General features: G+C 63.7%; 104 protein-coding genes and 1 tRNA gene (2 of these 105 running past the window's edge). 44 read left to right on the forward strand and 61 right to left on the reverse strand.

The window, feature by feature from the left end; translation table 11 throughout:
- A protein-coding gene (locus JG747_RS10035; protein WP_038649500.1) for a ChbG/HpnK family deacetylase crosses the window boundary here: on the forward strand, nt 1-22 show its 3' portion. 797 nt of this gene lie to the left of the window's left edge; only the last 22 of its 819 coding nucleotides appear in the window; its start codon lies off the left edge, out of view; it ends in the stop codon at nt 20-22.
- Nucleotides 19-429 (forward strand): GtrA family protein, encoded by a 411-nt coding sequence (locus tag JG747_RS10040; RefSeq protein WP_064980830.1) that lies wholly within the window; start codon nt 19-21, stop codon nt 427-429. Before JG747_RS10035 ends, JG747_RS10040 begins: the two co-directional genes overlap by 4 nt.
- A gap of 3 nt (nt 430-432) precedes the next feature.
- Here the strand turns inward: JG747_RS10040 and JG747_RS10045 are convergent, their stop codons facing one another.
- From JG747_RS10045 to JG747_RS10055, 3 genes are all read right to left on the reverse strand, one after another.
- Complete coding sequence (locus JG747_RS10045) at nt 433-3564, reverse strand: efflux RND transporter permease subunit (protein ID WP_202361691.1); 3132 nt, start codon at nt 3562-3564, stop codon at nt 433-435.
- Complete coding sequence (locus JG747_RS10050) at nt 3561-4721, reverse strand: efflux RND transporter periplasmic adaptor subunit (RefSeq protein WP_202361692.1); 1161 nt, start codon at nt 4719-4721, stop codon at nt 3561-3563. Before JG747_RS10050 ends, JG747_RS10045 begins: the two co-directional genes overlap by 4 nt.
- A gap of 202 nt (nt 4722-4923) precedes the next feature.
- On the reverse strand, nt 4924-5751 hold the full coding sequence (locus tag JG747_RS10055) for a MurR/RpiR family transcriptional regulator (protein WP_020629035.1): 828 nt from the start codon (nt 5749-5751) through the stop codon (nt 4924-4926).
- A 136-nt stretch (nt 5752-5887) separates the two neighbouring features.
- On the opposite strand from JG747_RS10055, the gene JG747_RS10060 reads away from it, so the two are divergent.
- The 12 genes from JG747_RS10060 to JG747_RS10115 all read left to right on the forward strand — a co-directional run bounded on the left by JG747_RS10060 (nt 5888) and on the right by JG747_RS10115 (nt 20361).
- A complete protein-coding gene (locus JG747_RS10060; RefSeq protein ID WP_038649489.1) occupies nt 5888-6706 on the forward strand; it encodes an N-formylglutamate amidohydrolase in 819 nt (272 codons plus the stop codon).
- A 21-nt stretch (nt 6707-6727) separates the two neighbouring features.
- On the forward strand, nt 6728-8284 hold the full coding sequence (locus tag JG747_RS10065) for an amino acid permease (RefSeq protein ID WP_019861096.1): 1557 nt from the start codon (nt 6728-6730) through the stop codon (nt 8282-8284).
- A gap of 86 nt (nt 8285-8370) precedes the next feature.
- Nucleotides 8371-9741, forward strand: coding sequence for a glutamine synthetase family protein (locus JG747_RS10070; protein WP_027047383.1), 1371 nt, complete (start codon nt 8371-8373; stop codon nt 9739-9741).
- 84 nt (nt 9742-9825) lie between these two features.
- Entirely contained in the window at nt 9826-11214 is a 1389-nt protein-coding gene (locus JG747_RS10075) for an aldehyde dehydrogenase family protein (RefSeq protein WP_202361693.1), read from the forward strand.
- 17 nt (nt 11215-11231) lie between these two features.
- On the forward strand, nt 11232-12404 hold the full coding sequence (locus JG747_RS10080; RefSeq protein WP_202361694.1) for an iron-containing alcohol dehydrogenase: 1173 nt from the start codon (nt 11232-11234) through the stop codon (nt 12402-12404).
- 243 nt (nt 12405-12647) lie between these two features.
- A complete protein-coding gene (locus JG747_RS10085) occupies nt 12648-13754 on the forward strand; it encodes an ABC transporter substrate-binding protein (protein WP_019861092.1) in 1107 nt (368 codons plus the stop codon).
- Between the two features lie 64 nt (nt 13755-13818).
- Nucleotides 13819-14736 carry an ABC transporter permease gene (locus JG747_RS10090; RefSeq protein WP_019861091.1) on the forward strand — a complete coding sequence of 306 codons (918 nt, stop codon included), beginning with the start codon at nt 13819-13821 and terminating at the stop codon, nt 14734-14736.
- Nucleotides 14733-15524: an ABC transporter permease gene (locus JG747_RS10095; protein ID WP_202361695.1), complete on the forward strand. Its 792-nt coding sequence runs from the start codon at nt 14733-14735 to the stop codon at nt 15522-15524. The genes JG747_RS10090 and JG747_RS10095 overlap by 4 nt, the downstream gene beginning before the upstream one ends.
- A gap of 15 nt (nt 15525-15539) precedes the next feature.
- Nucleotides 15540-16604, forward strand: a complete 1065-nt coding sequence (locus JG747_RS10100; protein WP_202361696.1) for an ABC transporter ATP-binding protein — start codon at nt 15540-15542, stop codon at nt 16602-16604.
- A gap of 227 nt (nt 16605-16831) precedes the next feature.
- Nucleotides 16832-18385: a cation:proton antiporter gene (locus tag JG747_RS10105; protein ID WP_202361697.1), complete on the forward strand. Its 1554-nt coding sequence runs from the start codon at nt 16832-16834 to the stop codon at nt 18383-18385.
- Nucleotides 18386-18600: 215 nt separating this feature from the next.
- A complete protein-coding gene (locus tag JG747_RS10110; protein ID WP_202361698.1) occupies nt 18601-19509 on the forward strand; it encodes an endonuclease/exonuclease/phosphatase family protein in 909 nt (302 codons plus the stop codon).
- A 6-nt stretch (nt 19510-19515) separates the two neighbouring features.
- Nucleotides 19516-20361, forward strand: coding sequence for an EamA family transporter (locus tag JG747_RS10115; RefSeq protein WP_019861084.1), 846 nt, complete (start codon nt 19516-19518; stop codon nt 20359-20361).
- Nucleotides 20362-20368: 7 nt separating this feature from the next.
- On the opposite strand, the gene JG747_RS10120 is transcribed toward JG747_RS10115, so the two are convergent.
- The 14 genes from JG747_RS10120 to JG747_RS10185 form a co-directional block, all read right to left on the reverse strand.
- Nucleotides 20369-21586: an MFS transporter gene (locus tag JG747_RS10120; RefSeq protein WP_202361699.1), complete on the reverse strand. Its 1218-nt coding sequence runs from the start codon at nt 21584-21586 to the stop codon at nt 20369-20371.
- A 90-nt stretch (nt 21587-21676) separates the two neighbouring features.
- Entirely contained in the window at nt 21677-21994 is a 318-nt protein-coding gene (locus JG747_RS10125; RefSeq protein WP_038649472.1) for a Dabb family protein, read from the reverse strand.
- 13 nt (nt 21995-22007) lie between these two features.
- Nucleotides 22008-23636, reverse strand: a complete 1629-nt coding sequence (locus JG747_RS10130) for a GMC family oxidoreductase (RefSeq protein ID WP_202361700.1) — start codon at nt 23634-23636, stop codon at nt 22008-22010.
- 11 nt (nt 23637-23647) lie between these two features.
- On the reverse strand, nt 23648-24409 hold the full coding sequence (locus JG747_RS10135; protein WP_202361701.1) for a 3-ketoacyl-ACP reductase: 762 nt from the start codon (nt 24407-24409) through the stop codon (nt 23648-23650).
- Entirely contained in the window at nt 24406-25908 is a 1503-nt protein-coding gene (locus tag JG747_RS10140) for a GMC oxidoreductase (protein ID WP_202361702.1), read from the reverse strand. The genes JG747_RS10135 and JG747_RS10140 overlap by 4 nt, the downstream gene beginning before the upstream one ends.
- Nucleotides 25909-25913: 5 nt before the next feature.
- Nucleotides 25914-27029: an ABC transporter ATP-binding protein gene (locus JG747_RS10145; RefSeq protein ID WP_019861075.1), complete on the reverse strand. Its 1116-nt coding sequence runs from the start codon at nt 27027-27029 to the stop codon at nt 25914-25916.
- Between the two features lie 20 nt (nt 27030-27049).
- Nucleotides 27050-27994, reverse strand: coding sequence for a carbohydrate ABC transporter permease (locus tag JG747_RS10150; protein ID WP_202361703.1), 945 nt, complete (start codon nt 27992-27994; stop codon nt 27050-27052).
- On the reverse strand, nt 27991-28941 hold the full coding sequence (locus tag JG747_RS10155) for a carbohydrate ABC transporter permease (protein ID WP_027047381.1): 951 nt from the start codon (nt 28939-28941) through the stop codon (nt 27991-27993). The genes JG747_RS10150 and JG747_RS10155 overlap by 4 nt, the downstream gene beginning before the upstream one ends.
- Nucleotides 28942-29094: 153 nt before the next feature.
- Complete coding sequence (locus tag JG747_RS10160) at nt 29095-30348, reverse strand: ABC transporter substrate-binding protein (RefSeq protein ID WP_202361704.1); 1254 nt, start codon at nt 30346-30348, stop codon at nt 29095-29097.
- 58 nt (nt 30349-30406) lie between these two features.
- Nucleotides 30407-31918, reverse strand: coding sequence for an aldehyde dehydrogenase family protein (locus JG747_RS10165; protein WP_202361705.1), 1512 nt, complete (start codon nt 31916-31918; stop codon nt 30407-30409).
- 14 nt (nt 31919-31932) lie between these two features.
- Nucleotides 31933-32709, reverse strand: a complete 777-nt coding sequence (locus tag JG747_RS10170) for an enoyl-CoA hydratase/isomerase family protein (protein ID WP_064981672.1) — start codon at nt 32707-32709, stop codon at nt 31933-31935.
- Complete coding sequence (locus JG747_RS10175; RefSeq protein WP_236952373.1) at nt 32702-34252, reverse strand: acyl CoA:acetate/3-ketoacid CoA transferase; 1551 nt, start codon at nt 34250-34252, stop codon at nt 32702-32704. The genes JG747_RS10170 and JG747_RS10175 overlap by 8 nt, the downstream gene beginning before the upstream one ends.
- Nucleotides 34253-34299: 47 nt before the next feature.
- Complete coding sequence (locus tag JG747_RS10180) at nt 34300-35265, reverse strand: Gfo/Idh/MocA family protein (RefSeq protein WP_244748424.1); 966 nt, start codon at nt 35263-35265, stop codon at nt 34300-34302.
- Between the two features lie 47 nt (nt 35266-35312).
- The gene (locus JG747_RS10185; protein WP_019861068.1) at nt 35313-36371 is read right to left on the reverse strand and encodes a LacI family DNA-binding transcriptional regulator; all 1059 of its coding nucleotides are present in this window, start codon (nt 36369-36371) and stop codon (nt 35313-35315) included.
- A 241-nt stretch (nt 36372-36612) separates the two neighbouring features.
- Here JG747_RS10185 and JG747_RS10190 point away from each other — a divergent pair, with 241 nt between their 5' ends.
- Entirely contained in the window at nt 36613-37767 is a 1155-nt protein-coding gene (locus JG747_RS10190; RefSeq protein WP_019861067.1) for a dihydrodipicolinate synthase family protein, read from the forward strand.
- Nucleotides 37768-37869: 102 nt separating this feature from the next.
- Here JG747_RS10190 and JG747_RS10195 read toward each other — a convergent pair.
- A tRNA-Val gene (locus JG747_RS10195) sits at nt 37870-37944 on the reverse strand.
- Between the two features lie 116 nt (nt 37945-38060).
- Nucleotides 38061-38423 (reverse strand): cell cycle two-component system response regulator CpdR, encoded by a 363-nt coding sequence (cpdR, locus tag JG747_RS10200; RefSeq protein ID WP_006199474.1) that lies wholly within the window; start codon nt 38421-38423, stop codon nt 38061-38063.
- Between the two features lie 163 nt (nt 38424-38586).
- Between cpdR and JG747_RS10205 the strand changes: the two genes are divergently transcribed.
- The gene (locus JG747_RS10205; protein ID WP_027047377.1) at nt 38587-39528 is read left to right on the forward strand and encodes an N-formylglutamate amidohydrolase; all 942 of its coding nucleotides are present in this window, start codon (nt 38587-38589) and stop codon (nt 39526-39528) included.
- A gap of 314 nt (nt 39529-39842) precedes the next feature.
- Nucleotides 39843-40616: a histidinol-phosphatase gene (gene hisN / locus JG747_RS10210; protein ID WP_027047376.1), complete on the forward strand. Its 774-nt coding sequence runs from the start codon at nt 39843-39845 to the stop codon at nt 40614-40616.
- A 30-nt stretch (nt 40617-40646) separates the two neighbouring features.
- Here the strand turns inward: hisN and JG747_RS10215 are convergent, their stop codons facing one another.
- The 4 genes from JG747_RS10215 to JG747_RS10230 form a co-directional block, all read right to left on the reverse strand.
- Nucleotides 40647-41477 carry a helix-turn-helix transcriptional regulator gene (locus tag JG747_RS10215; protein ID WP_202362260.1) on the reverse strand — a complete coding sequence of 277 codons (831 nt, stop codon included), beginning with the start codon at nt 41475-41477 and terminating at the stop codon, nt 40647-40649.
- A 108-nt stretch (nt 41478-41585) separates the two neighbouring features.
- A complete protein-coding gene (locus tag JG747_RS10220) occupies nt 41586-41831 on the reverse strand; it encodes a DUF1127 domain-containing protein (protein ID WP_019861063.1) in 246 nt (81 codons plus the stop codon).
- Between the two features lie 3 nt (nt 41832-41834).
- Nucleotides 41835-41990: a hypothetical protein gene (locus JG747_RS10225; protein WP_202361707.1), complete on the reverse strand. Its 156-nt coding sequence runs from the start codon at nt 41988-41990 to the stop codon at nt 41835-41837.
- Nucleotides 41991-42156: 166 nt separating this feature from the next.
- Nucleotides 42157-43134 (reverse strand): alpha/beta fold hydrolase, encoded by a 978-nt coding sequence (locus tag JG747_RS10230; protein WP_027047374.1) that lies wholly within the window; start codon nt 43132-43134, stop codon nt 42157-42159.
- A gap of 480 nt (nt 43135-43614) precedes the next feature.
- Between JG747_RS10230 and JG747_RS10235 the strand changes: the two genes are divergently transcribed.
- Nucleotides 43615-44082, forward strand: a complete 468-nt coding sequence (locus tag JG747_RS10235; protein WP_010911365.1) for an Hsp20 family protein — start codon at nt 43615-43617, stop codon at nt 44080-44082.
- 85 nt (nt 44083-44167) lie between these two features.
- On the opposite strand, the gene JG747_RS10240 is transcribed toward JG747_RS10235, so the two are convergent.
- The gene (locus JG747_RS10240; protein WP_019861060.1) at nt 44168-45220 is read right to left on the reverse strand and encodes a threonine aldolase family protein; all 1053 of its coding nucleotides are present in this window, start codon (nt 45218-45220) and stop codon (nt 44168-44170) included.
- 494 nt (nt 45221-45714) lie between these two features.
- Here JG747_RS10240 and gltB point away from each other — a divergent pair, with 494 nt between their 5' ends.
- Together gltB and JG747_RS10250 are read left to right on the forward strand one after the other, a co-directional pair.
- Nucleotides 45715-50460, forward strand: coding sequence for a glutamate synthase large subunit (gltB, locus tag JG747_RS10245; protein ID WP_019861059.1), 4746 nt, complete (start codon nt 45715-45717; stop codon nt 50458-50460).
- A gap of 143 nt (nt 50461-50603) precedes the next feature.
- Nucleotides 50604-52058 carry a glutamate synthase subunit beta gene (locus JG747_RS10250; protein ID WP_019861058.1) on the forward strand — a complete coding sequence of 485 codons (1455 nt, stop codon included), beginning with the start codon at nt 50604-50606 and terminating at the stop codon, nt 52056-52058.
- A gap of 29 nt (nt 52059-52087) precedes the next feature.
- Here the strand turns inward: JG747_RS10250 and JG747_RS10255 are convergent, their stop codons facing one another.
- Both JG747_RS10255 and JG747_RS10260 read right to left on the reverse strand, forming a co-directional pair.
- Nucleotides 52088-53317, reverse strand: a complete 1230-nt coding sequence (locus JG747_RS10255) for an SGNH/GDSL hydrolase family protein (RefSeq protein WP_038649440.1) — start codon at nt 53315-53317, stop codon at nt 52088-52090.
- 124 nt (nt 53318-53441) lie between these two features.
- On the reverse strand, nt 53442-54665 hold the full coding sequence (locus JG747_RS10260; RefSeq protein ID WP_064981670.1) for a lytic murein transglycosylase: 1224 nt from the start codon (nt 54663-54665) through the stop codon (nt 53442-53444).
- A 212-nt stretch (nt 54666-54877) separates the two neighbouring features.
- On the opposite strand from JG747_RS10260, the gene galU reads away from it, so the two are divergent.
- Nucleotides 54878-55783 carry a UTP--glucose-1-phosphate uridylyltransferase GalU gene (gene galU / locus JG747_RS10265; RefSeq protein ID WP_010911358.1) on the forward strand — a complete coding sequence of 302 codons (906 nt, stop codon included), beginning with the start codon at nt 54878-54880 and terminating at the stop codon, nt 55781-55783.
- Nucleotides 55784-55838: 55 nt separating this feature from the next.
- Here the strand turns inward: galU and JG747_RS10270 are convergent, their stop codons facing one another.
- The gene (locus JG747_RS10270; RefSeq protein ID WP_202361708.1) at nt 55839-57623 is read right to left on the reverse strand and encodes an outer membrane beta-barrel protein; all 1785 of its coding nucleotides are present in this window, start codon (nt 57621-57623) and stop codon (nt 55839-55841) included.
- Nucleotides 57624-57830: 207 nt separating this feature from the next.
- Here JG747_RS10270 and JG747_RS10275 point away from each other — a divergent pair, with 207 nt between their 5' ends.
- Nucleotides 57831-58832, forward strand: a complete 1002-nt coding sequence (locus tag JG747_RS10275) for a KpsF/GutQ family sugar-phosphate isomerase (protein ID WP_038649433.1) — start codon at nt 57831-57833, stop codon at nt 58830-58832.
- Nucleotides 58833-59048: 216 nt separating this feature from the next.
- Here JG747_RS10275 and JG747_RS10280 read toward each other — a convergent pair whose 3' ends face one another.
- From JG747_RS10280 to JG747_RS10315, 8 genes are all read right to left on the reverse strand, one after another.
- Nucleotides 59049-59513 (reverse strand): NfeD family protein, encoded by a 465-nt coding sequence (locus tag JG747_RS10280; RefSeq protein WP_019861052.1) that lies wholly within the window; start codon nt 59511-59513, stop codon nt 59049-59051.
- Between the two features lie 20 nt (nt 59514-59533).
- Nucleotides 59534-60484 (reverse strand): SPFH domain-containing protein, encoded by a 951-nt coding sequence (locus JG747_RS10285; protein ID WP_038649430.1) that lies wholly within the window; start codon nt 60482-60484, stop codon nt 59534-59536.
- A gap of 121 nt (nt 60485-60605) precedes the next feature.
- A complete protein-coding gene (locus JG747_RS10290) occupies nt 60606-61817 on the reverse strand; it encodes an NAD(P)/FAD-dependent oxidoreductase (RefSeq protein WP_069093081.1) in 1212 nt (403 codons plus the stop codon).
- Nucleotides 61818-61971: 154 nt separating this feature from the next.
- A complete protein-coding gene (gene hemH, locus JG747_RS10295) occupies nt 61972-63036 on the reverse strand; it encodes a ferrochelatase (protein ID WP_202361709.1) in 1065 nt (354 codons plus the stop codon).
- A gap of 146 nt (nt 63037-63182) precedes the next feature.
- Complete coding sequence (locus JG747_RS10300; protein WP_202361710.1) at nt 63183-65252, reverse strand: bifunctional metallophosphatase/5'-nucleotidase; 2070 nt, start codon at nt 65250-65252, stop codon at nt 63183-63185.
- Between the two features lie 190 nt (nt 65253-65442).
- Entirely contained in the window at nt 65443-65820 is a 378-nt protein-coding gene (locus JG747_RS10305) for a hypothetical protein (RefSeq protein ID WP_027047370.1), read from the reverse strand.
- A gap of 182 nt (nt 65821-66002) precedes the next feature.
- On the reverse strand, nt 66003-67448 hold the full coding sequence (locus JG747_RS10310; protein WP_027047369.1) for a homospermidine synthase: 1446 nt from the start codon (nt 67446-67448) through the stop codon (nt 66003-66005).
- Between the two features lie 185 nt (nt 67449-67633).
- A complete protein-coding gene (locus tag JG747_RS10315) occupies nt 67634-68380 on the reverse strand; it encodes an SDR family NAD(P)-dependent oxidoreductase (protein WP_064980783.1) in 747 nt (248 codons plus the stop codon).
- Between the two features lie 108 nt (nt 68381-68488).
- Between JG747_RS10315 and JG747_RS10320 the strand changes: the two genes are divergently transcribed.
- Entirely contained in the window at nt 68489-69367 is an 879-nt protein-coding gene (locus JG747_RS10320) for a LysR family transcriptional regulator (protein WP_202361711.1), read from the forward strand.
- A 4-nt stretch (nt 69368-69371) separates the two neighbouring features.
- On the opposite strand, the gene JG747_RS10325 is transcribed toward JG747_RS10320, so the two are convergent.
- From JG747_RS10325 to JG747_RS10350, 6 genes are all read right to left on the reverse strand, one after another.
- Nucleotides 69372-70304 (reverse strand): heme-dependent oxidative N-demethylase family protein, encoded by a 933-nt coding sequence (locus JG747_RS10325; protein ID WP_064980781.1) that lies wholly within the window; start codon nt 70302-70304, stop codon nt 69372-69374.
- Entirely contained in the window at nt 70301-70588 is a 288-nt protein-coding gene (locus tag JG747_RS10330; RefSeq protein WP_038653323.1) for a YciI family protein, read from the reverse strand. Before JG747_RS10330 ends, JG747_RS10325 begins: the two co-directional genes overlap by 4 nt.
- A 15-nt stretch (nt 70589-70603) precedes the next feature.
- A complete protein-coding gene (locus tag JG747_RS10335; protein ID WP_202361712.1) occupies nt 70604-71266 on the reverse strand; it encodes an aminotransferase class IV family protein in 663 nt (220 codons plus the stop codon).
- The gene (locus JG747_RS10340) at nt 71215-72372 is read right to left on the reverse strand and encodes an aminodeoxychorismate synthase component I (RefSeq protein WP_420871156.1); all 1158 of its coding nucleotides are present in this window, start codon (nt 72370-72372) and stop codon (nt 71215-71217) included. Before JG747_RS10340 ends, JG747_RS10335 begins: the two co-directional genes overlap by 52 nt.
- Nucleotides 72373-72529: 157 nt before the next feature.
- Entirely contained in the window at nt 72530-73297 is a 768-nt protein-coding gene (locus tag JG747_RS10345; RefSeq protein WP_038649407.1) for an NADH dehydrogenase, read from the reverse strand.
- 360 nt (nt 73298-73657) lie between these two features.
- Entirely contained in the window at nt 73658-75496 is a 1839-nt protein-coding gene (locus tag JG747_RS10350; protein WP_202361713.1) for a M3 family oligoendopeptidase, read from the reverse strand.
- A 159-nt stretch (nt 75497-75655) separates the two neighbouring features.
- Between JG747_RS10350 and JG747_RS10355 the strand changes: the two genes are divergently transcribed.
- The 3 genes from JG747_RS10355 (at nt 75656) to JG747_RS10365 (ending at nt 79979) form a co-directional block, all read left to right on the forward strand.
- On the forward strand, nt 75656-77191 hold the full coding sequence (locus JG747_RS10355) for a sigma-54-dependent transcriptional regulator (RefSeq protein WP_069093528.1): 1536 nt from the start codon (nt 75656-75658) through the stop codon (nt 77189-77191).
- Between the two features lie 606 nt (nt 77192-77797).
- On the forward strand, nt 77798-79636 hold the full coding sequence (locus JG747_RS10360; protein WP_244748361.1) for a DUF882 domain-containing protein: 1839 nt from the start codon (nt 77798-77800) through the stop codon (nt 79634-79636).
- 178 nt (nt 79637-79814) lie between these two features.
- Complete coding sequence (locus JG747_RS10365; RefSeq protein WP_202361715.1) at nt 79815-79979, forward strand: hypothetical protein; 165 nt, start codon at nt 79815-79817, stop codon at nt 79977-79979.
- A 100-nt stretch (nt 79980-80079) separates the two neighbouring features.
- Here JG747_RS10365 and JG747_RS10370 read toward each other — a convergent pair whose 3' ends face one another.
- Entirely contained in the window at nt 80080-80973 is an 894-nt protein-coding gene (locus tag JG747_RS10370; RefSeq protein ID WP_202361716.1) for an AraC family transcriptional regulator, read from the reverse strand.
- A gap of 130 nt (nt 80974-81103) precedes the next feature.
- Between JG747_RS10370 and JG747_RS10375 the strand changes: the two genes are divergently transcribed.
- Complete coding sequence (locus JG747_RS10375) at nt 81104-81853, forward strand: SDR family NAD(P)-dependent oxidoreductase (protein WP_202361717.1); 750 nt, start codon at nt 81104-81106, stop codon at nt 81851-81853.
- Between the two features lie 12 nt (nt 81854-81865).
- Here JG747_RS10375 and JG747_RS10380 read toward each other — a convergent pair whose 3' ends face one another.
- On the reverse strand, nt 81866-82504 hold the full coding sequence (locus JG747_RS10380) for a 2-dehydro-3-deoxy-phosphogluconate aldolase (RefSeq protein ID WP_027047366.1): 639 nt from the start codon (nt 82502-82504) through the stop codon (nt 81866-81868).
- A 191-nt stretch (nt 82505-82695) separates the two neighbouring features.
- Between JG747_RS10380 and trhO the strand changes: the two genes are divergently transcribed.
- The 3 genes from trhO (at nt 82696) to JG747_RS10395 (ending at nt 85540) form a co-directional block, all read left to right on the forward strand.
- Complete coding sequence (trhO, locus tag JG747_RS10385; RefSeq protein WP_202361718.1) at nt 82696-83625, forward strand: oxygen-dependent tRNA uridine(34) hydroxylase TrhO; 930 nt, start codon at nt 82696-82698, stop codon at nt 83623-83625.
- Between the two features lie 117 nt (nt 83626-83742).
- Entirely contained in the window at nt 83743-84483 is a 741-nt protein-coding gene (locus tag JG747_RS10390; RefSeq protein WP_019861027.1) for a tellurite resistance TerB family protein, read from the forward strand.
- 301 nt (nt 84484-84784) lie between these two features.
- Nucleotides 84785-85540 (forward strand): SDR family oxidoreductase, encoded by a 756-nt coding sequence (locus JG747_RS10395; RefSeq protein WP_010911332.1) that lies wholly within the window; start codon nt 84785-84787, stop codon nt 85538-85540.
- A 21-nt stretch (nt 85541-85561) separates the two neighbouring features.
- On the opposite strand, the gene JG747_RS10400 is transcribed toward JG747_RS10395, so the two are convergent.
- Together JG747_RS10400 and JG747_RS10405 are read right to left on the reverse strand one after the other, a co-directional pair.
- The gene (locus JG747_RS10400; RefSeq protein WP_202361719.1) at nt 85562-85936 is read right to left on the reverse strand and encodes a YciI family protein; all 375 of its coding nucleotides are present in this window, start codon (nt 85934-85936) and stop codon (nt 85562-85564) included.
- Between the two features lie 149 nt (nt 85937-86085).
- The gene (locus JG747_RS10405) at nt 86086-87270 is read right to left on the reverse strand and encodes a pyridoxal phosphate-dependent aminotransferase (RefSeq protein WP_202361720.1); all 1185 of its coding nucleotides are present in this window, start codon (nt 87268-87270) and stop codon (nt 86086-86088) included.
- An 83-nt stretch (nt 87271-87353) separates the two neighbouring features.
- Here JG747_RS10405 and JG747_RS10410 point away from each other — a divergent pair, with 83 nt between their 5' ends.
- From JG747_RS10410 to denD, 4 genes are all read left to right on the forward strand, one after another.
- Nucleotides 87354-88040, forward strand: a complete 687-nt coding sequence (locus JG747_RS10410; protein WP_027047365.1) for a GNAT family N-acetyltransferase — start codon at nt 87354-87356, stop codon at nt 88038-88040.
- A gap of 10 nt (nt 88041-88050) precedes the next feature.
- The gene (locus JG747_RS10415) at nt 88051-89022 is read left to right on the forward strand and encodes a cation diffusion facilitator family transporter (protein WP_202361721.1); all 972 of its coding nucleotides are present in this window, start codon (nt 88051-88053) and stop codon (nt 89020-89022) included.
- Nucleotides 89023-89104: 82 nt separating this feature from the next.
- The gene (locus JG747_RS10420) at nt 89105-89317 is read left to right on the forward strand and encodes a hypothetical protein (RefSeq protein WP_202361722.1); all 213 of its coding nucleotides are present in this window, start codon (nt 89105-89107) and stop codon (nt 89315-89317) included.
- Between the two features lie 12 nt (nt 89318-89329).
- Nucleotides 89330-90307 (forward strand): D-erythronate dehydrogenase, encoded by a 978-nt coding sequence (gene denD / locus JG747_RS10425; protein ID WP_202361723.1) that lies wholly within the window; start codon nt 89330-89332, stop codon nt 90305-90307.
- Nucleotides 90308-90343: 36 nt separating this feature from the next.
- Here the strand turns inward: denD and JG747_RS10430 are convergent, their stop codons facing one another.
- The 4 genes from JG747_RS10430 to JG747_RS10445 form a co-directional block, all read right to left on the reverse strand.
- The gene (locus JG747_RS10430; protein ID WP_202361724.1) at nt 90344-91582 is read right to left on the reverse strand and encodes a nickel/cobalt transporter; all 1239 of its coding nucleotides are present in this window, start codon (nt 91580-91582) and stop codon (nt 90344-90346) included.
- A complete protein-coding gene (locus JG747_RS10435) occupies nt 91579-92247 on the reverse strand; it encodes a DUF1007 family protein (RefSeq protein WP_202361725.1) in 669 nt (222 codons plus the stop codon). Before JG747_RS10435 ends, JG747_RS10430 begins: the two co-directional genes overlap by 4 nt.
- Nucleotides 92248-92446: 199 nt before the next feature.
- Nucleotides 92447-93346 carry a LysR family transcriptional regulator gene (locus JG747_RS10440; protein ID WP_019861014.1) on the reverse strand — a complete coding sequence of 300 codons (900 nt, stop codon included), beginning with the start codon at nt 93344-93346 and terminating at the stop codon, nt 92447-92449.
- A 3-nt stretch (nt 93347-93349) separates the two neighbouring features.
- Nucleotides 93350-94546 carry an amidase gene (locus tag JG747_RS10445; RefSeq protein ID WP_019861013.1) on the reverse strand — a complete coding sequence of 399 codons (1197 nt, stop codon included), beginning with the start codon at nt 94544-94546 and terminating at the stop codon, nt 93350-93352.
- A gap of 542 nt (nt 94547-95088) precedes the next feature.
- On the opposite strand from JG747_RS10445, the gene odc2 reads away from it, so the two are divergent.
- Both odc2 and JG747_RS10455 read left to right on the forward strand, forming a co-directional pair.
- Nucleotides 95089-96222: an ornithine/lysine decarboxylase gene (gene odc2, locus JG747_RS10450; RefSeq protein ID WP_069093068.1), complete on the forward strand. Its 1134-nt coding sequence runs from the start codon at nt 95089-95091 to the stop codon at nt 96220-96222.
- A 97-nt stretch (nt 96223-96319) separates the two neighbouring features.
- Nucleotides 96320-96889 (forward strand): GNAT family N-acetyltransferase, encoded by a 570-nt coding sequence (locus JG747_RS10455; protein ID WP_069093067.1) that lies wholly within the window; start codon nt 96320-96322, stop codon nt 96887-96889.
- Nucleotides 96890-96974: 85 nt separating this feature from the next.
- On the opposite strand, the gene JG747_RS10460 is transcribed toward JG747_RS10455, so the two are convergent.
- The 4 genes from JG747_RS10460 to JG747_RS10475 form a co-directional block, all read right to left on the reverse strand.
- Nucleotides 96975-97259 (reverse strand): SCP2 sterol-binding domain-containing protein, encoded by a 285-nt coding sequence (locus JG747_RS10460; RefSeq protein ID WP_064980753.1) that lies wholly within the window; start codon nt 97257-97259, stop codon nt 96975-96977.
- Between the two features lie 180 nt (nt 97260-97439).
- Nucleotides 97440-97976 carry a hypothetical protein gene (locus tag JG747_RS10465; protein ID WP_019861009.1) on the reverse strand — a complete coding sequence of 179 codons (537 nt, stop codon included), beginning with the start codon at nt 97974-97976 and terminating at the stop codon, nt 97440-97442.
- A 124-nt stretch (nt 97977-98100) separates the two neighbouring features.
- The gene (locus JG747_RS10470) at nt 98101-98526 is read right to left on the reverse strand and encodes a hypothetical protein (RefSeq protein ID WP_027047362.1); all 426 of its coding nucleotides are present in this window, start codon (nt 98524-98526) and stop codon (nt 98101-98103) included.
- A 13-nt stretch (nt 98527-98539) separates the two neighbouring features.
- On the reverse strand, nt 98540-99169 hold the full coding sequence (locus JG747_RS10475; protein ID WP_019861006.1) for a rod-binding protein: 630 nt from the start codon (nt 99167-99169) through the stop codon (nt 98540-98542).
- 258 nt (nt 99170-99427) lie between these two features.
- On the opposite strand from JG747_RS10475, the gene JG747_RS10480 reads away from it, so the two are divergent.
- Nucleotides 99428-100468 carry an aminopeptidase gene (locus JG747_RS10480; protein WP_202361726.1) on the forward strand — a complete coding sequence of 347 codons (1041 nt, stop codon included), beginning with the start codon at nt 99428-99430 and terminating at the stop codon, nt 100466-100468.
- A 17-nt stretch (nt 100469-100485) separates the two neighbouring features.
- Here JG747_RS10480 and JG747_RS10485 read toward each other — a convergent pair whose 3' ends face one another.
- Together JG747_RS10485 and gloA2 are read right to left on the reverse strand one after the other, a co-directional pair.
- Complete coding sequence (locus tag JG747_RS10485; protein ID WP_244748362.1) at nt 100486-101172, reverse strand: GNAT family N-acetyltransferase; 687 nt, start codon at nt 101170-101172, stop codon at nt 100486-100488.
- A 21-nt stretch (nt 101173-101193) separates the two neighbouring features.
- Entirely contained in the window at nt 101194-101577 is a 384-nt protein-coding gene (gene gloA2, locus JG747_RS10490) for an SMU1112c/YaeR family gloxylase I-like metalloprotein (protein ID WP_202361727.1), read from the reverse strand.
- A gap of 257 nt (nt 101578-101834) precedes the next feature.
- Between gloA2 and JG747_RS10495 the strand changes: the two genes are divergently transcribed.
- On the forward strand, nt 101835-103574 hold the full coding sequence (locus tag JG747_RS10495) for a peroxidase family protein (RefSeq protein ID WP_202361728.1): 1740 nt from the start codon (nt 101835-101837) through the stop codon (nt 103572-103574).
- Between the two features lie 2 nt (nt 103575-103576).
- Nucleotides 103577-103978 carry a hypothetical protein gene (locus JG747_RS10500; RefSeq protein ID WP_038649365.1) on the forward strand — a complete coding sequence of 134 codons (402 nt, stop codon included), beginning with the start codon at nt 103577-103579 and terminating at the stop codon, nt 103976-103978.
- Here JG747_RS10500 and JG747_RS10505 read toward each other — a convergent pair.
- Together JG747_RS10505 and JG747_RS10510 are read right to left on the reverse strand one after the other, a co-directional pair.
- Nucleotides 103940-106006 (reverse strand): AfsR/SARP family transcriptional regulator, encoded by a 2067-nt coding sequence (locus tag JG747_RS10505; protein WP_202361729.1) that lies wholly within the window; start codon nt 106004-106006, stop codon nt 103940-103942. The two genes, JG747_RS10500 and JG747_RS10505, sit on opposite strands and share 39 nt — an antisense overlap.
- 23 nt (nt 106007-106029) lie before the next feature.
- Nucleotides 106030-107340, reverse strand: coding sequence for a YcaO-like family protein (locus JG747_RS10510; RefSeq protein WP_223217860.1), 1311 nt, complete (start codon nt 107338-107340; stop codon nt 106030-106032).
- 508 nt (nt 107341-107848) lie between these two features.
- Between JG747_RS10510 and JG747_RS10515 the strand changes: the two genes are divergently transcribed.
- On the forward strand, nt 107849-109402 hold the full coding sequence (locus tag JG747_RS10515; protein WP_202361730.1) for a peroxidase family protein: 1554 nt from the start codon (nt 107849-107851) through the stop codon (nt 109400-109402).
- A gap of 183 nt (nt 109403-109585) precedes the next feature.
- Here the strand turns inward: JG747_RS10515 and JG747_RS10520 are convergent, their stop codons facing one another.
- From JG747_RS10520 to flhA, 3 genes are read right to left on the reverse strand one after another with little or no spacing between them, the layout of a single operon-like run.
- Nucleotides 109586-109969 (reverse strand): hypothetical protein, encoded by a 384-nt coding sequence (locus tag JG747_RS10520; RefSeq protein WP_064980747.1) that lies wholly within the window; start codon nt 109967-109969, stop codon nt 109586-109588.
- Between the two features lies 1 nt (nt 109970).
- Nucleotides 109971-110723, reverse strand: coding sequence for a flagellar biosynthetic protein FliR (fliR, locus tag JG747_RS10525; protein ID WP_038649353.1), 753 nt, complete (start codon nt 110721-110723; stop codon nt 109971-109973).
- Nucleotides 110720-112807, reverse strand: coding sequence for a flagellar biosynthesis protein FlhA (gene flhA, locus JG747_RS10530; RefSeq protein ID WP_019860996.1), 2088 nt, complete (start codon nt 112805-112807; stop codon nt 110720-110722). The genes fliR and flhA overlap by 4 nt, the downstream gene beginning before the upstream one ends.
- Before the next feature lie 116 nt (nt 112808-112923).
- On the opposite strand from flhA, the gene JG747_RS10535 reads away from it, so the two are divergent.
- Complete coding sequence (locus JG747_RS10535) at nt 112924-113223, forward strand: putative quinol monooxygenase (protein ID WP_019860995.1); 300 nt, start codon at nt 112924-112926, stop codon at nt 113221-113223.
- 35 nt (nt 113224-113258) lie between these two features.
- Here JG747_RS10535 and JG747_RS10540 read toward each other — a convergent pair whose 3' ends face one another.
- Nucleotides 113259-113738, reverse strand: a complete 480-nt coding sequence (locus tag JG747_RS10540) for a MarR family winged helix-turn-helix transcriptional regulator (RefSeq protein WP_019860993.1) — start codon at nt 113736-113738, stop codon at nt 113259-113261.
- Nucleotides 113739-113800: 62 nt separating this feature from the next.
- Between JG747_RS10540 and JG747_RS10545 the strand changes: the two genes are divergently transcribed.
- From JG747_RS10545 to JG747_RS10555, 3 genes are all read left to right on the forward strand, one after another.
- Nucleotides 113801-114529 (forward strand): NAD-dependent epimerase/dehydratase family protein, encoded by a 729-nt coding sequence (locus JG747_RS10545; RefSeq protein WP_019860992.1) that lies wholly within the window; start codon nt 113801-113803, stop codon nt 114527-114529.
- A gap of 16 nt (nt 114530-114545) precedes the next feature.
- Nucleotides 114546-115058, forward strand: a complete 513-nt coding sequence (locus JG747_RS10550) for a cupin domain-containing protein (RefSeq protein ID WP_019860991.1) — start codon at nt 114546-114548, stop codon at nt 115056-115058.
- Between the two features lie 154 nt (nt 115059-115212).
- Nucleotides 115213-115343, forward strand: the 5' end (the start) of a protein-coding gene (locus JG747_RS10555; protein WP_019860990.1) for a chloride channel protein. Its footprint extends 1651 nt past the window's final position; 131 of the gene's 1782 nt are visible here — the first part of the coding sequence; it begins with the start codon at nt 115213-115215; its stop codon lies off the right edge, out of view.

Below are 115343 nucleotides of genomic sequence, written 5' to 3' on the forward strand. Positions count from 1 at the left end.
GATCATGGACGGCAAGGGATGAGCGGCGCCGACCAGCCTCGCCGTTCGACCGGCAGCAAGATCGTGCGCTTCGCCATAGTCGGGCTGGCGAACACGGCCATCGACCTCGCTGGCTTTTTCCTGCTGCTCAAGCTGCATGTTGCGCCGCTGCCGGCCAACGTCATCTCATGGTCGATCGCCGTCATCTTCTCTTTCGTGGCGAATGGCTTCTGGTCGTTCGAGCGCAACCAGGCCATCCGGCTGCATGACGCCTTCCTGCGTTTCGTCTCGCTTGGGGCGTTGATTTCGCTCGGCGTCTCCAGCCTGTCGATCGCGCTGTTCGCCGGTATTGCCGGCGTGTGGCCGGCGAAGATCGGCGGTGTCATCGTGGCGGCGGTGCTGAATTTCCTTGCCGCGCGCTGGTCGATCGAAGGCCGGTTGCTGAAATAGCAGCTACTGCGCCGGCTCCACACTGACATAGGCGGCTTCCTCGAGCTCACGCTTGAGGCGTGTTTCCTCATGGGTCTTCGGTGTGACGAAGCGGCCAAGCAGGAGATAGGCGACCGGTGTCAGGAACAATGTCGAGACGGTGGCCAGCCCCAATCCGCCGACGATGACCCAGCCGAGCGCCACACGTGCCTCGGCACCCGCGCCCGCCGCCAGCACCAGCGGCACGCCGCCAAGGATGGTGCAGATCATCGTCATCATCACCGGCCGCAGGCGGATGGTCGAGGCCTGCTCGATCGCCTCGCGCACGCCGAGCCCGCGATCACGCAGCTGGTTGGCGAACTCGACGATGAGGATACCGTTCTTGGCCATCACGCCGACCAGCAGCACCAGGCCGATCTGGCTGTAGGCGTTGAGGCTGGTGCCCGACAGCAGCAAGGCGAAGATGGCGCAGGCCAGCCCAAGCGGCACCGTCGCCATGATGATGACGGCGCTGACGAAGCTTTCAAACTGGGCGGCCAGCACCAGGAGGATGATGACCAGCGCGAAGCCGAAGATGGTGACCATGGCGCTGTTGGTTTCGCCCAGCGTGGCGGCTTCGGCCAGCGGCAGGATGCGGCTGCCCGGCGGCAAGAGCGGCGTGGCGATCTCCTCGGCGCGGCTCAGCGCGTCGCCAAGCGCGAAATTACCCGAGAGGTTGGAGGTGATGGCAACCGATGGCTGCTGCTGTTCGCGCGACAGCGATGGCGGCACGGCGCGCTCGGTCAGCGTGGCTATCGTCGACATCGGCACGAAGCGGCCGTCTCCCGTCTTCAGGAAGACGTTTTCCAGATCGGTCGGATCGTTGATGGGATTGGTGGTCGAGACCAGTTTTACGCCATAGCTGCGGTCGGCGATGTAGACGTCGACGACATCGTTGCCGTCGAGCATGGCCTGCATGGTGTTGGCGAGCCCCGTGATGTCGATGCCGAGGTCGGAGGCGCGCTCGCGGTCGATGGCGACGGCCAGCTGCGGCTGCGTCGGGTCGATCGACAGGCGCGGCGTCTGGAAGCGCGGGTCCTTCTGCATCTCGGCGATGATCTTCACCGCCGCGTCGCCGAGCGCCTTGCGGTCGTTGCCGACCAGCGCGAATTGCAGGCCGTTGCCGGCGCCACGGATGCCGAGGCTGTTGGGCTGCACCGGGAAGATGCGCACACTCGGCACCTGCTTGGTGAGCTGGCTGATCTCGGCCATGATCTCCTGCTGGCTGCGGCTGCGCTCGTTCCAGGGCGCCAGCGTCATCACCATGAAGCCGGAATTGTAGGAGCCGTTCTGGCCGGCATTCTCGAAGGTCGAGCGGATCTCGCCGGAATCGCGCATCGGCTGGATCAGCTTCTCGATCTTCTGCATCTGCTGCGTCGTATAGTCGAGGCTGACGCCTTGCGGCGCATTGATGCGCAACAGCACGGCCGCGCGGTCCTCGGTCGGCGTCAGTTCCTGGCGGATGGTGCCGAACAGGGTGAAGGCGGTGCCGGCAAACAGCACCGCGACCAGAACCACGATCCAGGGCGCATCGAGGCAAGCGTGCAGGGCGCGCTTGTACGCGGTATTCAGGACGCCGCCGATACGGGCGCCGATGCCGTGGCCGCCGTCGTGGTGAAGCGAGGCGCCGGTCAGCATGCGCGAGGCGAGCATCGGGCATAGCGTAAGCGCCACCACGCAGGACAGCAGCACCGACATGGCAAGCACGAAGCCGAATTCGCGGAACAGGCCGCCGGTTTGGCCGGGCAGGAAGGAGATCGGCACGAAGACGGCGACCAGCGTCAGCGTCGTGGCGACGACGGCGAAGAACACTTCCTGCGCGCCGAGCACGGCGGCCGCACGCGGCCCCATGCCCTCGTTGCGCCGTCGCACGATGTTTTCAAGCACCACGATGGCGTCGTCGACGACAAGGCCCGTCGCCAGCACCATGGCGAGCAGCGTCAGGATGTTGACGGAGAAGCCGGCCAGATAGATGGCGGCGATGGTGCCGATCATGGCGACCGGCATCGACAGGCCCGGGATCAGCGTGGCGCGCCAGTCGAGCAGGAAGATGTAGATGACGATCAGCACCATGGTCACCGACAGGCCGAGCGCGATCTCGACCTCGTGGACCGCGCCCTTGACGAAGACGGCGTCGTCGCTGGTGATCTTGATCGCCATGCCCTTGGGCAGGTTTTCCTGCAGTTTGGCGACGGCGGCCTGAACGCCGGTCGAAATATCAAGCGTGTTGGATTCCGCCTGGCGGATGATGCCGATGCCGATGCCGGTCTTGCCATCGGAGCGCAGCGTGGTCTGGCCGACATCGGGACCGAGCGTGACGGTGGCGACGTCGCGTATGCGCGTCGTGCCGCCGATGATGATGTTTTCGAACTCCTCGGGCGTGGTCACGTCGGCCGTGGTGCGGACGATCAAGTCCTGGTTGGTCGTGGTGATCGACCCGGCAGGGGAATCGAAGGCGACCGAGGCCAGGGCTGTCCTGAGGTCGGCCACGGTGAAGCCGAGGCTGGCGAGCTTGTTCTGGTCGACGTCGATGCGGAAGATCTTGTCGCGGTCGCCATAGACCTGAACGTCGGCGACGCCGGGCACGGCTGCCAGTTCGTCCTCGATCTGGTCCTGCACCACCACGGTCATGTCCTGGACCGACATGTTGTCGGACGTCACAGCCAGCCGCATCACCGCATCGGAATTGGCATCGGCCTTGACGATGCGCGGCGGATCGGCGGTGTCCGGTATCTGGTTGGCGACGCGGCCGACGGCATCGCGCACGTCGGAGGCCGCGACGTTGAGGTCGACGCCGTCGTTGAACTCGATGGTGACGCGGCTCTGGCCGAAGGAGGAGGAAGACGAGATCGACTTGACGCCGGAGACGCGTGCCACCGCACCTTCGATCGTGTCGGTCAGCTCGCGGTCGACGGTTTCGGCCGCGGCGCCCTGGAACGTGGTGGAAACGGTGACCACGGCGCGGTCGACGTCCGGAAGTTCGCGGATCTCGACGCCGTAGAAGGCGGCGAGGCCGGCAACCGCGATGAGGACGTTGAGCACGAAGGCCATGACCGGCCTGCGGATGAACAGCGCGGTGAAGCCGGTATCGCTGGCAGCGTTGACGGATCCGGTCATGAGCCTTCGGCGGTGTTGGGGGCGCGCTGCTCCTGGCCGGCGATGCGGACCTCGCCGCCCTCGCTGACGCTCTGCGTGCCTTCGGTGACCACCATGTCGCCGCTGTCGATCTCGGCATCGATCAGCACGGTCTCGGTGTTGCGCTGGATGATGCGCACCGGCACGCGCTTGGCCTTGCCGTCCTCGATCTGCCAGACATAGGCGCCGTCCGCGCCCCACAGGATCGCCAGCGGGCTGACGGCGGGATAGGTCTCGCCGGGGAATTTCATGGTGATGGAGAACGACATGCCGGCGCGCAGCGAATCGGCGGGATTGGCGATCTTGGCCTTGACCAGCAGCGTGCGGCTCTTCTCGTCGATGTGGTTGTCGATGGCCGACACCGTGCCGGTATAGGAGCTGCTCGGATTGGCGATCGGCGTCGCCGTCAGTTGCGCGCCGACCTTGACGGCGGCGGCAAAGCGCTCGGGCACCTGGAAATCAACCAGGATCGAGGAGCGGTCATCGAGCGTGGCGATGGCCGACTGGTTTGTCACATAGTTGCCGGCGGAGATCGGCAGGATGCCGACAGTGCCTGATATCGGCGCCAGGATCGACCGGCGCTGCAGCGCAAGCTCGGCGTCCTGCAGCGCCAGCTTGGCGCCCGCCAGAACCACCTCTGCATCGGCCACCGCTACCGGCGTCGCGGCATTGGAGGCGCGCAGCGATTTGACGCGGTCGAGCTTGGACTGCGCATCCTGCAAAGCGAGCTTGGCCCGGTTCTGCGCGATGATTTCGGTCTCGGAATCGAGCGTCGCAATGATCTGTCCCTTGTCGACATGGCTGCCGGATTCGACCAGCAATTCGGCAAGGCGGCCGGAACTGTAGGGATTGACGGTCACGGAAGCGTTGGCGCGGCCAGTGCCGATCGCCTGGAGGCGGTCGTTGATGACAGCCGAGGCGGCCGGCGATGCAACGATGGTGGCAATCCGGGCGCCGTTGCGCGCCGCCTGACGGGAGCCAGCCGCCGCCGCGTCCTTGGCAAAAGGTGTGGCGCCATAGGCCCAGTCGATGCCCCAGCGCGCCAGCACTTGCGGAGCGCCGGGGTAGAAGCGCGCCCACGCCGCCGTGGCTGCGACCACGATCACAAACGCAAGGACAATCTGTTTCCAGCTCGGCATCGACACTCCAGCGGCAAGAATCGCCTGCCGGTTCCAGGTGGAAGCGGATGCAGCGACGATACGGGCTGGCGGCGAAAACCGGCCACGCCACATCCCGGTATCACCGGTTTATGGCAATTATCACGCAATCGTGCACATTAAATCTCGGTAACGTGAATTCGAGATGCCCGCCTGGCCCGGATGCGATTGGCTGGTGACCTTGCTAGCGCAGGCCTTCCATTTCACGGATGCGCCGGGCGCCGTCGGCCTCGAGCTGTCTGGTGACGGCGCCGATCAGCGTTTCGACGACGACGAAGAGCGCGGCCGAGGAATCCCACGCGGACGGCACCGCGGTTCGTCCGGCGATGACATGGCGGGCAAACCGGGCGATCGGCGAAAGCCACTGGTCGGTGAACAGCACGATCTGGACCCCGCGCTGATGCGCCTTCTCGGCGAAACGGACGAGGCTGTCCTGGTAGCGCCGGATGTCGAAGATCACCAGTACGTCGCGCTTGCCCATGTCGATCAGCCGGTCGCGCCACATGCTCTCCTGGCCGGCGAGGTGAAAGACATCGGGCTGGATGACGGCAAGGTGGGCGGCCATGTAGCGCGCCAGCGGATCGGTGAAGCGGCCGCCGATGAGGAATGTCTTGCCACGCCGGTCGGCAAGCCGTGCCGCGATGTCCGTCAGCTGCTTGTCGGAGAGGTGGCGGAAGGTCTCGCGCATATTGTCGAGCGTCGCTTCCAGCATTGGCGAGACCGTGCCGCCGCCGGGCGAGGGCGGGTTGAGCGTTCGTATGGCCGGAGACTGCAGCTGCGCCGCCAATTCGTCCTGCAGGCTCGACTGGAACTCCGGATAGTTCTGGAAGCCGAGCCGGGCCACGAAGCGCAGGATCGTTGGCGAGGAGACGCCGGCCGCGGTCGAGAATTCGGCGACCGTCTTCAGGCCGATCATCGGATAGCTGGCGATCAGCGTCTGCGCCGCTCGCCGCTCGCCGGCCGGCATCGTGCCGATGCGGTCGGCGATCAGTTCGGCAATGCTGGAAATCATCTTTTCCCCCACCCCTTGGCTTGGCCCATGAGATCGCATTTGACAAAGCCGGGTAAACTGTATGAAATCATCCATAGGGACGCAATGAGGCAAAATACGTAACATACGATACAGCGCTCCCCGGGGACGGCAGACTATGGAGAAAGCACGGCCCGCCAGCCTTGCATCGTCCGATACCGTGAGGGTGACGAACCCGGGCGGATCGAGCCCTTTCGTGCTGACCTGCGACCACGCCTCCAATTTCCTGCCCGCCGAATTCGGCACGCTCGGCCTTGCCGCCGAAGACCTGTCCCGCCACATCGCCTGGGATCCAGGTGCGCTGCCGGTGGCAACGCGCATGGCGCAAGCGCTCGATGCGACGCTGGTCGAAACCCGCATTTCGCGCCTCGTCATCGACTGCAACCGGCCGCTCGACGCGCCGGACCTCGTGCCGCCGATCAGCGAGACGACATCCATACCGGGCAATGCCGGCCTGTCGGAAAAGCAGCGCGCGGAACGGATCGCCCTGTCATGGCAGCCGTTTCACGGCACCATCGAACGCATCGTCGAGGAACGGCTGGCGCGCGGCCAGGAGACCCGGCTGGTGTCCGTGCATTCTTTCACGCCGGTCTACAAGGGTCACGACCGGCCCTGGCATATCGGCATCATCCATGACGAGGATCGCCGGCTGGCGTCGCCGCTGATATCGGCGCTCAAGCGACTTGCCGGCATCACCGTCGGTGTCAACGAACCCTATTCGCCGGCCGATCGCGTCTATTTCACGCTGGAGCGGCATGCGCGCTCGCGCGGGTTGCCCTGCGCGATGATCGAAATCCGCAACGATGAAATCTCCGGTGAGACCGGGCAGCGGAAATGGGCGGATCTGCTCACAGGCATTTTTTCGGATCTGGAACCAGAGGAGGCCACGCGGCCCAGATCGCATTCAGTCAGAAAGTCAGTCCAATCGGCCAGCTGAGAAACAAACAGGGGACTTCCAATGGCAGCACCGGGTTATACAGACGTTGACAAGGCGGAGGACGTAAAGCACCTCCACAGCATGGGCTATGCCCAGGAACTGGAGCGGCGTCTCAGCCGCTTTTCGAATTTCGCGGTTTCCTTCTCCATCATCTGCATCCTGTCGGGCGGCATCAATTCGCTGGCGCAAGGCACGTCGGGCGCGGGCGGCATCGGCATCGGCATCGGCTGGCTGGTCGGCTGCTTCGTGTCACTGACCTTCGCTGTTGCCATGTCGCAGATCAGCTCGGCCTATCCGACGGCCGGCGGCCTCTATCACTGGGGTTCGATCCTCGGCAACCGCGGCACCGGCTGGGTGACGGCCTGGCTCAACCTGCTCGGCCTGATCACCGTGCTCGGCGCCATCAACGTCGGCACCTGGACGTTCTTCGTCGGCGCCTTCGGGCCGGCACTCGGCATCGAGGGCACGCTGACCAACCAGATGATCTTCCTGGTCGTGGTCACCGGCCTGCAGGCGCTGATCAATCATCTCGGCATCAAGCTGACGGCAAAGCTGACCGACTTCTCGGGTTATTTGATCTTCTTCGGCGCGATCCTGATCGCGGTGGTCTGCCTGATTTCGGCCGAACATTGGGATTTTAGCCGCCTGTTCACGTTCCACAACTACTCGGGTGACGCAGGCGGCGGTGTCTGGCCGTCGGTTTCGAATGCCTGGGTGTTTGCACTTGGCCTGTTGCTGCCGATCTATACGATCACCGGCTACGACGCTTCGGCACACACGTCCGAAGAAACCATCAAGGCGGCGTCTTCCGTGCCGCGCGCCATGGTGATGTCGGTCGTCTGGTCGGCGCTCTTCGGCTATCTGTTCCTGGTCGCTTTCGTGCTGATGATCCCGAACATGGACGACGCCGCCAAGCAGGGCTGGAACGTGTTCTTCTGGGCTTTCGACCAGCGCGTCAGCCCCGGCGTCAAGGAATTCGTCTATCTCGTCGTGTTCGTGTCGCAGTTGCTGTGCGGTCTGGCCACGGTGACGTCGGCATCGCGCATGATCTTCGCCTTCTCGCGTGACGGCGGCCTGCCCGGCTCGGCGGCACTCGCCAAGGTCAGCCCGACCTATCGCACGCCGGTGGCGGCGATCTGGACGGCGTCGATCCTGTCGGTGCTGTTCGTCTGGGGCTCGACGCTGGTTTCGGTCGCCGGTACCTCGGCCTACACCATCGTGGTGTCCTGCACCGTCATCTTCCTGTTCCTTTCCTTCACCGTGCCGATCGTGCTCGGCATGCTGGCCTGGGGCACGCCGAAGTGGGACAAGATGGGGCCGTGGAACATGGGGCGCGGCGTGTTCATGCTGTTTGCCTTCCTTTCGATCGTGTCGATGATCCTGATCTTCGTCATAGGTATCCAGCCGCCGAACGACTGGGCGCTCTACATCACCGTCGGCTTCTTCATCCTGACGGCGATCGTCTGGTTCGGCTTCGAGCGCAACCGCTTCCAGGGCCCGCCGCTCGGCGACATCATCGCGGCACGCCAGGCAGCGATCAAGGCAGCGGAACAGGCGGTCGGCGAAACCGGCCACTGACATCTCCCATCAAGGCCATGGCCGGCACGTGCCGGCCATGGTTTCATTTATCCCTTTCAATGACCAAGCGCTGGAGTGCCACAGGAATGGCCGGAAATTTCTCGTTCGATCAGTTGAAGAAGGCGGTCTCCAGCGGTGAGATCGACACGGTGCTGGCCTGCATCGTCGACATGCAGGGGCGGCTGGCGGGAAAGCGGTTCCTGGCGCAGTACTTCGTCGATTCCGCGCATGACGAAACGCATGGCTGCAACTATCTGCTGGCCGCCGACATCGATATGGAACCGGTGCCCGGCTACAAGGCGGCAAGCTGGTCGAAGGGCTATGGCGACTTCGTCATGAAGCCGGATCTGGCGACGCTGCGGCGCATTCCGTGGCTGGAGAAGACAGCGCTCGTGATCTGCGACGTGCTCGATCACCACACCCATGACGACCTGCCGCATTCGCCGCGCGCCATCCTGAAGAAGCAGGTCAAGCGGCTCTCCGAGCGCGGCTATATCGGCTATTTCGCTTCCGAACTCGAATTCTACCTGTTCAACGAGACCTATGATTCCGCCCGCAAGAAGCACTGGCAGGGCCTAGATACCGCCTCGCCCTATATCGGCGACTATCAGATCGGCATCACTACCAAGGAAGAAGGCGTCATGCGCCGGCTTCGCAACGAGATGGAAGCCGCCGGCATCCCGATCGAGAATTCCAAGGGCGAATGGGGCCCGGGCCAGGAAGAGATCAATGTGCGCTATGCCGAGGCGCTCGACATGGCCGACCGCCACGTCATCCTGAAGAACGGCGCCAAGGAAATCGCCGAGTCCGAAGGCAAGGCGATCTCCTTCATGTCCAAATACAATTACGGGCTCGCCGGCAACTCCAGCCACATCCACAATTCGCTGTGGAGCGCCGACGGCAAGACGCCATTGTTCTTCGACAAGAAGGCGGACTGGACGCTGTCGACGCTCGGCCAGCAATGGGCGGCGGGGCAGTTGAAATACGCCAAGGAGTTCACCTGGTTCCTGGCGCCCTACATCAATTCCTACAAGCGCTTCCAGGCCGGCACCTTCGCGCCGACCAAGATCATGTGGAGCGAGGACAACCGCACCGCCGGCTTCCGCCTGTGCGGCGAGGGCACCAAGGGCATCCGCATGGAATGCCGCATCGGCGGCGCCGACCTCAACCCCTATCTCGCCTTCGCGGCGCTGATCGCCGCCGGGCTCGCAGGCATCGACGAGAAGCTCGAACTGCAAAAGCCGTTCGTCGGCGATGCCTACCAGGCGTCTCGTCTGCCTGAGATTCCGAAGACGCTGCGCGACGCCACCGAGACGCTGGCCAAGTCGAAGATGCTGAAACAGGCGCTCGGCGAGGACGTGCTCGAGCATTATGTCCACACCGCCAAATGGGAGCAGTTCGAATACGACCGCCGCATTACGGATTGGGAACTGCACAGGGGGTTTGAGCGGTACTAAGCAGTGTCGGCGCCGCCCCCTGGCCATCGCAGGATGGCGGGCGGCGTCAAACCCAAGATTTCATGAAGTGCGAGGACTGAAGGAATGACCGAAACGGTCAAGTTGAAATCCCCCATCGACGGCTCGATCTACGCCGAGCGGCCCGTGGCAACGGACCAGGCGGTCAATGCCGCGGTCGAGCGCGCCAAGGCAGCGCAGGAGAAGTGGGCGCAGGTACCGATCGTCGAGCGCGGCAAGTACATGCTGGCGATGCTCGAAGCGCTGGTGGCGATGACCTACGAGATCGTGCCGGAGATCGCCTGGCAGATGGGGCGGCCGGTGCGCTATGGCGGCGAGTTCGGCGGCGTCAAGGAACGTACCAATTACATGGTCGAGATCGCCGAACAGGCGCTGAAATCCGTGCCGGCCTCAAACCCGAAGGATGGGTTTCGCCGCTATGTGAAGAAGGATCCGCTCGGCGTCGTCATGGTGATCGCACCGTGGAATTATCCTTACCTGACCGCCGTCAACACCATCGTGCCGGCGCTGATGGCCGGCAACGCCGTCATCCTCAAGCACGCGGCGCAGACGCTGCTCGTCGGCGAGCGTTTTCAACAGGCCTTCGACAAAGCGGGCCTGCCAAAGGGCGTGTTCCAGAATGTCGTGCTCAACCATGCGCAGACCGAAAAGCTGCTCGGTTCCGGCAAGATCGACCATGTGAACTTTACCGGTTCGGTCGGCGGGGGCCGCGCCATCGAAAAGGCGGCGGCAGGCACTTTCATGACGCTCGGCCTCGAGCTTGGCGGCAAGGACCCGGCCTATGTGCTGCCCGACGCCAAGATGGACCATGCGGTTGCCAATCTGGTCGACGGTGCCTTCTACAATTCCGGCCAGTGCTGTTGCGGCATCGAACGCGTCTATGTGCACGAGAAGGTCTATGACGAATTCGTCGAAGGCTTCATCGCCGAGACGAAGAACTATGTCGTCGGTAATCCGCTGGAACAGGCAACGACGATGGGGCCGATGGCGCAGGCGCGCTTTGCCGACCTGATCCGCGAGCAAAAGGCCGAAGCGCTGCGCAAGGGCGCCAAGGCGCACATCAACATGAAGGTGGCTGACGACAAGGCCGGTTCGCCGTATCTCGCGCCGGAAGTGCTGACCGAAGTCGACCACCAGATGAGCGTCATGCGCGAGGAAAGCTTTGGCCCGATCGTCGGCATCATGAAGGTGCGCAATGACGAGGAGGCGATCGCGCTGATGAACGACAGCGCCTATGGGTTGACCGCCTCGATCTGGACCCGCGATACCGAACACGCGGTGGCGATCGGCAACCGCGTCGAAACCGGCACGGTGTTCATGAACCGCTGCGACTATCTCGATCCGGCGCTGGTCTGGACCGGCGTCAAGGACACCGGCAAGGGCGCGGGACTGTCGGCCATCGGCTATGACAATCTGACCCGGCCGAAATCCTTCCACCTGCGCGAAGCCATCTGATTTATCGAAAGACAAAAATGTCCAAGCTCATCTCCAAATGGAACTACCCCACCACCGTCCGCTTCGGCGCCGGGCGCATTCAGGAACTGCCAGAGGTGCTCGCGGCCACCGGTATCAAGCGGCCGCTCTTCGTCACCGATCCGGGCCTGGCGAAACTGCCGGTCGTCGCTTCGACGCTGAAAATCCTCGACGATGCCAAGGTGCCTTACGGCGTGTTTTCCGAGGTGAAGCCCAACCCGGTCGATTCCAACCTCACCGCCGGCATCGCCGTGTACAAGAAGGGCAAGCATGACGGCGTCATCGCCTTCGGCGGCGGCTCGGCGCTCGATCTCGGCAAGCTGATCGCCTTCCAGGCCGGCCAGACGCGGCCGGTGTGGGATTTCGAGGATGTCGGCGACTGGTGGACGCGCGCCAATTCGGATGCGATCGCGCCGATCATCGCCGTGCCGACCACGGCCGGCACCGGCTCGGAAGTCGGCCGCGCCGGCGTCATCACCAATGAGGAGACGCACACCAAGAAGGTCATCTTCCATCCGAAGCTCCTGCCGGCGATCGTCATCGCCGATCCGGAACTGTCGGTCGGCATGCCCGCCTTCATCACCGCCGGCACCGGCATGGATGCGCTTGCCCACTGCCTCGAGGCCTATTGCGCGCCGGGTTACCATCCGATGGCTGACGGCATCGCGGTGGAGGGCATCCGGCTGGTGTTCGAGAACTTGCCGAAGGCCTATGCCAACGGCAAGGACCTGGTCGCGCGCGCCCATATGATGAGTGCCGCCGCCATGGGCGCCGCCGCTTTCCAGAAGGGGCTGGGTGCCATCCACTCGCTGTCGCACCCGATCGGCGCGCTCTACGACACCCATCACGGCATGACCAATGCGGTGTTCATGCCCTATGTGCTCACCTTCAACCGTGACTCCATCGAGGAGCGTATCGCCCGGCTCGCCGCCTATTGCGGCATCAAGGGCGGCTTCGATGGGTTCGCCAAGGCGATCATCAAGCTGCGCAAGGAGTTGAAGGTGCCGCACGCGCTGCCGGGCCTGATCAAGGGGCTCGACATGGACAAGAAGCGCAAGGCGCTGATCGCCGACATGGCGGTGGTCGATCCGACGGCTGGCGGCAACCCGGTCAAGCTGACCAAGAAGGCAGCGCTGACGCTGCTGGAAAACGCTATCGCCGGCACGATCTGACGGCATTGTCATTGCCGAAAATTGATCTGGAAAATCAGGGCTAACCAAGGGGGAAAGGATGAAATGCAAGGCGGAAAGTGATTAGCCGGAAAAATAAGTGATGGCTAATTGCTACAGCCCGTTAAAAAGAGTTAACTTTTTCTGCTGCCGGCCAATGGTTTCATAAAGCTTTCATCTGGCTGTCACATGAAAACGATACCGCATCGCAGGCGTCCAACGGCGTCAGTTCAACGGAGAGAACACATGTTCAAATTCACGGGGAAGGTGCTTTCCCTCTCGGCCGCGACCCTTATGGTGTCGTCGGTGATTTCGTCCGCGGCTTCGCTGGACGATCTCGTCAAGGCCGCGAAGGCTGAAGGCCAGCTCACCACCATCGCGCTGCCGCATGACTGGTGCGGTTACGGCGACGTCATCGCCGGCTTCAAGGCGAAGTATCCGGAAATCACCATCAACGAGCTCAACCCCGATGCCGGCTCCGGCGACGAGGTCGAGGCGATCAAGGCCAACAAGGACAACAAGGGCCCGCAGGCTCCCGACGTCATCGACGTCGGCCTGTCCTTCGGCCCGACCGCCAAGGCCGACGGCCTGCTGATGCCTTACAAGGTGTCGACCTGGGACTCGATCCCCGACAGCGCCAAGGATGCCGATGGCGCCTGGTACGGCGACTATTACGGCGTTCTGTCGTTCATGGTGAACAAGGACCTGATCAAGGAATCGCCGAAGGACTGGGCCGATCTCCTGAAGCCGGAATTCGCCAACGCTGTCGCCGTCGCCGGTGATCCGCGTGCTTCGAACCAGGCCATCCAGGCGGTGTACGCCTCCGGCCTGTCGACGGGCGCCGCTGCCGGTGAAGCCGCCGGCAAGGCTGGCCTCGACTTCTTCAAGAAGCTCAACGCCGCCGGTAACTTTGTCCCGGTCGTCGGCAAGCCGGCAACACTCGCCCAGGGCCAGACGCCGATCCTGATCAACTGGGACTACAACGCGCTTGCTGGCCGCGACACGCTGAAGGGCAACCCGCCCGTCGACGTCATCGTGCCGAAGACGGGCGTCGTCGCCGGTGTCTACGTGCAGGCGATCAGCGCCTTCGCGCCGCACCCGAACGCTGCCAAGCTGTGGATGGAATACCTCTATTCCGACGAAGGCCAGATCGGCTGGCTGAAGGGCTATTGCCACCCGATCCGCTTCAACGATCTCGCCAAGAACGGCAAGATCCCGGCGGATGTGCTGGCCAAGCTGCCGCCGGCGGAATCCTATGCCGCCGCCGCGTTCCCGACGCTTGACGAGCAGGGCAAGGCCAAGGAAGCCATCAGCAAGAACTGGGACGCCGTTGTCGGCGCCAACGTCAAGTAGCACTTGAAATCCACCGGGCGGTCGCAAGGCCGCCCGGCCTTTCCTCGAAGACGGTAGCCGGCGCATGACCGATCTTACGCTTTCAAATCGAACGATTGCCTCCAAGCCCGCGCCGCCCAACGAGGCGACCGCATTTCGCCTGCCGACGCAATGGATCGGCGTGGCGCCCTTCTTCATCTTCGCGCTGATGTTCCTGATCCTGCCCACGATCTATCTCGTGATCGGGGCTTTCCAGAACAGTGATGGTCAGCTTACGTTCGACAACATTCTGCAGTTGGTCAGCGATCCGTCGATCAGCAGTTCCTACTGGGTTTCGATCAAGATCAGTTTCTGGTCGGCCATCATCGGCGCGTTTGCCGGGCTGGCAATAGCCATCGCCATCGTGCGCGGCGGACTGCCAAGCTGGACGCGCTCCGCGACCCTGACTTTCTCCGGAGTCGCCTCGAATTTCGCCGGCCTGCCGCTGGCCTTCGCCTTCCTGGCCACGCTCGGCCGCGTCGGCATCGTCACGACGCTTCTGCGTGATGTCCTCAACATCAACATCTACGCAATGGGCTTCAATTTCCTCACCACATCGGGTCTGATCGCGGTCTACCTGTTCTTCCAGATCCCGCTGATGGTGGTCATCATCGTGCCGGCCATCGACGGGTTGAAGAAGGAATGGGGCGAGGCGGCGGCCACGCTCGGCGCCACGCAGGCGCAGTATTGGCGCATGGTGGTCATCCCGGTGATATGGCCGAGCTTCCTCGGCACCGTCATTCTTCTATTCGCCAATGCCTTTGGCGCCATTGCCACGGCCTACGCGTTTGCCGGCCCGGCGCTCAACATCGTCCCCATCAAGCTCTACTCGCAGATCAATGGCGACGTGTTGCACAATCCGCAGCTCGGCTACGCCATCGCCTTCGGCATGATCGTCATCACCGGCCTGGCCAATGTCTTCTACATCTGGTTCCGGACTCGCTCCGAAAGGTGGCTGAAATGAAGTCGGGAAAATTCTGGGCCTGGGTCGTCTTCATCGTGGGTGCGGCGTATTTCTTCATCCCGCTGATGGCGACGGTCGAATTCTCGCTGCGCATGCGCCGCGGCGTCCATTCCTTCGATGCCTATCAGATCGTGCTGGGCGACGCGCGCTTCCAGTCCACCTTCCTGTATTCGGTGGTCGCCGCGATCTTCACCATCATCCTTGGTGTGCTGGTCGTCGTGCCGGCGGCCTACTGGATCCGGCTGCGTCTGCCGCAGCTCAGGCCGGTCGTCGAATTCATCACGCTCTTGCCGCTGGTCATTCCGGCCATCGTCATCGTTTTCGGCTATATCAGGATGTACGGCTCGAATTCGCCGCTGCCGTTCCTTGGCAGCAACATGGGCGCCAATGCCTTGCTGGTGATCGGCTATGCAACGCTGGCACTGCCTTACATGTATCGTGCCGTCGATACCGGGCTGCGCACCATCGACGTGCGGACCTTGACGGAAGCAGCGCAGATCCTGGGCGCCGGCTGGGGCACGATCATCGGCCGCGTCATCCTGCCCAATGTGCTGATCGCCGTGCTGTCGGGTGCCTTCCTGACCTTCGCCATCGTCATTGGCGAGTTCACCATGGCCAGCCTGCTGAACCGCCCGGCCTTTGGGCCGTACCTGCAGAACATCGGCGCGAACCGCGCCTATGAACCGGCAGCCCTTGCCATCATCGCCTTCGCCATTACCTGGGGCTGTATGTCGCTCATCCAGATCCTGTCCCGGTTCGCGCCGAAGTCGTCGAACCGCCCGAATTGACCTGAGAGAAAAGCCATGGCCGAGCCATTCCTGTCCATCCAGCACGTGCGAAAGTCCTACGGTTCCAACACCGTGGTCCAGGACTTCAGCCTCGATGTCGAGCCGGGCGAGTTCGTCTCGTTCCTCGGACCGTCCGGTTGCGGCAAGACCACCGTCCTGCGCATGGTTGCCGGCTTCGAGGATCCGTCGGCCGGCAAGATCGTCGTCGCCGGCAAGGACATTACGCGGCTGAAGCCCAACCAGCGCAATGTCGGCATGGTCTTCCAGGCCTACGCGCTGTTTCCCAACCTGACCGTGGCGCAGAACATCGCCTTCGGGCTGAAGGTTGCCGGCATGAACAAGGCCGATGCCGACAAGCGCGTCGCCGAGATGCTCGACATGATCAAGCTGCCGCAGATGGCCGACCGCTATCCCTACCAGCTCTCGGGCGGCCAGCAGCAGCGCATCGCGCTGGCGCGTGCGATCGCGCCGAGGCCGAAGCTGCTTTTGCTCGACGAGCCGCTGTCGGCGCTGGATGCCAAGGTGCGCGTGTCGCTGCGCGAGGAAATCCGTTCGATCCAGAAGAAGCTCGGCATCACCACCATCTTCGTCACGCATGACCAGGAAGAGGCGCTGTCGATCTCCGACCGCATCGCCGTCATGTATGGCGGCAAGGCCGAGCAGGTCGCCACGCCGTTCGAGATCTACAACCGGCCGGCGACCAAATTCGTCGCCAATTTCGTCGGCACGCTCAACGTGCTCGAAGGCAAGGTCACCGATGCCGCGGCCGGCACGGTTCAGGTCAACACGCAGGAAGTCTCGCTCAAGGGCAAGCTCAACGGCTCGAAGTCCGGCGACACGCTGTCGCTGGCGCTGCGGCCCGAGGCGATTTCGCTCGGCCGCCAGCCCGGCCGTGACTCCAGCCTGACCGGAGAGATATCCGAAGTGCACTTCCTCGGCTCGGTGATCCGGGTCCGCGTAGGCATCGGCGGCAACACAGTGTCGCTCGACACATTCAACAACTCGGCCACGCCGCCACCGGCGGTCGGCGAGAAGGCCGAGATTTCGTTCTCATCGGGCGACATGCTGGTCTTGCACTAGCGGAGCGAACGTCATTCCGCGGCGGTCTCTGATGCGCCGAACAACGCATCTTGATCGTCGATGCTCGCAACCCTCGATGCCGTGGGTTCGGTGTCTGTCATAACCAACCGTCGGCACCGCCCTCAGTTGGTCACTTTTAAATCCCTGGGCAGGCCAAGGCTTCGACAATCAACAGTATCCTGCCTCGGGGTACTGCCAACCGTCGCTCTTCACCGCTACGATGAGCCATGGCTCTTTTTGAACTCACCCTTGTCCTGCTTTTGACGGCTGTCGCGCTGACGGCGCTGTCGCGGCGGCTGGAGGTCCCCTATCCGTCGCTGCTGGCACTGGCCGGGGTTGGCATCGCCTTCGTGCCTGGCGCACCGATGATCGAGATCGATCCGGAACTGGCGCTTGCCCTGTTCATCGCGCCGGTGCTTCTCGATGCAGCCTATGACACGTCGCTGCGCGACCTGAAGCGCTACCGGCTGTCGCTGCTGCTCTTGGCGCTTGGCGCCGTCATCTTCACCACTGTCGTGGTTGCCTTCGTCGGCTGGAAGATGGCCGGCTTGCCGATCGCGGCGGCGATCGCGCTCGGCGCCATCGTCGCGCCGCCGGATGCGGTGGCGGCGAGTGCCGTTCTCGGGCAATTCAAGGTGCCGCACCGCATCACCGCCATCCTGCAAGGCGAAAGCCTGCTCAACGATGCCACCGCGCTCTTGATCTACCGTCTGGCGGTTTCGGCGGCACTCGGCTCCATCATGCTGAGCAACGCCATTCCGGTGATCCTGCTGTCGACGATCGGCAGCCTGATAGCCGGTTATCTGCTTGGCCGCCTCTCGCTGCTGACGCTAACCCGTATCGAGGATGCGGCGAGCAGCACCGTGGTGCAGTTCGCCGGGACGTTTGGCGTGTGGATACTGGCCGACAAGCTCGGTCTTTCCGCCATCATCACCATCGTCGTCTACGCCATCACGATTGCGCGCAGGGCGCCGCGCCGCATGTCGGCGAGACGTCGTGTCAGCACCTATTCGGTCTGGGAGTCGGCGGTGTTCGTTCTCAACGTGCTGGCTTTCGTGCTGATGGGCCTGCAGGCACGGTCGATCGTCGGCCGGCTTTCGGGCGAAGGGCAGGGCGAGGCCTTTCTGTTTGCCGCGACGGTGCTGGTTGTCGTCATCGTGGCGCGCCTCGTCTGGGTGGCGAGTTATGTTGCGATCATCCGATGGTTTGCCCGTCTCGGCGCCGAAGACAGCAAGCGGGATTTGCCGACATTTGGCGGCGCCGTGCTGGTCGGCTGGTGCGGCATGCGGGGGCTGGTGACGCTGGTGGTGGCCATTGCCCTGCCGGCCGGCTTTCCTGGACGCGACCCGATCGTGCTTGCTGCCTTCGCGGTGGTTCTGGGCACGCTGGTGCTGCAGGGGATGACGCTGAAGCCTCTGCTGCGGATACTCAACTTTGATCCCGACAGAACCGTCGACAATGAGGTTGCGCAGGCGCGCGTTGCCGTCATGCAGGCCGCACTCGACGTGCTGAGCCGCAAGACATCGGCCGCGGCGGCTGTCGTGCGCGAGCAGTACGAGGCTCAGCGCGTGATCGCGGAAAACCCGGAAGACGCACAGGCGGCAACCGAATATGACCGGCTGCGCCTCTACGCCATCAACCGCCAGCGCGACACGCTGGAGGAATTGCGCAGCAACGGCACGATCGGCGACGAAGCCTATCACCGGCTGGAGGAAGAGATCGACTGGGCGGAACTGGCGGCATCGCCAGCGGGCCGATTCCAGCCATTGACCACCGATTAGGACGGTTCTTCGACGGAGCTGAACCGCTTGCGTTGGTTGGATGCCTCGCGGCGTTTTCCGGCGGGCGGAGGATACCGGAGCGGTCCGGAATCGGTGCATGATCGCGCGGCGGGGCATGGGGGACGCTTCTGGCACAAGCCGCTTGCATTCTCCTGCACATTGCAAGCAATCCACTGAGCGGCTACTGCCATCACCGAAGGTGAGCCGGGTAAGCAATGAAGCTGGTCAGCTACAACATCCAGTACGGGTTCGGCAGCGACGGCCGCTACGATCTTTCGCGCGCGGCGCGCATCGTCGACGGCGCCGACATCATTGCCTTGCAGGAGGTCGAGCGGCACTGGCAGCGCAGCCATTTCGACGACCAGCCGGAGCTGCTGTCGCGCCTGCTGCCGGACTATCACTGGGTCTACGGCCCGGCCTTCGACATGGACGCCAGCGAGCGACGGGATGGTCGCCTGGTCAATCGGCGCCGGCAGTTCGGCACCATGGTTCTGTCGAAACTGCCGATCGTCTGGTCGCGCCTGCATGTGCTGCCGATGCACCGGACGCTCAGGCCGCTCAACACACGCAACGCGGCGCTCGAATGCATGATCCGTACGCCGGTCGGCCCGGTGCGGGTACTGTCCTTGCATCTCGCCCATATCGCCGCCGAGGAGCGGCTGGAGCAGATCGACTATCTGCTGGCCGAGCACCGCCGTGCGCCGTCAGACAGCGGGCCGTGGAGCGGTATCGATGACGAGCCTTCGCGCAACTGGACCAGCGGCGAAGCCGAGCCGGAAAATCCGCTGGCGGCGATCTGGATGGGCGATTTCAACATGGAGCCGGGCAGCGCCGAATACCGCCGCATCGTCGGCAGCACGCCCTATCATCGGGGTGCTGCCTATCTCGACGGCTTCGTCGATGCCGCCGTCGTGGTGATCGAACCCGCTGATGACTTCCACACGCATGAGAAGATCATCGACGGCAGGCTGGCAAAGCGCCGGCTCGACCACTGTTTCGTCGGCGGGATGTTCGCGGGGCGGGTCCGCTCGGTCGCATCCGACATAGGCGAAGTGGCGTCCGACCATTTCCCGGTCCGAGTCGACATCGATCTCGAAACGCCGCTCGGCTTGGGAGGTCGATAGACCCGAATGACGCTTTTCGTCTTCTTCGCGGTGCTTGCCGCAGCCGCCATGCACGCGATCTGGAACGCGCTGGTCAAGGTGCATCTCGACCGCTTCCTGTCGATCACGCTGATGACATTGGGCATGGGGTTTGCCGCGCTGTTCGTGCTCCCTTTCGTCGAATTCCCGAAGGCCGAGGTCTGGCCATTCATTCTCGCTTCGGTGGTCTTCCACATGGGCTACCGAACCTTCCTGATCGGCGCCTACAAGGCCGGCGATTTCGCCCAGACCTATCCTCTGGCGCGCGGCACGGCACCGCTGCTGGCAGCACTTGGTGGCATCGTGGTGGTGCAGGAGGTGCCGGCACCGTTTGCCATTCTCGGCATCCTGCTTTTGTCGGCCGGCACGCTGGTGATGTCGTTTCGCGGCGGCGCGCATCTGGAGAAGCTCAACCTGCGCGCCGTCGGTTTTGCACTCGGCACGTCGATCTTCATTGCCAGCTACACACTGTCGGACGGCAGCGGCGCGCGGCTGGCGGCGACGGCGCAAAGCTACGCGGCCTGGCTGTTCGTCTGCGACGCGACATGGGCGCTGGTGCTGTGCCTCATCTTCCGCGGGCCGCAGTCACTGCCCGTGCTGGCGCGCGACTGGAAGGCCGGGCTGTTCACCGGCGTGCTCAGCGGCGCGGCCTACTGGATCGTGATGTGGGCGATGACCAAGGCGCCGATCGCCTCGGTGGCATCGCTGCGCGAAACCTCGATCCTGTTCGCCATGCTGATCTCGGTCTATGCGCTTGGCGAGAAGATGACGGGCTGGCGCGGCGCTGCCGCGCTCAGCATCGTTGCCGGGGTTATCGCGCTGCGGCTGGGTTAGGCCGCACTCAACCCAGGACTGTCATCACCTGGCCGCGTCGTTCCGGGCTGAAGCGGATGACGACGATGATGCAGACGGCGACCACGCCGGCGAAAAGCGCCAGCGCATAGCCGTAGCTGCCTCCGGCCGCCTCCGCTATGCCCGCCTGATACGGTCCGCCATAGGATGCGGCAAGGTTGCCGGCCTGATAGATGAAGCCGGGCAAGGTCGCGCGGACCGCACCCGGCGACAGTTCGTTGAGATGAACCGGGATGACGCCCCAGGCGCCCTGGACGGCCACCTGCATGACGAAAGCGCCGATGGCCAGCATGAAGGGCGTGGTGCTGTAGGCCCATAGCGGGATCGACGGCAGGGCGATCAGGCAGGCAAGTGTGATGGCGTTGACGCGGCCGATCCTCTCCGACAGCGCGCCGAAGGCCAGGCCGCCGACGATGGCGCCGATATTGGCGACGATGGTGATCCAGCTCACCGTGTGAGGATCGAAGCCATGCTGCTTCTTCAGGAAGGTCGGGTTGAGGTCCTGCGTGCCATGGCTGAAGAAATTGAAGAACATCATCAGCACGACGGCATAGAGCGCGACGCCCCAGTGCTTCTGCAGCGTTTCCAGGAGACCCGGTCTGACCGATTTCCGCGCCTCGACGAAGGCCGGCGATTCCGGCACGTGCGAGCGGATGAAGAGCACGATCAGCGCCGGCACGAAGGAGAGCAGGAACATGGCGCGCCAGCCGATCGTGTAGCCGCCGATCGTCTGCTGGTAGAGCAGGCCGTAGACCACCGCCGCTAGGAGGTAGCCTGCGGGATAGCCGCATTGCAGGATGCCCGATACGAAGCCGCGCGCGCTGGGCGGGATGGATTCCATGGCGAGCGAACTGCCAAGCCCCCATTCGCCGCCCATGGCTATGCCGAACAAAGCGCGCAGGGCGAGGAAAATGCCGAGATTGGGCGAGAAGGCGGCAAGCGCGCCGATCACCGAATAGCTGACGATGTTGAGCATGAGGATGGGCTTGCGCCCATATTTGTCGGCGAGCATGCCAAAGAAAAACGCGCCGATGAAGCGCGTTGCCAAGGTCAGGAACAGTGCCTTTGAGACTGCCGGGACATCGGTGTGGAATTCACTCGCAATATCGGTGAGCAGGAATGTCAGAAGGAAGAAATCAAAAGCATCGAGCGTCCAGCCCAGGAATGATGCCAGAACGGTTTTCTTCTGCTCGACGGTGAGATTCAAGGCGTCCTCCTTTGGTGCCCCCAAAGGAACGATATGTCGCCCCGCTCGCAAAAGAGAACAGCGATCAGCCGGCTTTCGAAGAACCGGCGGTCACTTTTTCGTAAGGTCGAGGTCGAAGACCATCAATCCGTCCGTGCCGCCCTCGAGTGCGGCGACCAGCCGGGCGCCGGCGCGCTGATGAGCTTCATGGACGAGATAGGCGTCGCGGGCGGCGGCATCGCGGAAATCGATGGTGAAGCCATGGCCGAAGCCGCGCGCGAAAGGCTCGGGACTGACATTGGCACTGAAGTGGACGGTGTCCATGCCGTCGATCACCTTTCGAAGCGCCTCGAGGTCGGCATGGATCGCCGCGCGCTCGCTTTCGGGGACATCGCCGCGAAACCGGGCGAACACACAGTGCCTGATCATTCTTTCATCCCCTTCAAGCGGCCCGGTTGCCGGAAAACACCGCCGGCGGCAGCGGTTCACGGCCGAGGATCAGGTCGGCACCCTTTTCACCGACCATGATGGTCGGTGCATTGGTGTTGGAGGAGGGCACGCGCGGCATCACCGAGGCGTCGCAGACGCGCAAGCCTTCGATGCCGCGCAGCCGCAAATCCGGCGTCACGACGGCCATCTCGTCATGGCCCATGCGGCAGGTGCCGACAGGATGGTGATCGGTCTTTGCGCTGCGGCAGGCGTAGTCGAACAGTTCGTCGTCGGTCGCCAGCGACGGGCCGGGCAGCACTTCGCGCAGCACGTAAGGGGCAAGGGCCTTCTGCCGCATGATTTCGCGCGCCAGCCGCAACCCCTTGATCGACATGGCGCGATCGTAGGGATCGGACCAGTAGTTGGGATCGATTAGCGGGTGGTCGGCCGGGTCGGCGCTCTTCAGCCGCACCGTGCCGCGCGAGCGCGGCCGCAGGAAGGCCGAGTTCAAGGTGACGCCCGGATTGTTCAGCTTCTCGACGCCGGCCTCGATGCCGGAGCCCAGGCCGAGATGGAACTGGATGTCCGGCGAGGCGGCGGTCGGGTCGGCGTACCAGAAGCCTCCGGTCTCGAACAGGCTGGAGGCCACCGGCCCCTTCTTCAAAAGCAGATATTGCAGGCCGGCCCAGGCCGTGCGGTGCAGCTTGGCGTAGTTGTCATAGGTGTGGTCGCCTGTGCATTCGGCGATGACGAACAGATCGAGATGGTCCTGCATGTTGGAGCCGACGCCGGGCAGGTCATGCACGGGTGTGACGCCCACCGATTTCAGGTGGTCGGCCGGACCGATGCCCGATTGCATCAAAAGCTTCGGCGAGCCGATGGCGCCGGACGAGACGATCACCTCGCGCCCGGCGCGCAGGATATTCTTCTCGCCGCCCGGCCGGTCAACGACTTCAACGCCGACGGCGCGGCCTTTCTCGACGAGGATGCGGGTCACCAGCACATCGGTTCTGACCGTCAGGTTCTTGCGCGGGCGGATCGGCTTGAGATAGGCCACCGAGGCCGAGGAGCGGCGGGCGTCCTTCTGGGTGAGCTGGTAATAGCCGACGCCTTCCTGGTTGGCGCCGTTGAAGTCCGGGTTGAAGGGGATGCCCATCTCCTGGCCGGCACGGAAATAGGCTTCGCAGATCGGTAGCGGCGAGATCGGGTTCGACACGCCGAGCGGCCCCTGGTCGCCGTGAAAATCGTTGGCGAAACGCTGGTTGTTCTCGGCGCGCTTGAAATAGGGCAGCACGTCGCGATAGCCCCAGCCGGCGAGACCCTCTTCCTTCTCCCAGGCGTCGTAGTCGCGGGCATTGCCGCGCGTGTAGATCTGGGCGTTGATGGAGGAGCCGCCGCCGACCACCTTGGCCTGCGTGTACCAGAAGACGCGGTCCTTCATGTTTTTCTGCGGCACGGTGGACCAGCCCCAGGACGCAATGCCCTTGGTCATCTTGGCGAAGCCCGCCGGCATATGGATGTAGGGATGCCAGTCCTTGCCGCCGGCTTCCAGCAGCAGCACGGAATTCAAGGGATCCTCGCTCAGCCGGTTGGCCAGAACACAGCCGGCCGGGCCGGCGCCCACGATGATGTAGTCGGTCATGTCGTTTCCACCTATAGCCGCGGCACGGAGAGCGCGCCGTCGACATTGATGATCGAGCCGGTCGAAAAGCCGAGCCTGCCAGCGGCAAGCGTCGCCACCACCGCGCCTATGTCTGACGCTTCGCCCCAGCGTTTGGCCGGCACCAGCCCGCTGTCGATCAAGGCATCGTATTTGGCGGTCACGCCTGCCGTCATGTCGGTGCGGATGATGCCCGGACGCAACTCGAACACACCGATGTTCTCGGGCGCGAGCCTGAGCGCCAGGTTCTTCACCCACATGGAAAGCCCGGCCTTCGATATGCAGTATTCGGAGCGCTCCGGCGAAGCCATCTCGGCACTGACCGAGGTGACGGTGATGATCGATCTTGTGTGGCCGCCGGGTGTGGCCAGCATTGCCTTGGCGACGGCCTGGCTGAGGAAGACCGTGCCGCGCAGGTTGATGCCCAGCGTGCGGTCGAAATTTTCGGGCTTCAGTTCCAGCAGATCGCCGCGCACCACGGCGCCGACGCCGGCATTGTTGACGAGGCAGTCGATGCGGCCGAAGACGCGCATCGCGGCATCGATCAACACGGCGTGGCTGTCGAGGTTGGCGACGTCACAACTGACATAGGCGAGTTTTGCGCCGCGCGCCGAGATGTCTGCGTCGAGCCCGTAAGGCGCCTGTTCGGCAAGGTCGGCAACCAGGATGTCAAAGCCGGCATCGGCTAAAGCCTCGGCGCAGGCCAGCCCAATGCCGCGCGCGCCGCCGGTGACGATGGCCGCGGGGCGGGTCATGCGGCAAGCTCCACCTTGCGGATATGGTCAGCCACCCGCAACGCCTGAGCGGCGATCGACAGCGCGGGATTCACCGCAGCCGAGTTCGGCAAAAAACTGCCGTCGACCACGAACAGGTTCCGGTGGTCGAACGACCGGCAGAACGGGTCGAGCGGCGATGTCGCCGGATCGTCGCCCATCTTCACCGTGCCGCATTGGTGCGATGGCGTGCGCTTGTCGAAGGGACGTGACAGCACGATGGGGTAGCCGCAGGCGCGGAAGTTTTCGCGCATCACCTTGGTCAGGCCGTCGAGCGACTGCATGTTGGAGCGCCGCCACTGCATGACGATGTCCTTGCCGTCGACCATGATACGGCTTTCGGGATCGGGCAGGTCCTCGCACATCAGGTACCAGTCGACGGCGTGGCCGGCCATGTAATCGAGCGCGAATTTGGGCATCGTCTTCACATTGGCCTTGAGCATGTTGCCGTCGATCTTGCCGAGCAGTTGGACATTGCCGAGCGGTTTGCCGCCCTTGCCGTCCGACAGATAATAGTCGTTCAGCATCAGTGTCTTCTGGTAGACGGCATCGTTCCTGCGGCGCGGATCGATGGCCAGCATGGCGCTGGAATTGTGGTTCATGAAATTGCGGCCGACCTGGTCGGAGCGGTTGGCGAGGCCCTTGCCATCGGGTGAGGGCGAGCGCAGGAGGATGACGGCGGAATTGACCGCGCCTGCGGACAGGATGACCAGCTTCGGCGACACTTTCTTCGCCTCGCCGTTCTGGCGGTAGTGGATCGCGACGATGCTTTTGCCATCGGGTGCCGCCTCGAGATACTCGACGTAGCAGCCGGTCTCGAGCCGGATGTTGCTATCCCTAAGCGCCGCCGCCAGCGGCGCCGTCTGGGCGTCCATCTTGCCTTGGCCGGTGTTGGGAAACGCATCCCAGCCGGTTTTACCTTCCTTCAGCCAGGTGTCGATGTCGACGCCAAGCGGCAGCGAGGCTGGGTGCAGCCCGAGGCCTTTGAGTTCGGCGCGGGCGCGGGCAATCGACGCTTCGTCGGGTACAGGTTTGAAGGGGTAGGGAATCGAGTGGAACGGTTCGGTCGGGTCCTCGCCTAGCGCGCCGCGCACGCGAAACAGCTGCTCCGCCTTGGAATACCAGGGCTCGAACTCATCATAGGAAAACGGCCAGGCGGGCGAGACGCCGCCGAAATGCTCCATGGCCGAAAAATCTTGCCTGCGGTAGCGGATCAGCACCGCGCCGTAGAATTTCGAATTGCCGCCGACATAGTAGTAGTTGCCGGGATTGAAGGCGGCACCGCCGGCTTCGCGCCACATCTCCTTCGGCCGGTAGTGGCCGTCGACGAAGATCGAGCGGGTGTCGCGGGCATGCGGGGTTGCCGGCAAGGGCTCGCCACGCTCCAGCATCAGGATCGAGGCGCCGCCGCCGGCCAGGCCGGAGGCGATCGTGGCGCCGCCAATGCCGGAGCCGATGATGACGATGTCCGGATTTGCCATGGCCGTCAGCGGATGCGGTTCTCGGTCGCCGGATCGAAGAACACCGCCTTGGTCAGGTTGAAGGCGAGCGGCGTGCTGGTGCCAGGCTGGATGTTGGCGTCGGCACGCAGCCGCGCCACCACGCCCTTGCCGCCGAGATTGGTGACGGCGAAGGTGTCGGAACCTGCCGGCTCGACGACCTCGATATGCAGGTCGGCGGTGGCGATGTTCGAGGCGTTGCGTTCGGCGCCCTCCGGATCGGTCAGCGCTTCCGGCCGCACGCCGAAAATGATCGGCTTGCCCTGGAATGCCGAGAGACCCGCCGGCGCATTGGCCATCGGCAGCGTGATCGGCTCGCGCGCCTCGCGCTGCAGCACGACAGACAGCGCATTGCCCGATGTGGCGATGGTCGCCGGGATCAGGTTCATGGCCGGCGAGCCCATGAAGTCGGCGACGAACAGGTTGGTGGGGTTGTTGTAGATCTCGGCCGGGGTGCCGAACTGCTGCACCTCGCCGTCGCGCATGACGGCGATCTTGGTCGCCAGCGTCATCGCCTCGATCTGGTCGTGGGTGACGTAAACGATGGTGGTGCCGGTCGTGGCGTGCAGGCGCTTGATCTCGATGCGCATGTCGACGCGCAGCTTGGCGTCGAGGTTGGACAAAGGCTCGTCGAACAGGAAGAGTTTGGGGTCGCGCACCAGCGCCCGGCCCATGGCGACGCGCTGGCGCTGGCCGCCCGAAAGCTGGCTAGGCTTGCGCTGCAGGAGATGGCCGATCTGCAGGACCTTGGCCACCTTGTCGATCGCCTTCTGGCGCTCGTCGGCCGGCACACCGCGCATTTCCATGCCGAAGGAGATGTTCCCGGCCACCGTCATGTTGGGGTACAGCGCGTAGCTCTGGAACACCATGGCGATGTCGCGCTTCGAAGGGTGCAGATCGTTGATGGCGCGGCCGTCGACGCGAATCTCGCCCTCGGTGATCTGCTCCAGTCCGGCGATGGTGTTGAGCAGGGTGGACTTGCCGCAGCCGGACGGACCGACCAGCACCAGGAAGCCGCCCTTTTCGAGTTCGACATCGATGCCCTTCAGGATCTCAACATTCCCGAAGCGCTTCTTCAGCCCATCAATTTCCAGAAAAGCCATGGTCGTTCCTTCTGAATTGGTCAGCCTTTGACCGCGCCCGCCATCAGCCCGCGCACGAAATAGCGGCCGGCGACGACATAGACGATCAGGGTGGGCAGAGCCGCGATCATCGCGGCCGCCATATTGACGTTGTATTCGACGACGCCGGTCGAGGTGTTGACGACATTGTTCAGCGCCACCGTCATCGGCATCGCGTCGCCGGTGCCGGCATAGGCCGAAGCGAACAGGAAGTCGTTCCAGATGTTGGTGAACTGGTAGATCACCGTGACGACGAAGATCGGCATAGAGTTCGGCAGCATGATGCGGCGGAAGATCTGGGAGAAGGAGGCGCCGTCGACCTGTGCCGCCTTGATCAATTCGGTGGGGAAGGCCTCGTAATAGTTGCGGAAGAACAGTGTGGTGAAGCCGATGCCGTAGACGACGTGGACGAAGACGAGATTGACCGTCGAATTGCCGAGGCCGAAGCTGGTTCCGACCGAGTTCTGCAAGGTCACCCCGAAGCGGCCGACGCTGCCAAGGATCGTCGCCATCGGCAGCAGCACCGACTGGAACGGAATGAAGCAGGCGAACAGCATCAGCCCGAACACCAGCGTCGCGCCGCGAAAGCGCCATTTGGTCAGCACGTAGCCGTTGAGGGCGCCGAGCATGGTCGAGATCAGCACGGCCGGAACCACCATCTTGATGGAGTTCCAGAAATAGCCCTTGATGCCGGCGCAGGTGAGGCCGACGCAGGTCTCGCCCCAGGCCTTCAGCCACGGGTCGAAGGTCGGCGCCTTGGGCAGCGCCAGCATGTTGCCGTTCTGGATCTCGTCCATGGTCTTGAACGAGGTGACCAGCATGACGAACAGCGGCATCAGGTAGAACAGCGCGAAGAGCGCCAGAAGCCCGTAGATGACGATACGGTTGACGAGCTTGGTGTTGATGCCGCCGGAGGCCTGGCGGGCAGGGGTGGCGACAGCGCTCATCGCGGCTTCTCCCTGAGTTCCGAATAGAGATAGGGCACGATGATGGCGACGATGGTCATCAGCATGATCACCGCACTGGCCGATCCGACAGCCATCTCGTTGCGCTTGAAGGTGTATTCGTACATGAAATTCGAAGGCAGCCAGGCCGAGCCGCCGGGGCCGCCGGAGGTCAGCGCCACGACAAGGTCGTATGACTTGATGGCGAGGTGGGCGAGCACGATGAAGGCCGACAGGAAGATTGGCCGCAGCAGCGGGATGACGATGCGGCGGTAGAGCTGGAAGGTTGTGGCGCCGTCGATCTGCGCTGCCTTCATGATCTCGCCGTCAATGCCGCGCAGGCCGGCCAGGAACATCGCCATGATGAAGCCGGAGGCCTGCCAGACGCCGGCGATGACCACGGTGTAGATGACGAAATCCTTGTTCTTGATCCAGTCGAAATGAAAGCTCGTCCAGCCCCATTGATGCAGCGTCTGCTCGAGGCCGAGACCGGGATCGAGGAACCATTTCCAGGCGACGCCGGTGACGATGAAGGACAGCGCCATCGGATAGAGGTAGATCGGCCGCAGCACGCCTTCGCCGCGGATCTTCTGGTCGAGCAGGATGGCCAGGAACAGGCCGAGCGCCAGGCAGATCAGGATGTAGAGAAAGCCGAAAATACCCATATTGGTTATCGACGTGTACCAGCTCGATGGCGGGTCGGTGTCGAAGGTCCAGCCCCACAGCCGCTGATAGGCGCGCGAACCTGTGATGACGTAGGACGGGAAGGTCTTGGAATTGGTGAAGGACAGATAGATCGTCCACAGGATGAAGCCGTAGACGAAGACGATGGTGATGGCGAAGCTTGGCGCCAGAACGATCTTCGGCAAGGCGTCCTGCAGGCGCGAGCGCACAGAGGTGCGTGACCGCTCCGGCGTCAGCTTGATCTGGCTTGTTGCTACTGTGCTCATGAGCTCCTCCCGTTTCGGGTCGTCCGTGCTGCGCCGTCAGGCGGCAAGGCGGCCCCGTGTATACGGGTCTTGGGTCGGCATGGTGTCGAGCCGGCCAATCCTGAGATAAAACCTTCCCCGCCGAGGCGGGGAAGGTGATTTCGAGCGTTGCGCTTACTTGGCGTCGTCGATCGCCTTGACCAGTTCGGTCACGGCCTCGTCCGAGGTCTTGATCTGACCATGGACGAACTTCGAGACCACGTCCTTGTAGGCATTGGCGACAGCCGGCGGGGCGCCATAGCCCTGGGCCAGCGAGCCGAACAGCGTGCCGCCTTCATTGGCCTTCTTCAGGTCGGCGATGCCCTTCTTGCCGCAAGCGTCGAAGTCGGTGTCCGGAACGTCGGTACGGGCCGGAACCGAACCCTTGACGACGTTGAAGGCCGACTGGAAGCTCTTCGACAGAGTGGCGGTGGCCAATGCGACCTGGGCGGCCTTACGATCGTCCGGAACGTTGAACATGCCGAACATGTCGGAGTTGTAGATCACGGAGCCGTCGGTGCCCGGGAAGCGATAGCACAGGAAGTCGGTGCCCGGGGTCTTCTTAGCGGCGTGGAATTCACCCTTGGCCCAGTCGCCCATGACCTGCACCAGGGCATCGCCCTTGATGACCATGGCGGTGGCAAGGTTCCAGTCGCGGCCCGAGAAGTTCGGGTCGACATAGGTGACGAGCTTGGCGAGGTTGTCGAACGACTTCTTCATCGTGTCGGACTTGAGCGAAGCGTCGTCGAGGTCGTTGAAGGCCTTCTTGTAGAACTCGGGTCCGCCGGTCGACAGCACGACCGAATCGAACATGGTGGCTTCCTGCCAGTTCTGGCCGCCGAGAGCGAGCGGGATCACACCCGCGGCCTTGGCCTTGTCGAGCAGGGCGACGAAGTCGTCGAAGGTCTTCGGCTCTGTGCCGCCGATCTTGTCCATGACGACCTTGTTGATCCACAGCCAGTTGACCGAGTGGACGTTGACCGGAGCCGCGACCCACTTGCCGTCATAGACCGAGAATTTCTGCAGGGCCGCCGGAACCGACTTGTCCCAGCCTTCCTTCTTCGCCGTCTCGGTCAGGTCGCCCATGACGCCGGCCGCGGCATAATCGAGCACGGTGTAGCCGAGCATCTGCGAGGCGGTCGGATAGTTGCCGGCCGCGACCATCGCCTTCAGCGCGGTCATGGCAGCATCACCGCCGCCGCCGGCGACAGGAACGTCCTTCCAGGCATAGCCTTCCTTGGCCAGGTCGCCCTTCAGCACGTTGAGGGCAGCCGCTTCGCCGCCCGACGTCCACCAATGCAGCATCTGCACTTCCTTGACGTCCGCGGCGTGCGCCGAGAAGGCAAAGCTCGTCGCAAGAGCCGTTCCGATAAGCAGTTTGCGCAACATGTACTTCCTCCCTTGTTGCATTACACGACCGGTGGAAGCCCACCGGGTTCTTCCCAACTCAGCCGACCCACCATCCGGTGCGCTGGCCGCGATGAAACTGGATTGTCTTTTCCTCGGTATAGTCCTCGACGGCGCGTTTGCCGAGTTCGCGTCCGAGACCGGACTGCTTGTAGCCCCCGAAAGGCAGCTCGGGATAACCTTCCATGAATGTGTTCACCCAAACCGTCCCCGAACGCACCCCACGCGCCACCGACATGCAAGTGTCGATGCTGGCGCTCCACACGCCTGCAGACAGACCATAGGGCGTGTTGTTGGCGATGTGCAACGCCTTTTCAATCGATTCAAAAGTGAGCACGGAGAGCACCGGCCCGAACACTTCCTCACGCGCAATGGCCATGTCCTCTGTGACGCCACGCATGATGGTCGGGTCGAGATATTGGCCGGCACTAGAGGCCAGCTGCTTGCCGCCCCTGAAGACATTGCTGCCTTTGCCTGCCGCTGCCGTAACGTAATCCGTCACCTTGGCCAGATGGTCGGACGAGATCATTGCGCCGACCTTGGTTTGCTCGTCGAGCGGGTCGCCGACTTTCACCTTGGCTGTGAGCGCCTTGACGGCATTGAGAAAATCGTCGGCGATCGCCTCGTGCACGATCAGCCGGCTGCCGGCATTGCAGCATTCGCCGGCATTGAAGAAGCCACCGAACACGGCCGCGTCGGCGGCGGCCTCGAGGTCGGCATCGGGAAAGACGATCTGGCCGTTCTTGCCGCCAAGCTCCATCGAGACCTTCTTCAGCGACTGCGCGGCGGACGCCATGGTCATCTTGCCGACGCGGGTCGAGCCGGTGAACGACACCATCTCGACCAGGGGATGGCTGACCAGCGGTGCGCCGACATCGGCGCCCAGACCGGCGAGGATGCTGACGACGCCGGCGGGCAGGCCGGCTTCGAGCAGGATGTCGCCCAGCACGAAGGTCGAGGCCGAGGTCATTTCGCTGGGCTTGACCACCGCCGTGCAGCCGGCGGCGAGCGCGAAAGGCAGTTTCTGGCTGACGATGAGGAACGGGAAATTCCACGGCGTGATGATCGACACGACGCCGATCGGCTCGCGCACGACCACGCCCAGCATGGCGTCGCCGAGATTGGCGTAGCTCTCGCCATGCAGCGTGCGGGCGAGCGAGGCGGCATAGCGCCAGATGTCGACGGCGCCGCCGATCTCACCGCGCGCCTGGGCAATCGGCTTGCCGGATTCCAGCGCGTCGAGCCGGGCGATGTCTTCCAGCCGTGCCTCGATCAGGTCGGCCGCCTTGAAGAGGATCGCGGCGCGCTCGCCGGCCTTCATGCGTGGCCACGGCCCGGTCTCGAACGCCTTGTGCGCGGCCTGCACGGCCGCTTCCACCTCGGCTTGGCCGGCTTGCGCATAGCGCGAAACGGTGAAGCCGTGGCCGGGGCTCTTGCGTTCCAGCGTGCGGCCGTCGCGAGCATCGACGTGCTTGCCGTCGATCAGCAGCCGATAATTTTTCGGCGCGGTTGAGGCCTCGGCGGGCATGGCGATGTTGAGGGGTGCGTTCATCAGGACTGTTTTCTCTAGCTTCTTGAAAATGCTGGCTTCTGCTTGGCCTTGAAGGCGTCGACGCCGGCCTTGAGGTCGCCGGTGAGCGCGATAAAGCCGCTGGCCAGCGCTTCGGTGGCGGCCGCACTTTCCTCGCCCTCGGCCACCGCGATCATCAGCTTGGCCGCTTCCGTCGCCAGCGGGCCACGTTCGGCGATCTTTTCCCCCCAGCTCTTGGCTTCGTCGAATGCCTTGCCGGTTTCGGTCACCCGATCCACCACGCCAAGGGCCAGCGCTTCGGGAGCGAGGAGTATCTCACCACCCAAGGCCATGCGCCGCACCGTCTGCGCGCCGAAGCGGCGCACGGCGCGCTGCGTTCCGGACCAGCCGGGGACGACGCCGATCAAGGTTTCGGGGAAGCCCAATTTCACATGCGCCTCGGCGACCCGGAAATCGCAGGCGACCGCCAGTTCCAGCCCGCCGCCCAGCGCATGACCGGACAGCACGGCGATCGTCGGTTGCCGCAGCCGCGCCAGCCGGTCGAACACGCGGTGACCATAGCGCACCCATTGCACCTGGAAATCGGCGGCGCTCATCGCACCCCAGGCCTCGACATCGCCGCCGGCGCAAAAGCCCTTGCCTTCGCCGCGCAAGAGCACGACGCGCACGCCTTCGGCCATCTCTGCCTCGTCGAGCGCGGCTTCCAGCGCCCTCAGCATCGGAATGTCCAGCGCGTTGAACTTTTCCGGGCGGCGCAGCGTGACGATGCCGATGGCGCCGTCCCTTTCGAATATGACGAGGCGCTCAGCCATGCGCGTCTCCGAGCGAGGCGCCGCCATTCAGCGACAGGCCGATCGGCCGATCCTGGTAGAGTGCCGCCGGCGTTACCTTGAGGTCGTTGGCGACACCGAGCGGCATCTCGGCCTGCGCCAGGACATCGCGCTCGAGGTCGATGCCCGGCGCCAGCTCGGTGACCATCAGGCCGTCGGGCGTCAGCTTCATCACGCAGCGCTCTGTAACATAGGTGATGTCCTGGCCTTGGGCGACGGCGCGCTTGCCGGAAAACGAGATGTGCTCGACCTCGTTGACCACCTTCTTGACCTTGCCCTCCTGGTCGATGTGGATGCCGCCATCGGCCAGCGAAAGCTTGGCGCCGGCATTGAAGAAGCCGGAGAAGACGATCTTCTTCGCCCGCGCGGTGATGTCGACAAAGCCGCCGGCGCCGGCGGTGACATGCGGCCGCGCCGACAGTTTCGACACGTTGACCGAGCCGTGGCGGTCGATTTGCAGGAAGGACAGCAGCGAGGCGTCGAAACCACCGGCCTGGAAATAGATAAACTGGTGCGGTGAGGGCATGATCGCCTCGGCGTTGGAGGCGCAGCCGAACTTGAAGTCGAGCAGCGGCACGCCGCCGACCGCGCCCTGCTCGATCACCCAGGTGACCTTGCCGTGCTGGCCCTCTTCCAGAAGGATGCGCGGCACGTTGGCCGAGATGCCGAAGCCGATGTTGACGGCCATGCCGTCGCGCAATTCCATGGCGACGCGGCGCGCGATCACCTTCTGCACGTTCATCTCGGCGTTGCGGAAGGTCGACAGCGGCCGGAAGATCTCGCCCGAAATCGCCGGGTCGTAAGGCGTCAGCGTCGTCTGCAACTGGTCGGGCGCGACAACGATATGGTCGACCAGCACGCCGGGCACGCGCACATCATGCGGCTTTAGCGTGCCGTTCTCGACGACGCGCTTGACCTGTGCGATCACGACGCCGCCATTGTTGCGGGCCGCAAGCGCCTGTTCGAGGCCGCCGAGATAGGCGCCTTCATGTTCATAGGTGAGGTTGCCGCGCTCGTCCGCCGTGGTGGCGCGGATGATCGAAATGTTGGGCACGATCGAGCGGAAATAGAGCCATTCCTCGCCGTCAAACTGCTGTACCGAGACGATCGGCTCGCTGGCCGCCGCGTTCATGGCGCAGCCCTGATGGCGCGGGTCGGCGAAGGTGTCGAGACCGACCTTGGTCAGCACGCCCGGCCGTTTGGCGGCGGCCTCGCGATGCATGTCGAACAGGATGCCGGACGGCACGTTGTAGGCGGCGACCGAATTGTCGCCGATCATCTTCCAGATCTGCGGCGGCTCGGCGGAGGAGGGGCCGGACGGGTAGGAACCGCACAGCGTGCGCTTCAACAGGCCGGGCTTGGCCAGATGATCGATGCCCTTGATGCCGTACATGTCGCCGGCGGCGATCGGGTGCAGCGTGGTGATGTTCTTGGGATGACCTTCGCTATCGAAGCGCTCGCCGATGGCGGCCAGCACCGCGTCCGGACAGCCGAGCCCGCTCGACGACGACACGGATACCGTCATGCCATCCTTGATCAGGCTGGCTGCCTGCGCTGCGGAAACGACCTTGCTCACTTCATGCTCCCGAGTTTCGGGTCGATCTTGACGGCCTTGCCGGAGCTGGCCGATTGCAATGCCGCCTCGGCTGCAGTGAGCGACCAGACGCCGTCCTCGCCGGTGGCGGCAGGCTGGCCTTTGTCGAGGATCGCGGCATGCAACTGACGCACCGATCTGACGTAGAGGTCCTCGCGATCGAAGCTCAATTGCTCCTCACCCTTGGCGGTGCGCAGCAGCACCGAGCCGTCGGGCTTCTGGGTCATCACATCGCTGGCGATCAGCGAGCCTTCCGAACCATGCACCTCGAAGCCGGTGCCGGCGAATTTGGTGGTGAAGCCTTCATGCGACTGGGCGATGAGGCCCGACTTGAAGCGCCAGATGCACATGGCGCCGTCTTCCAGTCCGCCGCCGGCCATGCCGGCCGATTGCGTGAAGGCCGAGACCTCGACCGGATCGTCGCCGAGCACGAAGCGCAGCGTGTCGGCATCGTGCACGGTGATGTCGAGCACCACGCCGCCGCCGGCTTCCGGCTTGGTGATGCGCCAGCCCTGCAGGGTCTCCGGCAGATAGAGGGAATGGAAGACGCGTGCGGCGATCGGCTTGCCGATGCGCCCCGATGCGATGGCCTCACGCATGGCGCGATGCGCGCCGGCGTTGCGCAGATGATGGTTGGTGCCGAGCACGATGCCGGCCGCCCTGGCTGCCGCCACCATTTTTCGGGCGTCGGCGCTGGTCAGCGCCAGCGGCTTCTCGCACAGCACATGCTTGCCCGCCTTGATGGCGGCTAGCGCCTGGTCGAGATGCAGCTCGTTGGTGGTCGAGATGTAGACCGCGTCGATGTCGGACTTCAGCAAGGCATCCAAGGTCGACACGGCGGATGGAATGCCGTTTTCCCTGGCATAGGCCGTGGCGCGTTCCGGATTGGAACTCATCACCGCCGCGATCTCGCCACCCTCTTGCGCGCGGATGGCGTTGATCATGAACTGCCTGGCGATCGTGCTGGCGCCGATCAACCCCCATTTGACACTCACGCGGCGCCTCCCGTTCCCGTCGGCCTGTTTCGCGTGCGGAGATCCGGACCGCAGCTTTCCCTGACCACGAGATTGACCGCGCCGATATGGTCTTCGGCCCGCGTGGTGCGCGACTGGATCAGCTTGAGCATGACGTGAGCGGCGCGCTCGCCGAGGCCGGCTGTGTCCACCGCGACGCTGGTCAGCGCCGGCATGTAGTGTTCGGCCTCGACCACGTCGTCGAAGCCGACGACGGCGAAATCCGGTCCCGGCTCAAGCCGGCGCTTGCGCAACGCCAGCATCACGCCAAAGGCGACGGCGTCGTTGAAGCAGAGAGCCGCGGTCGGCGGTTCAGCCATCGTGAGAGCGGTATCCAGGCAGGCGAGGCCGCCTCTGCGGTTGGTTTCGCCCTCGACGACCAGCACGTCGCGGGCGGAGATGCCCAGCGTCTCGCAGGCCTCGCGAAAGCCGCCCAGCCGTTCCTGATAAACCACCAGATCCGAGGTGCCGCCGAAGAAGGCGAGCCGGCGATGTCCTTTGGCGATCAGATGAGCCGCGGCAAGATAGGCGCCGCGATGATTGTCGGGCGCGATCACAGGGATGCGGCTTTCGGGCAGGCGGCGCATGGCGAAGACCACCGGCACGCCCGCCAATTCCAGCCGCCGGAAAGCGCCTGGCGTGGTGCCGCGCGCCGGTGACACGATGAGCCCGGCGACGCCTTGTTCCATCAGCGACTTCAGCACCTCTTCCTGGCGCACCGGATTCTCCGCCGTATTGGCGATGAATGGCACGATGCCGGCCGACTGGAAGACGCGTTCCATGCCGACGGCCAGTTCGGCGAAGAATGGGTTGGTGAGGTCGTTGATGACCATGCCGATGACGTTGGAATGGGCCTTGCGCAGATTGGCGGCGCCGCGGTTGTAGACATAGCCTACATCCTCGATCGCCTTGCGCACCTTGACCGCGGTTTCAGGCCGGATCAGCCCGCTGCCCTGGAGCACGAGCGATACCGTCGATTTGGACACGCCCGCCTCGCGGGCAATGTCGAATATCGTGGCCTTGGCCCGGCTGGCCATCTCGATGCGTCCTCCCAGTTTCCCAATCGAATTTATTGGAACGTTCTAATCACTGGTTCAATCTTGAGTCAATCGCGAATTTTTCTCAGCCGCAAAAACTGATTGTTCGTACTCAAATGGCCCAGCAGGAAAGGCTTCGTGTGCTGCAGCGCAGCATTTGCCGCCAACTTCGCCCCGAATCTTAAAGGTTCTTGATTTATTGGAACGTTCCATTTAATAGGCGCTGCAAAGGGAGAGGTCGATGGATATTGTCTTGCCTGCCGAAGGTGGACGCAACGCCCGCTACGCGCTTGTTGGACAGCCGGTGCAGCCGGCGATCGGCGCACGGTTTTCACGCGTCGCCTATGCCGCGGCGCATGTCGTTGCCGATCCCCTCGAAATGACCGATCCATGGTCGCGGCCCGCGGTCGACTGGGACAGGACGATGGCGTTCCGCCATCATTTGTGGCGGCTCGGCTTCCGCATTGCCGAGGCGATGGACACCTCGCAGCGCGGCATGGGTTTCGACTGGGCCAATGCGAAGGAATTGATCCGCCGCTCGATCGCCGAGGCGCGCACCGTCGAAGGCGCCGATCTTGCCTCGGGTGCGGGAACCGATCATCTGGCGCCGGCCGCTGCCGGGACGCTCGACGATGTGATCGCGGCCTATGACGAGCAGTTCGCCTTCATCGAAGGGCAGGGCGGCAAGGCGATCATGATGGCCAGCCGCGCATTGGCGGCTGTCGCGAAGGCTCCGGACGATTATGCGCGCGTCTATGACCGCATCTTGAGCCAGGCCTCCGGCAAGGTCATCCTGCACTGGCTGGGTGACATGTTCGACCCTGCCTTGAAGGGCTATTGGGGCAGCCGCGATTTCGAGACCGCGCTCGATACGGTGGTCGCCATCATCGAACGCCACGCAGACAAGGTCGAGGGCATAAAGATATCGCTTCTCGATGCCGGCAAGGAAGTCGCGCTGCGTAACCGGTTGCCGGACGGCGTCGTGATGTTCACCGGCGACGACTTCAACTACCCCGAACTGATCGCCGGCGACGGCAACAGGCATTCGCACGCGCTGCTTGGCATTTTCGACGCCATCGCGCCGGTCGCCAACGCCGCCCTGGCAAGGCTCGCCGTCGGCGACCGCGCCGGCTATGACGCGCTGATGGCGCCGACGGTGCCGCTATCGCGAAAAATCTTCGAGGCGCCGACCGAATATTACAAGGCCGGCATCGTCTTCATGGCCTGGTTGAACGGCCACCAGGACCATTTCACCATGGTCGGGGGCATGCAGTCGGCGCGCGGCATCCGCCACTACGCCGAAATCTTTCGCCTTGCCGACCAGGCAGGCCTGCTGGCCGATCCTGACCTTGCCGTATCACGGATGAAGAACCTGTGTGTCGTCGCAGGCATCTAAGCCGAACGAGACGTTTTCGATCACCATCGAGCGAAGGCAGAGCTACGTGGCGCTGCGGGGGAGCCGCAGTTGCGTGCATGATACCGAAAGTCTGAGATTGGATGGTGGGCGTGACAGGGATTGAACCTGTGACCCCTGCAATGTCAATGCAGTGCTCTCCCGCTGAGCTACACGCCCATCCGAAGCCGCGCATACACCATTTTTGGTCGGGCGCGTCAATAGCGAGAAAAAGGAAAGAAGGCGTCGTCTCGCCGCACCGGCAAACAGATGCCGATGCCTCGGTTGAAGGCGGCTCAGGCCGCCTGCAGCATCTTCTCGACCTCGTTGACGAGATCGCGCAGGTGGAAGGGCTTCGACAGCACCTTGGCGTCTTTCGGCGCCTTGGAATCCGGGTTCAGCGCAACGGCGGCGAAACCGGTGATGAACATGACCTTGAGGTCGGGATCGATCTCGGTGGCGCGACGCGCCAGTTCGATGCCGTCCATCTCCGGCATGACGATGTCGGTCAACAGCAGCGAGAACGGCTCCTCGCGCAGCCGCTCATAGGCGCTGGCGCCATTGTCGAAATCGCTGACCTGGTAGCCGGCGCGTTCCAGCGCCTTGACGAGGAAACGACGCATATCGTCGTCGTCTTCCGCCAGAAGAATGCGTGCCATGATATCCCGTCCGAATCACCCGCCCGAGACTGCCGCCCAGGCAGCCCGTTAACCATCCTGTATATGAGGCGGTGACGGTAAACATCAAGTGAATGCTGCGAAGCATTATCCGCATTCGGCGGGGCGATGCGGATGGCGAAATGCTGGACATGCGGCCAGCAAGGTGGCACTTTCATATCATGATGCATCGGTGTTTTCGGGTTCGTGCAAATTGAAGACGGCAGCCGAGGATTTTTCGGTCGTTCAACCCTTCGAAATCCGATCGGGCGTCGAACAGCGCGTCCCCTTCCTGTTCAACTCACCACATAGCGGCCGCTACTATCCGGAACGCTTCCTCGCCATGGCGAGGCTCGACCGCAACGCCATCCGCCGCTCGGAAGATTGCTACGTCGATGAATTGTTCGGCGGCGCCGTGGCGCTTGGCGCGCCGATGCTGGCGGCGAATTTCCCGCGCGCCTATCTCGACGTCAATCGCGAGCCTTGGGAACTCGACCCGCGCATGTTCGCCGAGCCGGTGCCGTCCTTCTGCAACATCCGCTCGGCGCGGGTGGCCGGCGGACTTGGCACGGTGCCGAAGCTGGTGGGCGAGGGGCTCGACATCTATTCCGGTCGCCTGCCGCTCGCCGAAGCCGTCGCCCGCATCGAGGCCGTTTACAAGCCCTATCATGAAACGCTGAAGCGGCTTTTGACCAGGACCCATGCCCGTTTCGGCTTTGCCGTGCTGATCGACTGCCATTCGATGCCGGCAAGCATCCGTGTCGGCGACAGCGGTCTGCGGCCGGACTTCATCATCGGCGACCGTTTCGGCATCTCGGCCACCGCTGCCCTGACCGAGACGGCGATCGGCCTGTTGACCGCGATGGGCTATACCGTTGCCCACAACAAGCCCTATGCCGGCGGCTTCATCACGGAGCACTATGGCCGCCCGGCGCGTCATCTGCATGCGCTGCAGATCGAGGTCAATCGCGGGCTCTACATGAATGAACGGACGTTCGAGAAGACTGCCGGCTTCGACGCGCTGGCCGATGATCTGACGCGATTTTCAGCGGATCTCATGGCGATGCCCGACCATCACTTCATCGACCTGCCGCTGGCCGCGGAGTGAAATAGCCGGCCCGAGGCGCAGGCGTAAAAAAAGACCGCATCGTTTGCACGATACGGTCGAAGTCTAGGGAGGAAACGCCCAAGGAGGGCATGGACAGGAAACCCTGTCCGAGGTTGAGGGTATTGTGCGGTGCACAAATGTCAAGCGATCTTCAGGCTTTTTTAATTCAGAGTGATGTGGAAATTGCGTTTCGATGACGCAGATGTGACATTCGGGCAACAGATGTCGCCGCGAATAAATCGATAAACAGGCTTGTTTTGGCGGGAAAGTGTCGGCAGAGCCCGGTGAGGCACTCGGCAATGCGGGAGAATCAGTTGGACATCAGCATCGATTTCATGCGCCGCATCGCGCAGGCGGCAGCGGTCGAGACCTTGCCGCGCTTTCGCGCCCAGGGTGCCGTCGCCAACAAGGAAAAAGGCAGTTTTGACCCGGTCACGGAAGCCGACCGCGAGACCGAACGCGCCATCCGGGCGCTGATATCGGCGCAGTATCCCGACCATGGCATTCTCGGCGAGGAGCATGGCAGCGAAAACACCTCCAGCCGGCATGTCTGGGTGATCGATCCGATCGACGGCACGCGCGCCTTCATCTCCGGCCTGCCGGTGTGGGGGACGCTGGTCGGGCTGACCGTCGACGGCGACGCGGTCGCCGGCATGATGGCGCAGCCTTTCACCGGCGAGCTGTTCTACGCCAACGCCTCGGGCTCGCACTATGAGGGGCCGGGCGGTCCGCGCAAGCTTTCGACCCGCAAGACGACAAGGCTCGACGAGGCGACGCTGTTCACCACCACGCCGGCACTGTTCAAGGGCGAGGCGCGCACGCGCTATGACGCGTTCGAGAAACAGGTGCAGCTGGCCCGCTACGGCGCCGATTGCTATGCCTTCGCCATGATCGCCTCGGGGAGCGTCGACATCGTCGCCGATCCCGGCCTGAAACCCTACGACATCGTGGCGCTGATCCCGATCATCGAGAAGGCGGGCGGCGTCGTCACCACCTTCGATGGCGGACCGGCGGAAAAGGGCGGCGATGTGCTAGCGGCGGCGACGCCGGAGCTTCACGCGGCGGCCATGGCTGCCCTTCGCGGCTGATATCTCCGCGCTTTCTTTGAAGCCGTTGCTTCAGCGCGATCTGATCGAGCGCTGGAATTCCGCCGGTGTGCGTCCATAGGCCTGTCTGAACGACGCGCTGAAATGGCTGTGGCTGGAAAAGCCGAGGTCCATGCCCAAAGCGGTCAGATTGTCGTAGCGGCCAAGCAGGTCGAGCGCGCGCGCCAGCCGCAGGCGCAGATGATAGCGATAGAGCGGGATGGCCTCGACCTGCTGGAATATTTGCGTCAGATAGACCGGTGAGACTCCGACCTCGGCGGCAATCTCGGCCAGCGTCCAGCGCCGCGACAGATCCGACGCCAGCACCAGCTTGGCGCGGTCGACCAGCTTCTGCCGTCCGGGGCTGGCGCCCGCGACGTGCGAAGTGCGCTCGCCGAGTGAGCGCCGCACCAGCGTTAGCGCCAGCGTCTCGGCCTCCAGCGTTTCGGCGACATTGCGGCTCAGGCTGTGGCGCAACAGCGCCACCAAGGCCTGCGCGCGCGGATCGATGCGCCGGCGCTGGCGGCGAAACGCCAGGACGCCGCTGGCGCGCAACTGCTCCTGCGGCGCCAGTTCCCGCAAGTGGCCTTCCTCGATGACGAGGTCGAGGCAGGCGTCGCCGCCCTCAATTGGATGGCTGACCTGGTAGGTCTCGGCCTCATTGAAGAAAAGCAGCTGATTGACTTCCGCGACCGCATCATTGCGGCCGACATGACGCACAAAGATGCCGCGATAGGCAAACACCAGATGCGTCGCCGACGTGCACTCCTCATCGCTCCTGTGACGGCATTCGCCGCTGCAGACGACATCCCGCACCCTGACAGTGCCGGTGTCCAGAAGGAGCTGAACCTTGAATTGCGACATGGCCGTTGCGCTCATCCCTCGTGCCGGAAACTGATTCCGGCATTGCGATGGGCACTTTAGGCAAGCGGCCTGCCCAATCTTGTCAGGAGACTTTCTCGCTGGGGCTGCTCAATCCCATGAGCGGCGCCTGAACTCCGAATAGGCTTGGCCGCGTGACAGACCGATGTCCTTGAGCTGTTCGTCGGTCATTTCCAGCAAGGCAAGCCGGCTTCGGCGCTTCTCCATCTGGCGGGCGAGCCATCTCGCCGCCGCGATGCATTGGGCGTGCAAGGCGTGCAGGGTGGTTACGGTGTGGACTGGCGGCACCTGGGCCTGGCCAGCCAGGCGTTGTGCCGCTGCGTGATCGGTGCGCATGGCTCATTCCTCGCTCACGCCGGCCGCCGAGGCGCCGGCCTCGTTCAGCGCCGTCGCGCATTCCTCGCAGCAGACCTCGACGGTCTTGCCGCCGACCTTGACGCGGATCGGGTTGGCATCCAGCTGGCAATCGCAGGGGGCGCAGGTTTTCTCGGTCATGATCTCATCTCCATGGCGTTCAATTCGACGCATTGAGATGAGCATTTCGGGGTGGGGGCGGGCTGTCATAATCTTTAGCGGTTTGCCCGCCGCGAGGGGCGGCTGGCCAATTATCCTGACAACGGTATGTCAGCTATGCCAGCCTTCGAAGGAACCGCGGTGCCGGTCAGGCCGTCGGATCGTCCGAGCCAGGAATGAAGGCGTCGAAGGCGGCAAGGAATTGTTCGCGGTAGAGGTCGACCTCCTGCAGGATCTCGTGCTTGGAGCCGTCGATCATCAGCAGCGAGCCGAGCCTCAGGCTTCTGGCGTAGGCCTCGACCGCCCTGGTCGAGACGACCTGGTCGGCGCCAGCGGCGATGATCAGCAGAGGCACCTGTATCCGCGCCATGAAGTCGGGGTCGCTCACCGCTTCCGACGCCTTTGCCGCTGCCTGCAGCCAGCGGATCGTCGGACCGCCAAGCGCCATTCGCGGATACTCTTCGTAGATGCGCGTGTTGCGACGATAGCGGCGCGGATCCGACGTTACCTTATTGGCCTCGAAAGGCAGCGTGTGTCTGGGCCGCGGACCCCAGGCGGCATAGAGCCGGCCAAGGCCCAGAATGCAGAGGACCGAACAGATACGGCGGACCGTCCGGATCGAGACCGGCAGGTCGGGCAGGGTCAGGAACGGCGCGATCAGCACCATGCGCCGCACGCGATTGACCATGGACGGCGCGGCAAGAAGCGCGATCACGGCGCCGGCTGAATGGGCGAGGATGTAATACGGCCCGCGGCAATCGGGCAGCACGATCTCCTCGAAGAACTGCTCCAGATCGGCCGTGTAGTCGCGGAAGGACCTGACATAGCCGCGCTGGCGATCGCGGATCAGCCGGTCGGAATCGCCTTGGCCGCGCCAATCGAGCGTGGCGACGCCAAAGCCGCGGGCGGCAAGGTCGCGGATGGTTTCGAAATATTTCTCGATGCACTCGTTGCGGCCGGACAGCAGCACCACGGTGCCCCGCATCGGGCGCGCCACCGCCGCGAACAGGCCATAGCGGATCTTCTTGCGGTCGCGGGTGACGAAAAAGCCTCCGGTGGCGTTTTCTGGCCGCGGATTGTCCTCGGATTCGTGGAAAAGCGGCGTGTCTTGGAGAAGGTCCGTCATGCGGCGCTTTGTGCTCGGCGTCTTCAGGTGCCAGCCTGTCCCGGCTGGCCTCGTCAAGGTGATAGACGCCAATGCATCAAAAGCAAAGCAAATCCGGCTTGTGCCGGGATCGTAACGGGGAAGGCCGGAAGCCGCTCGAAGGCGTGCTTCCGGCCCCTGTCGATCCGGGAGGAAGGGACGTTAACACCCGGTTCGGCCTCGTTGCGGCACCTTTATAAAACCCGGCGCCGCCAATCCTTGATCTTGGTGCCACTTTAGCGGCGGCTGTCTGAACGGGCGCCGAAGCGCCGGTTCATCTGCCGTTCATCAAGGGGCAACCCATCCAGTTTTGCCGCCGGGCGAAATCTTGAAATGCATTGGGGCGCTCCCCAAATGTGGAATGCGGTCGCCAATGTCGGGGCCGCTGGTCCTGCCGAAACGCCGCTTACGGGTTTCGCACCGGCCATACGCAAACCATGTTGCTCAACAGGAGAACACCTCATGCGTCACGTTGATTTTTCCCCGCTTTACCGTTCGACCGTCGGCTTCGACCGTCTCTTCACCATGCTGGATTCGCTTGCGCAGCCCGATGGCGCGCAGACCTATCCGCCCTACAATATCGAGCGCACCGGTGAGGATTCCTACCGGATTTCCATGGCGGTTGCCGGCTTCTCGGACGAGGAAATCTCGATCGAAGCTCACCGCAACGTGCTGACCGTGAAGGGTGAGCGCAAGGACGAGGGCAACGGTGAAGGCTCCGAGCTGCTCTATCGCGGCATTGCCTCCAGGGCCTTCGAGCGCCGCTTCCAGCTTGCCGACCACGTTGAAGTCGTCGGCGCCACGCTGAAGAACGGCCTGCTCTTCGTCGACCTCAAGCGCAACATTCCCGAGGAACTGAAGCCGCGCAAGATCGCGATCACCTCGGCCCCGGCCAAGGCCAAGCAGATCGAGGCCAAGACCGCTGCGTAATGTAGCTTAGGAATAGAACCGTCTCCTCCCGAGACGAAAGCGGCGCCGAGAGGCGCCGCTTTTTTGTTGATCGGCAGATGGATTGTTATCCGGCGATCAACTTGCCAAAGCGGTCGACTTCCTCGGCTGACGTCGCGAAGCTGGTGACGAAACGATAGAGCAGCTCGTCCTCGCCGATATGGCCGTCAAAGCCGTGCGGCTTGTGCCAGTCGTAGAAGGCGGCGCCGGCAGCCTGCAGCCTCTCGGCCTCGGTCTTCTTGATCACGGCGAACACCTCGTTGGCCTGCGGCAGCCAGGCCAGCTTCGCGTGGGCCGAATCCTCGATCGCCGCCGCGAGGCGGGCGGCCATGGCGTTGGCGTGGCGCGCTGTGTCGAGCCACAGACCGTCCTTGAAATAGGCTTCGAACTGAGCGGCGACGAACCGCGACTTCGAAAACAGCTGGGCGGCGCGCTTGCGCAGGAAGGCCAATTCCTTGGCGCGGTCGAGGTCGAACAGCACGATCGCTTCGGCGCACCAGCAGCCATTCTTGGTGCCGCCGAAGGACAGGATGTCGACACCGCGCTTCCAGGTCATTTCGGCCGGCGTCGTGTCGAGCGCGACCAGCGCATTGGCAAAGCGGGCGCCATCCATGTGCAGCGGCACGGAATGCCGTTTTGCGATGGCCGAAATCGTCTCGATCTCATTCAGGCCGTAGATAGTGCCGACCTCGGTCGACTGGGTGATCGAAACCGCCATTGGCCGTCCCCAGTGGACGATTTCGGGCGCGAAGCGGCCAATGGTCCGCTCCAGATTGTGCGCGTCGATCTTGCCCAGTGCGCCGTCGACGGCGTGCAAGCGCGCGCCGCCGGAAAAATACTCCGGCGCGCCGCATTCGTCTTCGATGACATGCGATTCGCGGTGGGCAAAGGAAATGCCGCCGGGTTTGTTGAAGGTGGTCAACGACAGCGCGTTGGCGGCGGTGCCGGTCGCTACGAAGAACACCGCGACCTCGCGTTCGAAAATCTCATTGAACCTGATGTAGACCGCCTGGTCGAGCGCGCCGTCGCCATAGGCGGTGGCAAAGCCGCCGGCCGCGGCCGACAGGCCGGCAACGATGTTGGGATGGGCGCCTGCCCAATTGTCGGAAGCGAAGAACATGCATCTGCCTATGTCTGGGGAAGATCGGGGTTTTGGGGAAAATCGGCCGGAGTTGAACGGTTTCATGCGCCAACCGCAAGGGCCAGATGCCCGAAAACCGTTAAAGCCAGCCAAGCCGACAGGGCAGGGATCGGCGACTGAAGCTTACGTTTTTCCTCAACGTCACGTAATTTTATGTCGCGGAACGCTCAAGTTTTTTGTGAATCGGTCTTGTGTGCGTCGGGGAATTCTGCCATAAAAATTTAGGACAGTAGTGCTGTCTTATTTTGTCGCACAAAACAGGCTGGATTGGCGTAACATATTGGCCTCTCCGGCTGTTGCTGCGAGCGACAGGTGGACGGCCAGACTCTGGCCTGTACGATACCAGACGCGAACCATGCGGAAAGCCGCCTGGTTCGGCAAGGATTTCGCAAGACGTGCCGCAAGGATCAGGGTGAGCCAAGCGCTTGCCGAGGCAAACCAGCGCCTGAAGGGCTGGAACGGAGGACAGGACAATGACGGACATGACGCTCTCTGCGACGAACGGCCAGGCCGCGCAGACGAAAGCGGCTGCCGTCAAAAATACGCCGCGAACCGACATTGGCCGAACTGATATTGGCCGAACCGGGTTTGCCCCTCGGGGCCTCTACGATCCGCGCAACGAACATGATGCCTGCGGCGTCGGTTTCATCGTCAACATGAAGGGCGTGAAGTCGCATCAGATCGTCAAGGACGGCCTTGCCGTGCTCGAAAACCTGACGCATCGCGGCGCCGTCGGCGCCGACCCGCTGGTCGGCGACGGCGCCGGCGTGCTGGTGCAGCTTCCGGACCAGTTCTTCCGTGAGGAGATGGCGGCCCAGGGCATCGAATTGCCGCCGGCGGGCCAATATGGCGTCGGACACTGGTTCATGCCGCAGGACGCAGCACTTCGCGCCCATATCGAGGACATCATCGCCGAATCGGCGCAGTCCGAAGGGCTGCCGCTCATCGGCTTCCGCGACGTGCCCGTCGACAATTCGTCGCTGTCGAAGGCACCCGACATCGTCGCGTCCGAGCCGTTCCATCGCCAGGTCTTCATCGGCCGCACATCAGATATTCCCGATGACGAGGAATACGAGGCCCGGCTCTATCTGCTGCGCAAGGTCATCTCGGGCCGTATCTATGCCGAGAACGACAACAAGGACATCGGCGCCTATTGCGTGTCGCTGTCGGCGCGCACCATCGTCTACAAGGGCATGTTCCTGGCCTATCAGGTCGGCGCCTATTACAGGGATCTCAAGGACCCGCGCTTCGAGACTGCGCTGATTCTCGTCCACCAGCGTTTCTCGACCAACACCTTCCCGTCATGGAAGCTGGCGCATCCCTACCGCATGGTCGCGCACAATGGCGAGATCAACACGGTGCGCGGCAACAACAACTGGATGGCGGCGCGCCAGGCCTCGGTCGATTCCGAGCTGTTCGGCAACAACATCTCGAAGCTGTGGCCGATCTCCTATGACGGCCAGTCCGACACGGCGTGCTTCGACAATGCGCTCGAATTCCTGTTCCAGGGCGGGTACAGCCTCAGCCACGCCATGATGATGCTGATCCCGGAAGCCTGGGCCGGCAACAAGCTCATGGATGCCGACCGCAAGGCTTTCTACGAATACCATGCCGCCCTGATGGAGCCGTGGGACGGGCCGGCCGCGGTCGCCTTCACCGATGGCCGCCAGATCGGCGCTACGCTCGACCGCAACGGCCTGCGCCCCGCACGCTACATCGTCACCGACGATGACCGCGTCATCATGGCTTCCGAAGCCGGCGTGCTGCCGGTGCCGGAGGAGAAGATCGTGCAGAAGTGGCGGCTGCAGCCCGGCCGCATGCTTCTGATCGACCTTGCCAAGGGCCGCATCGTGCCCGATGAGGAGATCAAGTCGGAGATCGCCACCAGGCATCCCTACAAGACCTGGCTCGCCAACACGCAGCTCATCCTGGAAGATCTGAAGCCGGTCGAGCCGCGCGCGCTGCGCAAGGATGTCAGCCTGCTCGATCGCCAGCAGGCGTTCGGCTACACCCAGGAAGACACCAAGTTGTTGATGTCGCCGATGGCGACCACCGGCCAGGAAGCCGTTGGTTCGATGGGCACCGACACGCCGATCTCGGCGATGTCGGACAAGTCGAAGCTGCTCTACACCTATTTCAAGCAGAACTTCGCCCAGGTCACCAACCCGCCGATCGACCCGATCCGCGAGGAGCTGGTGATGAGCCTGGTGTCCTTCATCGGGCCGCGGCCGAACATCTTCGACCTGGTCGGCAATTCGCGCCGCAAGCGGCTCGAAGTGCGCCAGCCGATCCTGACCAATGGCGATCTGGAGAAGATCCGCTCCATCGGGCATACCGAGGACCGTTTCGACACCAAGACCATCGACATCACCTATGGCTCGAACGAGGGCGCTGCCGGCATGCAGGGTGCTATCGACCGCCTGTGCGAACGCGCCGAGGCGGCAGTCGCCGGCGGTTACAACATCATCATCCTGTCCGACCGCCAGCTCGGCCCGGACCGCATCGCCATCCCGGCGCTGCTGGCGACGGCTGCGGTGCACCATCACCTGATCCGCAAGGGGCTGCGCACCTCCGTCGGCCTGGTCGTGGAATCCGGCGAGCCGCGCGAAGTGCATCATTTCTGCTGCCTTGCCGGCTATGGCGCCGAAGCGATCAACCCCTATCTCGCCTTCGACACGCTCACCGACATGCACAAGCGCGGTGAGCTGCCGGAAGAGGTCGACGCCTACGAGGTCGTGTCGCGCTACATCAAGTCGATCGGCAAGGGCATCCTCAAGGTGATGTCCAAGATGGGCATCTCGACCTATCAGTCCTATTGCGGCGCGCAGATCTTCGACGCCATCGGGCTGAAGACCGATTTCGTCGAGAAGTATTTCACCGGCACGGCGACGCTGATCGAAGGCGTTGGGCTGGACGAGGTCGCGGGCGAAACCGTCAGCCGCCACACGGACGGTTTCGGCAATGATCCGGTGCTGCGCAACAGCCTCGAAGTCGGCGGCGAATATCTCTTCCGCATGCGCGGCGAGGCGCATATGTGGTCGCCCGACGCGGTCGCCACCTTGCAGCACGCCGTGCGCCAGGGCTCGTGGGAAACCTTCAAGGAGTATTCGGCGCAGATCGACAGCGAGACTGCCCGCGCGCAGACCATACGTGGCCTGTTCAAGATCAGGCTGGCGGAGGAGACCGGCCGCAAGAAGGTCGCGCTCGACGACGTCATGCCGGCGGCCGAGATCGTCAAGCGCTTCTCGACCGGGGCGATGTCGTTCGGCTCGATCTCCAGGGAAGCGCACACCACGCTGGCGCGCGCCATGAACCAGATCGGCGGCAAGTCGAACACCGGCGAGGGCGGCGAAGAGGCCGACCGCTATTTGCCGCTGCCCGGCGGCGGCAAGAACCCGGAGCGCTCGGCGATCAAGCAGGTCGCCTCGGGGCGGTTCGGCGTGACGGCCGAATATCTTGTCAATTCCGATGTCATGCAGATCAAGGTGGCGCAGGGCGCCAAGCCCGGCGAGGGAGGCCAGCTGCCCGGCCACAAGGTCGATGCGACCATCGCCAAGGTCCGGCATTCGACGCCGGGCGTCGGCCTGATCTCGCCGCCGCCGCATCACGACATCTATTCGATCGAGGATCTGGCGCAGCTGATCTATGATCTGAAGAACGTCAACCCGGCGGCCGACGTGTCGGTCAAGCTGGTGTCGGAAGTCGGCGTCGGCACGGTCGCGGCCGGCGTCGCCAAGGCGCGCGCCGACCACATCACCATTTCGGGCTATGATGGCGGCACCGGTGCCTCGCCGCTGACCTCGCTCAAGCATGCCGGCAGCCCGTGGGAAATGGGCCTGGCCGAGACCCACCAGACGCTGGTGCTGAACGGCTTGCGTTCGCGCGTCGCGCTGCAGGTCGACGGCGGCTTGCGCACCGGGCGTGACGTCATCATCGGCGCGCTGCTCGGCGCCGACGAGTTCGGCTTCTCGACCGCGCCGCTGATCGCGGCTGGCTGCATCATGATGCGCAAGTGCCACTTGAACACCTGTCCGGTTGGCGTCGCCACCCAGGACCCGGTGCTGCGCAAGCGCTTCAAGGGCACGCCCGAGCATGTCATCAACTTCTTCTTCTACGTGGCGGAAGAGGTGAGGGCGCTGCTGGCCGAGATGGGCTACACCCATATCGACCAGATTATCGGCGACAGCGATCTTCTGGAAAAGCGCGACGTGGTCCAGCACTGGAAGGCGCGCGGCCTCGACTTCTCGAAGATGTTCTACAAGCCCGATGCGCCGCACGAAGCGGTGCACTGGACCGAGCGGCAGAAGCACCCGATCGACGACGTGCTCGACCGCAAGCTGATTGAACTGGCCAAGCCCGCACTGGAGGCCAAGCAGCCGGTCAAGATCGAGGTGGACATCCGCAATGTCGACCGTTCGACCGGCGCGATGCTATCGGGTGAAGTCGCCAAGCGCTTCAAGCACAAGGGCCTGCGCGAAGACACGATCCAGGTGAAGCTGACCGGTACCGCCGGCCAGTCCTTCGGCGCCTTCCTGGCGCGCGGGGTCTCGTTCGAGCTTGTCGGCGCCGGCAATGACTATGTCGGCAAGGGCTTGTCGGGCGGGCGCATTGTCATCCGGCCGCCGGAAGAGGCGAGGATCGTGGCGGCCGACTCCATCATCGTCGGCAACACGGTGCTCTACGGCGCCACCGAGGGCGAAGCCTATTTCGCCGGTGTCGCCGGCGAACGCTTCGCGGTGCGCAATTCGGGCGTCGCGGCCGTCGTCGAAGGCGTCGGCGACCATGGCTGCGAATACATGACCGGCGGTGTCGTCGTCGTCATCGGCAAGACCGGCCGCAACTTCGCCGCCGGCATGTCGGGCGGCGTCGCCTACGTGCTGGACGAGGCCGGCGATTTCGCCGAGCGCTGCAACATGGCCATGGTCGAACTGGAGCCGGTGCCGGAAGAAGACGACCTGATGGAAAGGCTGCTGCATCATGGCGGCGATCTCGACCACAAGGGCCGCGTCGACGTGTCGGGCGACATGACCAGCCATGACGAGGAACGCCTCTACCAGCTGATCTCGAACCATGTGCACTATACGGGTTCGGTGCGCGGCCGCGAAATCCTCGACGACTGGACGACGTTCCGGCCGAAATTCCGCAAGATCATGCCGGTCGAATACCGCCGCGCGCTGATCGAGATGGAACGCATGCGCATGGGCGTCGCGGCCGAATAGATTTTAAGAGAATTGCCGGGGAGCCCAGGCTTCCCGGCCCCTTTCATCGACAGTTTGACCTCGGGCGCAAGGTTGCCATGGCTGCCTCAAGAGGTTAACGGGTGCGGCGAAAACCGCACCATCTGGACAGCAGGAACTGGACTATGGGCAAGGTAACAGGCTTTCTCGAAATCGACCGGCAGGTGCACAAGTACCAGCCGGCCTCCGACCGCATCCGGCACTTCCGCGAGTTCACGCTGCCGATGTCGGATAAGGAGGTCGAGAAACAGGCCGCGCGCTGCATGGACTGCGGCATTCCGTTCTGTCACGGGCCGACCGGTTGCCCGATCCACAACCAGATCCCGGACTGGAACGACCTCGTCTACAACAGGGACTGGGACAACGCGATCCGCAACCTGCACTCGACCAACAATTTCCCTGAGTTCACCGGCCGCATCTGTCCCGCCCCTTGCGAGGAAGCCTGCACGCTGAACCTCGAGGACATTCCGGTCGCCATCAAGACGGTGGAACAGGCGATCGCCGACAAGGCTTACGAGACCGGCCACATCAGGCCCTATCCGCCGGAGAAGAAGACCGGCAAGCGGGTCGCCATCATCGGCTCCGGCCCGGCCGGCATGGCAGCCGCACAGCAGCTCGGCCGCGCCGGCCATGACGTCCATGTCTATGAGCGCGAGAGCCGCCCGGGCGGGCTGATGCGTTACGGCATTCCCGACTTCAAGATCGAGAAGCACTATATCGACCGGCGCATCGAGCAGATGCAGGGCGAGGGCGTGACCTTCCATTGCGGCGTCAATGTCGGTGTCGACAAGCCCGTCGCCGAACTGCTCGCCGAACATGACGCGGTGCTCTATTGCGGCGGCTCGGAAACGCCGCGTGCGGCCAACATTCCGGGCGACGATCTCGGCGGCGTGCATGACGCCATGCCCTATCTGGTGCAGCAGAACCGCCGCGTCGGTGGCGAGCCGATCCAGTCCGTGGCATGGCCGTCGCACCCGATCATCGCCGGCGGGCAGCATGTCGTCGTCGTAGGCGGCGGTGATACCGCCTCCGACTGCGTCGGCACCGCCTTCCGCCAGGGCGCGGTGCGCGTCACCCAGCTCGACATCCGCCCGCAGCCGCCCGAGAAGGAAGACAAGCTCGCGGTGTGGCCCTACTGGGCGACCAAGATGCGCACCTCGTCCTCGCAGGCCGAGGGTGCGGAACGCGAATTCCAGGTGGCAACGCTCGAATTCATCGGCGAGGACGGCCAGCTGACCGGCGTCAAATGCTGTGAGGTCGACGAGAAGCGCAAGCCGATCGCCGGCACCGAATTCGTCATCCGCGCCGATCTCGCCTTCATCGCGATCGGCTTTGCCGGACCGGCGATGGTGGGCGTGGCGAAGGAACTCGAGGGTGAGATGAAAATCGTCACAGACAGCCGCCGCTCGCGGAATGTCGAGGCCAATGACCGCGACTACAGGACCAGCGTCGACCGGCTCTATGCGGCGGGCGACGTGCGCCGTGGCCAGTCGCTGGTCGTCTGGGCGATCCGCGAAGGCCGCCAGGCGGCGCGCTCGATCGACGAGGCGTTGATGGGGGCGAGCGTCCTGCCGCGCTGAGACCGCTTGATCTCGGAAGCTCCGAGTGATTAAGGGGTGATCGCCGTCGTCGTGTCGGTCGCCGCGGCTGTCGCCGGCGGCTCGGCTTTCGGCGGCCATGAGAAATCGTCGGCGCGGCCGGGCGCGGCCTCCGGCGCCTTGCCTTCGATCACCAGCCGCTCCCCGGGAAGAGCCGGATTGGCGTTTGCCGGCGGGGCGGCGCCGAGCAACTCGGTGCCGCCGTCGAGCGCCGGGTCGCTGAGCAGCATGGGTGCGGTGCGGTCGATGACAATGGGTGCCGCAGCCGGCGCCGGTGCCTCGACGGGCGCGCCCGCAGGTGCTGTCGCCGGGGCCACGCTGCCGGGTGTGGCCAGGCCTAGGATCTTCATCAACGGCTTTTCGGTGTAGAAGGCGAGCTTGCGCTTGCCGGCCTTGGAGACGTTGATGCCGTCATCGGCGCGCAGCCGCACCGGCTGGCCGTTCATGTCGGGGCCGTTGGTGACGAAGGCGCCGTTCTCATCGACGAAGCCGTCCCAGACATCGACGAATTCGCCGCCATGGTTTTCGGCGGCCTGATGGTAGATGTCGTTGAAGGCCAGCATGTCGGAGGTCATCTTCGGCACCCGGAAGGCCGGCATGCCGACCCACAGGAAGGGCACCTTGGCGGTGGCGATGGCCTTGCCCAGTTCGTCGGTGCGGCGCTCATATTCCTTGGTCCAGTTCTCGGACCGGGGCTGCTCGCGCACGTCCCCCACCTTCATCTGCTGGCGGTCGTTGGAGCCCAGCATGACGACCACGGCGGTCGGTTTCTCGGTCTCGATCAGCGATTTGATCTGTTCGGGCCAGTTGTAGAAATCATCGCGCACGAAGCCCGACGAACCATTGGAGCGCGCGACGATCCTAATGGCTGGGTTGTCGGCAAAGGCTATGTCCAGGCCTTCGGCGAGGCCCGACGCCATGAAGTCGCCGACGACCAGGACGATGCGGGCGTCTGGCGCCTTTTCCGCTATCGGTGTTTGTGGCTCGATCGGCGCACGCGGAACCCTTGGTTTACGCGGCTTTGGTTTTGCCTTCTGGATGTCGAGCGGCGGCTCGACCCGCTCGCTGCGGCGCGGAAAGAGAAGGTCGCGCAACGACCATCCGCGATCTTGCTGCGGCTGCTCCTGCGCCATGGCCGGTACATGGAAGGCGCCGGCGGCGCCGATCGCCAGCAGGACGATCGCCAGAAAAAGGATCGGCGTGCGACGAGCAAGGATCGCGATACGCGCGGCCGAAACCAATCACTCCTCCATCCCCTTGCGCCTGGTTCCGCAAACCGGAGCCGGTTTTGCGGCCGGGCGCAAGTTCAAATTGCCATGGCGCCTGATATGCGCGCCCAAAATGCGCGCGGCGCTGTGGCCGGCTCTATTTTTGCCTGAGCCATTTGAGTACTTCCATGCTCGGGTAGCCGTCCTGGGTCAAGCCGACCTTTGCCTGATAGGCCATGATGGCGGTCTTTGAGCCGTCACCGATCTTGCCGTCGAACTTCCCGTCGTAAAGCCCGTGCTGCGAAAGCCGCTTCTGCAGCTCCTGCCGTTCCTCGAAGGTGAGCTTGGTGAAGGGCCGCTTCCAGTCCTGGACAAGGCCGTTGCCACCGGCGATTTCGTCGGCAAGAAGGCCAACGGCCAGGGCATATTTGTCGGCATTGTTGTAGGCCTTGATGACCGAGAAATTCCGGATCATCAGGAAAGCCGGCCCGCCACGGCCGTCCGGCACTTTCAGCGTCGCCTTGTCGGTGAGGTTCTTGAACGGCTTGCCGCTGGCCCTGACGACGCCAAGCGCCTGCCATTGCGCCAGCGTCTTCGATCCGCCCGGCAGCTTGCCGGCCGGTATCGTGACTTCGTAGCCCCAGGTCTTGCCGGCCTGCCAGCCATTCTTCTTCAACAGATTGGCTGACGTCGCCAGCGCATCGGGGATGGAATTCCAGATGTCGCGCTTGCCGTTGCCATCCATGTCGACGGCATAGTGCTGGTAGCTGGTGGGGATGAACTGGGTCTGGCCCATGGCGCCGGCCCAGGAGCCCATCAGATGGCTTTCATCGATGTCGCCGGTCTGCAGGATTTTCAGGGCCGCGACCAGCTGGGTGCGGGCATATTTCGACCGCTTCGGGTCGCCATAACCCAAAGTCGCCAGCGACCGGATGACGTTGCGCATGATGTCGTCGCGCTTGAGGATCTCGCCATAGTTCGATTCCATCGACCAGATGGCCAGCAGAATGTAGCGATCGACGCCGAACCGCGCCTCGATCCTGTCCAGCCACGGCTTCCACTTTTTCGCCATCTGCTGCCCGACGGCGACAGACTGGTCGTGGACGCGATTATCGAAATAATCCCAGGCGGGCGCGGTGAATTCAGGCTGGGTGCGCGCCTTCTCCAGCACCACCGGATCGGGCTCTTTGATGTCCCTGAAAGCCTGGTCGTAGACAGCGCCGGAAACGCCACCGGCGACGGCAGTGGCGCGGAAGCTGGCGACCCATTGCCGGAAACCGGCATCGGCGAAAGCGGGTCCGGCAGGCATCAGCAGAGCGAGCGAGAGGCTGGCGGCCGTCATGACGCTGGTGAAACGTTTTGCGGCATTGCGAACGGACATGTTTTCCTCCTTCTCTGTCTCAGGAAAGACCATTCATCGCCGAACCGGGTTAGGAATTAGTTTACCATAGGTGCCGCTTGGAACGAAAAGACACCTCGATGCTTTAACCGGTGGAAGTTTCCCTCACCCGCCCCCACTAATCTTCAATTCCGGCGTGAAAATGTCGCGGGACAGGGATTGCGGAGCCGGCCAGCAAACGGATAATTGAAAGCATGAAGAGAGTTCGCAAGGCAGTTTTCCCGGTCGCCGGTCTCGGCACGCGGTTCCTCCCGGCCACCAAGGCCGTTCCCAAGGAAATGCTGACCGTCGTCGACCGGCCGGTCATCCAGTATGTGGTGGACGAGGCGCGCGAGGCGGGCATCGAGCATTTCATTTTCGTGACCGGCCGCAACAAGGCGGTCATCGAGGACCATTTCGATATCCAGTTCGAGCTCTATGACACGCTGGCCCAGCGCGGCAAGGACGAGCAGCTTGCCCGCCTGCAGCGCCTGCAGCCGGCGCCGGGGCAGACCAGTTTCACCCGCCAGCAGGTGCCGATGGGCCTCGGCCATGCCGTCTGGTGCGCGCGCGAACTGGTCGGCGACGAGCCGTTCGCGCTGTTGTTGCCCGACATGATCATGCAGTCGGAAAAGAGCTGCATGAAGTCGATGGTCGAGCTTTACGAGGAAACCGGCAACAACATCATTGCCGTGCAGGAATGCGACCCGGCGGAGGCCCACAAATACGGCATTGTCGGCCGTGGCGAGGATACGCATCACGGCTTCCGCATCACCGAGATGGTGGAGAAGCCGAAGACCGGCACGGCGCCCTCCAACCTCTACATCAACGGCCGCTACATCCTGCAGCCCGAGATCTTCAAGATCCTCGAAGGCCAGGAAAAGGGCGCCGGCAACGAAATCCAGCTCACCGACGCGATGCTGAAGCTGGAGAAGCAGCAGGCTTTCTACGGCTACCACTATCAGGGCCGCACCTTCGACTGCGGTTCCCCGGAAGGTTTCGTCGAGGCCAATGTCGCCTTCGCGCTGTGGCGCAGCGACATGAAGGAGAACATGGCCGGCGTCATCCGCACGCTTCTCGACGAGATGACGCCATCGGAGCGGCGAGTCGCGGTATCTTAGCTGGATGGGTAATGCCAGCGCGAGCGGCTGACCGCCCCTCCTGCGCACGCGTGTTTCAGCGCTGCACTTTCAGGCCGAGGTAGATGCTGTTGGCAGTGTAGTCGCGGCCGGGCAGGTTGCTGGTCAGCTTTTCGGTTCTCACCCGGCTGGTGAGGCCGGCATAGCGGTTCAGCCACCAGGTCAGCCCGGTCTCTGCGCTCAAGATCCTGTCATGGCCGTCGATGCCGACATAGTCGCGCCAGTCGAGGCCCAGGGCCGCGTTCGCTGTAAGGTTGGCGCGGATCTGCCGTTCGGCCGTCAAGCGGCCGGAATAGAGGATATCGCCGCTTTCACCCGCCGTGGTGGTGGTCTCGACAGTGGTCTTGCCGGTCAGGCCGATCGTCGTTCCGCGCTCCGGCGACCATTTGAGATCGGCGTTGACGGTGGCGCCGGAAATCGCCTCCAGGCTCTTGTCGTCGATCGCTTCCCTCAGCCAGCCGGCCGAGAACTCGCCGGAGAGCTTCTCACCCATGTCGAGTTGCAGGCCGGCGCGAGCGCCAAGGCGGGTCGAGGAACGCTCGAAGCCTTCATTGTCGATGCGCTGATCGTAGGCCCGTCGGCCGACCTCGATTTCGGTGAACGGGGTGAGGGCCGGAGAGATTTCGTAGCCGGTGCGCAAGGTTGCCGTGTAGAGCGTGTTGTCCTGATCCTTCTGCGACAGCGTGGTGCCGTCCGAAAGCTCGGCGTCGCCGTAGAAGTCGTGCGAGACCGCGCCGGTCAACGTGTATTGCATCTTGCCGACCGCTTTTTCGACGCCAAGGCTGCCGTCGATCGTCTGCCGCAGCGGCTGGGTACTGACGCCGGCAATGGCGTTGGGCGAGGACGCCGTTTCCGGCACGGCTTCGTAGCCGAGCTTGGCGATGGCGCGCAGCTCGTTGTCGAGGTCGACATTGAGCTGGCCTTCGATGCGGCCCTGCGCATCGTGAACCCGGTAACCCGACACCGTCTCGCGGAACAGGCCATAGCCGTCGATGGTGGCGGAGTTTTCGCGCCAGTCGGAGACGGCGGCAAAGCGCAACGCTGTCTCAGACAGCAGCGCCGAGGTGCCGGCACTGCTCGAATCGCCGTTTGTGGTGGCGGTCAACCCCTGTTCGATCGATGGCCGGATGACGAAGGAACCCCATTTGACGCCGGTGGGCGCGAAGGGGTCGTCCTCGGCTTTCTTGTTCTGGCCCTCGATGGCGGCGGTACGCTCGGCGCCGGGGTCGAGTTTTTGCCTATCGGCGCTGTCGACGGTGAGAGCACGGCGGTTAGCCGCTTCCTGGTCTGTCGTGGCGCTGTCGGTATCGTCGGTCGCGGCTTGAGTGGTGTCCGTGGTCGCGGTCGCCGCCTTCTTCTTCTTCGACTTGTCGGCCGACTTGGTGCCCGTTTTGGTCCTGTCCTGATCCGCCGCGTTCTGGCCGGCGCTTGACGGACGGCGGCGAGGCTTGGGCGGCGTCGGATTGTCGGTGGCCGTGTCGTCGGTCGCCTGCGGCGGATCGAAAATGCTGCCGGTGGCGGCATCCGTGCCCGTGTCGTCGGGGACAGCGCCGGCGCTGGCCGGCAAATAGGTGCGCGGCGGCGCATCGTCCTGCGCGGTGTTGGCCGACTGTTGCTGGCCCTGGGTGGCAAGGGCGAGCTGCCTTGCCTTGCGCTGCTGGTCGGACAGGATCGCCGATTCGGAAACCTCGCCGCGCAGCTCCGTTTCCTGGGCGTGGAGAGGTGCCGGGCGAAGCAAGGCAAACATGCTGGTCGCCAGCAACAAGGTGCATACCGCCTTGCCCCGTCGTCCACTCGATTTTTCTGGCTGGGCCCCGGACATCGCCACCACTGCTTGCGCGGCGCTGTGCGCGCCATACTTACCGAACCGTAAATGCGGATGGTTAACGGAGGGTTGAGGCGGCGATCGTTCGCCCGGTTAAAGTGCCGCTGTTTGCGGGATCCTGTGACCTGTCCGGAGCCTCCGCCGCCTGGTGCCAGCGGCATTTCTGTTGGACAGGCGGGCGGCAACGCGCTAATCGCATCATCCATGCATGGCAGACCCCTCGATAAGAAGCCCCTGGACAGGCAAGCGTCGATCGATTCGGCACTGAGAACGGTGGCGACCGAGCAGGCCGGCATCGCCGCCCTTGCCGAGGCGCTCGAGAACGGACTGGCCGCGCCTTTCGCCCAGGCCGTCGACATGATTTCGAAGATCGAAGGCCGGCTGATCGTCACCGGCGTCGGCAAAAGCGGCCATATCGGCTCGAAGATCGCGGCGACGCTGGCTTCGACCGGCACGCCGGCCTTCTTCGTCCATCCCGTCGAGGCCAATCATGGCGATCTCGGCATGATCGCCAGGGATGACGCCATCATCGCCATCTCATGGTCGGGCGAGAGCAAGGAGATGCTCGGCATCGTCGCCTATTCCAGGCGTTTTTCCATTCCGCTCATCGCCGTCACATCGGGCGAGACATCGGCGCTGGCGCGCGCGGCCGATGTGGTGCTGCTTTTGCCGCGCACCCCCGAGGCCTGCCCGCACGGGCTGGCGCCGACGACGTCGACGCTGCTGCAGCTGGTCATCGGCGATGCGCTGGCGATCGCTCTGCTCGAGGCGCGGGGTTTCACGCCGGACCATTTCCGCACCTTCCATCCCGGCGGCCAGCTCGGCGCCAATTTGACCATGGTCTCCGAGATCATGCGGGTCGGCGACCAGATGCCGCTGGCCGTGCTCGGCACCAAGATGCCGGAAGCGGTGATGACGCTGTCGCAGAAGAAGGTCGGCTGCGTCCTGATCGTCGACGCCAATGGCGAACTGGCCGGGATCATCACCGACGGCGATGTCGCGCGCAATTTGCACCGCAATCTGGCCGACGTCATCGTCGACGAGGTGATGACCCGCACGCCCAAGACGGTCGATCCGCAGACGCTTGCCGGCACGGCGATCGCGCTGCTCAACGAGCACAATATCGGCGCGCTGGTGGTGACCAGGAACAACATGCCGCTGGGCGTGGTGCATTTCCATGACCTGCTGCGCATCGGCGCCGCCTAGGCATGCCGATATTCAGGTGAGGCCGGTCTGCAAATGGCTGATAGCTGCGCTTCGCCGTTCTACTGCGTCGCAGTAGACTGGGCTCACCTACAAAAAGTACACTCCGCTCCGGCTCTCGTAAGCCACCTGGTTTGGTCGCTTCGCGCCCGTCTTCGAGTCCGGCTTGGCCTGACCTGAATCTGAGCATGCTTACCGAGGTGGGTGCGCTGTGAAAGTTCAGACGCGTTCCACTGTAAGCTCCAGGTCTGTATCCGCGGCACCCGTCACGCGTACCTGTGTACCGGCCGGCAGGTCAGGCCCGGAGACTCGCCACAGCGTGTCGCCGAGCTTGATGCGGCCGCGGCCGTCCTTGATCGGCTCGGCAAGCGTCGCCATGCGGCCGACCATCTGGGCGCCGCGCCGGTTGAGCAGCGGCTGGTCGGTTGGCTGGTCGCGCCCGCCCATGAGTTTCTTGCCGACGAAGGCTGAGACCAGCGAGAGCGCCAGGAAGGCAAGGACCTGGACCTGCCAGCTCCAGATCGCCGCATCCCAGATCAGCAGCGACACCGCGCCGATGATGAGCGCGGCGATGCCGATCCACAGCATGAAGAAGCCCGGCGCGATGACCTCTACGACCAGCAGCACGAAGCCCAGGACCATCCAGTTCCACGGGCCGAGTTCGGAAATGATGCGATCGAACATAAGAGTGACCTCCTACGAACTCAGTTGTCGCTCGGGCGCACGACCGGGGGGCGGGCGGCTTGGCGCTGTGCGCCGGTCGTGCCCTCGCTGCGGAAGACTTCCTTGGCGATCTCGCCGATGCCGCCGAGCGAGCCGATCAGCGACGACGCCTCGAAAGGCATCAGCACGATCTTGCTGTTGGTGGCGGTGCCGATCTTGGCCAGCGCCTCGGTGTATTTCTGCGCGACGAAGTAGTTCAGCGCCTGCACGTCGCCCTTGGAAATCGCTTCCGAAACCACCTGGGTGGCGCGGGCTTCGGCCTCAGCCGAGCGTTCGCGCGCCTCGGCGTCGCGGAAGGCGGCTTCCTTGCGGCCTTCGGCCTCGAGGATCTGCGACTGCTTGAGGCCTTCGGCGGCCAGGATCTGCGCACGCTTGTTACGCTCGGCGGTCATCTGGCGGCCCATCGATTCGATGAGGTTGGCCGGCGGGTTGATGTCCTTGATCTCGACGCGGGTGATCTTGATGCCCCACGGATGCGCCGCCTCGTCGACGACGCGCAGCAGGCGCTCGTTGATGGCGTCGCGGTTGGACAACAGCTCGTCGAGGTCCATCGAGCCCATGACGGTACGGATGTTGGTCATCGTCAGGTTGAGGATGGCGTTCTGCAGGCCGGCAACCTGGTAGGCGGCCTGTGCAGCATTGAGGATCTGGTAGAAGGCGATCCCGTCGACACCGACGATGGCGTTGTCGCGGGTGATGATTTCCTGGCTCGGCACGTCGAGCACCTGCTCCATCATGTTCATCTTGGCGCCAATGCGGTCGACGAACGGCGTGATGATGTTGAGGCCGGGGCTCAGTGTCCTGGTGTAACGGCCAAAACGTTCGACCGTATAGTTGTAGCCTTGGGGAACTGTCTTGATGCCTTTGAACAGCACCAGCACGACAAGCGCGACAAGAACAACGACCGCAATATCGAAACCACTGAAATCCATTTGGCTCTCCCTCAGAAGCGGGCCGCGAGAGCCATTCCCGCGCAGCCGACTTCGCCAAAGACTTAAGTGTGTTTCAGGAGCGTTACAATCAGGTGATGAAGGATTGTTTGTGGGTCTGCACTCACCGGTTGAAGGCAAACAGCTCCGCATCCATGTCGGCGAGTCCCTTGATCGAAGCCGAAACAATTTCGGAAGCGATGCGCGAGAAGGTGATGCCGTTGCCGCCGTAACCCATGACGGCATGGATGCGCGGATGGCGGGGGACGGCGCCGATATAGGGCAGGCCGGTGCTGGTTGTGCCGAAGGAGCCGGTCCAGGCGAATTCAGGCCTGACGTCGAGGTGCGGGAACAACTGGCCCAGCTTGTCGGCAATTCGGGCACTCTTGTCGGCGATCAGTTCGTCGCGCCGCGTCTCGTCGACAAAGTCCTCGTCCTCGCCGCCGCATATGACCCTGCCGTCGGCCGTCGAGCGCATATAGAGATACGGGTCTGACGCTTCCCAGATAAACGCCGGACCCGGCCAGAGTTTTCGCGGTTGCGGGCGCGTCGCGATCGCCCAGGTCGAGATGATCCGGTGGGCCGCCGCCGGCACGATGTCGACCAGTTCGTAGCCGGTGGCCAGAACGACATGCCGTGCCGTGATGCTGGGACCGTCTTTCGTGGCCACGATCACCTCGTCGGCACTGTCTTCGATCACCGTCGCCTCGACGGGAGCGAGGAAGCGGGCCTTGCGCTCCAGCGCCTTGAGCAGCAAGCCGGCCGTCAGCTTGCGCGGGTCGAGCGCGATGTTGCCGTGGCTGAGGATGGCGCCGCCGCGGTTGATGCCGAATGTCTCCGCCAGCGGCTGCGGCGTCAGATAGGTTGCGGCAATGCCCGCCTGCCGCCGCGCTTCGGCTTCCTCGCGCAGCTCCGACGGGCCGAGCACCGTGCCGGCCAGATAGAGCGACTGGGTGCGGCGCAGGCGACAATCGATTGCGAGATCCTCGATACGGCCAGCGAGGTTGGAAACGGCGAGGCGCGAGCGGCGCCAGGCCTGCTGTGCCTTGGCCTTGCCGATCATCTTCGAGAGCGTTGAAAGCGGCTGATCGATTTCAAACTGGACCAGTGCCGTGGTCGCAGCGGTCGAGCCTTTCAGCGGCCCGCGCCGGTCGATGCAGATCACCTGATGCCCGTCCGCCGTCAGCGCCTCGGCCATCATGGCGCCGCTGATGCCCATACCGATGATCAGGACATCGGCCTTGACGTCGCGGGTCAGCGCCGACGCCGGCACGGCAGGCGCCCGATAGGCGGACCAGACGGGCCGGCCAGTTCTGAGGTCGAGTTTGCGGGGCATCGAATTCTCCGAAGGTGCGCCTCAACGCGCCGGAGTGGCCCTTGTTCCGGTTAGAGCGGCGAGCCGCTCTGACTCTCTGGTTGACGAAATTCCCAAGGGAAAGCGCTATGCGCATTTCCCGGGAAACCGTTTCACATTTTTCCTGGAATTTCTCCTAGGCCCAGCCGGACAGTTCGCGCCGCACCATCGCCTCGATCACCGCCATGCCCTCGGCGCTGTCGTTGAGGCAAGGGATGTGAGCGAAGTTCTTGCCGCCGGCGTGATGGAAAGTCTCGGCGACTTCCCGGCCGATCTCATCCAGCGTCTCGATGCAGTCGACGGAAAAGCCGGGATTGACGATGGCGATGGATTTGACGCCGTCCTTGCCCAGTTTCTCCACCGTCTTGTCAGTGTAGGGCTGCAGCCATTCCTGGGCGCCGAAGCGGGACTGGAAGGTGGTGATCAGCTTCTTTTCGTCCCAGCCGAGCCTGTCGCGCAACAGCCGGGTCGTCTTGAGACAGTGGCAATGGTAGGGATCACCTTTTTCAAAATAGGGCCTTGGGATGCCGTGGTATGAGGCGATGACCACTTCCGGCTCGAAATCCAGCGTCGCGAGATTCTGCTCGATCGAACGCGCCAGCGCCTCGATATAGACCGGCTCGTCATAGTAAGGCGGCACGCTGCGGATGGCGGGGGCCGCGCGCATCTTCATCAAGGCGCGAAACAGCTGATCATTGGCGGTGGCCGTGGTCGTCGCGGAGTATTGCGGGTAGAGCGGGAACGAAAGAATGCGGTCGCAGCCCTGTGCGACCAGACTTTCGGCGACACTCGCGGTCGAAGGATTGCCGTAGCGCATCGCCCAGTCGACGACGACATTGGGCAGGTCGCGCAACGCCTCGGCCAGCTTTTCGCCCTGGGCGCGGGTGTAAGTGCGCAGCGGCGACTCGTTCCTTTCCTGGTTCCATATCCGGGCGTAGTTGGCGCCGGACTTCTTCGGCCGGGTGGTGAGCACCAGGCCATAGAGGATCGGATACCAGATCGCCCTGTTGAGTTCGATGACGCGCGGATCGGACAGGAATTCCCTGAGATAACGCCACATCGGCTTGAAGTCGGTGCCGTCAGGCGTGCCGAGATTGATCAGCATGACACCGACCTTGCCGGTCTTGACCGGCGGATGCCCGGCCGGCAGTGGGCCAAGGGCCTTCGCGGCTTTGGGATCGACAGCGATTGTGAGCGTCATAGGGGTTCTCCAGGAGGCGCGAACCTAATCATCCTGCGCGGGCTTTCAATGTCGCGTCTGGCCGCACCTTAACGCGTGTCCAGCTGAAAACAGAACACCCGCCCGGTTTCCCAGGCGGGTGTTGAATGGCAAAAGGCGAAGTGACGTTACTTCGCCGGGATGGTCAGCGTCGCGCCGGGCATCAGCCGGTGCGGCCTTTGACCCTTGTTGGCCTCGTAGATGAGTTTCCACTTGGTGGCGTCGCCATAGGCTTTCTTGGCCAGATCCCAATAGGTGTCGCCGGTAACGATGACATGGCTGCCTGTTGCCGGTGCGGCTTCAGCGGGCTTTGCCGGTTCTGCCGGCTTGGCGGGTTCCGCCGGCGCCGGTGCTGCCGATGCAGGGGTGGCCTCGGCGGGCTTTGCCGGCTCGGCTGGTGCGGGTGCTGGAGCCGCGGGAGCCGGAGCGGCCGGTGGCGCAGGTGCATTCTCCGTCGATATGGCAGGCGGCGTGTTGGCGATATTGCCCGAATTGGCGGGCAGTTCGGGCATTGCCGGTGCCGCTTCGGCGGGCTTTGCCGGCTCTGCAGGCTTGGCCGGTTCCGCTGCCGGGGCCGCCGCGACGGTCGCGGCGATATCGGTGATGCGGCCGTCGAGCTTGGGCGTGTAGGGCCGGTGGGCGCCGAGATAGTCGGCCACGACCTGTTCGAGACCGGGGCCGTAGTCGTAAGCATTCTTGGCCTTTTCGGCGAAGACCTTGTAGCCGTCGCCGCCCTGGCGCACGTAATTGTTGGTGGCGACGAGATAGTCCTTGTCGGGCTTGATCGGCGTCCAGGCGCCGTTCTCCATGACCTCGACGGATTTGACGCGGCCGGCATTGGGCGCGACCGATTTGTCGAAGGCGTATTTGAGGCCAGCCACCTGTGGGAAGCGCCCTGCGCCGTCCTCGATCTGGCTGAGGCCGCTTTCGAGGCCGGCGACCAGGTCCTTGCCCGAAATCTGGAAGGTCGCCAGCGTGTTCTGGAACGGCAGCACGGTCAGCACCTCACCCATGGTGACGGTGCCCTTGTCGATCGAGGCGCGCAGGCCGCCGCCATTGGAGATAACGATCTCGACGCCCTGTCCCTTGACGCGGTCGAGGATGGCGTCGGAGACAAGGTTGCCCATCGCGCATTCCTTGGCGCGGCAATTCTCGCGGCTGCCGTCGATGACGTCGGTGGTCTCGGCCACTTCCTTGTTCTTCAAAGCCTCGATCGGCGCGCCGAGTTCCTTGATACGGGCGAGCACGGCGGGATCGGGCGTGATCGACTTGTCGAGAAAGATCGGGTCGCCGCTCGCCGACTTGACGACGCCATTGTCGTCGAACACCACCTTGAACTCGCCGAGATATTTCGAATAGGAGGCCGCCTGCACCACGGGCACCTTGTAGCCGCCGGGGTTGTCGACCATCGTCGGGTAGGGGCCCGCCGCCTTCGGATCGGTGTTCGACAAGAGCGTATGGCTGTGGCCGCCGACAACCACGTCGATGCCCGGGATCTTGGCGATGATGTCGCGTTCCCTGTTGTAGCCGATATGGGTCACGGCGATGATCTTGTTGACGCCTTGCGCCTTCAGCTTCTCGACCTCGGCGGTAATCGATTTGACGTCGTCCGCGATTGCGATGTTGGGACCGGGCGAGGCGAGTTCGGGCGTGTCGTTGGTGACGGCGCCGACAATGCCGATCTTCTGCCCACCGACCTCCACGACGATCGACGGCTTGATCTTGCCGGCCGCGCCGGACTTGTCGTCGGGCACGACATTGGCACTGACGATCGGGAATTTTGCCTTGTCGAGGTAAGGCACCAGCGCGCTCTCGCCATCGTCGAATTCATGGTTGCCGAGCGTCACCGCGTCGGGTTTCATCTGATTGAGGAATTCCTCCTCCACGGTGCCCTTATAGGTGGTGTAGAACAGCGATCCTTGGAAGCTGTCACCCGCATTGAGCAGCAGCACGTTCTGACCTTCGAGCTTCTTGCGCTCCTGGGCGATCGCCGTGATCAACCGGCCGGCGCCGCCGATGCATTCGCCCTTTGTCTCCTCGTCGGCCGAACAGGTAGACTCATATTTGTTGTTGCCTTCGATGCGGCTGTGCCAGTCATTGAAATGCAGGATATTCAATGTGTAGTCGGCAAAGGATGCGCCGGCCGACAGGCCAAGCGTCGATGCGGACAGGGCGGCAATGGCGGCAAGCTTTTTCATCTTCGTCTCCCGGTGGGCTGATCGGAGGCGTTTAACGCCCTTGCTTGACTGGGGTATAACAGCCAGCGTTTTGACCATGTTCCCATCGCGTTCCGGCTGACGCAAGCGGAAATGCCGCCACTTTTTGCAGGCGCAAAAAAGGACGGCGGCCAATCGGCCGCCGTCCCCAATGTGTCCAGTGTTTGCCGGTTCAGGCGCGTCGCGTCAGCACGAAGTTCTGGCCGGACGAACTGGTGCAGTTCAACTGGCTGGTGGAGATCAGCAGGCAGTTGAAGCTGACCGGCGTCTGGCGGATCAGCGACGTCCCGTTGATCTCGACCGAAGTGGCGCCGGTCATCGTGTAGCTGCCATCGGCCAGCTTCTGGCCGGTGTCGGTGGCGACGGTCGTGAACTTGCCGCCGGTGAAGGTCGACAGGCCGGTGCCCTTGGCATCGATCCACGAGCCCTCGACGCCTTTCGGCGCGGCCGCCATCGGCGGTGCGTCGGGACCGCTTGTGGTACAGGCGGCAAGCATCATGGCAAAGGAACCCGCCACACCGATCGAAAGAACTTTGCGCGCAATAGTCATCTGAAATCCTCTCCAAACGCATCGGCCCAAAAATCGGTTTCGATTTTGGCAGGCACGATGCGAACGTCCAAAGTGCTGGAACGGGCGTGCGTCCCGCAAGACGCGCGCTGCCCCAGGCCGCATCTCTTCAATCGCCCGATTTCCGGGCGATTGCAAGGCAATGGCGCATGGTGCGCAGGGTGCTATCGGACGAGGATGTTGCGGAATTGCCACGGATCGCTGCGGTCGAGGTCCTCCGGGAAGAGGCCCGGGCGTCGGTCGAGCGGCGTCCAGTCGGTGTAATGGCCTTCGACCGGTCCGAGATAGGGCGACTGGACTTCCAGGCAGCGCTTGTAGTCCATCTCGTCGGCTTCGACGATGCCGGCATCGGGATTTTCCAGTGCCCAGACCATGCCGGCCAGAACCGCCGAGGTGACCTGAAGGCCGGTGGCGTTCTGATAGGGCGCCAGCTTGCGCGCCTCGGCCAGCGACAGGTGCGAGCCATACCAGTAGGCGTTCTTGTCGTGGCCGTAGAGCAGGACACCGAGTTCGTCGACGCCGTCGACCAGTTCGTTCTCGTCGAGCACATGGTGCACCGGCTGAGGCTTGCCGGCGGCGCCGAACATCTCATCCAGCGACAGGATCGCGTCATTGCAGGGATGGTAGGCGTAGTGGCAGGTCGGCCGGTACTGGACCTTGCCCTTCTTTGAGCGAACGGTGAAGAAATCGGCGATCGAGATCGACTCGTTGTGCGTCACCAGCAGGCCGTATTGCGCGCCCGGCGTCGGGCACCACGAGCGCACGCGCGTGTTGGCGCCGGGCTGCTCCAGGTAGATCGCGGCCTTGGAGCCGTGCTTATGCTTCTTGGCGTTCTTCGGCATCCATTTCTCATGCGTGCCCCAGCCGAGCTCGGCGGGCTGCAGGCCTTCGGAAATGAAGCCCTCGACCGACCAGGTGTTCCAGAACACATCCATCGGCTTCGGCTTCTTGGTGCGCTGGGTGTCGCGCTCGGCGATATGGATACCCTTGACGCCGGCCTTCTTCATCAGCTTGGCCCAGCCCTCGCGGTCTTCCTGCGCCGGCTCCGAGAACTCGAGGCCAAGATCGGTGGCGAGGTTGACCAGCGCCTGCTTGACGAACCACGAGACCATGCCGGGATTGGCACCGCAGGTGGAGACGGCGGTAGCACCACCGGGCTTGTCCTGCTTCTCCTGGATCATCGCCTCGCGCAGCGCATAGTTGGTGCGGCTGGCATTGTCGGCCTTGGCGTCGAAATAGAAGCCGAGCCACGGCTCGACGACGGTGTCGATGTAGAGCACGCCGAGCTTGCGGCAGAGCCGCATCAGGTCCACCGAGCCGGTATCGACCGACAAATTGACGCAAAAGCCCTGGCCGCCGCCATTGGTCAAAAGCGGCGTCAAAAGTTTCTTGTAGTTCTTCTCGGTCACCGCTTCCTGGACGAAAGCGATGCCGCGCTCGTCGAGCAGTTTGCGGTCGGTGTCGCGTGGGTCGAGGACCGTCATGCGCGACTTGTCGAACTTGAAATGGCGTTCGATGAGCGGCAGCGTCCCCCGTCCGATCGAGCCGAAGCCGATCATCACCACAGGGCCGGTGATCTCACCGTAAACGGGCCAGTTTTCATTCGCCATTTTATCGAGCACTCCTCAAAAAACACTCCGGAACAGCCGCTTGGCCGCGGCGCGACAAACCATAGATCATTGTCACAATAAAGGGAAAAGCAGCGAAACGCCTGGGAACGCAGCTGTGGAAGTGCTCGGCGATGCCACCGGGAGGCGATGGCCTGCCCGATGGCGGATGTTGAGCCGGCGTCGTATCAGCGAGCGCCGCCGGACGCGTTGATGCGTTCGCCGGTAAGCCACGCTGCCTCGTCCGAGGCGAGGAAGGCCACGGTCGGGGCGATGTCGTCCGGCTTGCCGAAGCGCTGGCCGAGGGGGACGCCAGCGATCAGCATATTGCCGAAATCGGTGCCGACCATGCCTTCGGTCATTTCGGTATGGGTATAGCCAGGCGCCACGATGTTGACACGGATGTTGCGGGCTCCGAGTTCTCTCGACAGGCTGAGCGTCAGCGTATCGATCGCGGCTTTGCTGGCGGAATAGAGGCTGGTGTTCGGCACCGGGTTCCAGCTCGAGATCGTGCCGATGTTGACGATGCTGCCGCCGGTCTCGGGGAAGTGGCGCATGGCCGCCTTGGTGGTCAAGATCGTGCCCAGCACATTGGTGTCGAACAGCCGCCGATAATCCGCCTCACTGGTTTCCTCGAAAGTGCCGAAGCTGGCGGTCGCGGCGTTGTTGATCAGAATGCTTGGCTTGCCGAATGCGATCTCGGCGGCCTCGAACATCTTCTCGACTTCGGCGGCCTCGGCCACGTCACCCTGAACCGCGGTCGCCTTGCCGCCGGCGGCGACGATCTCCTTGACCGTGCGTTCTGCAGCCTCACGGCTGGAGGCGTAGTTGACGACGACGGCGGCGCCTTCCGCCGCCAGCCGTTTGGCGATGCCGGCACCGATGCCTCGCGCGGCACCGGTGACGATGGCGACCTTGTTGTTGAGCTTGCCCATTTTGGTTCTCCGAATGGATGGATGGATTTGACATCAAGCCAATTGGCTATTCCCAAACGGGTCAGGTAGAGTGAATTTCACCATATAACTAATTCCAGGGTGGAATAGATGGACAGGCTTATGGCGATGAACACCTTTATAAGGGTCATCGAAACCGGTTCGTTCTCGGCGGCCGCGCGGCATTTGCGCGTCGGGCAGCCAGCCGTCTCGAAGGCCATCGCGCAGCTCGAGGAACGGCTCGGCGTTCGCCTGCTGTCGCGCACCACCCGAGGTCTCTCGCCGACCGATGCCGGCGTCAGCTTCTATGAAGGCGCCAAGCGCGCGGTCGACGAGGCCGACGAAGCCGAGAACACGGCGCGTGGCACTGCGGCGGCGCTTACCGGGTTGCTGCGCATCGGTACGTCGGTGACCTTCGGCCGCCTGCATGTCGTGCCGAGGCTGAAAGCCTTCCTGGATGCTCACCCGAGGCTCGACGTCGAGGTGGCGATGGACGACAGGAACGTCGACCTCGTCGAGGAAGGGGTGGATGTCATGCTGCGCCTGGGTGAAAGCTTCGCCCCCGCTCATATCGGGCGCAAGATCGCCACCTGTCGTCGTCTCGTGGTGGCGGCACCTTCCTACCTGGCACGCGAGGGCGAACCCATCGCGCCGGATGAGCTGTCGCGGCACGAGGCGATCCTTTTCGTCCGGGCAGGCACTTCCAATCGCTGGACATTCCGGCGAGGCGCCGAAGAGGTTTCGCTTGCCGGCCAAGGGCGGCTGCGCGTGACTTCCGCCGAAGGGATACGTGAGGCAGTACTTGCCGGCATCGGCTTCACGGTCGGCTCCGAATGGATGTTCGACGCGGAACTGCGCAGCGGTGCGGTACGGCCGATCCTGGTGGACTGGGCGCTGCCGCCTGTTGAATTGTGGGCGCTGGCTCCAGCCGGACGCAAGGCCAGCGTCAGGGCAAGGACATTCGTCGAGTTCCTGGCCAGCAGCCTGTAGCGGCTTAGCGCGTCATCGTCTTCAGATGTTCGATCAGCCGGTCGCGGTCCGATGTCAGGCCCTTATAGTCGAGCTGATCGAGATCGAGCGCTTCGAGCTGGGCGGCAAAGGACAGTGCGAGCGTCGCCCGGTCCGGGTGCCGCGCCAGCACGGCGAGCGGGTCGAGATGGATGCGGATGGTGAACAGGATGTCGCGTGAGGACGGCAGCTTGCGCAGCGTCTGCCGCTCGACGCGGATGAAGGCGTGCGCCTCGACGTCACCGTCGGGGAAGCGTGTCGGCCGGTTGGTGGCGCGGTCGATGCGCTCGACATTGGACAGCGGATGGTAGAGCGCATTGTCGGCCTGGATCGACCAGTTGAAGCGCTCGACCGCCTGTCCCTGCAGGCCGTCGAACATGCGGTTGATCAGTTCGGCGGGACGCGTGCCCGGACCGAAACCGGGCACGGGCTCGTGGATTTGCTGCAGCGGCTTGCCGAATTTTTCGAGCAGCGACCAGGACGAAGGAAAGCACAGCGAGCCGGCGGCGAGCCGCCAGCCGCTGTCGTCGCGGCGCATCAGGATCAGGTCTTCCTGGACCAGCAGCGAGGCCGCGACCAGCGGCGCGTCGGCAAGATCCGAAGGCAGAGCAGGGTGGTTCGCGGCGCCCACCACCGCGATGCCCGCATCGGTGCGGCGATGGGTGCGCGGAAATCGCTCCGGCAAATACGCGCCGAGCAAGTCGAGCACTTCCCGCTGGGCATCCCGCGTGCCGTCCTCCTCGACGAAAACCCGGTCGGGGATTTGGGCATAAAGCCGGCGCTTCTCGGCGAGATAAGGCAGAAGATGGCCGTCGACCTCGATCCAGTTTGCCGGCTCAAGCGGCTTCAGCCCGATGTTGAACAGCTTCGACGAGCCGTCATAAGGGGTGTGGGTGGGCAGGGCCTCGACCAAACTCATGCTTCCTTGAGAGCGTCGAGACCGGTGGCGGTCATCCTGGCCAGGAATTCGGTGACCTCGTAGTCCGCGGCGCCGGCCTTGGCGAAGGGGTCGGCAGCCAGCCTGGCATCGAGGATCTCGCGCGGGCATTGCGCGATAATGATGCCGCCGGTCCGCGGTTTCTTCGGCCCGGAAGCGACGAATATACCATCCGAATAGCAGCCCTTCAGCCATTCGATATGCGCCGCCTGCAAGCGGTCGATCTCGGTCAGGGGCACTTTGTAGTTCAGCGAAACGACGAACATGGCGTTCTCTTGGGTTCACACAAGCTTTGCGGGGATCAAGCCGCGCAGCGAATTGCCGACAAAGAGTGCCTTGGCCGACTTCAGATCGTCGTAGCTGTAGATTGCTTCTTCCGCCCGGCCTTCATCCAGAAGCTCGGCGCGCAATACGCCAGGCAGCAGGCCGCAATCGAGCCGGGGCGTTGCCAGCACGCCGTTGCCGAAATCGGCGAAGACATTGGTGATGGTGCCTTCGCAGATTTCGCCGCGCTCATTGGCCAGGATCACCTCGTCGGCCTGGGTGACGAGATACTCGGAACGGGCATGGGTGTAGAGCTGGCGCCGGCTGGTCTTGTGGCGCAGCAGCGTATTGCCTGAGTCGAGCCGCGTCCGCGCCAGCCGGAGCACCCAGACCTTGTCGGCGGCGAGCGGTTCGTAGGGCTGTGCCGAGGCCGTCGCGTCGCCGTTGCGCGCCAAGGCGAGCCGCGTGCGCATGGCGGTTCGGGCGCCATCAAGGGCGTCGCTCAACACCTCGGCTATCCGTTGCGGATCGCAGGCGAAGCCGAGCTCCGCCGCCGAGCCATAGAGGCGTGCAAGGTGGCGATCGAAGCGCAGGAAGCCCGTCCCGGGCTGCCAGCGCATGGTTTCGATCAGCTCGAAATCGGCGGTGTTCCCGTCGCGAAGCGGGCTTTGAGCAGACACTCCTGATACTCCTCCTCGGGCGTCGAATCGAAGACGATGCCGCCGCCGACATTGTAGACGGCCTCGCCGCTGGCAAAGAGCGAGATGGTACGGATCGCCACGGAAAAGCGCATCGTGCCCCCCGGTGCGATCCAGCCGATGGCGCCGCAATAGACGTCGCGCGGCGTGCTCTCCAGATCGTGCAGGATCTCCATAGCGCGAATCTTCGGCGCGCCGGTGATCGAGCCGCAGGGAAACAGTGCTGCAAACACCTGGCGAATGGTGAGACCCGGCAGCAGCTTCGCCCTGACGTCGCTCACCATCTGGTGGACGGTCGGGAAGCTCTCGATGCGGAACAGTTCCGGCACTTCCAGCGTGCCGACCTCGCTGATCAGCGAGATATCGTTGCGCAGGAGGTCGACGATCATCCGGTTCTCGGCCTGGTTCTTCTCATCGTTGCGCAGGAAGGTCTTCTGCCGCTCGTCCTCGGTCTTGGTCGCGCCGCGCGGGGCCGTGCCTTTCATCGGATGCGTTTCGATCATCCCGGCCGCATTGATCTCGAAGAACAGTTCGGGCGAGCGCGACAGCACGATGGGATCGCCCAGCGTCACCAGCGCGCCGTACTTCACCGGCTGGCGTTCGGTCAGCGCATCGAAGGCGGCAAGCGGGTCGCCCGACCATTGCGCCTGCACCGGAAAGGTCAGGTTGCCCTGGTAGCAATCGCCTTGCCTGATGTGCTGGTGCAGCCGCGAGAAGCGTTTCTCATAGTCCTCGAATGACCAGGCCGCCCGCGCATCGAAGATCGGGCCGTTCGGGGCTGCTGCGTTGCGTGGCGGCACCGCTTCTTCGACCGGAGCATCGAAAGCACCGAGGCAGATCAGCGGCGCGCGACGCCCCTTGGGCAGCAACGGAACGAGTTTCGGCTCGAGCAGATAACCGGCCTCGTAGGAGAAATAGCCGGCCAGCCATTTGCCGGCGTCGTGCGCGGCCTGCGCTGCTTCCAGCGCCGCCTGGAAATCCCGGGCCTCATGCGCCACGATGATATCGGCCGGCCGGTCGAATACGAGCTGACGCGCGCTTTCGTCGTTGCGGAAAATGGCGGCGGGCAGGGACATGGGGACCAGGATCGATGAAGCCGTCGATCGCTCTATATGGGGGGGCGCTCGCGTGCAATCGAGGGAACGGCACCTTGCCCCTCAAAGCCGACCTCGTGGCGACCTTGCCTGCCAAAAAGAAATCAGCGGGGCCTGTGGCCCCGCCGGCTTGATGATCTGCCTTTGCCGCTCAGGTGTTGCTGGCGGTTCCGGCTGTCGGAAACTGCTTGGCGAATTCCTTCTCGTCGCCGGCGGCGAGCAGCTTGGCTTGGTCGATCCAGCGTTCGCGGGCGATGCGGCCGTCGAAGTTCATCACGTCCTCGATCCGCTTGATGTCGGCTGCGGTCCAGGCGGCGATCTGGGCGAAGGTGGTGACGCCCTGCGCCTTGAGCAGCTTCTCGTTGACCGGGCCGATCCCGATCAGCCGGCGCAGATTGTCGGGCTTGCCAGCCGCAGGCTTGGCTGCCGCCGGGGCGGCCTTCTTGGCGGCTGCCGGCTTGGGCGCGGCCGAACTCTTTGCTGCCGAAGCCGTGGAGGCAGCAGGTTTGCTCGCGGCGGGCTTGGCGGCCGCGGGCTTCGGTGCAGCCGACTTGGCGGCGGCAGCCTTCGCCGGCGCCGCCTTCGCGGCTGGTTTGGCAGGCGCAGCCTTGGCCGCCGCCGGAGCGGATTTGGCTGCCGCCGGCGTTGACATCAGGGCGGCCGGCGGCTGACTGGCGGCCTTTGCTCCACCCGTCTGCGCGTCGCGCAACTGGCGCTCGAGGTCGGCGCGGGTCTTGCCGCATGCATTGAGTTCGCCGGTCAGGCGATCGCTGTCGGCACGCAGCTTGTCGCGCTCGCCGCGGGTGCGGTCGAGGTCGCCGCGCAAACTGTCGAGCTCACCACGCAGGCGACCCCAGATGAACCAGCCAACCAAAACGCCTACAAGGAACGCCAGGACCACGTAGAAAAAAGTGCCCATTGTCTCTCTCCAGTCAGATCCGTCTGCCGTGGGTCATGACCTTCGGCGATGGACTACTCGGTGATGGTTCCGCGGGTTCGCAGAACAGCCGGCTTCGGTTCGAGCTGTCGGCGATCGGCTTCTCCAGCCCATGGCCAACGGCCGTTGTCGCGTTCGCCTGAGCGTCAGGACCGGCTGAGATTCTCCCTCGCCGATCCGCATAGGCTCCGGCTGAGCTTGCGGCGAAGGCTATCATAGAGCTTGTGGAAAGCTATGGGAAAAACTTCCGCCTAGAGTTCTTCAAGAACAAATATTTAGCGAAAGAACAGTGCCGTTCCAACATGCATTCCGGCTAAACTGTTCTTTGCAAGCGAGAGCGTCTCAGCCGTCGAGCATTTCCAGTTCATCGATCAGGCCGCTGATGACACCGAGCCCGATCTGCCAAAAGGCGGGATCGGTGGCGTCGAGGCCAAAGGGCGCCAGAAGCTGCGAATGATGCTTGGTGCCGCCGGCGCGCAGCATCTCGAAATACTTGTCCTGAAAACCGCGCTCGGCGTTCTGGTAGACGGCGTAGAGCGAGTTCACCAGGCAGTCGCCGAACGCATAGGCATAGACGTAGAACGGCGAATGAATGAAGTGCGGGATGTAGGTCCAGAACACCTCGTAACCCTCGCGCAGCTTGATCGCCGGGCCGAGGCTTTCGGCCTGCACTTCCAGCCAGAACTGGCCGAGCCTGTCGGATGTCAGTTCGCCGTTGCGGCGCTCGGCATGCACCTTGCGCTCGAATTCGTAGAAGGCGATCTGGCGCACCACCGTGTTGATCATGTCCTCGACCTTCTGGGCGAGCATGGCCTTGCGCTCGCGCCGGTCGGTGGTCTGCTCGAGCAGCGAGCGGAAGGTCAGCATCTCGCCGAAGACCGACGCCGTCTCGGCCAGCGTCAGCGGCGTCGAGGCCATCAGCGCGCCCTGGCCGGCGGCCAGCACCTGGTGCACGCCGTGGCCGAGTTCATGCGCCAGCGTCATCACGTCGCGCGGCTTGCCCATGTAGTTGAGCAGCACATAGGGATGGGCCGACGGCACGGTCGGATGGGCAAAGGCACCTGGCGACTTGCCCGGGCGCACCGGCGCGTCGATCCAGTTGCGGTCGAAGAAGGTGCGCGCGATCTCGGCCATCTCGGGCGAGAAGCGCTGATAGGCGGACAGCACGGTGTTGCGTGCTTCGTCCCAGCCGATCACGGATTGCGGCGTCTCCGGCAGCGGCGCGTTGCGGTCCCAGTGGTTCATCACGTCCATGCCGAGCCAGCGCGCCTTCATCGCGTAGTAGCGATGCGACAGGCGCGGATAGGCCTCGCGCACCGCGGTGGCGAGGGCGTCGACCACGCCGCGCTCGACGCGGTTGGCGAGATGGCGGGAATCGGCAATGTCCTCGAAGCCGCGCCAGCGGTCGGAAATTTCCTTGTCCTTGGCCAGCGTGTTGGTGATCAGGGTGAAGGTGCGCAAATTCCTGCGGAAGGTCGCGGCCAGCGCCTCGGAGGCGCGGCGGCGCACCTCGCCATCGGCATCCTGCAGGCGATTGAGGGCTGGCTCCAGCGTCAGTTCCTCGCCGTCGACGTCGAAGCGAAGGTCGGCCATCGTCTCGTCGAACAGGCGGTTCCAGGCGCCGCGCCCGGTGATCGACTTCTCGTGGAAAAGCTGCTCGACGCGGTCCTCGAGCTGGTAGGGTTTGTCCATTCTGAGGTCGAGCACCCAGGGCCGGTAGTGGCCGAAAGCGGGATCGCTGGTGAGCGCGCTTTCGATCGCGTCGTCGTCGATCAGGTTCAGTTCAAGCGCGAAGAACAGGAGATGCGCGCTGGCGTCGGTCATCTTCTCCTGGATGTCGCCATAGAGCTTGGCACGCTGCGGATCGGCGGTGTTGCCGGCATAGACGAGGCCGGCATAGGAGACGATGCGGCCGATCAGTTCCTCCAGTGCCTCGTAGGCGACCAGCGCCTCGCCCAGCTTGCCGGCGCCGCCGCGCCCGGCCTCGGCGGCGAGCGTGCCCTTCCAGCGGGTCTCGAAAGCGATCGCGTCGGCGGCTGCCCTGGCGATGTCACGCTTCAGTTCCGGGGCTTCCATGCCGGCATAGAGGTCGGCAAGGTTCCATTCCGGCAGATCGCCAAGCTCGGCCGCGCCCTGACCGGACGCCGGTGCCGCAAGCCGCCGACCAAACATCATGCGCATCGACAATACCTTCTGTGAAATATGAGGTCAGAATCAAGGGGATCAGGCAAGCCGGTCAAATCGTAAGGAATTCGTTCACCGGGTTTTTTGAAACCTTATTTAGAACCCTGTGCCAAGATGATCCATGGGGATTTCGGGCGCGGGCAGTTCAAGACAGTCATGACAGGTTCCATACTCATAGTCGATGACGATCCCGTGCAGCGCCGGCTGCTCGAGGCGGCGGTGACGCGGTTCGGCCACACGGCAATCGTCGTCGACGGCGGCGAGGCTGGCCTCGATGCGCTCGACGGGCCTGGCGCCCGCGACATCTGCGTGGTCATTCTCGACCTGGTCATGCCCGGTCTCGACGGCATCGGCGTGCTGAAAGCGATGCGCGAACGCGACATCACCGTCCCGGTCATCGTGCAGACCGCCCAGGGCGGCATCGACACCGTGGTGTCGGCGATGCGCCACGGCGCCTTCGATTTCGTCGTCAAGCCGGCGTCACCCGACAGGCTTCAGGCCTCGATCGCCAATGCACTGAAAGTCGAAGCGGTCGAGGGCGAGGTCAAGCGCACGTCGCGCAAGCGCGGCGGATTGCTGACGTTCAGGGACATGATCACCCACAGCCCGGCCATGGACAGGGTGATACGCCTCGGACAGAAAGCGGCCGGATCCAACATCCCGATCCTGATCGAAGGCGAATCCGGCGTCGGCAAGGAATTGGTGGCGCGCGCCATTCAGGGCAGCGGCGACCGCCGCTCGAAACCCTTCGTCACCGTCAATTGCGGCGCCATTCCCGACAATCTGGTCGAATCGATCCTGTTCGGCCACGAGAGGGGCTCCTTCACCGGTGCCACCGACAAGCACACCGGCAAGTTCGTCGAAGCGCATTCGGGCACGCTGTTCCTCGACGAGATCGGCGACCTGCCGCTCGACGTGCAGGTCAAGCTGTTGCGCGCCGTGCAGGAGGGCGAGGTCGATCCGGTCGGCGGCCGTTCGACCGTCAAGGTCGATATCAGGCTGATATCGGCGACGCATCGCAACCTCCTGCAGCAGGTCAAGGACGGCAAGTTCCGCGAGGACCTGTTCTACCGGCTCAACGTCTACCCGATCTTCGTGCCGCCGCTGCGCGACCGCCGCGACGACATTCCGCATCTGGTCACGCATTTCATGGAAAAGGTGGCGCCCGCCGACCCGCGCCATCGCCTGCAAGGCATTTCGCCGGCAGCGCTTGCCGTGCTGGAGGCCTATGACTGGCCCGGCAACATAAGGCAGCTCGAAAACGCCGTCTTCCGCGCCTCGGTGCTGTGTGAAGGCGATGTGCTCGATGTCGATGATTTTCCGCAGATCCGCGCGCAGGTGGAAGGCACGGTCAATCTCGAAACGGACGACACGGCACCTCGCCTGTCATCGCCTCCGGAACTCCGCGATGAGGGGGACCTGGTCGGCGATGCCGCTCCAGCCGCCGAGCAGGATCGGCCGACCCTGCTTCAGCCCAGATTCGGCACGCTGCGGGCGCTCGACGAACGCGGCAATGTGCGGGCGCTGGCCGATGTCGAACTCGAGATGATCAAGCTCGCCATCGACCACTACAACGGTCAGATGAGTGAAGTCGCCCGCCGCCTCGGCATCGGACGCTCGACGCTGTACCGCAAGCTCAAGGAATACGGCATCGACCCGGAGACGGGTCGTGTCGACCGCCTCGCTTCCTAAGGTGCGTTGATATTCAGGTGAGGCCGGCCTGCAAACGGCGGCTTCCTGCGCTTCCCCGTTCTACTGCGTCGCAGTAGAACTGTGCTCACCTACAAAAAGTATGCTCCGCTCCCGTTCTCGGTATCAACCGTTTTCGGCTCGGCCTGACCTGGATCTCAACACAACTTGGGAGCGCTGGATCTCTTCCAAAAACCAGGTTCGCGTTTCCGGCACAAGGCCGGGACCAGCTTGCAATGGCAGGATTGGCCCTCTATCGGGGTTTCGTCTGGAATATGGCATGCCTGTGGACAGCTCTGTTCACGCATTAACGCTAACGGTAACAGATCGTGTTCGGCCAAAGCCGGAATCCTGATCTAAACCAGCGGTTTACCAAGAAACCTTGTGAACAATTTTTGACGGGATATCGCCATGGTGTTACCGCATTTCGGCTTCAATAAGCGATGATTAACCATTAGGATCGATATTCGGATGTGAAAACGACACATCCGTTTGGGCAAATCCGGGGACAAACGGCAGCCTGCAAGGCCTTTTGATTTGAACAGAATCGAACGACTCAAAAACGGGCGTCATGATCATTTGAGCGTCTGGCCGAGATGGCTGGCAGCGGTGATTGTCGCTTTTGGTTTTGTTGCCGCGGCGGCCACCGGCGCCAGCGCCGAAACACGTACGCTGAAGCTTTATCACCTGCACACGCACGAAAAGGCCGAGATCGTCTACAAGCGCAACGGCCGCTACGTTCCCGAGGGCCTGCGCAAGATCAACATCATCCTGCGCGACTGGCGCCGCAATGAACCGACCAAGATGGATCCGCGCTTGCTGGACCTGGTCTGGGAGGCCTATCGCGAAAGCGGCGCCACCGACTATATCCAGGTTGTGTGCGGCTACCGTTCGCCGGCGACCAATTCGATGCTGCGCAGCCGCAGCCGCGGTGTCGCCGAGAAGAGCCAGCATATGCTCGGCAAGGCGATGGATTTCTATATTCCCGGCGTGCCGCTGAAGAAGCTGCGCAACATCGGCCTGAAGATGCAGGGCGGTGGCGTCGGTTACTACCCGACCTCCGGTTCGCCGTTCGTCCATATGGATGTCGGCAATGTGCGCCACTGGCCCGGCATCAGCCGCCAGGAACTGGTCAGCCTATTCCCCAACGGCAAGACGCTGCATGTGCCGAGCGACGGCCGTCCGCTTCCCGGCTATGAGCAGGCGATGGCCGCCTACAAGGCACGCAAGGGTGCTGGTACGCCCAATGTCGAGCTTGCGAGTGCTGGCGGCAGCGGCAAAAAATCCGGTGGCTTCCTTTCCGCTTTGTTCGGCGGTGGCGGCGACGACGAAGCCGACGACAGCGCCGATGTCGAGACCGCTTCGGCCGCCCCCGCGCCCAAGCCCAGAAACCTGAAGCCGGCCGCGACCGCCAAGAGCGGCAACCTGCCGGGCATCGCCATCGTGGCGCCCGAGAATGCGCAGCGCGCCAACGTTCCGCAGATTGCCGACGAGCAGGCGCCGGAACCGGAAAAGGATACGCCGGAAACGATCATCGCCGCGCTGCCGGCCAAGGAGATTCCGCTGCCCGATTTCGCGCCGCGGCCGAAGGCCGATGTCGGCGCGCAGCCTGAGAACGTTCCGTTCGCCATGGCGGACGCGACGGCTACCACCGAACAGGCCGTGGCGACCGCGCAGGCGCCGGCGAACATGCCGTTCGGCAAGGCTGACCCCGCAGCGCTCGCGGCGGCGGCTGCCGCCGATCCGGCGCAGGTTGCCGTCAACAATATCCCTGTGCCGACATGGCGTCCTGAACGCACGCTGCCGGCGGATCTCGCGCCGCCGCCCAGCAAGGATGTGCTGATGGCGCTGGCGGATACGGCCGAAAAGGGCAAGACCGCGACGGATGCGTTCTCGGTGCTACCCTCTGCGCGGCCCGAGCCGGCCAAGCCGGACGCCGTCAAGGCCGTGCTCGACGAGGCCAACGCCCAGGTCGGCAATGCCGACGAATACAAGCAGGTCGGCAATGCGGACGAATACAAGGTTGCGTCGCTCTCCGAAGAGCCGCGCTCGGCCTTCAACGATCCGTCTTACGTCGATGTCGCCTCGCCGCGCCAGGCCGTTGCCGCCCGTCCGGCCGGTTCCGATCCGGCCGCAGCGATCGGCGCCGGCGTGAAGACAACCCGCAAGGAAGCCAGGGCCACCGCTCGCGACCAGAAGCCGGGCCCCAGGGCCATGGTGGTCGCCGCGGCGCCCCAGGCCGCCCGCTGGGCGCTGACCAGCGGCGACAACGTCGCCACCGTTTCGAGCGCGACGACGGCGCCGGGCTATGCCTACAACATCGTGCATACGCCGCCGAGCGAGGTCTATACGGCCGGCTTCCAGACCGACGCCCAGGCGCCAGATCCCAGCCGCTTCACCGGCAACGCCGTCAAGTTCCTGTCGGTCGCCCGCTTCCAGACGAAGTAGCGGCTGGCCAGATAAAACAGAAGCCGCGCTGGGCAACCGGCGCGGCTTTTTGCTTTTCAGGTTGCGGCAGATGCGATGCCGTGATGCTGGGCATCACACGCGGCTGAACTTCTCGTGAGGCCGGAACGGCACCCTCATTTCCGGGTTAGTGTGTGTGCGTTCCAACCTGAGGATATTCATGAAGAAGATTCTACTGGCATTGGTTGCAGCATCTGCCGCGATCGCTCCATCGCAAGCCGAAACCGTGATCATCAAGAATGGCAAGCATCACTGCAGGACCAGGCTGGTCACGCATTGGGTGCACCATCACAGGGTGACCGAGAAGGTCAGGGTCTGCCACTGATCCGGAACCGATAGGATCCGGGAGAATCGGCCCGGTCGGCGGGAGTCGGCCGGGCCTTTTCGTGCCAGCTGATGCAGCGCGTAGGTCCTGGTTGCGAGCCTTAGTCGATTTCCAGCGTGGCTGCCTCGCCTCTGGCCAGAAGCCGTGCGGCGTCACGCGCCGGCGGCAATCCGAAATGGCGCGCATATTCCCGGCTGAACTGGGATGCGCTTTCATAGCCGACGGCAAAGGCGACACGCGCGGCGCTGCCCGGTTCTGCTATCAGCAGATGACGCGCCTCCAGCAGCCGGACCTGCTTCTGGTACTGGATCGGGCTCATGGCCGTCGCCGCCTTGAAGTGGCGGTGGAACGAAGCGTTGCTCATATGGGCCAGCGCGGCCAGTTCCGTCACATCGATAGGCTCGTTGTAGTGCGATCGTATCCAGGCGGTGGCGCGGCGGATCTGCGACAGGCGGCCGTCAGCGCGCGCGAGCTGGCGCAGCTTGGCGCCTTGCGGCCCCTGCAGCAAGCGAAACGCGATCTCGCGTTCGAGCATGGGCGCCAGCACCGGAATTTCGGACGGACGGTCGAGCAGCCGCAGCATGCGGTGCCAGGCATCGAGCAGTTCGTCATCCAGCCGGTTGGTCACGAAGCTGTCGCCGTCGACCGCCGGCTTGTGGTCGATAAGCAGGCTGGCGATCAGCTCGACATCGAGGGCGAAGGCGATGGCCATGTAAGGACGGGCGCTGCTCGCCTCGATCAGCTGGCTGGTGGCGGGCGTCTCCACCGCATAGACGAAATAGCTGCCGGCGCCGTAGCGAAGCGTGCGGTCGCCGATCAGCACAGTCTTCGCACCTTGCAGCACGAACAGCACCGTCGGTTGGCAAAGCTCGGGCAGCGGCGGGGTCGGAACCTCGCTGCGGCCGATCGTAACCCGCGGGATGGCCGTCTTTGTGCGCCGCCCATGCGCATGGCGGCCGGCGATCGCGATCAGTTCCTGCAGGGCGTCTTCCATGTCTTCAGCATTGCCGATCCATGCAGGCCGCGCAACCGGTTGAGAGGATTAGGCAAGAGGACGCGAGTATCCGGCGCGCCAAATCGGCCGGCGCACGTCATGTCTGGGTTTCAAAGAAGGAGATGTGGACATGACGACGAAAACGAATGCGCTGATCACCGGGGCCAACAAGGGCATCGGCCTCGAAACCGCCCGCCGGCTGGCGGCCATGGGGTTCAAGGTCTGGCTCGGCGCCCGCGATGCCGAGCGCGGGGAGGCTGCGGCAAGGGTGTTGCGCAATGAAGGGCTCGACGTCGAATGGCTCGCGCTCGACGTCGCCAGCGACGACAGCGTCGCGGCGGCGGCCAGAAACTTGACGGCGCAGGTCTCCAGCCTCGACGTGCTGGTCAACAATGCCGGCATTGCCCCAGGCTATGTCGACGCGCTCGGACCTGACGGCCGCTACGAACGGCCGCCAAGCCGCGAGGATGTCGCCGACATGCAGGCCACCTATGACGTCAACGTCTTCGGCCCGGTTCGCGTCACCCAGGCCTTCCTGCCGCTGCTCCTGGCTGCGCCGGCCGCCCGTATCGTCATGGTCAGCAGCTATCTCGGCTCGATCGCGCGCGCCGCCGGCAACATCCAGTCGCCCAATATCATGGGCTACGGCAGCTCGAAGACCGCACTCAACGCCATCACCGTGGCGTTTGCCAGGGAGCTTTCGCCGCGCGGCATCATGGTCAACGCCGCCGCTCCCGGCTACACCGCGACGGACCTCAATGCGCACAGAGGCGGCCGTACGGTGCAGCAGGCCGCCGGGGTCATCGTGCATCTGGCGATGCAAGAGGCTGGCGGGCCGACCGGCGGCTATTTCGACGAGAACGGTCCGTTGCCCTGGTGAGTGAGGGCCAGGCTATTTCCTGAGCTGGCTGGCAGCGCGTGCGAGCGCTTCGATCTCGTCCCATTTGCCGGCCTTGACCATGTCGTCGGGCGCGACCCAGGAGCCGCCGACGCAGATGACGTTGGGCAGGCTGAGGTAGTCGGCGGCGTTCTTGCCGGTGATGCCGCCGGTCGGGCAGAATTTCACGTCGGCCAACGGCGAGGCGAAAGCCTTCAGCGAGGCGATGCCGCCGGACTGCTCGGCCGGGAAGAATTTCAGGAAGCGCAGACCCGCCTCGCGCGCGGCCATGATCTCGCCGGGCGTGATGGCGCCGGGCAGCAGCGGAACCTCGCTGTCGGCGGCGGCCGCCAGAAGCTCGCGCGTGATGCCGGGGCTGACGATGAAGCGCGAGCCGGCTCTGGCCGCCTCGTCGAACTGCCTGCTGTCCAGAATGGTGCCGGCGCCGACAATGGCTTCCTCGACCTCGGCCGCCACCCGCCGGATCGCTTCCAGCGCGTCGGCGGTCCGCAGCGTGATCTCGATCGCCGGCAGGCCGCCACGTGCCAGGGCACGGGCCAACGGCACGGCGTTGGCGACATCATCGATCTTCAGCACCGGGATGACCGGCTGGCCGTTGAGGAGCGACAGGAGTTTTTCGGTCTTGCTGGGCATCTGCCTCTCCATAGCCAAGGGGTGATTTCAACCGATTAGCAGACGGGTGTTTGCCTGTCCACGAAACCGGTCGCGTCGCGATGTCACGCGCCGCCAGGCAGCTTACGGGCTCCATCCCGACAGGGCCATGAAAGATACCCAAGTCCGTTTCGCCTTGAATCGGCTTTTACGAGCGTCTAGTTGCTCTGGCAATGACACCGTCCGACCCATCCCAGCCCGTCCGCGTCGCCGCGCTCTACCGGTTTGCCCGGCTCGACGCCTTCGAGACGCTGCGCGCGCCGCTCGCGGCCTTCTGCTGCGGACGCGGCATCAAGGGCACGCTGCTCCTTGCGCATGAAGGCATCAACGGCACCGTCGCCGGCAGCGAAGAAGCGATCGCCGAGCTCATCGACTGCATCGAAGCCATCGACGGGTTGGCCGGCCTGGAGGTCAAGTTCAGCAGTGCCGCGGACATGCCGTTCCACCGCATGAAGGTGCGGCTGAAGCGCGAGATCGTTACCATGGGCGTCGAAGATATCGACCCAGTGGCGAGTGCCGGCACCTATGTCGCGCCCGCCGACTGGAACGCGCTGATTTCCGAGCCCGACACGATCGTCATCGACACGCGCAATGCCTACGAGGTTTCGATCGGCACGTTCAAGGGCGCGGTCGATCCGGCGACCGCGAGCTTTCGCGAGTTCCCGGCCTGGGTGGAAGCGCACCGGGAGGAGCTCGAGGGCCGCAAGGTGGCGATGTTCTGCACCGGCGGCATACGCTGCGAAAAGGCGACCGCCTATGTCAAGTCGCTCGGCTTCAAGGATGTGTTCCATCTCAAGGGCGGCATCCTCAAGTACCTCGAGGAGGTTCCGGCGGAGCAGAGCCTGTGGCAAGGCGAGTGCTTCGTCTTCGATGAACGAGTTTCGGTGTCGCACGGTCTCGCCGAGGGTGACGCGCAACTCTGCCGTGCCTGCCGCCATCCGCTGACGGCGAGTGAGTTGGCATCGCCCAGATATGCCGCAGGCATTTCTTGCCCGCATTGCTTCGACGCCCGCACCGACGAGGACCGTCAGCGCTACGCCGAGCGCCAGCGGCAGGTCGAGCTTGCGCAGGCGCGGGGCAAGGGGCCGCATATCGGGTCCTGATCCGGGCGAGGGAGCCCGGCAAAGCGGCGGCCTGTCATTGCAATGTCAGGTTTCGGGACCTACGTCTTCGGCGTTCGAAACCTGCCCGTTCGGCCGGGCAAAAGCTGGAGGCACTGAATGTTCGATCCCAAGAAGCTTCTCGACGATCTGCTCGGCTCGCAAATTCCTGGCACCAGCGGCACCGTCCGCGACAAGGCGGGTCAGGCCGTGCAGATGGCCAAGGACAACCCGCTGGCCGCCGGTGCGCTGGCAGCGGTGCTGCTTGGAACAGGGGCCGGCCGCGAGGTGACAGGTGCCGCGGTGAAGCTGGGTGGATTGGCAGCGATCGGCGGCCTCGCCTATAAGGCCTACCAGAACTACAAGGCCGGCAACGCCCCGGAGCAGGCGCCCGCCGCCGGCGAACCGGAATTGCTGCCGCCGCCCAAGGACACCGCCTTCCATCCGTCGCAGGCGCCGCAGGGCGAGGATGAGTTCACGCTGACCCTGGTGCGGGCGATGATCTCGGCGGCCAAGGCCGACGGCCATGTCGACGACGAGGAGCGCAAGAAGATCGCCGGCAAGCTCAGCCTTTCGGGGATCGACGCCGATGCCGAGAAATTCCTGATGGCGGAGCTGGAACGGCCGCTCGACCTCGACACGCTGGTGGCGGAGGCCAAGACCGACGCGCAGAAGCTCGAACTCTACACGGCATCGCGTCTCACCATCGATCCCGACACGCGCGCCGAGCGCGGCTATCTCGACCTGCTTGCCGGCCGGCTTGGCCTGCCGGACGCGCTGGTCGACCATGTCGAGGCGACGGTTTCGGCGGCCAAGGTTCCCGCAACTAAGGCCGGGACTTCGCCCAACCCACGCTGGTAAGGGTCAGATCGGGACAGGCCGTCTTTGCGCGTTAACCTTTCGTTAACTCAGGAAGCGCATGATTCTACACAGTCGGATCGGCTTTTCCTCCTCCCAAGCCCGGTTCAGATCAGGGCGGTCGCCAATGACCGCCCTTTTTGTCGGCCCATGCCGGGGCTTTCTCCGAAAACCGGACATGATTTTTCGAGGGCATGCTCGCGCAGGTCCGCTTGCCATCGCTGCCGTCATTTGCGATGCCTTCTGCCGAGCCAGATCCTGAAAATCAGTCGGGCACGCTCGGCGCTGCCGGAGGACATCAGCCATGACCGAAGAAAGAACCGCCATCGTCACCGGCGCCGGCACAGGCATCGGCAAGAGCGTCGCCACGGCGCTGCTCAAGGCCGGCTGGAACACGGTGTTCTGCGGCCGCCGCAAAGCGGTGCTGGATGCCGCGATCGTCGAGGCAGGCCGGACCGAGGCCAAGGCACTGGCGGTCGCCTGCGACATCAGCAAGGCTGGCGAGGTCGACGATCTGTTCGAAACGGTGGCGGAAGCCTTTGGCCGCGTCGACCTGCTCTTCAACAATGCCGGCATGGGTTACAAGTCGACGCCGATCGACGAGATCCCGGTCGAAGTGTGGAACGATATTGTCGGCGTCAATCTCACCGGTTCGTTCCTGTGCGCCCGCGCCGCCTTCGGCGCCATGCGCAAGCAGCGGCCGATGGGTGGGCGCATCATCAACAATGGTTCGGTGTCAGCCTATGCGCCGCGCCCGGGCTCGGTGCCGTATACGGCGACCAAGCATGCCATCACCGGCCTGACCAAGACGCTGGCGCTCGACGGCCGGCCCTACGACATCGCCTGCGGCCAGATCGACATCGGCAATGCGCTGACCGACATGGCGCAGCCGATGACCGTCGGCGTGCCACAGGCCAATGGCTCCATCGCCGCCGAAGCGGTGATGGATGTCCAGCACGTCGCCGATGCCGTCGTCCACATGGCCAGCCTGCCGCTCGAGGCGAACGTACTGTTCATGACCGTGATGGCAACCAAGATGCCGTTCGTCGGGCGTGGGTAAGGCCGGGCTTTCGCCGCCGGCTCATTTGCCCGCCAGCGGCGCGCCGGGCTTGAAAAGCAGAATGGGCCTGATCTCGTAAACGGCGGTCGGATTGACACGGCGAAGGTCGCGGGCGATCGCGATGGCCTCGTCCCGCGTGGCGCAGTCGACGACATAGAGGCCGAGCAATTGTTCCTTGGTCTCGGCGAAAGGACCGTCGATGACCACGCCGTCGCCCGGACCGCGCAAGGTGAAGGCATCCTGTGTCGCCCCCAGACGCGCAGACGGTCCAAGCGTGCCTTCCTCACGAAGCCTTGTGTTGATCTTCAGCAACTCGGCCATCAGTGCCGTATCTTCCTGCGGCGTCAGCGCCTTGATCGCGTCTTCCACGTGATAGGCAAGGATTGCATAAAACATACGAGGAACCTCACTTCGATCCTTATCCGAGGACCGTAGCCGTTCTGGAGATGCACGCCCAGTCTTGGCCGCTTGCCTGCGGACGGCTCATGACACCGCCATGGCAGCCGGCCACAAACCATCCCGACCCGCGCGGCAGACGCCAAGCCTCACTTGGCGAGGAACGCCCCGATCCGTTCCAGCGCGCGCAAGATGTTCTCCTCGGAGTTGGCGTAGGAGAGCCTGACATAGCCTTCGCCGAGAATGCCGAAATCGGGGCCGCCGATCAGCGCCACGCCGGCGTCGTCGAGCAGTGCGGAGGCGAGTTTCTTTGCCTTCCAGCCGGTCTTCGAGACATTGGGGAAGGCGTAGAACGCGCCCTTGGGCGTGATGCAGGAAACGTTGGGCAGAGCGTTCAGCCCCTCGACCACGACCTTCCTGCGGCGGTCGAAGGCGCGCATCATCGTGTCGACATCGTCCTGCGGGCCATCGATGGCCGCGATGCCGGCGAACTGGCTCGGCGCGTTGACGCAGGACCAGCAATTGACCGCCAGCTTGCGTACCTTGTCGTAGAGATGGGCACCCTTGTCGCCGTTCGGCCAGATCGACCAGCCCATGCGCCAGCCGGTCATCGCCCAGGTCTTGGACCAGCCATTGAGCACGATCAGCCGGTCGCGGATCTCGGGGAAGCCGAGCAGCGAGCAATGCGTCTCGCCGTCATAGGTCATCACGTCGTAGATCTCGTCGGAGAGGATGGCGACATCGGGGTGCTTCTCCAGCCCCTTGACCAGCTTCTCGATTTCGGCGCGCGGCGTGACGCCGCCGGTCGGGTTGGCCGGCGAGTTGAGGATCAAGAGCCTGGTCTTGGAGGTGATCAGCGCCAGCGTTTCCTCGGCCGAAAAGGCAAAGCCGTTTTCCTCGCGCATCGGCACGGGAATGGGGGCCGCACCGGTGAATTCGATCATCGAGCGGTAGATGGGAAAGCCGGGGTCGGGATAGAGGATCTCGGCGCCGGGTTCACCGAACATCAGGATGGCGGCGAACATGGTCGGCTTGCCGCCCGGCAGGATCATCACCGTCTCGGGCGAGACCTCGACGCCGGTGGTGGTCAGCGTGCGCCGCACCACCGCCTCGCGCGTTGCCAGAAGCCCGTTGGCGGGCGTGTAGCCGTGGTGGCCGTCACGCAGCGCCTTGATCGCGGCCTCGACGATGTGCTGCGGCGTCTTGAAGTCAGGTTGGCCGATGCCGAGATTGACGATGTCGCGACCCTGTTGGGCCAGAGCGGTCGCCCTCGCGAGCACCGCGAAGGCATTTTCCTCGCCGAGACGGTCGAAGGCCGAAATCGTGTGGAGCATTTTTCCCGTCCGTGTGGTTCTTACTGTGGGGTTGCGTTTTTGTGAGCTTCGGCCCGCAAAAGTCAAACGGATTGGAGTCTTCGGTGTCGGAAAATCTCAAAGATTGGCAACCGCGCCCGCGACCCGAGCGCAAGGCGATCGACGGCCGCTATGTCAGGCTCGAACCGCTGAGCGCCTCAAAGCACGGTGACGGGCTCTATGAAGCGTCTTCCGTGTCCGATGTCGACGGCCGCTTCGCCTGGCTGCCCGACTATCCGCCGGAAACCCGCGCCGCCTTCCAGCCCTGGCTGGACAAGGTCGAGGCGAGCGAAGACCCGCTGTTCTTCGCCGTCATCGACAAGGCCAGCGGCAAGGTCGCCGGCCGCCAGACATTGATGCGCATCGATCCCGCCTACGGCGTCATCGAGATCGGCAACATCTATTGGGGGCCGCTGATCTCGCGCAAACCGGGCGCGACGGAAGCGCAGTTCCTGTTCATGAAATACATCTTCGACGAACTGGGTTACCGCCGCTACGAATGGAAGTGCAACAACCGCAACGAACCGTCGAAGCGGGCCGCGGAACGGTTCGGCTTCAAGTTCGAAGGCATTTTCCGCCAGCACCTCATCGTCAAGGGTGAAAACCGCGATACCGCATGGTATTCGATCATCGACAAGGAATGGCCGGCCCTGCGCAAAGCCTATGCAGCGTGGCTCGATCCGGCCAATTTCGACAGCGCCGGCCAGCAGAAGCGACGGCTCGAGGATTTTCGCGCGGATTTCGGCGCCTAGGAGTTTGCCATTGGCGCATTCCCACGACCACAGCGGCCATGATCACGGCGGTGCCGGCCATATGCATGGCGCGACCGACAAGAAGCGCGTGCTGATCGCCGCCTGCCTGACGGCGGGCTTCATGGTGGCGGAAGCGCTTGGCGGCCTGTTCACCGGATCGCTGGCGCTGCTGGCCGATGCCGGCCACATGCTCGCCGACGCCATCGCACTCGGCCTTGCCTGGTATGCCTTCCATCTTGCCGGGCGGCCGGCGACCGGGCAGCTCACCTATGGCTTCGGCCGGGTAAAGACATTGGTCGCCTACACCAACGGCATCGCCATCTTCGCCATCGCGCTGTGGATCGTCTACGAGGCCTGGCAGCGCCTGCTCACACCGGCGCCGGTGCTGGGCGGACCGATGCTCGTGGTGGCGATCCTCGGCCTGCTGGTCAATATCAGCTCCTTCCTGGTGCTGCATGGCGGCGACCGCGAAAGCCTCAACATGCGCGGCGCCATCCTGCATGTGCTGGGCGACCTGCTCGGCTCGGCAGCGGCAATCGTGGCGGCCCTGGTCATCCTGGCGACCGGCTGGACGCCGATCGACCCGATCCTGTCGGTGCTGGTCTCGCTGCTGATCCTGTCGACGGCCTGGTCGCTGATGCGCGCCGCAGCCCATGTGCTGCTCGAAGGCGTGCCGCCAACCCTCGACCGGGATCTGATCGCCACGGACATCCAGAGCGCGGTCAAGGGCGTGCGCGAGGTGCATCATATGCATATCTGGTCGCTGGACGGGACAAGCACCATGGCGACGCTGCATGCCTGCCTCGACGAGGGCCTCAATGCCCATCAGGCCGTCAGCGCCATCAAGAAGCGGCTTGCCAGCGAGCATGGCATCAGCCATGCCACCGTGGAACCGGAATTCGGCCAATGCGCCGACGAGGCCGACGACCACGATCATGAGCATGAGCACGATGCGGCCGCGCATCACAGCCACCATCACTAAGCCCGGTCGGTAACCGGCCCCGCCTCAGGAGTTCCACAGCTTTGAAAGCCAGCTTGACGAATGCCCGCTGCCCCGGTGCTGCATGATGGACCGCGACACCAGGAATGCCGCTATTGCCGCGCTGTGGATCATGCTGCTGTTCGGCATTGCCGCCTTCTACCTGCCAACCGTGATGCTGGCACTCGGCAGTCTCTCAACCGTGCTCGCCGGTATATTCGGCATCGTCTTCGTGCTGGCGTTTTTCCTCGTCTTCTGGCTGCGCGCGCTCAGCCAGCGCAAAAATCAGGACAAGTAAGGGAATTTTGACATGCGCATTCTGATCACTGGCGCCGCGGGCATGGTCGGCCGCAAGCTCATCGCCCGGCTGGCCAAGGACGGCACGCTGCGCGGCAAAAAGATCGCCGCGCTCGACCTGCACGATATCGTGCCGCCGCAGGCCCCGGCCATGGAGGGCGTCAGCATCAGCACCCATACCGGCGACCTTGCGGAGGCGGGCGCTGCCGAAAGCCTTGTCGCGTCGCGGCCGGATGTCATCTTCCATCTCGCCGGCATCGTGTCGGGCGAGGCGGAAGCGAATTTCGACCTCGGCTACCGCGTCAATCTCGACGGCACGCGGGCTTTGTTCGATGCGATTCGCCTGGCGGGTTTTGCGCCGCGCGTCGTCTTCACCTCGTCGATCGCGGTGTTCGGCGCGCCGTTCCCGGATATCATCCCCGATGACTTTCACCCGACGCCGCTGACCTCCTATGGTACGCAGAAGCAGATGAGCGAGGCGCTGCTTGCCGACTATTCCAGGCGCGGCTTCTTCGACGGCATCGGCATCCGCCTGCCGACCATCTGCGTGCGGCCCGGCAAGCCGAACAAAGCGGCCTCCGGCTTCTTCTCCGGCATCATCCGCGAGCCCTTAAGCGGGCAAGAGGCGATCCTGCCGGTGCCGCGCTCGGTTGTGCACACCCATGCCAGCCCGCGCTCCGCGGTGAACTTCCTGATCCATGCGGCGGAGATCGACAGTGCCGTGGTCGGGCCGCGCCGCAATCTGACGATGCCTGGCGTCGCCGTCACCGTCGGCGAGCAGATCGAGGCGCTGGAGCGTATTGCCGGGCCGAGAGTGGTAAAGCTGATCCGCGACGTACCGGACGAGACGATCTGGGCGATCGTCAAGGGCTGGCCGACCCGCTTCGAGGCGAAGCGGTCACGGGAGCTCGGCTTCAGCGCCGAGAAGAGTTTTGACGAGATCATCCGCGCCCACATCGAGGATGAGCTGGGCGGCCAGATTCCTGGGTAGGAGTTGCCATCCCATTTCGATGAGATGGGGAAGGGCCTAGACGCTGCCCGTCAGGCTGGCCGACAGCAGCAACAATCCGAACAGGAAGACGAAGGCGGCGCCGCCGATCTCGACGATCGAGTGGATGCGGTTGCCCATGCGGCCGTCGCCGGCGAAATACACCGCCCAATTCTTGGCGGTCACGGCAAGCGTTGCCAGCGCCGAGACGGTGATGGCGGTGCCTAACGACATTGCCAGCACCGACAGCAGGCCGCCGATCCAGAGCCCGTTGAGCAGCGCGAAGCTCAGCACGATCAGTGCGCCGGAGCAGGGGCGGATGCCGACGGCCGCCACCGCCGACCAGGCGGTGCGCCAGTCGAAGCGATCGCCCGACAGCAGCGCTGGATCGGGCGCATGCGAGTGGCCGCAGTTTTCGCAGACCTCGCCCACCGCGTGATCGTGATGCGCATGGTCATGATGCGCGTGATCGTGCGCGCCATGGTCGTGATGGTGGTCATGCGCGGCGTGCTCGTGATGGCTGTGCGAATGGTCATGGTCATGGTCCCCATGCCCCTGCAGTGCGTGCGAATGGGCATGCGCCGAAAGGCTGTGCGCGGCATGCGAATGGCCGGCGTGGGAATGACCCGCGTGAGAGTGCCCAGCGTGCGAGTGACCCGCATGCGAATGGCCGGCGTGCGCCGCCGAGAGACTGTAGGCAGGCGCCCTGCCGAACAGGCGCAGGATGGACGGGCCGAGCTTGCGCCACAGCAGCCAGGCGCCGAACAGGGTGACGAGGGCAAAGCTCATGATCTCCATGAACCAGGCCGCGTCGGTCATCGAGATGGTTGTGCCGCGCAGGACGAAATAGGCAAGCAGCATGACGGCGATCGCCGTCAGACCCTGCAGCAGGGCGGAGACGAAGGACAACAGGATGCCGCGCTTGAGCGCCACTTCATTGGCCACCATATAGGAGGAGATCACCGCCTTGCCGTGGCCGGGACCGGCGGCATGGAAAATGCCATAGGCGAAGGACAGGCCGATGAGCACCCAGAGCTTGCTGTTGTCCTGGCGCATCGCCTTCATGGCTGTCGCCAGCGCGCGATAGAATTCCTGCTGGCGCAGGTTGATCCACATCAGGATGTGGGCGAACGGGCCGGTGGTGGGCGCCATGCCGTCATTCACGCCGATGCCGAGCGAAGACTGGGCGTGCGCGGCATTGGCGAAATGCATTGCGGCAAAGGCGAGGGCCAACAGGCCGAATGCCAAACGCAGGGACGGTTTCGTCACCGGCTTCATCCTTCTGGCTGACAGGTCAGTTCGAGCTTGGTGGCAAAGATCTTGCTCATGTCGGTGCCTGTCGGGTCGTTGAAGAAGGCATCCGTCAGGGTCTTCTGGTTTTCCTTGATGGCTTCGTCAGGGTCCGGACGGATCACCTTGCTGGTGCAATTCGACGGCAGGCCTGCAACGGTGATGTTGGAATCCTCGGTGAAGTCGATCGCCGTGTAGAAGGTCGGGTCGTAGACGCCGATGTCGATCGTGCCGGTCAGCTTGATCGGCTCCTTGGGTTCCGACTCGAACAGGATGATCAGCTGGTCGTTGTCGAAATTGGCCATCAGATGTGGAGGCGGCACCATCGTCACGTCCTTGCCGTTCTGCGTGACGAGCTGGAAATAGTTGAATTCGGCCAGCGAGGCACGAACGGTGTCGGCGACCTCCTTCAGCTCCTTGTCGTCAAGCTTCAGGTCGGAGTTCTTGTCGAACTCCATCATCACCGTACTCGAAAACAGGTCGTCGAAGCGCCAGAGATGGCGCAGCGCTTTCACACTTTGGTGATCCGGAGAGAGGATCACGTCCAGGCGTGCCTCGGCAAAGACGTGCGGATGCACGTAAGCCGGTCCCGTCGCGGCAAGGGTCGCCGCCAGGGCCGAGGCCAGTATGATTGCGTGCCGTTTGAGCTGCATTCCCGGTCGCGATTCCCTTGGCTTTGGAGAGAAACCGAAGGTTACCAGAAAGGGGGCGAAATTGGGACCGCCAGTGCGCGTCACCCAAAAGTGCGCAGCGGTTTTGGGATCACGACACGCACAAACTCAGAGCGTGTCACCCAAAAGTGCGCAGCGGTTTTGGGACCACGACACGCACGCCACAGGAACCTGGGGCAGGTCAAGCGACCTCACGCGTCCTGAACCACTGCACCAGGAAGTCGACGAAAACACGGACCTTGGCCGGCAGATAGCGGCGATGCGGGTAGACGGCGAAGATGCCGCCGCCCGACAGGATGCGGTCGTCGAGTGCCGTCACCAGCTGGCCGCTCTTGAGATCGGGCGAGGCGATGAAATCCGGCAGGATGCAAAATCCGAGTCCCGACAGGGCCGCGGCCCGCGCCGCCATCGGGCTGTTGACCTCGATCGGGCCTGATACGGCGACGCTCAGCTGATCGTTGTTGTCGCCCTTGAACGCCCAGTTGTTCAGCCCGCGGCCGTTGGTGTCGACGATGCAGGGCATGTGGCCGAGATCCTGCGGCCGCGTCGGCATGCCATGCTTGGCGATCAGTTCGGGCGAGGCGCAGAGTTTCACCGAAAACGGCGCCAGGCGTCTCGCGATCAGCGACGAATTCTCCAGGCGCGAGATGCGCACGGCGAGGTCGAAGCCCTCCTCGACCAGGTCGACGAAGCGGTCGTCGAGCTGGATGTCGAGCACGATGTCGGGGTGCTGCTTGGCGAAGTCGATCAGCGACTGGCCGATCGGCGCATCGGCGAAGGTGCGCGGCGCCGACAGTTTGATCCTGCCGCGCACGTCGCCGGAGGATTCTCGCACGGCGTCCGCCAGGCTGTCGACCTCGCGTACGATCTCCGAGGCGCGCCGGTAATAGGTGTGGCCGGCCTCGGTCATCGAGAATTGGCGCGTCGTGCGGTTCAGCAGCAGCGCGCCGAGTTCGTCCTCCAGCTCGCGCACATATTTCGACAGCAGCGCCTTGGAGCGGCCGATCTTGCGCGCCGCCGCCGAAAAGCCCTCGGCCTCGACGACGTCGATGAAGGCGCGCATGCGGGTCAGTGTGTCCATGGTTCAGGCCCTTTGTGCTGCGTCGAGAAGTTTTCGGCCGAGCCGTATCAGGGCAATGTCGCTGCCGGAAGGGCCTAACAGCGAAAGCCCGAACGGTGCGCCGGCGACCGAGCCGATGGGCAAGGTGATCTGTGGAAAGCCGGAAAGCCCGGCGAGGCACAGAAGATGCAAGGCGCGCTCGCGATAGGCCTGGAACTCCTCCGGCGTCGAGTCGACATAGGGCGCCGGGCCCGGCACCGTCGGCAGGACAAGGAAGCCGTCCTTGCCGAGCAGGGCGCTCAGCTCGCCACGAAAGGTCAGGCGGCGCACTTTTTCGGCCTGCGCCGTGCGGTCATCGACGGCGCGGCCGAAGCCGAAACGCTCCTCGACGCCGGGACCAAGGTCGCGCTCGCCGCTGGTGATCCATTCGCCATGCACGCCCCAGGCTTCCTTGGCCTGCAGCCGGCGAAAGCACCAGTAGAGTTCATCAGAGGAAGAGCTGAAGTGCTCGGTCGAGGTCGCCGGAGCACCGAAAACCGTGCCCACCAGCGCCTTCATTGCGGCATATCCGGCAAGTGCGGGGCGGGCGACCATCTCGTCCAGCCAGGTGAGCGATATCGGGCGGTCCAGCGAATGCTGGTGCGGGTCGCGGCCGAGCAGCAGCTTGCCGACGGTCTCATAGGTCTCGATGTCGTCGGCGAACCAGCCGAACGTGTCGAAGCTCGGTGCCAGCTTCATGGTGCCGTCGAGTGAAATGCGGCCATGTGTGGTGCGCAGCCCGATCAGGCCGCAAAAACTTGCCGGCGCGCGGATCGAGCCGCCGGTGTCGGAACCGGTCGCGATGTCGGCCAGCCTGCCCGCCACCGCCGATGCCGATCCGGACGACGAGCCGCCGGTGACGCGGTCGGGCGCCGCAGGGTTCACCGGAAACGGAAGATGCGCGTTCTGGCCGAACAGCGCGAAGGCCAGCTCGTCGGTCTGCGTCTTGCCGACGAAGCGGGCGCCGGCATCGAGAATCGCCTGCACGGCCGGCGCCGTGCGCGAGGCGGCATTGCCTTCGGCGAATTTCCTGGAATTGCCACAGCCGGTGCGGTAGCCGGCGACGTCGTAGATGTCCTTGACAGCCAGCCGCAGGCCCGCGAGCGGGCCGAGTTCGGCATGAGCCACGGGCACCTGGCGAAGATCGAGGAAGGCGTTGTAGGGGCCGTGCGTGCCTGTCATCGTTCGATATCCGGATACGGTTGCATGTACATTGTTCGATGCCGGAAATTTTACAACCTGCGATACGATTTTTATTGATTGTGAAATCCTTCGCCCCTATATCGCGCTTGCCCAAAGTCGCACGTGCCTGTGGGTGTCCGCCGATCCTCGAATGGTGAGGGAAATCGGTAAGGTAACTGGAGCCAACCCCTCCAGTCGGTCTAGCGGCCAACCGCCAGCCCGAGGACACCTTGAAGCAACGACGGTGCGGGCCTTTCTGGTTCTCTGCCGGTTGTCCAAAGACCGGGGTTACTGAAGAGGCACACCTTCATTGCCGGCAGTGCGGAACGGGGTTCTCCCAATCCAAGCCAAGGCAGACAAAGCGGACCGAAGCCGGGCAAGGCCGAGGTTCATCGCCGCGAGACGGCGTTTCATGGTTCCGGGGTCTCCACCGGCTGGTTCCATGGATTTTCCGTCCCGCCTTTGTCCACCGCGTGTTCGCGAGGCCGACAGCCCGCGTCCGCACCCTTGTGCGCGCCGAAAGGCGTGTTTGGAGAAACCCGATGGCTACCCAGCGCATCCTCGATTTCCTCGCCACCCGCCGTCCGTCCGGCCCTTGCCTTGTCGTCGACCTCGATGTCGTGCGCGACAATTTCCGCGCCTTCGAGAAGGCGCTGCCCGATTCCAAGATCTACTATGCGGTGAAAGCAAACCCGGCGCCGGAAATCCTGCGCCTCCTTGCTGCGATGGGCTCGTCCTTCGACACCGCTTCCGTTGCCGAAGTCGAGATGGCGATGGACGCGGGTGCGCCCGCGGACCGCATCTCCTTCGGCAACACCATCAAGAAGGAGCGTGACATCGCACGCGCCTACCAGCTCGGTATCAAGCTGTTCGCGGTCGATTGCGTCGAGGAGGTCGAGAAGATCGCCCGCGTCGCTCCCGGCGCGCGCGTGTTCTGCCGCGTGCTGACCGACGGCGAAGGTGCCGAATGGCCGCTGTCGCGCAAGTTCGGCTGCGTGCCGGCCATGGCCGTCGACGTGCTGCGTCATGCCAAGGGCCTCGGCCTCGACGCCTATGGCGTGTCGTTCCATGTCGGCTCGCAGCAGACCGACTTGACCGCCTGGGACCGTGCGCTGGCCGACGCCAAGAAGGTGTTCGCCACGCTCGCCGAGGAAGGCATCGTCTTGAAGATGGTCAACATGGGCGGCGGTTTCCCGACGCGCTATTTGCGCGACGTGCCGGCGGCCCAGGCCTATGGCCAGGCGATCTTCTCGGCGCTGCGCAAGCATTTCGGCAATGCCATTCCCGAAACCATCATCGAGCCGGGCCGCGGCATGGTCGGCAATGCCGGCGTCATCAAGTCGGAAGTCGTGCTGATCTCGAAGAAGGCCGACAATGACAATGTGCGCTGGGTGTTCCTCGACATCGGCAAGTTCGGCGGTCTGGCCGAGACGATGGACGAGGCGATCCGCTATCCCCTCGTCACCCGCCATGACGGCTCGGAGACCGCGCCTTGCGTACTCGCCGGCCCGACCTGCGATTCGGCCGACGTGATGTACGAGAAGACGCCGTATCCGCTGCCTCTGTCGCTGACGATCGGCGACGAGGTGCTGATCGAAGGCACCGGCGCCTACACGACCACCTACTCGGCGGTCGCCTTCAACGGCTTCGAGCCTCTCCGATCCTACGTGATCTGACGGTTCGAAAGAACTGATCAGATCATCCCGGACGGGCGCTTGCCGCCCGCCCGGGCTCGCTTGTGGAACAGATCTCCGCTCGCCAGGGATTGCGGAAATGGAAATGTCAGTTGAAATCGTAGCTCATGCGCCGGCCTTCTCGATGGTCGCCGAAACCGTCGCCGACGTCGCGGCACGCGAAGCCTTGCTCGATCGTGCCATGGGGCCGATGCGGCGGAAAAAATCGTCGGAGAAACTGCGGCGGGGCCGCCGGCCTTCGGAAGGCCTGGCTTTCGTCGCGCGCGATGCCTCAGGCGGCGTCGCCGGCACGGTGCGGCTGTGGGACGTCAGGCTGGGTGAGGGCGGCCCGGCGGCATTGCTGCTTGGCCCGCTCGCCGTCGATCCGTCGCTCAAGAATGCCGGCATTGGCTCGGCGCTGATGCGCCACGCCGTGGCCGAGGCGGCGCGTCTCGGCCACGCGGCGATCCTGCTGGTCGGCGATGCGCCCTACTACGGACGCTTCGGCTTCTCGGCCGACAAGACGGGCCGGCTGGCGATGCCAGGCCCCTATGAGCGGCATCGCCTGCTGGCGCTGGAGCTGGTGGACGGCGCGCTCGACGGCGTGCACGGCACGCTGAAGGCTTGCGGCCGCAAGCTGAAGGCCCAGGCGCCGACACTGGCCGCCTGAGGCATCGACCCCGCTATTCCTCAAACAAACGCCGCCTGAAAAGGCGGCGTTTTGATTCATTGACCCATCGGGTAATCGTGCGTGCTCAGCCGATCAACTGGCTGAGCGCCATGGCCACCGTCATGTCGCCTTCGACTTTGATCTTGCCGGTCATGAACGCCATGGTCGGGTTCAGGTCGCCAGCGATCAGCGATTCGAGATCGTCGAGCGAGAGCTTTATGGTGCAGTCGGTGGGGGCATCGGTGTTCGAGACGGTTGCGCCGTCGATGACGATGACGCCGTCGCCCCCGGTGTCGAACTTCACGGAACGATCAAACCCGCTGCTGGCCACGCGCGACTTGATCTTCTCGGCAATCTCCTGAACGCTCACGCTGTTCTCCCTGTCTGGTTGTACCTGTCGCGCAGGGCATTTCGGTCCGGCCGAAGCCCATGCGGCATCTCTGGCGATCACGGTCGCTGCCGCATATAGCTTCTGGTTGACGTTTACGTCAACGCAAATCCTGGGGACTGGTTCCTGTCGCCGCATCAATAGCCTGTCGGGCACCAGTGGTCAGTGGGCCGGCGGCGCTTCCGCTTCGGCAGGCTTCGCGGTCCCGGCAGCCGCGGTGTCGGAATCCTGCCGACGGCGTAGCCAGTTGTCGCGGATCTCGTCCTTGCTCAGGAAATTGACCTGATCGATCAGAACCTCATGCACCAGGTTCGTGCCGACGCGGGTGTTGACGGTGTCGCGGATGGCGGCGCGAAAGGAATCGAGATCGATCGTCGCCTTCTTGGTGAAGTCGATCTGGGGATTGGCGTAGAGGTAGCTGTAGACCTGGTCGGTGATGAGCGCTTCGGCCGGAATCGACAGTTTCTTTATCTGCTCCGGTTCGACGGTGTAGACGAGCTTGGCCAGGAAATAGCCGCCGATCTTGGAATCGCGGATCAGCGGCACCGAAATGACGTCGGTCTTGACGTAATCCAGCCCGCCCAGCATCGGCTTGGGTTTCTCGCCGACGCCGCGTTCACCGGCTGCCTGGAACGAATAGAAGACGGCGCCGAGCGTGGCGGCGCAGACCCAGACCGCGATGGCGATGATCTTGATCATTCAGAGCCCGACATCATCGCGCTCTCGAGCCTGTTCCATCCCAATTCAATCGGGATGGGGCTCTATCTCTTTGTTTGAGCATGATCTTTTCCAAAACCCGGCATCCATTTTTCGGGATCATGCTCTAGCCTTTCATCCGGCCGAACTCGCCGGCGGAGTAGGTGCCGTCGGTTTCGGCGCGCTGGATGGCGCTGCGCAGCAGGCTGGCGACCTCGTTGACGGCGCTCAGATGCGCCAGGATCGCCGCCTCGTTCTTCGCCAGTTTCTGGCGCAGCCGGGTCAGGCCCTCGCGGTGCTGTTCGAGGAACTCGGCTTCGCTGCCGCCCTTCATGGCGCGGGTCAGCTCATAGAGATAGCGGCTCTTGCGGGCGTTCGACGCCTTGAGATCATAGCCGGTATCGCTGCGGATGCCGGCAGTCTCTTCCTCGACCACCTCCTCGATGCGGCCGATGATGGCGGCAAGGTTTCCGGGCCGCGCGAACGGGATCGGAGCCTCCGACGCGGTCGTGCGGGCCGGCAGGTTGGCAGTGAATTCGGAAGAATCGGCCATGGTGTTTCCCATTCTAGATCTTGATGTCTGTTTTTATGGTTGTCTCGTCGCCGGTCATCGATCTGGCGGCCTTGCGCTGCAATTCCTGGACGAGCGAGGTGGACAGACGGGTCTGCTGATCGATCTCGGTCTTTTCCGGTCCGTTTGACACCGGGCCGATCGGCACCTTGCGCTTGCCGTCCATATAGTGGTCGGCAAGCAGCGACTTGGCGATGCCGATGCCGCCGCGCTCGGCCATGACGTCGGCGACGCGCTCGGCGAGCTGCGACTTCCACATGTCGCCGGCCAGACCCGTGCCATAGACGCCCTCTGTGTCCTTGGGCAGCATGTTCTGGATGAAGGTCTGCAAGACCATCGCCTCGAACTTCTTGAATTTTTTGGCCGGATCGGCTGTCGCCGCCGCCTTGTCGGCCGTGGCGCGCGACAGGATCGAGCCGGCATCGACAGACGCCGCGGTATCTAGCGAACCGGGGGTGTCGACCGAAAAGGCACCGGCAGCGGCGCCCGCGCGCTTGGTCAGCGCGGCGCGGGCAGCCTCGATATCCATCGGATCGGCAGCTCGGGCGACATCCATAACGATGTCGCTGGGTGGAGAAATCGCCAAGAAAGTCCGCCTTTTACCGGGTTTCCTTAGCCAGACCATGCCTCAACAAGCTTGTGGCAGGCTTGCGCGAGGGGGAGGAGGGCGGACTGTGGGGATTGAGCGGCTGCTTCGGGTTCTCGCCGACCTTGCCTGCGGCGGTAGGCGGATGGCCGGAGTGCCCTGCCAACGTCGAAAGTCGCTCCGCTGCCTCTACAGGTCTTGACGGGAATTGGCGTGCCTGTTTGAGAACGGGGGGCGAGACATTCGCTGCATGGGAGACGGGCAAGCGGTGGGCAAACAGTGAAGCGCGTTCTTCGAATGCTTGCCGCCGTGATTGTGGCGTCCGGCCTGGCCGGGTGCACCAGCATTTCCTACTACGCGCAGTCTGTGGAGGGCCACGTGCAGATCATGGCCGCGCGGAAAAATGTCGGAAGGCTTATCCGCGATCCCTCGACGTCCGAGGCATTGCGCGCAAAATTGACGTCGGCCAGCGCCATACGCCGCTTTGCCACGGAAGAACTGGCGCTGCCCGACAACAGCAGCTATCGCAGCTATGTCGACATCGGTCGGGCCGATGTGACCCTTGCCGTTTTTGCCGCGCCGCAATTCTCGCTTACGCCGATAACCTGGTGCTTTCCGGTCTTCGGTTGCGTTCCGTACCGGGGTTACTTTTCCCGGAAATCAGCGGCTGAAAGCGTCGCCGAACTGCAGCGGCAAGGACTGGACGTTTATGTGTCAGGCGTCACCGCCTACTCCACGCTGGGCTGGTTCAGCGACCCGCTGCTCAGCACCATGCTGCGTCAGGACGACACTTACATCGCCAGCCTTATCTTTCATGAGCTGGCGCATCAGAAGATCTATGTGAACAACGACTCCGCGTTCAACGAGGCTTTCGCGGTCGCCGTCGAAACCAGCGGTGTGAGGAAATGGCTCCGAGCTACCGGCAATCGCGCCGGATTGCGCCGCTACGAAGCCGATCGCAACCGCCGGGCGGATTTTCTCGGGCTGATAGCGAAAACGCGCGATGAGTTGCGGCAGGTCTATGGAAGTCCCCGCGCACGTGAGCAGATGGCGATTGCCAAGGCCGCCACGATCGACAGGCTGCGGATGCGCTATCGGCAGATGCGCGACAAAAGCTGGGCCGGATACCGGGGATACGATGCCTGGTTCGATGCCCCTATCAACAATGCAAAGCTCGCCGCGACTGCCGTCTACGGTGAACAGGTTCCAGCGTTCCTTCATTTGTTCGATTTGTGTTCCGGCGATTATCCAAGGTTCTACGCTGCTGTTCGCCGGATCGCGGATTTGCGCGAACCTTCCCGTGCCGAAGCGCTCAAGGCCGCGGATACGTGCAATTGATTGAGCAAGCTCGGGACCTAGCGGTCTGGCGTCGCCTTGCTCGTCAACAGTGATGATCCAATGTCTGCGTCGAGCGCGAAGCGCTCGCAGCGCTCGCCGTCGAACACATCGATGAAGCTCTCGATGTGCTTGAAGCCGAGCTTCGCCAATATCCGCAGCGACGCGAAATTGCGCGTTGCTGCCTCGGCCGTCACCTGTTCAAGCGCCAGGGTTTCAAAGGCGTAGCGCAGGACTTCGCGCGCCGCCTCGCTGCCCATTCCGTGCCCCCAATGCGCGCGCGCCAGCACAAATCCCAATGCGGCTGCCTTGGCGTCGGTTGTGCCGAAGGACAGGGTTATCGTCCCGATCGCGTCCGATACTCCCGCCTGGTCTATGGACCACTGGATCGCCCTACCGTCGGCGAACCGCTGACGCGAGCGGGCCAACCATCGCTCGCCCGCTCCTATGTCGCTGGGAATGGGATCACCGGCAAGGGAGGCGGATTCGACATCCGTCGCGCGCGCAAACCATGCCGGGATATCCCGTTCGCCGGGCGCCCGAAGCACGAGCCTTGGTGTCATGAGTTTGGGAAATCGGACTGCTTCCATGGGGGCATTTTCGACCCGAGGCGGCGCCAATGCAACGGCGCGGGCAGGCCGCGTCCGCCAGCTGGAAATGACGGCCCCGCTTGCGTCCGGAACCAGCCATTCAGCCGCAACCAGCATGGTCGCGAAAGCGTACCGTTCCTATGGGACTTCGTAGAGTTCCAGCGGCAATCCATCTGGGTCGCTGAAGAAGGTAAACCGTTGATCTGTATATGGGTCGATGCGGATTGGCTCAACGGCGACGCCGGCGGCTTCCAGGCGCATGAGAACGGGATCAAGATTGGCCACGGCAAATGCCAGATGCCTCAGGCCTGTCGCCTCTGGATAGGACGGCCTCGTCGCTGGGGCGGGGAAGGAGAACAATTCCAGCTGGACGGACCCGATCCGCAGGTCGGCCTTCCATGACTGTCGCTCTTCCCGATAGACCTCCCGGATCAGATCGAGGCCGAGGAGTTCGACGTAGAACCATCGCGACCGGTCGTAATCGGTGCAGATGAGCGCGACGTGGTGAATGGCGTTCAGCATGTTGTGAACTCTAGCGAAGCTTGGATTTGAGGCCAAGGTCACCAGCGGGCACGAAGCACTTTGTTATGTCGCCACTCAAAGATACAGTACGGCAGCTTCCAGGCTTGGCGGGGATCGGCGGACGGCGACCATGCGGCGCATTGCTGACCGGCAGATTTTGAGCCGTCAACTTTCCTGGCGCGCCGCGAAATTAGTAGCATTTCACGCTGGTTTCACGACACGTATGGAATACGGTCCAAGGGACGGGGAGAACCGGAATGAACGCTCATCGCGGCACGACTACCGCCGGGCTGGCCGTGTCGGGCGGTGTTCAAGGCATCGCCGGCATTGTCGATCCGCGTCAGGTGCAGTTTCGCAACTTTGGCAATGTTGCCGGCGCGGACGAAGCCAAGCTCTATCATGGCCTGGAGACGCCTTGGGCCACTCAGTGCCTGTTTGCCAAGCTGCTGCGCAGGATGAGTGCGGCATCCGCCGGAGGTGGCAATAAAACCAACGAGCGGATTCCGGCAGGATACACCTATCTTGCCCAGTTCGCCGCACACGACATTATCCGCAATTCCTCGCTCAGTCCCTTGTTGGCGGCCCACGAGGCAGAGCGCCGCAACGAACGCGAGGAGGCGCTCCTGCTCGACGTGCTTTACGGCGGCGGACCGTTCTCGGACCCTGGTTTGTATGTTGTGGCCAAGCCCGGTGAAGTTGTCAGGTCGCTCATGCGTACCGGGCCAATGGCACCGCCGTCACCGAACGCCATGGCGATGCCCGCGGGCGCCTGTCCCTTTGCCATACGCGACTTGCCACGCTTTCAGCAGGCCGATCTGAGCGATGGATTCGAAAGTGGTCGGACGGATGTCTTGGTCGCAGACCAGCGTAGCGACGACAACGCCAACATTGCGCAAATGACGGCGCTTTTCCTGCATCTGCACAATGCCGTGGCCGGTGCACTGAGCAGCAGCGGAATACCCAAGAAAGACGTCGAACTGCCGGCAGGTGCGTATCTTTTCGACCGGACACGCCGCGTCACGACGGCGATCTACCGGAATGTGCTGCAAAATGATTTGCTGCCGCGCCTCATCGCCAAGCCGATATGGGACCTCTACAACGAGAACGGGTTCAGACCACTGGTCGACATGCCGCAAGGTGTCCCGATTGAATTTTCCCACGCGGCATACCGCTTGGGCCATTCCATGGTCAGGCTTTCCTATGTCTTCAATGACCAGCATCCGGAAGGCGAAGGGCTGGAAAACGTGTTGCTCAACCGCTCCTCATCACGCCCGCATAGATTCCCGGTCTCCGAACACTGGATCGCCGATTGGTCGCATTTCTTCCAGATCGCCGGCTCGACGCCGCAGTTCAGTCGGCGTATCGGACCAACGGTCAACGAAGTGCTGCTGAGTGCCTACAGCATGCCGATCCTGTGCGTCGGCCCCGATTCAAAGCCACTTGACCCCGCCACGGCGGGTCTGTTGAGCGAGGCAGACAGGGCTGCACTACCCGATCCGAATGCGTCGGGACTTTTGTTCAGCGATTTGGTCCGAGGAACCATTGGTGGCCTGCTCAGGCTCGATGCCTTGATCGAACAATTGCCTCAGGCCGCTCTCGCGACCGCGCCGTTACTCGGTGATGCCGGGAAGCGTGACCAGGCTATTCGATCCTGGCTTCAAGGTTCGACCGTTGCCTTCACCGCGGCCGAGGCGACTGAGCTGGCAGAAAATCCACCGTTGCTGTTCTGGCTGTTGTTGGAGGCCGCGATCGAACAGGACGGGCTGTGTTTCGGTACCATCGGATCGGTGATTGTAGGGGATGTCTTCATGGCAAGGTTCGCGGCCTCGCGCGCCATGATCGAAGACGACCCAATTACGCAAGACCTCGTCGCCAGACTGTTTCCCACCGGCATCCCGCGAACAATGGCCGACCTGATCCTTTTCGTCGCCAGCGCGCTCAATCTGGGCGACGCCTGGCCCCGGTTTATCACCCCGCCTACAACTCCTGGAGCTTAACCATGGCTGACCCCGTCGACAATCTGGACGCCTTTCCCGAACCGATCCAAACCCTTAACTTCGAGGCGACCGGCCGCAAGGTGGTGCAATGGGCACAGGATCCCAGCACGCGTCCGCGCGACTTGGCCGAGTTCAAGGCGCAACTCGATGGACTCGTCGTCGTGCCGGACCGCTACAAGGAAATCCAGATCGTGCAGGGATACGACCACGTCTTCTTCCTGCGGTTACCGCCCAACAATCAAGTGACGCAATCGCAAAAGAAGCTCCAGGCCGAACAAGGTGGCATGGCCGACTATGGCATTCCGGAATTCTATTTCGATGCCATTCTCGAAAAGGTGCCGTTCAACCGCGACAGTTTCTTCTACTCACGCATTGCGGACTACACCATTCGGGGCTGCCGATAGAACGGGCTCTGGCAAAGGCATATGGCTGACGACAATGCCGGCCCCGGCCAGCCCTTGGCGCAGTGCCTCGAGGGCATCTGGACTGTAGATCGGAAAGCTGTCCATGAGCCATGTGCCGACGTTTCCCGGCTCCGGTGACTCATGTCCAAACCACGTCGTCTTCAGCTGCGCTAAAAATCGGTCGGCCTCTTCATGCGCCGCTTTCTCGTTGCCGAGCAAGGCGAGCGCCGCAGCCTTCCAGCCGCCGATGTACGACACACTATCGGCGGCGCGCTCGGCCGCTTCGACGCAACCGGCATAGTCGCCAAGCAGGAACCGCACGCCCGCCTGATAGCTCCATTGCAGGCGTGAAACGCCGAGTCCGGTCTGCAGCGCCAGAGTGGCAATACGCCGCGCGTTCTCGCGATCATCGCAATAGGCAAGCCCGAGAGACGCGGAGACCAAGGTCCAGGGGTCGTTGCCATTGAGTTCGCAGGCCAGAAGGAAGCTGATGGCTGCCTGCTGCGGGATGCCGTTCATGGCGTAGGACCACGCCAGATGCAGTTGGCTTCGGGAATCGATCGGATCGATCTGGGTCGCCTGCTTGGCAAACGTCAGCGCTTCGGCGTGGCGTTCGCGTCGTCGGCCGATGCCGGGGAAGATCAAATGCCGTGAATTGATGATGCCGGCCAACCCGGCGTAGGCGGCAGCGAACCGTGGTGACTCTGCGATGATTGATCTGAACAGAGCCTCGGCCCTCTCCTCTGACTCCGGGCGCCATTGAAAGATCAGCTCCTGCGCCCTCAGCCAGCGGTCGAACTGCTCCAGCGACAGGTCCGGGATGCTGGCGATCTGAACCAGCCGTTCGGACGACATGCTGACGCCCAGCGCGACGGCGATGCGGCGGATGAGCCTCTGCTGGGTCTGGTACCACTGGCTGTTTTCGATGACAAACTGCTCACTCCAGATGTAGCGCCCCGATGCAAGCTGCTTAAGCGTCATGCTGAGACGCAATGTCGGCCCGTCGATAAATCCGGTCGCCTCGATGCAATAGGCATTCTCGGTGAAGCGGGGGGGATGCCCTTCCCATTCCATTACCGCCCAGTCGCGGAATCGCACCAGGGACGCGACCAGTTCACTGCGGAAGATTTGCACGGCGTTCCGCGCGCGGACGGAACCGCTCACCAATTCGAACTCCCGCACGAACAGCAGCACGCCGGCGGCGGGCTCTTGCAGCCGTTGCGCCTGGGACCCGAACGCCTCGGCGGCGATTGCGGTCACCGCCCCCCTGTCCGTGGCCCCGATCGTACCAAGCTTGATGTCACTGACCAGTGCCTGCGTGGCGGCTGAAGGTTCGCTGTCGAACTCTGTTTCAAGCAGGTCCCAAAGCCCCTTATAGGCCCTCAAGGCCGTTGCTTGGTCGCCCATCCGAGCCGACGCTTCCATGACTGCGCGGCACCCGATCTCGTTGGTCGGATCGAGATTGAGCAGGGCTTGTCCGGCTCGCTTTAGCGCTGGCCAGTCTGCCGCAGCCTTGGCCATCGCTTCCAGACACGAGATAAATTCATCCTGAAGGCATTGCCGCTGGACGAGGACCCAATTCCGAAACGAGGGGTCGATGTCGTCCAGGCCATTGAGAAAGCTTTCGGCGACACGCTGCCTCTCCAGAAGGACGGGCGGAATCCTTCCAGCTTTCAGATCGTGCCTGATCTCACTCACATCCACTGTGACGAGCGACTGCTTCAGCGTCACGTTGAGCCGGTCTCCGACGAAGACCCCTTCGACTTCAGCCAGGCAGGTCTTGAGATCGACTACGGTTTGCCTGAGCGAGGCCCTCGCTCGTGCCTCGTCCGATTCACTCCAGAGCAAACCGCAGATGCGCTCGCGGGTTTCAAAACCATGAGGGCTGAGTGCAAGATAGGCAAGGACGGCACGCGATTTGCGGTTTCTCACGGCGATGTCTCGCCCAGATTGGCTCAGCGCTACCTTGTCAAGCGTCGTGACACGGATCAGCGGCGCAGTCCTCGTTGGGGAGTTGTGCCCGATCATCGTTGTCCCGCAACTGCCTCCGTCTACATAAGATCGGCGCGGCCGCTCGGGCCGGCCTGGTCAATGAGGGAACGAAGCCGACGCGACTGGAACGGCGACGGAAGAGGTTGCAGCCCTGGGACGAAGACTTTGGCGACGGGAATGTCAAACATCGGCGTGGTCAGATCTGCTGCGTATATGCGGTATTGCTTTTTAAGCATTTCGCCAACCAAGGATACGAAATTCAAGCCCTTTTCGGCATTTTTGTGCATCAGCAGGCTACTGGACAGGTGTGAGATGAGGTCCGTGTCGATTGCGCCAGGGGTCTCGGGGCGCTCCTCCTGCCGGCTGTCGACCTCGTCGAGCCTCTCAACTCCCTGTTCTGCGCGTTTCATTGCCGCCACATCGAGAGCCAATTCCATCTGGCACATTTCCAGCAGCGCCGCCCTCAGGGCGTTGCCCGCGTCCAGCCTGCAAGCCAGCCCGACTACCAGACCGCGACCATCCGCGTCGAAGGATAGCGCCGCGATTACAGGCGCGGGAAACTCACCCGATATGTCGAGAAACTGGGTGCATCTGCCGAGCTTCTCCTGCCTTATCCGCGCAAGCAGATCGAGCACGCCCGCGCCGGCAAGCGCTTCCAGTCCGATCAACCGGCCGCCGCGCCTGCTGCGCCACCAGGCGGCAGCCGCATCTCGCTCGATTGCTTCCAGCAGCGCCGAGGTCAGGGCAGCCTCGTGGGTTATCCCTGCGGCGCATCCGCAACTGGTCACCCAGGCGCTCCGGTTGGCGCTGCGAATGAAAAGTGTCTCGGGCAAATAGCCCTGCCGACCGTCGTCCAGCCGGCGCACGGGCACCCATCGGTCACTTTCACCGAAACCGGACTGCACCCGGAAATCATCGAGGTGTTCAGCCAGCCGAACGTCCTGCCAATGGCCTACACCATCTACCATCGTGCGGTTCATCGTCCCGTGCGGCACTTGCCATTCGCTATGATATTCGATGCCCTCGCCGATGCAGGCCTCGAATGCGCGCCCCGGGGTGAGGCCGACACCACTGAAGCTGGCAGAAGCGGGTGAGGCCGAATCTCCCCAACTGCGGTGTACCTGCGCACCAAAGAAGTGCAGCCCCGGTGCGTAGCGGGCGTGCAAGCGGAACAGATTGCCAAAGTTTGCCGCAGCTGAGAGTAGTCCTTGGCGGTTATTTGTCGCTATCAAGCCGGGATCTGTATCACCAGAGTCAAGGTAGCCGAGCGCACCGAGCAGCCCGCGTGCCATTGCAGCCTGTTCAGGCGCTAGATCTTGCGGCCGTGAACAAAATCGCGCTGCCAGTTCAAACGCGTTTGCGGCGGTCAATCCACAATCCTCGCTGTTGAAGAAACCCTTTCGCTATTGTCTGCCACTTTCGCCCTACGATCTTGATCGGGTCAACAAAACGTTGCGTGCGGGGCGACCCAAGCTCGGCAAAGACACGGAGCTAAAGATGGCCGTCATCTCACGCTGATTTCACGCTAGCTGGTCTAATGGTTGTTTCAGAGACGTCATCTCGACCGCCCCGGAGCTGAACGACCCGAACCGGACCCATCGAGACGATGGAAGATCGGCGCCAATTCATTTTCCTCCCGGGAGCGGCGCCGCGGGGCCATGACCGGATGGGGCCGGTCTGTGCCTCGCGGCCCACTGGGAAGGGCGAAACGGCTTCTTCGACACAAGGCCATTCTGGGTTTCCTCCCGGGAGCGGCGCCGCGGGGCCATACCGGATGGGGCCGGTCTGTGCCTCGCGGCCCACTCGGAAGGGCGAATTGGCTTCTTCGACACCAGTCCATCCTCGGATCAAGAAATTCGACAACACAGGAGATCAAAAATGGCAGCGCATGGCACCCCGCCCCGTGGCATTGATGCGACACGATCGCCGTTGTTCGAAGGCCGCTTCGGTCGCATGTTCCGAAATCTGGCACCCGCAACGTTCGGGGCAAACGACCAGGACAACCGACGCAACCTCAAGGCGCTCGGCGCCGCCATGTCTGCTGACATTGACGAGCCGAAAGATGGGCTCGATGCCGAGGAAAGCGGGATTCCTGCCCTCTATACCTATTTTGGCCAGTTCGTTGATCACGACATCACATTCGATCCCGTCAGCACCTTGCGTAAATCGCTGGATCCCGATGGGCTCGTGGATTTCCGCACGCCGAGCTTTAATCTGGATAATGTCTATGGCCGGGGTCCAGCCGACCAGCCTTACATGTATACGAAGGAAGGCCGCTTCCGCCACGGCGATGCAATGACAGGGGCCGGTGGCCAGTCCGGCCACGATCTGCCGCGCTTCGCCGGACGAGCAATCATCGGCGACCCCCGCAACGATGAAAACAGTCTGGTGTCGCAGCTGCAAGGGCTGATGCTCAACGTGCACAACCGGATGGTCGATGACAATCCGGGCCTGGGTTTTGAAGCGCTCCAGCAGCTCGTCCGCTTCCACTACCAGTATGTTGTCGTGAATGACTTCCTCTCCAGGATCGTTTCGCAACCGATCCTAGACGCACTTAAGACGGACGGCCGCTTCGATCAAAAGCGATTGCGGTACTTTCACTGGCGCAACTTGCCGTTCATGCCAGTAGAGTTTTCGGTCGCCGCCTACAGACTTGGCCATTCGATGGTAAGGCCCGGTTATCGGCTGAACGACGACAAGCTGCTGCCGATCTTCCCACGCGCCGGCAAGCCGCATGAGGAGGCGCTTACCGGCTTCCAGACGATGAAGCCGGGTCGCGCTCTGGACTGGGGTCGATTTATCGACATTGACAAGCGCGCAGGTGGATCGGATCCCGAGACTGGAGATCCTGCCAATGTGCGTCGGCTGCAATTTGCCTACAGGATCGACACATCCCTCGTTGGTTTCCTGCACGATCTGCCGAAAGCCGTGGCGGGCGACCCGCCGGCCTCCCTCGGCGAGCGCAATCTCTTGAGGGGCTGGCTTCTCGGCCTGCCGTCCGGCCAGAGCGTCGCACGTGCCATGGCCATCGAGCCCCTGGCCGATGCGGACATCATAATCGGCAAGGCTGTGGATGCTCCCGAGGATGGTGATGTCGTAGGCCCGATCATCGATGCCGTCACAGCCAAGGGTGGCGACGGCAAGGCCTTCGCCGACAACTGCCCACTTTGGACCTATGTCCTTGCCGAAGCGGCAACAAACAAGACCAACATGGCTATCCCGATTACAGGAGGCGGCACACGTTCCACGCCGCAGCTTGGACCGGTGGGCGGCCATATTGTGGCTGAGGTGTTCCTAGGATTGCTGTTCGGCGACGGCATGTCCTACCTGTCGCTCGATCCTTTGTGGAAGCCTGTGAGCGGGGCAGGCTTCAGACTGAAGGATCTGGTCTCCTACGGGCTCGGCATGGGGCCGTCGCTTCACTACCGGTGAGACAGCGCTCGTTGCAAAATAGACCGCTGTGGCCGATCTCATGCGATCGGCCCTGCGTTCAGCGGCGATATCTGCTTTTGAAGGCCGGCAATAGCCGACCAAGTGACCGAGATGCGGCACAAAGCGGCCGTTCGCGTCGTTCAGGGCGTGCGTCCGCAACGGGCGGTGACCAAATTCCCGCAGCTATTCCTCGCTCCGCTTCTGCGCGATCAGGTCCAGCCGTTCGCGGTCGGAGCGTTCGCGCTCGTCGCGGTTGCGCACGTCCTTGTAGGCGCGTTCGACCATGTTGGTGCGGGCATTTGCCGTGGCGATGAGGCCGGCCTCCTGCCTGGCGCTTTCCAGGCTCGTCTCCTGGCGTACCACCGCCTGGGCGATGCGGCGGTGATAGAGATCGGGGAACAGGCCGGAGAGCGAATTGTCCTGGTCAAAATGGCCGATCAATTCCCTGGCCTCGGCTTCCGCCGCGTTAGCCGCGGCTAGGAAAGTGGCGTGACGGGTCTCGTGGAGCGCCTTCAGCTGTTCCTGCACCTTGACCAGTTTCTTCAGGCGGTCCTTGCGCGTGCTCATCTCACCTCGCCAAAGTCAGGTCGACGAAGCCGTCGACGAACAGCGACAGCATGGTGCCGATGGCGAAATAGAAGATGATCATGCCGCCGGCGATGACGAAGGGCTGGGAGATGAAATAGATCGGGATCTGCGGCGTCAGCTTGTTGACGAAGCCGATCGTCAGATTGACCAGAATGGCATAGGCGACGAACGGGCTGCCGAGGCGGATGACCAGGAAGAAGGTGTCCGACACGGTGTCGGTGATGTCGACCAGGGCGGCCTGCGGGTTGAAGAAGACGTTGACCGGCGCGACCGTGTAGGACGCCACCAAAGCGCGGACGATTTCGTGGTCGAAGTCGAAGACGAACAGCATCAACAGCGCCGAGAACGAGATGATGGCGGCGAGCGCCGCCTGCGGTTCCGGTTCCTCGATCGCCGGCCCGCCCGAGCCGCCATAGCCGATCAGCATGGCGATGGCCGAGCCCATGAAGCGCAATGCCTCCATGTAGAGCCTGGTCATGGCGCCGATCAGCCCACCGACCAGCAGTTCCGATATGATCATCGGCACCAGGATCTGCGGGCGCGGATCGACGAAGGGAATGATGCGGTCCCACAGGAACGCGAGCAGGCCGCCGGTGGCGGCGACCGCCACGAACAGCCTGACCTGCACCGGCACGCGGGCGCTGGATAGGCCCGGCATCAGCATGAAGCAGGCGCCGATGCGGCAGAAGGCGAGGAACGCCGCGATGACGACGCTCTGCGAAAGAACGCTCACGATATGGTCCCGAGCACCCTGATCTCGACGCCCTTGGCGATTTCGACATGCGAGAGCACCGGCAGCGTGGTGAACAGCCGCTCGATGATCATGCGCACATAGGGGCGGGCGTCCGGCGCGGTGACGAGAACGAAGCGCTCGCCCGCCTCGAGGAATTTCTTGATCGCCTTGGTGGCGTCCTGGCCGAATTCCTCGAGCTGGCGCGGGTCGATGTCGAACTCGCGCACCTCGCCCTTGGCGTCGCGCTTGAGGCTTTGATGGAAGGCGAGATCCCAGCGGTTGCCGAGGCGCAGCACCTTGAGCACGCCGCCTTCCGAAAGATCGCCGCAGATCTGCTGGGCCATGCGGATGCGGACGTGCTCGACGATCTGCTCGGTGCGGCGCACATGCGGCGCGATCTCGGCGATGGCCTCGATGATCAGATGCAGATTGCGGATCGAGACGCGCTCGGCTAGCAACAGCTTCAGCACCGCCTGCAGGCCGGGATAGGAGATGTGCGTGGTGCAGATTTCGTCGGCGAGCTTGCGGTATTCCTGGTCCTGGCGTTCGAGCAGCGCCTTCATGTCCTTGTAGGACAGAAGCTGCGGCAGGTTGTTGCGGATGACTTCCGAGAGATGGGTGAGCAGCACGGACATGTTGTCGGCAAAAGTGTAGTTCTCGCGCTTCAAATCCTCGGCGAAGGTTTCCATGACGGAATAGGCGCGCATGCCGAAGGCCGGTTCGCGGATCTCTTCGCCGGGGATTTCGGGTACGTCGCGGCTGCCGAGCAGAACCATGATCTCGCCGACGCGCATCGAATATTCGGCGACCACCGTGCCGTGCACCTTGATCTGATAGCTCTTCGGCGGGATGGCGAAATCGTCGGCGACACGCACTTCCGGCACGACGAAGCCGTATTGCTGGGCGAATTTCTTGCGCATCTTGGCCATGCGGAAGACCAGCTCCTGATGCGAGACCAGAAGCCGGGTCGACAGCTGCTTGCCGATCAGCAGTTCGATCTCGGCGGTGGCGAGCGAGGCCTTGACCGAGTTCTTCTCTTCCTCGGCCTTGGTCGCCTTTTCCTGCGTCTTCAGCGCCTCGGCCTCGGCGAGGACGCGGTTGGCGCGCATCGGGATGATGTAGCCGAGGCCGGCCATGCCACCGGCCAGCGCGAAGAAGGGGAACAGCGGCAGGCCGGGCATCAGGCCGAGCAGCACCAGCAGCGCCGCCGCCACGTAAAGCGCACGCGGATGGGCGCCGAGCTGGCCGAACACGGCCTGGTTGGTCGAGCCGCGGGTGCCGCCCTTGGAAACCAGCAGGCCGGCGGCGAGCGAAACGATCAGCGCCGGGATCTGGGTGACCAGACCGTCGCCGACCGACAGCTTGATGAACACGTCGGCGGCCTGGCCCATGCCCATGCCGTGCCTGATGTAGCCAATGGCGATGCCGCCGACGATGTTGATGGCGGTGATGATGAGGCCGGCGATGGCGTCGCCGCGCACGAATTTCGAGGCGCCGTCCATCGAGCCGAAGAAGGAGCTTTCTTCTTCCAGTTCGCGGCGGCGCAACTGCGCGGTCTTGTCGTCGATCATGCCGGCGGAAAGGTCGGCGTCGATCGACATCTGCTTGCCGGGGATGGCGTCGAGGGTGAAGCGGGCGCCGACTTCGGCGATACGCGTTGCGCCCTTGGTGATGACGATGAAGTTCACCACGATCAGGATCATGAAGACGATGAGGCCGATGACGAAGTCGCTGGCCATCACCAGCTTGGAGAAACCGGCGATGACATAGCCTGCGGCGTGCGTGCCCTCATTGCCATGCGACAGGATCATGCGCGTGGTGGCGATGTTGAGGGATAGCCGCAGCATCGTGGCGATGAGCAGCACGGTCGGGAACGAGGAGAAATCGAGCGGCCGCTGGATCCACAGCGCCACCATCAGGATCAGCACCGAAAGCGCGATCGAGAAGGCGAGGCCGATGTCGATGAGGAAGGCCGGGATCGGCAGGAACAGCACGGCCAGGATGATGACGATGCCGAGCGCGAAGAAGATGTCGCGGCCATTCTTGGCCACCGCGCCGGGCTGGATGCTTTCGCTGATCGCCATGTAAGTCCTCGAACCATAGGCTGCCGCGCATGGGACAGCCCGGCGAGGGTAGTTGGCCAAGCTTGCGCGAGGGTGGGAGAGTGGCTAGATCGACGATCCCGCAAGAAGGAAGACCCATGCTTCTGATCATCGGCACGATCCGTTTGCCTGCCGGAAAGCTGGAGGAAGCAAGGCCGGTGATGGAGCGCATGATCTCGGGCAGCCGCGCCGAGGATGGCTGCCTGGAATATTCCTATGCGCGCGACGTGCTCGATGCGGGGCTGATCCGGGTCACCGAGGTGTGGCGCGACAGGGCGGCGCTCGATGCGCATTTCCGCTCGCCGCACATCGCCGAGTGGCGCGCGAGCTGGCCGGCGCTTGGTATCGGCGAGCGCAATCTCGTGCTGTATGAAGCCGGTGAGCCCATGCCGACCTGATCGACCGCTCTCGGCTGGACAGCAACCGGGGGCAATCAGGACTTGGCTGTGGCGGCTGTGGCGACGCCGACCAGCCAGCGCCTGACGGCGCGTTCTTCCGCTTCCGACAGCCCCTGCGTCAGCTCGCTCTCGATCGCCTGCACGCGCAGACGGCAGGCGTGCAGCAGTGCGCGACCGCTGTCGCTGAGATCGATGTGCTGGATGCGGCCATGCACGGCATGCGGCTTGCGCACCAGCGAGCCGGCCCGTTCGAGATTGGCGACGATGACGCTGAGCGTTTGCGGGGTGAGCAGCGCCATCCGGGCCAGATCGGCATTGGAGAGGCCAGGATAGGCCGCAAGCATGGTCAGCGTGGCAAATTGCGGCTGCGTCACGCCGAGATCGCCCAGTGCCCTGTCCATCCTGAGCCGATGCGCGCCGGCGGCCTGGCGCAGGAGATAGCCGAGATAGCCTTCCTCGCCGCGTTTGCCTTCGCCGGGGGCGGGTATCGATGCGTGCGGATTCGGCTTGCGCATAATGTAAGAGCTCTTATATGTTGTTCGTGCACTGATATTAGGACATTAAGGAGTCCCTGACGATGGGTCATCGGATCTTTCTTGCCGGCGCCTCCGGCGCCATCGGCCAGCGACTGATCCCGCAACTTCTGGCCGCCGGCCATCAGGTGACGGGCACGACGCGCAACGCGGACAAGGCCGCGATATTGCGCGCCCTCGGAGTCGGGCCGGTCGTCGTGGACGTCTTCGATGCCGAGGCGCTCTCGCGCGCGATGCTCGCCGCCAAGCCTGATATCGTCGTCCATCAACTGACCGACCTGCCGCCAGGGCTGGATCCGAGCCGGATGGGCGAGGCGGTCGTGCGCAATGCCCGCATCCGCGACGAAGGCACGCGCAATCTGGTCGCGGCCGCCGTCGCGTCCGGTGTCCGGCGCATGGTGGCGCAAAGCATCGCCTGGGCCTATGCACCAGGCCCGGAACCGCATGACGAAGCCGACCCGTTGGATGGCGGCGCGAGCGGCAATCGCGGCATCAGCGTCGGTGGCGTCATTGCCCTGGAAAAAGCCGTTCTCAACGCGCCATTCGCCGGCGTCGTGCTGCGATATGGCCAGCTCTATGGGCCGGGAACAGGAACCGATACGGCCGCCGGCGCATCGCCGGTGCATGTCGATGCCGCCGCCTATGCCGCGCTGCTCGCGCTCGACAAGGGTGCGCCGGGCGCCTTCAACGTGGCGGAACCCAACCCGGCGGTCTCGACGCAGAAAGCGGTCGATGAACTCGGCTGGCGCCCGGACTTCCGTTTGCCTGCCTGAATTCGGAGACATCGATATGATCGGCAATCAAGGTCGCTTGCGCACCGGCCAATCTCTTATCGCCATCAGCGCCGTAGCGGTCCTGTTCGCGCTTGCGGCAAAGTGGGCCGGCCCGGGTTTCACAGGCGTCGTGCCTGACGGCATGGAAACGCACATACATATGGCAAACGCCGATGCGGACGACACCGCCCGGGCACGGCCGAAGACGGTCGTGACGCCGATCTCCTGCGAGAGACTGCCCAACGTGCCGGGCAAGTCGATCACCACCGCGATCGTGGCGTTTCCGCCAAACGGTTTCACGCCTCGCCACCGGCATCCGGGCTCGGTAAGCGCCTTCGTCCTGAAGGGCACGTTGCGCTCACAGCTACAAGGGAGTCCCGCCGGTACCTACAGCGCGGGGCAGACATGGTTCGAGCCGCCTGGCACCGTCCATCTCTTCGCCGAGAATGCCAGCACCACCGAGCCCGCCGAATTGCTGGCGACATTCATCGCCGACGATGATTGCGGGGCGCTGACCATACCGGACTGACGACAGAACCGATTGCCTCCCGATTATAGCGGGAAGACCTCGTCAGCCGGTTTCACGGCCATAATGGCGCCTTTGATGTCGCCATTGTGGTTGTCATGCCGTGCCACCCGGCGTATCAGGCAGGTCTGCCCTTTGATATCGGCGAGCCGCCCGAGTGCTTTCCAGAAACCAGCCACAAGTCTATGCCCGCCGGCTGCGCGCGGTGCTTCTGCGATCAATTCCGCTGCTCGAGGCGCGCGGCATCGCCGTGGTCATGCTGGCGGGCGTCGTCGGCGTCATGGCGGG

The organism is Mesorhizobium sp. 131-3-5 (assembly GCF_016756575.1).
In the GTDB taxonomy this organism is placed as follows: Bacteria; Pseudomonadota; Alphaproteobacteria; order Rhizobiales; family Rhizobiaceae; genus Mesorhizobium; species Mesorhizobium jarvisii.

Bases quoted from the DNA above. Each gene is read 5' to 3' on its own strand.
- JG747_RS10390 (WP_019861027.1), top strand. From the start codon at position 83,743: ATGTTCGATCCCAAGAAGCTTCTCGACGATCTGCTCGGCTCGCAAATT.
- JG747_RS10225 (WP_202361707.1), bottom strand. From the start codon at position 41,990: ATGACCGAGAAAACCTGCGCCCCCTGCGATTGCCAGCTGGATGCCAAC.
- JG747_RS10235 (WP_010911365.1), top strand. From the start codon at position 43,615: ATGCGTCACGTTGATTTTTCCCCGCTTTACCGTTCGACCGTCGGCTTC.
- JG747_RS10160 (WP_202361704.1), bottom strand. From the start codon at position 30,348: ATGTTGCGCAAACTGCTTATCGGAACGGCTCTTGCGACGAGCTTTGCC.
- JG747_RS10045 (WP_202361691.1), bottom strand. From the start codon at position 3,564: ATGACCGGATCCGTCAACGCTGCCAGCGATACCGGCTTCACCGCGCTG.
- JG747_RS10125 (WP_038649472.1), bottom strand. From the start codon at position 21,994: ATGATCAGGCACTGTGTGTTCGCCCGGTTTCGCGGCGATGTCCCCGAA.
- hemH (WP_202361709.1), bottom strand. From the start codon at position 63,036: ATGACGCTCACAATCGCTGTCGATCCCAAAGCCGCGAAGGCCCTTGGC.
- JG747_RS10240 (WP_019861060.1), bottom strand. From the start codon at position 45,220: ATGTTCTTCGCTTCCGACAATTGGGCAGGCGCCCATCCCAACATCGTT.
- JG747_RS10520 (WP_064980747.1), bottom strand. From the start codon at position 109,969: ATGAGCACGCGCAAGGACCGCCTGAAGAAACTGGTCAAGGTGCAGGAA.
- JG747_RS10430 (WP_202361724.1), bottom strand. From the start codon at position 91,582: ATGAAGCCGGTGACGAAACCGTCCCTGCGTTTGGCATTCGGCCTGTTG.
- JG747_RS10375 (WP_202361717.1), top strand. From the start codon at position 81,104: ATGACGACGAAAACGAATGCGCTGATCACCGGGGCCAACAAGGGCATC.
- JG747_RS10100 (WP_202361696.1), top strand. From the start codon at position 15,540: ATGGCCGAGCCATTCCTGTCCATCCAGCACGTGCGAAAGTCCTACGGT.
- JG747_RS10380 (WP_027047366.1), bottom strand. From the start codon at position 82,504: ATGCCCAGCAAGACCGAAAAACTCCTGTCGCTCCTCAACGGCCAGCCG.
- JG747_RS10485 (WP_244748362.1), bottom strand. From the start codon at position 101,172: ATGCTGGTTGCGGCTGAATGGCTGGTTCCGGACGCAAGCGGGGCCGTC.
- JG747_RS10170 (WP_064981672.1), bottom strand. From the start codon at position 32,709: ATGGCTGAGCGCCTCGTCATATTCGAAAGGGACGGCGCCATCGGCATC.
- JG747_RS10155 (WP_027047381.1), bottom strand. From the start codon at position 28,941: ATGAGCACAGTAGCAACAAGCCAGATCAAGCTGACGCCGGAGCGGTCA.
- JG747_RS10070 (WP_027047383.1), top strand. From the start codon at position 8,371: ATGGCCGGAAATTTCTCGTTCGATCAGTTGAAGAAGGCGGTCTCCAGC.
- JG747_RS10400 (WP_202361719.1), bottom strand. From the start codon at position 85,936: ATGTTTTATGCAATCCTTGCCTATCACGTGGAAGACGCGATCAAGGCG.
- JG747_RS10315 (WP_064980783.1), bottom strand. From the start codon at position 68,380: ATGGGCAAGCTCAACAACAAGGTCGCCATCGTCACCGGTGCCGCGCGA.
- JG747_RS10440 (WP_019861014.1), bottom strand. From the start codon at position 93,346: ATGGACACACTGACCCGCATGCGCGCCTTCATCGACGTCGTCGAGGCC.
- JG747_RS10445 (WP_019861013.1), bottom strand. From the start codon at position 94,546: ATGACAGGCACGCACGGCCCCTACAACGCCTTCCTCGATCTTCGCCAG.
- flhA (WP_019860996.1), bottom strand. From the start codon at position 112,807: ATGGCGATCAGCGAAAGCATCCAGCCCGGCGCGGTGGCCAAGAATGGC.
- JG747_RS10325 (WP_064980781.1), bottom strand. From the start codon at position 70,304: ATGAGTTTGGTCGAGGCCCTGCCCACCCACACCCCTTATGACGGCTCG.
- JG747_RS10480 (WP_202361726.1), top strand. From the start codon at position 99,428: ATGCTTGCCGCCGTGATTGTGGCGTCCGGCCTGGCCGGGTGCACCAGC.
- JG747_RS10310 (WP_027047369.1), bottom strand. From the start codon at position 67,448: ATGGCGAATGAAAACTGGCCCGTTTACGGTGAGATCACCGGCCCTGTG.
- JG747_RS10095 (WP_202361695.1), top strand. From the start codon at position 14,733: ATGAAGTCGGGAAAATTCTGGGCCTGGGTCGTCTTCATCGTGGGTGCG.
- JG747_RS10135 (WP_202361701.1), bottom strand. From the start codon at position 24,409: ATGACCCGCCCCGCGGCCATCGTCACCGGCGGCGCGCGCGGCATTGGG.
- JG747_RS10540 (WP_019860993.1), bottom strand. From the start codon at position 113,738: ATGCGCAAGCCGAATCCGCACGCATCGATACCCGCCCCCGGCGAAGGC.
- cpdR (WP_006199474.1), bottom strand. From the start codon at position 38,423: ATGGCACGCATTCTTCTGGCGGAAGACGACGACGATATGCGTCGTTTC.
- JG747_RS10290 (WP_069093081.1), bottom strand. From the start codon at position 61,817: ATGCCCCGCAAACTCGACCTCAGAACTGGCCGGCCCGTCTGGTCCGCC.
- JG747_RS10050 (WP_202361692.1), bottom strand. From the start codon at position 4,721: ATGCCGAGCTGGAAACAGATTGTCCTTGCGTTTGTGATCGTGGTCGCA.
- JG747_RS10215 (WP_202362260.1), bottom strand. From the start codon at position 41,477: ATGTCGCAATTCAAGGTTCAGCTCCTTCTGGACACCGGCACTGTCAGG.
- JG747_RS10420 (WP_202361722.1), top strand. From the start codon at position 89,105: ATGATGGACCGCGACACCAGGAATGCCGCTATTGCCGCGCTGTGGATC.
- JG747_RS10085 (WP_019861092.1), top strand. From the start codon at position 12,648: ATGTTCAAATTCACGGGGAAGGTGCTTTCCCTCTCGGCCGCGACCCTT.
- JG747_RS10475 (WP_019861006.1), bottom strand. From the start codon at position 99,169: ATGGTCTGGCTAAGGAAACCCGGTAAAAGGCGGACTTTCTTGGCGATT.
- JG747_RS10470 (WP_027047362.1), bottom strand. From the start codon at position 98,526: ATGGCCGATTCTTCCGAATTCACTGCCAACCTGCCGGCCCGCACGACC.
- JG747_RS10260 (WP_064981670.1), bottom strand. From the start codon at position 54,665: ATGTCCGTTCGCAATGCCGCAAAACGTTTCACCAGCGTCATGACGGCC.
- galU (WP_010911358.1), top strand. From the start codon at position 54,878: ATGAAGAGAGTTCGCAAGGCAGTTTTCCCGGTCGCCGGTCTCGGCACG.
- JG747_RS10175 (WP_236952373.1), bottom strand. From the start codon at position 34,252: ATGACGGTATCCGTGTCGTCGTCGAGCGGGCTCGGCTGTCCGGACGCG.
- JG747_RS10275 (WP_038649433.1), top strand. From the start codon at position 57,831: ATGCATGGCAGACCCCTCGATAAGAAGCCCCTGGACAGGCAAGCGTCG.
- trhO (WP_202361718.1), top strand. From the start codon at position 82,696: ATGACACCGTCCGACCCATCCCAGCCCGTCCGCGTCGCCGCGCTCTAC.
- JG747_RS10300 (WP_202361710.1), bottom strand. From the start codon at position 65,252: ATGAAAAAGCTTGCCGCCATTGCCGCCCTGTCCGCATCGACGCTTGGC.
- JG747_RS10190 (WP_019861067.1), top strand. From the start codon at position 36,613: ATGGATATTGTCTTGCCTGCCGAAGGTGGACGCAACGCCCGCTACGCG.
- JG747_RS10150 (WP_202361703.1), bottom strand. From the start codon at position 27,994: ATGAGCGCTGTCGCCACCCCTGCCCGCCAGGCCTCCGGCGGCATCAAC.
- JG747_RS10465 (WP_019861009.1), bottom strand. From the start codon at position 97,976: ATGATCAAGATCATCGCCATCGCGGTCTGGGTCTGCGCCGCCACGCTC.
- JG747_RS10370 (WP_202361716.1), bottom strand. From the start codon at position 80,973: ATGGAAGACGCCCTGCAGGAACTGATCGCGATCGCCGGCCGCCATGCG.
- denD (WP_202361723.1), top strand. From the start codon at position 89,330: ATGCGCATTCTGATCACTGGCGCCGCGGGCATGGTCGGCCGCAAGCTC.
- JG747_RS10105 (WP_202361697.1), top strand. From the start codon at position 16,832: ATGGCTCTTTTTGAACTCACCCTTGTCCTGCTTTTGACGGCTGTCGCG.
- JG747_RS10090 (WP_019861091.1), top strand. From the start codon at position 13,819: ATGACCGATCTTACGCTTTCAAATCGAACGATTGCCTCCAAGCCCGCG.
- JG747_RS10330 (WP_038653323.1), bottom strand. From the start codon at position 70,588: ATGTTCGTCGTTTCGCTGAACTACAAAGTGCCCCTGACCGAGATCGAC.
- JG747_RS10075 (WP_202361693.1), top strand. From the start codon at position 9,826: ATGACCGAAACGGTCAAGTTGAAATCCCCCATCGACGGCTCGATCTAC.
- JG747_RS10040 (WP_064980830.1), top strand. From the start codon at position 19: ATGAGCGGCGCCGACCAGCCTCGCCGTTCGACCGGCAGCAAGATCGTG.
- JG747_RS10535 (WP_019860995.1), top strand. From the start codon at position 112,924: ATGCTTCTGATCATCGGCACGATCCGTTTGCCTGCCGGAAAGCTGGAG.
- JG747_RS10220 (WP_019861063.1), bottom strand. From the start codon at position 41,831: ATGCGCACCGATCACGCAGCGGCACAACGCCTGGCTGGCCAGGCCCAG.
- JG747_RS10505 (WP_202361729.1), bottom strand. From the start codon at position 106,006: ATGATCGGGCACAACTCCCCAACGAGGACTGCGCCGCTGATCCGTGTC.
- odc2 (WP_069093068.1), top strand. From the start codon at position 95,089: ATGGCTACCCAGCGCATCCTCGATTTCCTCGCCACCCGCCGTCCGTCC.
- JG747_RS10165 (WP_202361705.1), bottom strand. From the start codon at position 31,918: ATGAACGCACCCCTCAACATCGCCATGCCCGCCGAGGCCTCAACCGCG.
- JG747_RS10500 (WP_038649365.1), top strand. From the start codon at position 103,577: ATGGCTGACCCCGTCGACAATCTGGACGCCTTTCCCGAACCGATCCAA.
- JG747_RS10185 (WP_019861068.1), bottom strand. From the start codon at position 36,371: ATGGCCAGCCGGGCCAAGGCCACGATATTCGACATTGCCCGCGAGGCG.
- JG747_RS10250 (WP_019861058.1), top strand. From the start codon at position 50,604: ATGGGCAAGGTAACAGGCTTTCTCGAAATCGACCGGCAGGTGCACAAG.
- JG747_RS10435 (WP_202361725.1), bottom strand. From the start codon at position 92,247: ATGCAGCTCAAACGGCACGCAATCATACTGGCCTCGGCCCTGGCGGCG.
- JG747_RS10145 (WP_019861075.1), bottom strand. From the start codon at position 27,029: ATGGCTTTTCTGGAAATTGATGGGCTGAAGAAGCGCTTCGGGAATGTT.
- JG747_RS10140 (WP_202361702.1), bottom strand. From the start codon at position 25,908: ATGGCAAATCCGGACATCGTCATCATCGGCTCCGGCATTGGCGGCGCC.
- gltB (WP_019861059.1), top strand. From the start codon at position 45,715: ATGACGGACATGACGCTCTCTGCGACGAACGGCCAGGCCGCGCAGACG.
- JG747_RS10110 (WP_202361698.1), top strand. From the start codon at position 18,601: ATGAAGCTGGTCAGCTACAACATCCAGTACGGGTTCGGCAGCGACGGC.
- JG747_RS10065 (WP_019861096.1), top strand. From the start codon at position 6,728: ATGGCAGCACCGGGTTATACAGACGTTGACAAGGCGGAGGACGTAAAG.
- JG747_RS10305 (WP_027047370.1), bottom strand. From the start codon at position 65,820: ATGACTATTGCGCGCAAAGTTCTTTCGATCGGTGTGGCGGGTTCCTTT.
- JG747_RS10345 (WP_038649407.1), bottom strand. From the start codon at position 73,297: ATGGGCACTTTTTTCTACGTGGTCCTGGCGTTCCTTGTAGGCGTTTTG.
- JG747_RS10180 (WP_244748424.1), bottom strand. From the start codon at position 35,265: ATGATCAACGCCATCCGCGCGCAAGAGGGTGGCGAGATCGCGGCGGTG.
- JG747_RS10355 (WP_069093528.1), top strand. From the start codon at position 75,656: ATGACAGGTTCCATACTCATAGTCGATGACGATCCCGTGCAGCGCCGG.
- JG747_RS10405 (WP_202361720.1), bottom strand. From the start codon at position 87,270: ATGCTCCACACGATTTCGGCCTTCGACCGTCTCGGCGAGGAAAATGCC.
- JG747_RS10230 (WP_027047374.1), bottom strand. From the start codon at position 43,134: ATGACGGACCTTCTCCAAGACACGCCGCTTTTCCACGAATCCGAGGAC.
- JG747_RS10115 (WP_019861084.1), top strand. From the start codon at position 19,516: ATGACGCTTTTCGTCTTCTTCGCGGTGCTTGCCGCAGCCGCCATGCAC.
- JG747_RS10320 (WP_202361711.1), top strand. From the start codon at position 68,489: ATGGACAGGCTTATGGCGATGAACACCTTTATAAGGGTCATCGAAACC.
- JG747_RS10350 (WP_202361713.1), bottom strand. From the start codon at position 75,496: ATGCGCATGATGTTTGGTCGGCGGCTTGCGGCACCGGCGTCCGGTCAG.
- JG747_RS10395 (WP_010911332.1), top strand. From the start codon at position 84,785: ATGACCGAAGAAAGAACCGCCATCGTCACCGGCGCCGGCACAGGCATC.
- JG747_RS10055 (WP_020629035.1), bottom strand. From the start codon at position 5,751: ATGATTTCCAGCATTGCCGAACTGATCGCCGACCGCATCGGCACGATG.
- JG747_RS10455 (WP_069093067.1), top strand. From the start codon at position 96,320: ATGGAAATGTCAGTTGAAATCGTAGCTCATGCGCCGGCCTTCTCGATG.
- JG747_RS10280 (WP_019861052.1), bottom strand. From the start codon at position 59,513: ATGTTCGATCGCATCATTTCCGAACTCGGCCCGTGGAACTGGATGGTC.
- JG747_RS10285 (WP_038649430.1), bottom strand. From the start codon at position 60,484: ATGGATTTCAGTGGTTTCGATATTGCGGTCGTTGTTCTTGTCGCGCTT.
- gloA2 (WP_202361727.1), bottom strand. From the start codon at position 101,577: ATGCTGAACGCCATTCACCACGTCGCGCTCATCTGCACCGATTACGAC.
- JG747_RS10495 (WP_202361728.1), top strand. From the start codon at position 101,835: ATGAACGCTCATCGCGGCACGACTACCGCCGGGCTGGCCGTGTCGGGC.
- JG747_RS10080 (WP_202361694.1), top strand. From the start codon at position 11,232: ATGTCCAAGCTCATCTCCAAATGGAACTACCCCACCACCGTCCGCTTC.
- JG747_RS10365 (WP_202361715.1), top strand. From the start codon at position 79,815: ATGAAGAAGATTCTACTGGCATTGGTTGCAGCATCTGCCGCGATCGCT.
- JG747_RS10545 (WP_019860992.1), top strand. From the start codon at position 113,801: ATGGGTCATCGGATCTTTCTTGCCGGCGCCTCCGGCGCCATCGGCCAG.
- JG747_RS10515 (WP_202361730.1), top strand. From the start codon at position 107,849: ATGGCAGCGCATGGCACCCCGCCCCGTGGCATTGATGCGACACGATCG.
- JG747_RS10130 (WP_202361700.1), bottom strand. From the start codon at position 23,636: ATGACCGACTACATCATCGTGGGCGCCGGCCCGGCCGGCTGTGTTCTG.
- JG747_RS10060 (WP_038649489.1), top strand. From the start codon at position 5,888: ATGGAGAAAGCACGGCCCGCCAGCCTTGCATCGTCCGATACCGTGAGG.
- JG747_RS10550 (WP_019860991.1), top strand. From the start codon at position 114,546: ATGATCGGCAATCAAGGTCGCTTGCGCACCGGCCAATCTCTTATCGCC.
- JG747_RS10270 (WP_202361708.1), bottom strand. From the start codon at position 57,623: ATGTCCGGGGCCCAGCCAGAAAAATCGAGTGGACGACGGGGCAAGGCG.